The organism is Streptacidiphilus fuscans (genome assembly GCF_015690355.1).
GTDB classification, from domain to species: Bacteria; Actinomycetota; Actinomycetes; order Streptomycetales; family Streptomycetaceae; genus Streptacidiphilus; species Streptacidiphilus fuscans.
On the sequence record NZ_JADPRT010000014.1, the window covers coordinates 114,123 to 229,465 of the forward strand.

96 protein-coding genes, 1 tRNA gene and 1 pseudogene (2 of these 98 cut by a window edge) are annotated in these 115,343 nt (G+C 71.4%); 47 read left to right on the forward strand and 51 right to left on the reverse strand.

Going from position 1 to position 115,343, the window contains the following annotated elements; genetic code table 11:
- Positions 1-740, forward strand: partial view of a SigB/SigF/SigG family RNA polymerase sigma factor gene (locus I2501_RS28720; RefSeq protein WP_196197185.1) — the 3' portion only. 187 nt of this gene lie to the left of the window's left edge; the window shows 740 of its 927 coding nt (coding positions 188-927); the start codon falls outside the window, past its left edge; its stop codon occupies positions 738-740.
- A 26-nt stretch (positions 741-766) separates the two neighbouring features.
- Here the strand turns inward: I2501_RS28720 and I2501_RS28725 are convergent, their stop codons facing one another.
- Entirely contained in the window at positions 767-1,198 is a 432-nt protein-coding gene (locus I2501_RS28725) for an ATP-binding protein (protein ID WP_328806701.1), read from the reverse strand.
- Positions 1,199-1,324: 126 nt separating this feature from the next.
- Positions 1,325-1,708: an STAS domain-containing protein gene (locus I2501_RS28730; RefSeq protein WP_196197186.1), complete on the reverse strand. Its 384-nt coding sequence runs from the start codon at positions 1,706-1,708 to the stop codon at positions 1,325-1,327.
- Between the two features lie 440 nt (positions 1,709-2,148).
- Between I2501_RS28730 and I2501_RS28735 the strand changes: the two genes are divergently transcribed.
- Positions 2,149-5,628, forward strand: coding sequence for a HAMP domain-containing protein (locus I2501_RS28735; RefSeq protein WP_196197187.1), 3,480 nt, complete (start codon positions 2,149-2,151; stop codon positions 5,626-5,628).
- A gap of 23 nt (positions 5,629-5,651) precedes the next feature.
- Here the strand turns inward: I2501_RS28735 and I2501_RS28740 are convergent, their stop codons facing one another.
- The 4 genes from I2501_RS28740 to I2501_RS28755 form a co-directional block, all read right to left on the reverse strand.
- Entirely contained in the window at positions 5,652-7,925 is a 2,274-nt protein-coding gene (locus tag I2501_RS28740; protein WP_196197188.1) for a SpoIIE family protein phosphatase, read from the reverse strand.
- A gap of 291 nt (positions 7,926-8,216) precedes the next feature.
- On the reverse strand, positions 8,217-9,038 hold the full coding sequence (locus I2501_RS28745; protein WP_196197189.1) for an alpha/beta fold hydrolase: 822 nt from the start codon (positions 9,036-9,038) through the stop codon (positions 8,217-8,219).
- A gap of 36 nt (positions 9,039-9,074) precedes the next feature.
- Positions 9,075-9,740, reverse strand: coding sequence for a LuxR C-terminal-related transcriptional regulator (locus tag I2501_RS28750; RefSeq protein ID WP_196197283.1), 666 nt, complete (start codon positions 9,738-9,740; stop codon positions 9,075-9,077).
- Positions 9,741-9,820: 80 nt separating this feature from the next.
- The gene (locus I2501_RS28755; RefSeq protein WP_236047406.1) at positions 9,821-11,473 is read right to left on the reverse strand and encodes a sensor histidine kinase; all 1,653 of its coding nucleotides are present in this window, start codon (positions 11,471-11,473) and stop codon (positions 9,821-9,823) included.
- 211 nt (positions 11,474-11,684) lie between these two features.
- Between I2501_RS28755 and I2501_RS28760 the strand changes: the two genes are divergently transcribed.
- From I2501_RS28760 to I2501_RS28770, 3 genes are all read left to right on the forward strand, one after another.
- Positions 11,685-12,074, forward strand: coding sequence for a DUF488 domain-containing protein (locus I2501_RS28760; RefSeq protein WP_196197190.1), 390 nt, complete (start codon positions 11,685-11,687; stop codon positions 12,072-12,074).
- A 9-nt stretch (positions 12,075-12,083) separates the two neighbouring features.
- Positions 12,084-12,902 carry a helical backbone metal receptor gene (locus I2501_RS28765; RefSeq protein ID WP_196197191.1) on the forward strand — a complete coding sequence of 273 codons (819 nt, stop codon included), beginning with the start codon at positions 12,084-12,086 and terminating at the stop codon, positions 12,900-12,902.
- Positions 12,903-12,973: 71 nt separating this feature from the next.
- Positions 12,974-13,047: transfer RNA gene (locus I2501_RS28770), tRNA-Met, on the forward strand.
- A 48-nt stretch (positions 13,048-13,095) separates the two neighbouring features.
- Here I2501_RS28770 and I2501_RS28775 read toward each other — a convergent pair.
- Positions 13,096-14,316 (reverse strand): MGDG synthase family glycosyltransferase, encoded by a 1,221-nt coding sequence (locus I2501_RS28775; RefSeq protein ID WP_196197192.1) that lies wholly within the window; start codon positions 14,314-14,316, stop codon positions 13,096-13,098.
- A 292-nt stretch (positions 14,317-14,608) separates the two neighbouring features.
- Between I2501_RS28775 and I2501_RS28780 the strand changes: the two genes are divergently transcribed.
- Positions 14,609-15,073 (forward strand): GreA/GreB family elongation factor, encoded by a 465-nt coding sequence (locus I2501_RS28780; RefSeq protein WP_196197193.1) that lies wholly within the window; start codon positions 14,609-14,611, stop codon positions 15,071-15,073.
- 61 nt (positions 15,074-15,134) lie between these two features.
- On the opposite strand, the gene I2501_RS28785 is transcribed toward I2501_RS28780, so the two are convergent.
- A complete protein-coding gene (locus tag I2501_RS28785; protein WP_196197194.1) occupies positions 15,135-16,058 on the reverse strand; it encodes a YihY/virulence factor BrkB family protein in 924 nt (307 codons plus the stop codon).
- A gap of 739 nt (positions 16,059-16,797) precedes the next feature.
- Between I2501_RS28785 and I2501_RS28790 the strand changes: the two genes are divergently transcribed.
- From I2501_RS28790 to I2501_RS28800, 3 genes are all read left to right on the forward strand, one after another.
- On the forward strand, positions 16,798-18,357 hold the full coding sequence (locus I2501_RS28790; protein WP_196197195.1) for a Re/Si-specific NAD(P)(+) transhydrogenase subunit alpha: 1,560 nt from the start codon (positions 16,798-16,800) through the stop codon (positions 18,355-18,357).
- A gap of 6 nt (positions 18,358-18,363) precedes the next feature.
- Entirely contained in the window at positions 18,364-19,830 is a 1,467-nt protein-coding gene (gene pntB / locus I2501_RS28795; protein WP_196197196.1) for a Re/Si-specific NAD(P)(+) transhydrogenase subunit beta, read from the forward strand.
- 172 nt (positions 19,831-20,002) lie between these two features.
- The gene (locus I2501_RS28800; RefSeq protein ID WP_196197197.1) at positions 20,003-21,856 is read left to right on the forward strand and encodes an ABC transporter ATP-binding protein; all 1,854 of its coding nucleotides are present in this window, start codon (positions 20,003-20,005) and stop codon (positions 21,854-21,856) included.
- 55 nt (positions 21,857-21,911) lie between these two features.
- Here the strand turns inward: I2501_RS28800 and I2501_RS28805 are convergent, their stop codons facing one another.
- Complete coding sequence (locus tag I2501_RS28805) at positions 21,912-24,437, reverse strand: S53 family peptidase (RefSeq protein ID WP_196197198.1); 2,526 nt, start codon at positions 24,435-24,437, stop codon at positions 21,912-21,914.
- Positions 24,438-24,702: 265 nt separating this feature from the next.
- Here I2501_RS28805 and I2501_RS28810 point away from each other — a divergent pair, with 265 nt between their 5' ends.
- Positions 24,703-25,953 (forward strand): MFS transporter, encoded by a 1,251-nt coding sequence (locus tag I2501_RS28810; RefSeq protein WP_196197199.1) that lies wholly within the window; start codon positions 24,703-24,705, stop codon positions 25,951-25,953.
- A 60-nt stretch (positions 25,954-26,013) separates the two neighbouring features.
- Here the strand turns inward: I2501_RS28810 and aspS are convergent, their stop codons facing one another.
- The gene (gene aspS, locus I2501_RS28815; protein ID WP_196197200.1) at positions 26,014-27,369 is read right to left on the reverse strand and encodes an aspartate--tRNA(Asn) ligase; all 1,356 of its coding nucleotides are present in this window, start codon (positions 27,367-27,369) and stop codon (positions 26,014-26,016) included.
- Between the two features lie 433 nt (positions 27,370-27,802).
- On the opposite strand from aspS, the gene I2501_RS28820 reads away from it, so the two are divergent.
- Positions 27,803-29,248 (forward strand): glyceraldehyde-3-phosphate dehydrogenase, encoded by a 1,446-nt coding sequence (locus I2501_RS28820; RefSeq protein ID WP_196197201.1) that lies wholly within the window; start codon positions 27,803-27,805, stop codon positions 29,246-29,248.
- 83 nt (positions 29,249-29,331) lie between these two features.
- Here I2501_RS28820 and I2501_RS28825 read toward each other — a convergent pair whose 3' ends face one another.
- From I2501_RS28825 to I2501_RS28860, 8 genes and pseudogenes are all read right to left on the reverse strand, one after another.
- Positions 29,332-30,096, reverse strand: a complete 765-nt coding sequence (locus I2501_RS28825; RefSeq protein WP_196197202.1) for a helix-turn-helix transcriptional regulator — start codon at positions 30,094-30,096, stop codon at positions 29,332-29,334.
- A gap of 75 nt (positions 30,097-30,171) precedes the next feature.
- A complete protein-coding gene (locus I2501_RS28830) occupies positions 30,172-31,284 on the reverse strand; it encodes a class I SAM-dependent methyltransferase (RefSeq protein WP_196197203.1) in 1,113 nt (370 codons plus the stop codon).
- 134 nt (positions 31,285-31,418) lie between these two features.
- On the reverse strand, positions 31,419-32,390 hold the full coding sequence (locus I2501_RS28835) for a glycine betaine ABC transporter substrate-binding protein (RefSeq protein WP_196197204.1): 972 nt from the start codon (positions 32,388-32,390) through the stop codon (positions 31,419-31,421).
- A 59-nt stretch (positions 32,391-32,449) separates the two neighbouring features.
- Positions 32,450-33,268 carry an ABC transporter permease gene (locus tag I2501_RS28840; protein WP_328806703.1) on the reverse strand — a complete coding sequence of 273 codons (819 nt, stop codon included), beginning with the start codon at positions 33,266-33,268 and terminating at the stop codon, positions 32,450-32,452.
- A gap of 40 nt (positions 33,269-33,308) precedes the next feature.
- Positions 33,309-34,325: pseudogene (locus tag I2501_RS28845) on the reverse strand (ABC transporter ATP-binding protein); the annotation flags it as partial.
- A complete protein-coding gene (locus I2501_RS28850) occupies positions 34,318-34,965 on the reverse strand; it encodes an ABC transporter permease (protein ID WP_196197205.1) in 648 nt (215 codons plus the stop codon). The gene I2501_RS28850 and the pseudogene I2501_RS28845, both read right to left, overlap by 8 nt.
- A gap of 64 nt (positions 34,966-35,029) precedes the next feature.
- Positions 35,030-36,514 carry an NAD-dependent succinate-semialdehyde dehydrogenase gene (locus I2501_RS28855; protein ID WP_196197206.1) on the reverse strand — a complete coding sequence of 495 codons (1,485 nt, stop codon included), beginning with the start codon at positions 36,512-36,514 and terminating at the stop codon, positions 35,030-35,032.
- Between the two features lie 221 nt (positions 36,515-36,735).
- Positions 36,736-37,596, reverse strand: a complete 861-nt coding sequence (locus I2501_RS28860; protein ID WP_215910089.1) for an IclR family transcriptional regulator — start codon at positions 37,594-37,596, stop codon at positions 36,736-36,738.
- Positions 37,597-37,830: 234 nt separating this feature from the next.
- Between I2501_RS28860 and fae the strand changes: the two genes are divergently transcribed.
- From fae to I2501_RS28890, 6 genes are all read left to right on the forward strand, one after another.
- Positions 37,831-38,433, forward strand: coding sequence for a formaldehyde-activating enzyme (gene fae / locus I2501_RS28865; RefSeq protein WP_196197207.1), 603 nt, complete (start codon positions 37,831-37,833; stop codon positions 38,431-38,433).
- A complete protein-coding gene (locus I2501_RS28870; RefSeq protein WP_196197208.1) occupies positions 38,430-39,542 on the forward strand; it encodes a mandelate racemase/muconate lactonizing enzyme family protein in 1,113 nt (370 codons plus the stop codon). The genes fae and I2501_RS28870 overlap by 4 nt, the downstream gene beginning before the upstream one ends.
- The gene (locus I2501_RS28875; RefSeq protein ID WP_196197209.1) at positions 39,539-41,089 is read left to right on the forward strand and encodes an aldehyde dehydrogenase; all 1,551 of its coding nucleotides are present in this window, start codon (positions 39,539-39,541) and stop codon (positions 41,087-41,089) included. The genes I2501_RS28870 and I2501_RS28875 overlap by 4 nt, the downstream gene beginning before the upstream one ends.
- Positions 41,090-41,165: 76 nt before the next feature.
- Positions 41,166-42,125: an NAD(P)-dependent oxidoreductase gene (locus I2501_RS28880; RefSeq protein ID WP_196197210.1), complete on the forward strand. Its 960-nt coding sequence runs from the start codon at positions 41,166-41,168 to the stop codon at positions 42,123-42,125.
- A 46-nt stretch (positions 42,126-42,171) separates the two neighbouring features.
- Complete coding sequence (locus I2501_RS28885; protein WP_196197211.1) at positions 42,172-43,368, forward strand: iron-containing alcohol dehydrogenase family protein; 1,197 nt, start codon at positions 42,172-42,174, stop codon at positions 43,366-43,368.
- A gap of 180 nt (positions 43,369-43,548) precedes the next feature.
- Positions 43,549-44,106: a YceI family protein gene (locus I2501_RS28890; protein ID WP_196197212.1), complete on the forward strand. Its 558-nt coding sequence runs from the start codon at positions 43,549-43,551 to the stop codon at positions 44,104-44,106.
- 94 nt (positions 44,107-44,200) lie between these two features.
- Here I2501_RS28890 and I2501_RS28895 read toward each other — a convergent pair whose 3' ends face one another.
- Complete coding sequence (locus I2501_RS28895; protein ID WP_196197213.1) at positions 44,201-45,166, reverse strand: GlxA family transcriptional regulator; 966 nt, start codon at positions 45,164-45,166, stop codon at positions 44,201-44,203.
- A 110-nt stretch (positions 45,167-45,276) separates the two neighbouring features.
- Here I2501_RS28895 and I2501_RS28900 point away from each other — a divergent pair, with 110 nt between their 5' ends.
- The 7 genes from I2501_RS28900 (at position 45,277) to I2501_RS28930 (ending at position 48,326) form a co-directional block, all read left to right on the forward strand.
- The gene (locus I2501_RS28900; protein ID WP_196197214.1) at positions 45,277-45,573 is read left to right on the forward strand and encodes a putative quinol monooxygenase; all 297 of its coding nucleotides are present in this window, start codon (positions 45,277-45,279) and stop codon (positions 45,571-45,573) included.
- A 146-nt stretch (positions 45,574-45,719) separates the two neighbouring features.
- Positions 45,720-46,469, forward strand: a complete 750-nt coding sequence (locus tag I2501_RS28905) for a hypothetical protein (RefSeq protein WP_196197215.1) — start codon at positions 45,720-45,722, stop codon at positions 46,467-46,469.
- Positions 46,466-46,816: a winged helix-turn-helix domain-containing protein gene (locus tag I2501_RS28910; RefSeq protein WP_196197216.1), complete on the forward strand. Its 351-nt coding sequence runs from the start codon at positions 46,466-46,468 to the stop codon at positions 46,814-46,816. The genes I2501_RS28905 and I2501_RS28910 overlap by 4 nt, the downstream gene beginning before the upstream one ends.
- A gap of 44 nt (positions 46,817-46,860) precedes the next feature.
- Positions 46,861-47,526: a class I SAM-dependent methyltransferase gene (locus I2501_RS28915; protein WP_196197217.1), complete on the forward strand. Its 666-nt coding sequence runs from the start codon at positions 46,861-46,863 to the stop codon at positions 47,524-47,526.
- 79 nt (positions 47,527-47,605) lie between these two features.
- Positions 47,606-47,860 carry a sigma factor gene (locus I2501_RS40770; protein ID WP_196197218.1) on the forward strand — a complete coding sequence of 85 codons (255 nt, stop codon included), beginning with the start codon at positions 47,606-47,608 and terminating at the stop codon, positions 47,858-47,860.
- A gap of 80 nt (positions 47,861-47,940) precedes the next feature.
- On the forward strand, positions 47,941-48,117 hold the full coding sequence (locus I2501_RS28925) for an eL43 family ribosomal protein (RefSeq protein WP_196197219.1): 177 nt from the start codon (positions 47,941-47,943) through the stop codon (positions 48,115-48,117).
- 11 nt (positions 48,118-48,128) lie between these two features.
- Positions 48,129-48,326 (forward strand): hypothetical protein, encoded by a 198-nt coding sequence (locus I2501_RS28930; protein ID WP_196197220.1) that lies wholly within the window; start codon positions 48,129-48,131, stop codon positions 48,324-48,326.
- A 75-nt stretch (positions 48,327-48,401) separates the two neighbouring features.
- On the opposite strand, the gene I2501_RS28935 is transcribed toward I2501_RS28930, so the two are convergent.
- The 9 genes from I2501_RS28935 to I2501_RS28975 all read right to left on the reverse strand — a co-directional run bounded on the left by I2501_RS28935 (position 48,402) and on the right by I2501_RS28975 (position 57,042).
- Positions 48,402-49,094, reverse strand: a complete 693-nt coding sequence (locus tag I2501_RS28935) for a vitamin K epoxide reductase family protein (RefSeq protein ID WP_196197221.1) — start codon at positions 49,092-49,094, stop codon at positions 48,402-48,404.
- 19 nt (positions 49,095-49,113) lie between these two features.
- Positions 49,114-49,947, reverse strand: a complete 834-nt coding sequence (locus I2501_RS28940) for a thioredoxin domain-containing protein (protein WP_196197222.1) — start codon at positions 49,945-49,947, stop codon at positions 49,114-49,116.
- Positions 49,948-50,070: 123 nt separating this feature from the next.
- On the reverse strand, positions 50,071-50,748 hold the full coding sequence (locus I2501_RS28945; protein WP_196197223.1) for a hypothetical protein: 678 nt from the start codon (positions 50,746-50,748) through the stop codon (positions 50,071-50,073).
- Positions 50,749-50,837: 89 nt separating this feature from the next.
- On the reverse strand, positions 50,838-51,158 hold the full coding sequence (locus tag I2501_RS28950; protein ID WP_196197224.1) for a hypothetical protein: 321 nt from the start codon (positions 51,156-51,158) through the stop codon (positions 50,838-50,840).
- A 157-nt stretch (positions 51,159-51,315) separates the two neighbouring features.
- Positions 51,316-52,506, reverse strand: a complete 1,191-nt coding sequence (locus I2501_RS28955; RefSeq protein ID WP_196197225.1) for a Gfo/Idh/MocA family protein — start codon at positions 52,504-52,506, stop codon at positions 51,316-51,318.
- A 37-nt stretch (positions 52,507-52,543) separates the two neighbouring features.
- Positions 52,544-53,371: a carbohydrate ABC transporter permease gene (locus I2501_RS28960; RefSeq protein WP_328806706.1), complete on the reverse strand. Its 828-nt coding sequence runs from the start codon at positions 53,369-53,371 to the stop codon at positions 52,544-52,546.
- A 22-nt stretch (positions 53,372-53,393) separates the two neighbouring features.
- Positions 53,394-54,392, reverse strand: coding sequence for a carbohydrate ABC transporter permease (locus I2501_RS28965; protein WP_215910090.1), 999 nt, complete (start codon positions 54,390-54,392; stop codon positions 53,394-53,396).
- A gap of 2 nt (positions 54,393-54,394) precedes the next feature.
- Positions 54,395-55,663, reverse strand: a complete 1,269-nt coding sequence (locus I2501_RS28970) for an ABC transporter substrate-binding protein (protein WP_196197227.1) — start codon at positions 55,661-55,663, stop codon at positions 54,395-54,397.
- 230 nt (positions 55,664-55,893) lie between these two features.
- Positions 55,894-57,042: an ROK family protein gene (locus tag I2501_RS28975; RefSeq protein WP_196197228.1), complete on the reverse strand. Its 1,149-nt coding sequence runs from the start codon at positions 57,040-57,042 to the stop codon at positions 55,894-55,896.
- 113 nt (positions 57,043-57,155) lie between these two features.
- Here I2501_RS28975 and I2501_RS28980 point away from each other — a divergent pair, with 113 nt between their 5' ends.
- Both I2501_RS28980 and I2501_RS28985 read left to right on the forward strand, forming a co-directional pair.
- Positions 57,156-58,103, forward strand: a complete 948-nt coding sequence (locus tag I2501_RS28980; protein ID WP_328806708.1) for an ROK family protein — start codon at positions 57,156-57,158, stop codon at positions 58,101-58,103.
- A gap of 123 nt (positions 58,104-58,226) precedes the next feature.
- Positions 58,227-60,461 carry an NEW3 domain-containing protein gene (locus I2501_RS28985; protein ID WP_196197229.1) on the forward strand — a complete coding sequence of 745 codons (2,235 nt, stop codon included), beginning with the start codon at positions 58,227-58,229 and terminating at the stop codon, positions 60,459-60,461.
- A 57-nt stretch (positions 60,462-60,518) separates the two neighbouring features.
- On the opposite strand, the gene I2501_RS28990 is transcribed toward I2501_RS28985, so the two are convergent.
- Both I2501_RS28990 and I2501_RS28995 read right to left on the reverse strand, forming a co-directional pair.
- Positions 60,519-62,165: an amidohydrolase gene (locus I2501_RS28990; protein WP_196197230.1), complete on the reverse strand. Its 1,647-nt coding sequence runs from the start codon at positions 62,163-62,165 to the stop codon at positions 60,519-60,521.
- A gap of 51 nt (positions 62,166-62,216) precedes the next feature.
- Positions 62,217-62,870: a TetR family transcriptional regulator C-terminal domain-containing protein gene (locus tag I2501_RS28995; RefSeq protein WP_196197231.1), complete on the reverse strand. Its 654-nt coding sequence runs from the start codon at positions 62,868-62,870 to the stop codon at positions 62,217-62,219.
- Between the two features lie 70 nt (positions 62,871-62,940).
- Between I2501_RS28995 and I2501_RS29000 the strand changes: the two genes are divergently transcribed.
- From I2501_RS29000 to I2501_RS29010, 3 genes are all read left to right on the forward strand, one after another.
- Positions 62,941-64,494, forward strand: coding sequence for a purine-cytosine permease family protein (locus tag I2501_RS29000; RefSeq protein ID WP_196197232.1), 1,554 nt, complete (start codon positions 62,941-62,943; stop codon positions 64,492-64,494).
- A gap of 131 nt (positions 64,495-64,625) precedes the next feature.
- Positions 64,626-65,660 (forward strand): SPFH domain-containing protein, encoded by a 1,035-nt coding sequence (locus I2501_RS29005; RefSeq protein ID WP_196197233.1) that lies wholly within the window; start codon positions 64,626-64,628, stop codon positions 65,658-65,660.
- Between the two features lie 5 nt (positions 65,661-65,665).
- A complete protein-coding gene (locus I2501_RS29010; protein WP_196197234.1) occupies positions 65,666-66,577 on the forward strand; it encodes an NAD(+)/NADH kinase in 912 nt (303 codons plus the stop codon).
- Between the two features lie 14 nt (positions 66,578-66,591).
- Here I2501_RS29010 and I2501_RS29015 read toward each other — a convergent pair whose 3' ends face one another.
- The 3 genes from I2501_RS29015 to I2501_RS29025 form a co-directional block, all read right to left on the reverse strand.
- The gene (locus I2501_RS29015) at positions 66,592-67,626 is read right to left on the reverse strand and encodes an MASE1 domain-containing protein (RefSeq protein WP_196197235.1); all 1,035 of its coding nucleotides are present in this window, start codon (positions 67,624-67,626) and stop codon (positions 66,592-66,594) included.
- A 59-nt stretch (positions 67,627-67,685) separates the two neighbouring features.
- On the reverse strand, positions 67,686-68,498 hold the full coding sequence (locus I2501_RS29020) for a PP2C family protein-serine/threonine phosphatase (RefSeq protein WP_196197236.1): 813 nt from the start codon (positions 68,496-68,498) through the stop codon (positions 67,686-67,688).
- Positions 68,499-68,613: 115 nt separating this feature from the next.
- Positions 68,614-70,719 carry an ATP-binding SpoIIE family protein phosphatase gene (locus I2501_RS29025; RefSeq protein ID WP_196197237.1) on the reverse strand — a complete coding sequence of 702 codons (2,106 nt, stop codon included), beginning with the start codon at positions 70,717-70,719 and terminating at the stop codon, positions 68,614-68,616.
- Between the two features lie 276 nt (positions 70,720-70,995).
- Here I2501_RS29025 and tdh point away from each other — a divergent pair, with 276 nt between their 5' ends.
- From tdh to I2501_RS29050, 5 genes are all read left to right on the forward strand, one after another.
- Positions 70,996-72,024: an L-threonine 3-dehydrogenase gene (gene tdh, locus I2501_RS29030; RefSeq protein WP_196197238.1), complete on the forward strand. Its 1,029-nt coding sequence runs from the start codon at positions 70,996-70,998 to the stop codon at positions 72,022-72,024.
- A gap of 105 nt (positions 72,025-72,129) precedes the next feature.
- Positions 72,130-73,332: a glycine C-acetyltransferase gene (locus I2501_RS29035; RefSeq protein ID WP_196197239.1), complete on the forward strand. Its 1,203-nt coding sequence runs from the start codon at positions 72,130-72,132 to the stop codon at positions 73,330-73,332.
- Positions 73,333-73,336: 4 nt separating this feature from the next.
- Positions 73,337-74,269: a LysR family transcriptional regulator gene (locus I2501_RS29040; RefSeq protein WP_196197240.1), complete on the forward strand. Its 933-nt coding sequence runs from the start codon at positions 73,337-73,339 to the stop codon at positions 74,267-74,269.
- Between the two features lie 126 nt (positions 74,270-74,395).
- Complete coding sequence (locus tag I2501_RS29045; RefSeq protein ID WP_196197241.1) at positions 74,396-74,887, forward strand: peptidylprolyl isomerase; 492 nt, start codon at positions 74,396-74,398, stop codon at positions 74,885-74,887.
- Between the two features lie 225 nt (positions 74,888-75,112).
- Entirely contained in the window at positions 75,113-76,336 is a 1,224-nt protein-coding gene (locus tag I2501_RS29050) for an LLM class flavin-dependent oxidoreductase (protein WP_196197242.1), read from the forward strand.
- Positions 76,337-76,354: 18 nt separating this feature from the next.
- Here the strand turns inward: I2501_RS29050 and I2501_RS29055 are convergent, their stop codons facing one another.
- The 5 genes from I2501_RS29055 to I2501_RS29075 all read right to left on the reverse strand — a co-directional run bounded on the left by I2501_RS29055 (position 76,355) and on the right by I2501_RS29075 (position 82,105).
- On the reverse strand, positions 76,355-77,842 hold the full coding sequence (locus I2501_RS29055) for an acyl-CoA synthetase (RefSeq protein WP_196197243.1): 1,488 nt from the start codon (positions 77,840-77,842) through the stop codon (positions 76,355-76,357).
- A gap of 53 nt (positions 77,843-77,895) precedes the next feature.
- Positions 77,896-78,603 (reverse strand): FadR/GntR family transcriptional regulator, encoded by a 708-nt coding sequence (locus tag I2501_RS29060; RefSeq protein ID WP_328806709.1) that lies wholly within the window; start codon positions 78,601-78,603, stop codon positions 77,896-77,898.
- An 88-nt stretch (positions 78,604-78,691) separates the two neighbouring features.
- Positions 78,692-80,161, reverse strand: coding sequence for an APC family permease (locus I2501_RS29065; protein ID WP_408022796.1), 1,470 nt, complete (start codon positions 80,159-80,161; stop codon positions 78,692-78,694).
- Positions 80,162-80,294: 133 nt separating this feature from the next.
- Positions 80,295-81,782, reverse strand: a complete 1,488-nt coding sequence (locus I2501_RS29070; RefSeq protein ID WP_328806710.1) for a phytoene desaturase family protein — start codon at positions 81,780-81,782, stop codon at positions 80,295-80,297.
- A gap of 41 nt (positions 81,783-81,823) precedes the next feature.
- On the reverse strand, positions 81,824-82,105 hold the full coding sequence (locus I2501_RS29075; RefSeq protein WP_236047412.1) for a LapA family protein: 282 nt from the start codon (positions 82,103-82,105) through the stop codon (positions 81,824-81,826).
- 92 nt (positions 82,106-82,197) lie between these two features.
- Here I2501_RS29075 and I2501_RS29080 point away from each other — a divergent pair, with 92 nt between their 5' ends.
- From I2501_RS29080 to I2501_RS29090, 3 genes are all read left to right on the forward strand, one after another.
- Positions 82,198-82,482, forward strand: coding sequence for a dsRBD fold-containing protein (locus I2501_RS29080; RefSeq protein ID WP_196197245.1), 285 nt, complete (start codon positions 82,198-82,200; stop codon positions 82,480-82,482).
- A gap of 176 nt (positions 82,483-82,658) precedes the next feature.
- Positions 82,659-83,231: an SsgA family sporulation/cell division regulator gene (locus I2501_RS29085; protein WP_196197246.1), complete on the forward strand. Its 573-nt coding sequence runs from the start codon at positions 82,659-82,661 to the stop codon at positions 83,229-83,231.
- A 150-nt stretch (positions 83,232-83,381) separates the two neighbouring features.
- Positions 83,382-85,100, forward strand: coding sequence for a sigma-70 family RNA polymerase sigma factor (locus tag I2501_RS29090; RefSeq protein ID WP_236047414.1), 1,719 nt, complete (start codon positions 83,382-83,384; stop codon positions 85,098-85,100).
- A 40-nt stretch (positions 85,101-85,140) separates the two neighbouring features.
- On the opposite strand, the gene I2501_RS29095 is transcribed toward I2501_RS29090, so the two are convergent.
- From I2501_RS29095 to I2501_RS29110, 4 genes are all read right to left on the reverse strand, one after another.
- Positions 85,141-85,482, reverse strand: coding sequence for a hypothetical protein (locus tag I2501_RS29095; RefSeq protein WP_196197247.1), 342 nt, complete (start codon positions 85,480-85,482; stop codon positions 85,141-85,143).
- Positions 85,483-85,649: 167 nt separating this feature from the next.
- Positions 85,650-87,458, reverse strand: a complete 1,809-nt coding sequence (locus tag I2501_RS29100) for an alkaline phosphatase family protein (protein ID WP_196197248.1) — start codon at positions 87,456-87,458, stop codon at positions 85,650-85,652.
- 223 nt (positions 87,459-87,681) lie between these two features.
- Positions 87,682-88,044 (reverse strand): ArsR/SmtB family transcription factor, encoded by a 363-nt coding sequence (locus tag I2501_RS29105; protein WP_328806711.1) that lies wholly within the window; start codon positions 88,042-88,044, stop codon positions 87,682-87,684.
- Positions 88,045-88,072: 28 nt separating this feature from the next.
- Positions 88,073-89,098, reverse strand: coding sequence for a LysR substrate-binding domain-containing protein (locus tag I2501_RS29110; RefSeq protein ID WP_328806712.1), 1,026 nt, complete (start codon positions 89,096-89,098; stop codon positions 88,073-88,075).
- 122 nt (positions 89,099-89,220) lie between these two features.
- Between I2501_RS29110 and I2501_RS29115 the strand changes: the two genes are divergently transcribed.
- Both I2501_RS29115 and I2501_RS29120 read left to right on the forward strand, forming a co-directional pair.
- Entirely contained in the window at positions 89,221-90,339 is a 1,119-nt protein-coding gene (locus tag I2501_RS29115) for a YeiH family protein (protein WP_328806713.1), read from the forward strand.
- A 93-nt stretch (positions 90,340-90,432) separates the two neighbouring features.
- The gene (locus I2501_RS29120; RefSeq protein ID WP_196197251.1) at positions 90,433-91,209 is read left to right on the forward strand and encodes an HAD-IA family hydrolase; all 777 of its coding nucleotides are present in this window, start codon (positions 90,433-90,435) and stop codon (positions 91,207-91,209) included.
- A 16-nt stretch (positions 91,210-91,225) separates the two neighbouring features.
- Here I2501_RS29120 and I2501_RS29125 read toward each other — a convergent pair whose 3' ends face one another.
- From I2501_RS29125 to I2501_RS29155, 7 genes are all read right to left on the reverse strand, one after another.
- Positions 91,226-92,029, reverse strand: coding sequence for a class I SAM-dependent methyltransferase (locus tag I2501_RS29125; protein ID WP_196197252.1), 804 nt, complete (start codon positions 92,027-92,029; stop codon positions 91,226-91,228).
- 79 nt (positions 92,030-92,108) lie between these two features.
- The gene (gene kdpC, locus I2501_RS29130) at positions 92,109-92,738 is read right to left on the reverse strand and encodes a potassium-transporting ATPase subunit KdpC (protein ID WP_196197253.1); all 630 of its coding nucleotides are present in this window, start codon (positions 92,736-92,738) and stop codon (positions 92,109-92,111) included.
- 22 nt (positions 92,739-92,760) lie between these two features.
- Entirely contained in the window at positions 92,761-94,854 is a 2,094-nt protein-coding gene (gene kdpB / locus I2501_RS29135; protein ID WP_196197254.1) for a potassium-transporting ATPase subunit KdpB, read from the reverse strand.
- Positions 94,851-96,515, reverse strand: coding sequence for a potassium-transporting ATPase subunit KdpA (gene kdpA, locus I2501_RS29140; protein WP_196197255.1), 1,665 nt, complete (start codon positions 96,513-96,515; stop codon positions 94,851-94,853). The genes kdpB and kdpA overlap by 4 nt, the downstream gene beginning before the upstream one ends.
- Positions 96,515-96,604 (reverse strand): K(+)-transporting ATPase subunit F, encoded by a 90-nt coding sequence (kdpF, locus tag I2501_RS39780; RefSeq protein ID WP_196197256.1) that lies wholly within the window; start codon positions 96,602-96,604, stop codon positions 96,515-96,517. The genes kdpA and kdpF overlap by 1 nt, the downstream gene beginning before the upstream one ends.
- 241 nt (positions 96,605-96,845) lie before the next feature.
- Positions 96,846-98,744, reverse strand: coding sequence for a glycoside hydrolase family 55 protein (locus tag I2501_RS29150; protein WP_215910092.1), 1,899 nt, complete (start codon positions 98,742-98,744; stop codon positions 96,846-96,848).
- Positions 98,741-100,108 (reverse strand): ROK family transcriptional regulator, encoded by a 1,368-nt coding sequence (locus tag I2501_RS29155; RefSeq protein WP_196197257.1) that lies wholly within the window; start codon positions 100,106-100,108, stop codon positions 98,741-98,743. Before I2501_RS29155 ends, I2501_RS29150 begins: the two co-directional genes overlap by 4 nt.
- Positions 100,109-100,265: 157 nt before the next feature.
- Between I2501_RS29155 and I2501_RS29160 the strand changes: the two genes are divergently transcribed.
- From I2501_RS29160 to I2501_RS29180, 5 genes are all read left to right on the forward strand, one after another.
- The gene (locus I2501_RS29160; RefSeq protein WP_196197258.1) at positions 100,266-101,594 is read left to right on the forward strand and encodes an ABC transporter substrate-binding protein; all 1,329 of its coding nucleotides are present in this window, start codon (positions 100,266-100,268) and stop codon (positions 101,592-101,594) included.
- Between the two features lie 250 nt (positions 101,595-101,844).
- Complete coding sequence (locus tag I2501_RS29165; RefSeq protein ID WP_408022797.1) at positions 101,845-102,738, forward strand: carbohydrate ABC transporter permease; 894 nt, start codon at positions 101,845-101,847, stop codon at positions 102,736-102,738.
- Positions 102,731-103,654, forward strand: coding sequence for a carbohydrate ABC transporter permease (locus I2501_RS29170; protein WP_196197260.1), 924 nt, complete (start codon positions 102,731-102,733; stop codon positions 103,652-103,654). Before I2501_RS29165 ends, I2501_RS29170 begins: the two co-directional genes overlap by 8 nt.
- Positions 103,655-103,766: 112 nt before the next feature.
- Positions 103,767-105,143, forward strand: a complete 1,377-nt coding sequence (locus I2501_RS29175; protein WP_196197261.1) for a GH1 family beta-glucosidase — start codon at positions 103,767-103,769, stop codon at positions 105,141-105,143.
- Positions 105,144-105,183: 40 nt separating this feature from the next.
- Positions 105,184-105,672, forward strand: a complete 489-nt coding sequence (locus I2501_RS29180; RefSeq protein ID WP_196197262.1) for a GNAT family N-acetyltransferase — start codon at positions 105,184-105,186, stop codon at positions 105,670-105,672.
- A gap of 72 nt (positions 105,673-105,744) precedes the next feature.
- Here I2501_RS29180 and I2501_RS29185 read toward each other — a convergent pair whose 3' ends face one another.
- On the reverse strand, positions 105,745-106,998 hold the full coding sequence (locus I2501_RS29185; protein ID WP_196197263.1) for an HNH endonuclease signature motif containing protein: 1,254 nt from the start codon (positions 106,996-106,998) through the stop codon (positions 105,745-105,747).
- Between the two features lie 493 nt (positions 106,999-107,491).
- On the opposite strand from I2501_RS29185, the gene I2501_RS39785 reads away from it, so the two are divergent.
- The 3 genes from I2501_RS39785 (at position 107,492) to I2501_RS29200 (ending at position 114,490) form a co-directional block, all read left to right on the forward strand.
- A complete protein-coding gene (locus tag I2501_RS39785; protein WP_236047417.1) occupies positions 107,492-109,747 on the forward strand; it encodes an ArnT family glycosyltransferase in 2,256 nt (751 codons plus the stop codon).
- Between the two features lie 139 nt (positions 109,748-109,886).
- Positions 109,887-112,049 (forward strand): DUF2264 domain-containing protein, encoded by a 2,163-nt coding sequence (locus I2501_RS29195; protein WP_196197264.1) that lies wholly within the window; start codon positions 109,887-109,889, stop codon positions 112,047-112,049.
- Between the two features lie 221 nt (positions 112,050-112,270).
- On the forward strand, positions 112,271-114,490 hold the full coding sequence (locus I2501_RS29200; RefSeq protein WP_196197265.1) for an NADP-dependent isocitrate dehydrogenase: 2,220 nt from the start codon (positions 112,271-112,273) through the stop codon (positions 114,488-114,490).
- 36 nt (positions 114,491-114,526) lie between these two features.
- On the opposite strand, the gene I2501_RS29205 is transcribed toward I2501_RS29200, so the two are convergent.
- A protein-coding gene (locus I2501_RS29205; RefSeq protein ID WP_196197296.1) for an NAD(P)-dependent oxidoreductase crosses the window boundary here: on the reverse strand, positions 114,527-115,343 show its 3' portion. The gene runs 131 nt beyond the window's last position; 817 of the gene's 948 nt are visible here — the last part of the coding sequence; the start codon falls outside the window, past its right edge — the gene reads right to left on this strand; its stop codon occupies positions 114,527-114,529.

Below are 115,343 nucleotides of genomic sequence, written 5' to 3' on the forward strand. Positions count from 1 at the left end.
TCTCCCGTGAGCTCTTCCGACGTCTCGGCCAACTCGACGAGGGCACAGCGGACTACTCGTACGTGCGGAACACCCTGGTCGAGCTGAACCTGGCGCTGGTCCGCTACGCGGTCGCGCAGTTCCGCCACCGCAACGAACCCACCGAGGACCTGCTCCAGGTCGGCATCGTGGGACTGATCAAGGCCATCAACCGCTTCGATCCCACCCGCCACGTCGAGTTCTCCACGTTCGCGCTGCCGACCATCAGCGGCGAGCTCAAACGGTTCTTCCGGGACACCACCTGGTCGGTACGGGTGCCACGCCGCTTGCAGGAGCTGCGGCTGAGCCTGGCCAGGGCCCGCGACGAGCTCTCCCAGCAGCTCGAACGCCAGCCCACCGACGCGGAGTTGGGCGAGTACCTGCACATCAGCGCGGCGGAGGTCGCCGAGGGCGTGGTGGTGAGCAACGCCTACATCGCGGGCAGCCTCGAAGCCCCCGACCGGGAGGAGTTCGAAGGCCTCCAGAGCCGCCGGACCAGCTATCTGGACCAGGGGCTGGAGGGCGTCGAGAACCTGGAGAGCCTCAAGCCCCTGATCGCCGCCCTTCCGGAGCGGGAGCGCACGGTGCTGGCGCTGCGCTTCACCGCGGAGCTGTCGCAGGCGGAGATCGGCGAGCGGCTCGGCATCTCGCAGATGCACGTGTCCCGGATCCTGTCGCGCACCCTCAAGGACCTGCGCAAGGCGCTGCTCGCCGACGAGTGAACACCCCGCCTCGCCCACCGGCCGGCTCAGGCGCGGTCGATCTCGAACCAGACGGCCTTGCCCTCCGACCGGGTCTCGCTGCCCCAGTTCCGCGCGAGCCGCTCCACGACCCGCAGGCCGTGACCGCCCGGGCGGGCCGGAACGGCGAGTGGCCGCAGCGTCGGCGGCTCGGGGCTGGGGTCGAGGACCTCGATCCGCAGCCCGCCGTGTCCGCTGCCGGACACCGCCAGCTCACTCGGGCCCCCGGCGTGCAGACAGGCGTTGGTCACCAGCTCGGAGGTCATCAGCAGCACGTCCTCGACGACCGCGAGCTGCTCCTCGCCGGGATCGTCGAGCCATCCGCGCGCGGCCAGGCTCGCCTGGACAAAGTCGCGACACCGGCCGACCACGCCCGTGGCGTCGATCAGCACCAGCCGGTCCACCGGCAACTCGTCGGTGGCACCGCGCGTCTGCTCCACCGCGCTCCTCCCTTCGTGCCTCGCGTCGTGCCTCGTGCCTGCATCCTGACGTAACCTGCCCCGTGCTGTCCCGGAACCGCGCGGTCCAGGAACCCCTGCCGTCCGCCGCTCAGTCCGCCGCCGCGCTCAGTCCGCCGCCGCCGTGCGGGCCTCGGCGAGCGAGGCGTAGCGCGGGAAGAGCGTCGCGGCTCCGGTGATCTCGAAGACCCGCGCCACCCGCGGGGTCATCCCGACCAGGGCGACGATCCCGCCGCGCGCCTGAGCGCGGGTCCGGGCGTCGAGCAGCAGGTTGATCCCGGTCGAGTCGCAGAAGTCCAGGCCCGAGCAGTCCACCAGGACCCGGGTCGCCCCCGCGTCGTCCCAGCGCGCGAACGCGGTCCGCAACGTGGGAGCCGAGTCGTGGTCGAGCTCGCCGGTCAGCCGGAGCACGCTCTCCCCCTGCTCCCCCGGGCTTCCGTTCTCGGTCACCGTGAACCGCCCGACGGCGGCGCCACCAGACTCCAAGGTCATCCTCTCCCGATCTCCCCGTCCCGACCGTGCCGTCGGTGCCATGTCGGCAGGTGAAGGTGGTGCTGCGGCCTCATGGTGCGCAGCGCCCGTTCGAGTCTCTCGTCGTCGCGCAGCTCCTGCTCGATGTCGGTGAGTGCCCGTCGCTCACGCCACGAGAGTGCCGGTCCGTGCTGTGCCTCCACGACGTGCCTCCTCACTCCGCTGGTCTGTTGGTCCGCTGGTCCGTTGGTCCGCTGTCTGTCCGTCGTGCCGCTGTCGGCGGTCGCCACTGTGTCCGCGTCTGCCCATCCTGCGCCCCGCTATGCATCGCGTAGGGCCCGCATATGGTCCGGGTACGGTCCGCGTCGTCCGGTTCGTGTCGCCCGGTCCGGACGGCTGCGTCCGGAGAGCGGTCGTGGAACGATGAGGGAAGCCACACTCGCTCTGCGGAGAGGCCGGACATGGACACTCCCCCGCCGCCCGCTCCCGACGTGCCGAACCCCTCCGACACGCCCGACGAGCGGAGCCAGGAGGGACTGCGGCAACTGCTGGCGGGCCTGACCGCGGTGCGCGACGGCGACTTCTCGGCCCGGCTGTCCCCCGGCGGGGACGGGCTGCTGGCCGAGATCGCCTTGGTCTTCAACGGGATGCTGGACCAACTGACCCTGGTCACCTACGAGGTGACCCGCGTCGCACAGGAGGTCGGCGGCCAGGGCAGGCTCGGCGGGCAGGCCCAGGTGCCGGGCCTGCGCGGCGTCTGGCGGGAGCTCACCGACTCCGTCAACGGGATGGCCCGTAACCTCACCGACCAGGTGCGCAACATCGCCCAGGTGACCACCGCCGTGGCCAAGGGCGACCTGACGCAGAAGATCGAGGTCGACGCGCTCGGTGAGATCCTCGCGCTGAAGAACACCGTCAACACCATGGTCGACCAGCTCTCCGCCTTCGCCGACGAGGTCACCCGCGTCGCCCGCGAGGTCGGCACCGAGGGACGGCTCGGCGGGCAGGCGCGCGTCCCTGGCGTGGCGGGGACCTGGAAGGACCTGACCGACAACGTCAACGTGATGGCGGGCAACCTGACCAGCCAGGTGCGGGCCATCGCCCAGGTCGCGGGCGCGGTCGCGGGCGGCGACCTGAGCCAGAAGATCTCGGTGGACGCGCGCGGCGAGATCCTGGAGCTCAAGACCACCATCAACACCATGGTCGACCAGCTCTCCGCCTTCGCCGACGAGGTCACCCGCGTCGCCCGCGAGGTCGGCACCGAGGGCAAGCTGGGCGGCCAGGCCACCGTCCGCGGCGTGGCCGGGACCTGGAAGGACCTGACCGACAACGTCAACGTGATGGCGTCCAACCTGACCCATCAGATGCGGTCGATCGCCCAGGTCGCGCAGGCGGTGGAACGCGGCGACCTGTCCCGGAAGATCTCCGTCGAGGCGAGCGGCGAGGTCGCCGGGCTTGCCGAGGCGATCAACACCATGGTGGACATGCTCTCGGCCTTCGCCGACGAGGTGACCCGCGTGGCGGGCGAGGTGGGCACCGAGGGCCAGCTCGGCGGCCAGGCGCGCGTCCCGAACGTCGCGGGGACCTGGAAGGACCTGACCGACAACGTCAACTCCATGGCCACCAACCTGACCAACCAGGTCCGCAACATCGCCCAGGTGACCACGGCGGTCGCCAAGGGCGACCTGACCCGCAAGATCGACGTCGACGCGCGCGGCGAGATCCTGGAGCTCAAGACCACCATCAACACCATGGTCGACCAGCTCTCCGCCTTCGCCGACGAGGTCACCCGCGTCGCCCGAGAAGTCGGCACCGAGGGACGCCTGGGCGGCCAGGCCAAGGTGGAGGGCGTCTCCGGCACCTGGAAGCGGCTGACCGAGAACGTCAACGAGCTGGCCGGGAACCTGACCCGGCAGGTCCGGGCGATCGCCGAGGTCACCAGCGCCGTCGCGGAGGGCGACCTGACCCGCTCGATCACGGTGGAGGCGCCGGGTGAGGTCGGCGACCTGAAGGACAACATCAACGCGATGGTCGAGTCGCTGCGCGAGACCACCCGTACCAACCAGGAGCAGGACTGGCTCAAGACCAACCTGGCCCGGATCTCCGGTCTGATCCAGGGTCCGCGCAGCCTGACCGCCGTGGCCGAGCTGGTGCTGGACGAGTTGACGCCCCTGGTCGGCGCGCAGTTCGGGGCCTTCTACCTGGCCCAGGAGGGACCGGACGGGCCGCTGCTGATCCGGGTCGGCTCCTACGGCGCGCCGAGCGGACAGTCCGTCAGTTTCCGGCTGGGCGAGTCGCTGGTCGGCCAGTGCGCCCGCAGACGCCGCACGTTGCTGATCGAGGACCTGCCGACCGACTACCTCTCCATCTCCTCCGGCGCGGGCAGCGCCGCGCCCGCCTCGCTGATCCTGCTGCCGATCGTGATGGAGGACCAGCTGCTCGGCGTCGTCGAACTTGCCTCGCTACGGCCGTTCTCGCAGGTCCACCGGGACTTCCTGACCATGGTGACCGAGGCGCTCGGCGTCAACGTCAGCTCGCTGGTGGCCAACACCCGCACCGACGAGCTGCTCACCGAGTCCCGCCGGCTCACCGCCGAACTGACCGAGCGGCAGCAGGAGTTGCAACGCTCCAACGCGGAGTTGCAGGAGAAGGCGGCGCTGCTGGCCGACCGCAACTCCGACATCGAGACCAAGAACCTGGAGATCGAGCAGGCCCGGCAGGAGCTGGAGGAGCGGGCGCACCAGCTGTCGATGGCGTCGATGTACAAGTCCGAGTTCCTGGCCAACATGAGCCACGAGCTGCGCACCCCGCTCAACAGCCTGCTGGTGCTCGCCCAGTTGCTGGCCCAGAACCCGGGGAGCAATCTGACGGACAAGCAGGTCGGCTACGCCACCGTCATCCACTCGGCGGGCTCGGACCTGCTGGAGCTGATCAACGACATCCTCGACCTGTCCAAGGTCGAGGCGGGCAAGCTCGACGTGAACCCCGAACCGTTCGCGCTGCGCCCGCTGCTGGACTCGCTGGAGACCATCTTCCGTCCGCTCACCGCCGAGAAGGCACTGGAGTTCCGCGTCAGCACCGGCCCCGACCTGCCGGAGCAACTGGTCACCGACGAGCAGCGACTGCGGCAGATTCTGCGCAACCTGCTCTCCAACGGGGTCAAGTTCACCGAGACCGGCAGCGTCGAACTGCGCGTCGAGATGGCCGCGCCGGACGCGCTGCCGGACGAACTGCGCGGCGGGCAGCGGGTGGTGGGGCAACGGGTGGTGGCCTTCCGGGTGGAGGACACCGGGATCGGGATCGCCGAGGAGCACCTCGACAGCATCTTCGGCGCCTTCCAGCAGGCCGACGGCACCACCAGCCGCCGCTACGGCGGCACCGGCCTCGGTCTGTCGATCAGCCGTCAGATCGCCCGCCTGCTGGGCGGGATGATCCACGCCGAGAGCACGCCGGGCCAGGGCAGCAGCTTCACGCTGCTGCTGCCGGTCCGCGCGCCGAAGACGGCACTTCCGCCGCAGCCGGTTCCGGTGACCGCGACGACGACGCGTGGGCCACGGCTCGGGGACGAGCTGGAGGGGCGGGTGGCGCTGGTGGTGGACGACGACGAGCGCAACGTCTTCGCCCTGTCCGGCCTGCTGGAGCTGCACGGCGCAAACGTCGTCCACGCCCGCGACGGACAGGAGGGCTTCGACGTGCTCCAGGCCCGCACCGACGTCGACGTGGTGCTGATGGACCTGATGATGCCGGGCCTGGACGGCTACGCGGCCACCGAGTTGATCCGGTCGGTGCCCCGGTTCGCGGACCTGCCCATCATCGCCGTCACCGCCAAGGCCCTCCCGGGCGACCGCGACGACATCCTCGGCGCGGGAGCGACCGACTACGTGGTCAAGCCCGTCGACGCGAACGACCTCCTGGACCGGGTCCGCCGCCATCTGCGCTGACGGCCACCCTCACTGACGCATCGTCAATTCAACCGGACCAGCACCAGGCTCGCGTCGTCGTCGGTGTCGCCGACCGCCGCGGCAAGCAGCGCGTCCGCCTGCGCGTCGAGGTCGGCGTCCGGTGCGAGCTGCTCGACCACGCGGCAGAGCAGCGCGAGCGCGTCGTCCAGGGAGGAGTGCCGCCGCTCGATCAGCCCGTCGGTGAAGAGCAGCAGCAGGTCGCCCCGCCGCAGCTCGATCTGCGCCTCGCCGTAGTGGACGTCCGCCACCGCGCCGAGCAGCAGGTGGGGCGCCGCCTCCAGCAGCCGCGCCCGGCCCTCGCGCAGCAGCAGCGCGGGCAGATGGCCGGCGCTGGTCCAGTGCAGCAGCCGGTCCTCCGGGTCGAAGTGGCCACAGACGGCCGTGGCCGTCGGATGCCCGGAGCTGCGCAGCGTCACCTCGTTGAGCCAGTGCATCAACTCCCCCGGCTCACCGCCCGAGACCGCAAGTCCGCGCAGCGCGTTGCGCAGCGCCACCATGCCGGTCGCGGCCTCGATGCCGTGACCCGCGACGTCACCGACCGCGATCATCACCCGGCCGTCGGGCAGGCCCAGCATGTCGTACCAGTCGCCGCCGACCCGGTACTCCTCGGCCGCGGGCCGGTAACGGGCCACGACCTCAAGGCCCGGGAAGCCGCGGAGGTCCGGCTGCTCGGGCACGATCGCCTGCTGCAGTTGCAGCGCGAGCCGGTGCCGCAGCGCCGCCTGGGCCTGCGCCGAGCCGAGCGCGTCGAAGGTCGCGGCGAGCGCCTCCTCCGTCTGGTACTGCAGCGACACGTCCTGGAAGAAGCCGGTCAGACCGGTCAACGTGCCGTGGGTGACCAGGGGTTCGGCGATCAGCCGGACGTGCCGGACGCCGCCGTCGGGACGCGGGATCCGCAGCACGCCGCTGACGCCGTCCAGCCGGGCGGTCAACGTCTCCAGCATTCGGGCGAGTTCGGGCCGGTCGTCGGCCACCAGCAGGTTGGCCAGCTGCTCCAGCGGGAAGGGCTCGGCCTCGGCGGGCAGTCCGAGGCACGGGGCGACCAGCTCGCTCCACTGGGTCACCCCGCGCGCCGTGTCGTCCTCGAACGCCGCCAGCGAGCCGAGCCGCCCGGCCCGCTTCAGCACCGTGAAGCTGTGGTCGCGGTTCTCGGTGTGCCAGAAGACCAGGCAGCGCTGGGCGGAGAGGGCCAGCACGCGGACGTTGAGCATCGGCGCGCTGTTCGGCCGCCGGACGTGCGGCAACCGGTCCACGCGCTGGACCGCGCCGTTCCGGTGGGCGTCGGCGACCATCGCCGCGAGCTCCTCGGCGGTGGTCGGCAGCACGTGGCTGAGCGGCCTGCCCACCGGCCTCGGCACGCCGCTGCTCAGCCGGTAGGCGGCGGCGTTGAGGTACTCGACGAACAGCCCCGGCCTCCGGCCGCGCCGCAGCGTCATCGCCGGTTCCGCCAGCAGGTCCAGCGCCGAGGCCAGCACCGGGAGCGAGCCGCCCGGATCGGTGGTCTGGTCCCCGCGCGCGAGCACCCGGGCCAGCACCTCCACCAGGCCGAGGACCCGGCGGCGCAGGTCCGCGTCCAGCTCCCGGGGGCCCTGCCAGGCGACGAGGACGACGCCCACCGAGCGGCCCTCGTGACGCAACGGCAGCAGGGCGCGCGCGGACGCCCGGTCGGGGCCCGGGAGTTCGTGCGGGTCGAGGACGCCGACCGGCAGCCAGAGCGGGGTGTCGTCGTCGAGCGCCTGCTGCGGCTTGGCCCGCCACTGCGGCGGAATCTGCCCCCACTGCGCCCGCACCAGCGGCGGGAACCCGGCGGAGCCCGCCAGCCGCAGGCAGTCACCGGCGGCCCGACGCCACAGCAGCAGCCCGCGCACGCCCAGCGGATGCAGCTCGCCGAGCACGGTCGCCGCCAGCTCGTCCAGGTCGGCGTCCGCCTCGGCCGCGCTGGCGACCCGTCGGCGGGCCCGGGGCTCCGGCAGCAGATGGGCGTGGCTCCCCGGTTCCCCCGGCTTGACGACGTCCTCGCCGCAGGCCGCGTTGACGATGTCGGCGGCCAGGTCCGCGAGCGGGAGTCCGGCCCCGACCGCGAGCCGCCGCAGCGCCTCCCCGGCGACCGCGGGTTCCACGCCCTGCTGCGCCACCAGGACCCCGGTCGCGAGGTCCAGCAGCCGCCGCCCCTCCGTCCGCGCGAGCTCTGCCGCCAGGTCCAGGTAGGCCGACGCCGTGCCGGGACCTTCGCCGACGTCGCCGTCACCGTCGCGCAGCCGACCGTCCCGTGCCATCACGCCTCCTCCGCGCCGCGTACGGGTCCGCCCTACCAGTCTGCGCGTCCGCCCGGCGGGTGCCGCGCGCACGGTCGGTGGGAAAGTCTCGCCGAAAGCAAAAGATCCCTGTCCGACCTGTGAAGGTGCAGGGAAGTTGCGCGCGAGGCGTTTCCCGCGCCGAAATGCGGACAGACGCGGATGGGCGCTCCAGACCGGCGGTCTGCCCGCGCGCGGCCCGATGTCCGCGAGCGCCCACCAAAGCACTTCCGGCCGGGCCGGAGGCGCCGGGCTGGAAGCACCGAGCCGGCTTCACTCGCTCAGGAACTCCACGAAGGCGTCGGTGAGTTCGGGCGCGACCGCCGCGCTCCCGTGGTCCCCCGGAACCTCGACCAGACGGGATCCCGGCAGCACCGCGACCAGCTCCCGCGCCGAGACGACCCGCTCGTCCTCGGACCCGACCACCACGAGTGCCGGGACGCGGATCGCCGCGACCTGCTCCTCGGTCGAGGTCGCGATCGAGTCGAGCACGTGCAGCGTCGCGACCGGGTCCACGCCGCGCTCCCGCATGGCCGCCACGGCCTGCGCCTCCTTGGAGCCGGGCTCCCACGTCCCGGCCGCGGCCCCGGCGAAGAGGCGCTTCAGCCAGGCCCCGGCGCCGCCGCCGGTCCCGTTGACCTCGCGCATCCCCTGCCCGCCGATCACCACCCGCCCCGGCGTCGCCCCGCGCACCAGCATCCGCACCGCGATCCGCGCGCCGAGCGAGTAACCGCCGAGGTCGTAGCCACCCGCGCCGCCGTCCGCACCGTCGGCGTCGTTCGCGTCCAGCTTCAGGTGCTCGACCAGCGCGAGCGCGTCGCTGGTCAGCACGTCCGACGGGTAGCCCGCTGCGTCCTGCGGCTTGGCGCTGTCGCCGTGGCCGCGGAAGTCCGGCATGATCACCCGGCGCCCGCGCTCGACGAGCGCCCCGACGATCCCGGTCCGCGACCACATCCCCGCGTCCGCCGACATCCCGTGCAGCAGCACCACCGGGCGTCCCGCACCGACCTCCCGGTAGGCGAGCCGCTGTCCGTCGGGCGCGGTGAAGAAGGACGTGGAGGAGGACGTCAGGAAGGAGGGGTCGGGGGTCGTCATGCCAGGCACGCTACACGTGCCTCGGCCTTCACGCCGTCAGCCTTTCGGCTGCGCCATCAGGTAGGCGAGAACGGCCAGGACCCGGCGGTTGTCGTCCTCCGACGGGGGCAGGTCCAGCTTGGTGAAGATGCTGGTGCTGTGCTTGGACACGGCCTTCTCGCTGACGAAGAGTCGGCCCGCGATCGCGCTGTTGGAGCGGCCCTCGGCCATCAGCTCCAGCACCTGACGCTCGCGCTCGGTGAGCCGGGCGAGCGTCCCGCCGTCGCCGCCCCGGCTGCGGCGGCCGAGGAGGCGGGTGACCACGGCGGGGTCCATCACCGTGCCGCCCGCCGCCACCGTCCGGATCGCGTCGACGAACTGGTCATCGCTGAAGACCCGGTCCTTGAGCAGGTAGCCCACCCCGCCCGCCCGGTCGGCCAGGAGTTCCTCGGCGTAGATCTGCTCGACGTACTGCGACAGCAGCAGGATCGGCAGCCCGGGGATCCGCTCTCTGGCCGTCAACGCGGCGCGCAGGCCGTCGTCGGTGTGGGTGGGCGGGAGGCGGATGTCCACGACGGCGAGGTCCGGCCGGTGCTCCAGCAGCGCGTCGAGCAGTCCCGGCGCGCTGTCGGTGGCCGCCACGATCGCGAACCCACGCGCCGAGAGCAGCCGGACCAGTCCCTCGCGGAGCAGGAAGAGATCCTCCGCGACGACGACACGCACAGGGCGCACGGCTGCGGGATCGGGACCGCGATCGGGACCCGGACCGGGATCGGGATCGGAATCGGGACCGGGCACGGCGGCTACCTGCACGGCACCTCCATCGCCACGATCGTCGGCCCGCCGGGCGGGCTGCTGACGGCAAGGATGCCATCGAAGGACGCCAACCGCCGCTCCACACCGGCCAGTCCGCTGCCCCGGGCCGGGTCCGCGCCGCCGACGCCGTCGTCGGTGACCTCGATCCGCAGCAGCCCGTCCGTTCGGGCGACGCGGATCCGCACGCTGTGCGCGTCGGCGTGCCGGACCGCGTTGGTTACCACCTCGGCGACGGCGAAGTAGCAGGCCGACTCCACCGGGGCGTCGAGCCGTTCGGGCAGGTCGATCTCGGCCGTGCAGGGCAGCGGCAGGTCGAGCGCCAGCGCACGGATCGCCTCGCCGAGGCCCCGGTCGGCCAGGACCGGCGGGTAGATGCCCCGCACCAGGCAGCGCAGTTCGTCGAGCGCTGCCGCCGACGCCTCCCGTGCCTCCACGACGAGCGCGGCGGCCTCCTCCGGGCGGTCGGCGATCAACTCCTCCGCCACGCGCAGGTTCATGCCGATGGCGACCAGCCGTCCCTGCGCGCCGTCGTGCAAGTCGCGTTCGATGCGCCGCAGTTCGGCCGCCGCCGAACTCACCACCTCCGCGCGGGTGTCGGCCAGCTCGCGGACCCGCGCGGTCAGCGCCGGGTCCGGCTGCTGCCCCAACAGCCGCCGGGCGTCCGGCAGTACGGTGCGCGGCAGCAGCCACACCCCGAGGGCCAGCAGCACCGCGCCCTGGATCGCGCCGACCACCGAGATGTTGTGGCCGATCCCCAACTGGGCCGTCGGCCCCGGCCCGACCGGGTTGCCGACCCGTTGCAGCACCACCGCCGACCGGTTGAGCGCCCCCTCCACGACGGCGTACCCGCCGCTCGCCACCAGTCCCAGCGCCACCAGGTCGGCGGCCGCCCTCGGCCACCGCACCGGTGCGACGGCGGCGACGACCAGCACCCCCAGCCCCGCCACCCAACCGAGCACGGCGGGAACGGCGGAGACACCCGGCGACGGTGCACTCCACAGGTCCAGGCCCAGCAGTCCGCCGACCACGACCACCAACGCGGGCAGCAGCAGCGCCCAGCGCTCGGACCGCACCGCCTCGTCGCCGCGCGTCGGCACCCGTCCCCCGCACACCAGCCGCGTCAGGCCGAGCCCGGCGACAGCGCCGAGCACGAGCACGACCGCCGCGCCGAGCAGCCCGTACTGCGTGCCTTCGACGTGGGTGGCCCAGTACGCGGCGTTCATCGCCTCACCGGCGACCACCGCCGTCACCGGCAGTACCCACCGCCTCGGCGCCGTTCGCTCCGGTGCCGGTCGCTCCAGTGCCGGTCCCTGCCCGGCGGACGGCAGCAGTGCGGCGGCCGGTAGGCCCGCCAGCAGAAGGCCGAAGGCCAGCGGCCCGGCCGGGTTCAGGTCCGGCACGGTCGCCCAGTAGCCGTTCGAGGCCCCGACGGCCCGTACGTCGACGATCAGCGCCGACGCCTCGCCGTACACGCCCACGCCCAGCAGCGCCGCGACCAGCGGCCACCCCACCGGCCCGGCCCAGGGCGAACCGAGCGGCACCCGCTCGCGGCGGACCGCCAGCATCGCGCAGAGCGCCGTCAACGCCACCAGCACGCCCAGCATCCACGGCAGTTCGGTCACCACCGGAAACGGCCACATAGGGATCCCCTCGCTCCATCGTCACGCAGGCCACGGATCGCGGCCTCGGGATCATGCTGCTGCGCGGGACGCGCTCGTCGCCATGGACCCGAACCTACTTCTGAGGTGGGGAAATGCCTACCTCGATACACTGAGCGGGTCGGACACCGCCCTCCGTAAGCAGCCCTCCGTAAGCAGCCCTCCGTAAGCAGCCCCTCCGGAAGGTGCCGCCATGGCCGCACACCCGACGACCGGGCAGTTCAGCTGTCGCCGGATCTACCAGGACCCCACGCCGCAGGACGGCAAGCGGGTGCTGGTCGACCGCCTCTGGCCGCGCGGGGTCAGCAAGGAGGCGGCACACCTGGACGCGTGGCTGCGCGACGTGGCCCCGTCCACCGACCTGCGCACCTGGTACGGCCATGTGCCCGAGCGCTTCCCCGAGTTCCGCCGCCGCTACCTCGCCGAGCTGGGCGATCCGGACCACGCACAGGCCGTCACCGAGCTGCGCGGCCTGGGTGCGCACGACCACGTCACGCTCCTGACCGCCACCAAGGACGCGGACCACAGCGAGGCGGCCGTGCTGGCCCAGTGGCTGAACCAGCACCCGGGAGCGCGCGGGTAGGGTCGGCCCATGGCAACCGAAGGACCCGCACCGCGCACGGCCGTCGACGACCAGGGGACGCCGCTCGTCCTCCCCCGGGGGCCGATCCGCCGGGTCGTGTCGCTGGTGCCGTCGCTCACCGAGGCGATCGCAGTCAGCGCCCCCGGCGTGCTGGTCGGCGCGACCGACTGGTGCAGCCACCCGGCCGGACTGGACGTGGACCGGATCGGCGGTACCAAGAACCCCGACACCACGCGGATCGCCGCGCTCCGCCCCGACCTGGTGGTCGCCAACGAGGAGGAGAACCGCGCCCCCGACCTGGAGGCGCTGCGCGCCGCCGGGATCCCCGTCTGGGTCACCGAGGTGCGCACCCTCGACCAGGCCTTCCGCTCGCTCGACCGCCTGCTGACCCTGCTGACGAAGGACTCCGGCCTGCCGCGCCCGCAGTGGCTCGACGACGCCCGCGACGCCTGGGCGGACGTTCCCCCGCCGCCCGATCGGCCGCACCGTGCGGTGGTGCCGATCTGGCGTCGGCCCTGGATGGTGGTCGGCCGCGACACCTTCGCCGGGGACCTGCTGCGCCGCCTGGGCTTCCATCAGCTCTACGCGGACCACGACGAGCGCTATCCGGCGATCCCTATCGACCGGCTGCGCGCGTCCGGCGCGGACCTGGTGGTGCTGCCGGACGAGCCCTACCGGTTCACTGCGACCGACGGCCCGGAAGCCTTCCCCGGCCTGCCCGCTGCCCTGGTGAGTGGCCGCCATCTCACCTGGTACGGGCCGTCGTTGGCCGAAGCCGCGACGCTGCTGACGCAGCAGTTGCAGGCGACGCTGCCGCCGCCGGACTGAGCGGCATCCGCCACCGGCCGGAAACCGGTTCGTCGATTCGGCCTGGTGTCTGTTAGCGTTGGGTTCACCGACGCGGGGTGGAGCAGCTCGGTAGCTCGCTGGGCTCATAACCCAGAGGTCGTAGGTTCAAATCCTGCCCCCGCTACTCCGTACGGAGGGCCCGGCCGATTCATCGGCCGGGCCCTCCGTCGTTCTACGCCACTCCCGCTTCCTCCGCCCGGCGCGGACGCCGCAGCCGGAGGCGGTCGAGGACCGCGCCGAACGGGCGGCCGAAGGCCGGGTCGCAGAGGGCGCCCGCGCCGTGCCGGAGCTCCCGACCCTGACGTGCGAAGGCCGCCACCACGCGGGCCGCCTCGTATCCCGCCGGGAGCGCGGGCAGGCGCACCCGACCCCGGTCGGCCTGCGCGGCGAGCGCCTCCGCCAACTCCTCGGGCGTACGCGGCCAGGGCGCGATCCCGGCGGCCGCCAGCGTGGCGGCGTTGGCCTGCCCGTGGCCCGGGATGACCTCGTAACTCACCGCAGGCAGGCCCGCGACCAGCGCCTCCGTCAGCGACAGCCCGCCCGCGTTGTGGACCAGCACGTCCGCCGCGCCCATCAACGTCGGCACGTCGTCCCGCCATCCGAGCGCGACCGTCCCCGGCTCGGCCGAAACCTGCCGCAGCAACCGCCGGTTGCGCCCGCAGAGCACCACCGGGACCGTCTTCTCGGCCGCGCGCACCGCGCGGACGCCGGCCACCACGTCGCCCAGGCCGAGCGACCCGGTGACCACCAGCGCCATCCTGTGGTCCTCCGGCACGCCCAACTCGGCCCGCAGGGCCCGGCATTCCGCCGGGTCGGGGGTCCGCGCGAAGGCCTGGGGGGCGAGCGGACCGGCCGCCGCCATCGCGACGCCGTAGCGGGCGGTGCCCTCGGCGGCCGTCGCCTCGGTGACTGTCAGGTGCGCGTCGAGCGCGGGATGCACCCAGAGCCGGTGCGGCGCGGGGTCGGTGAGGTAGCAGACCGTCGGCGCGGTCAGCGTGCCGTCCTCCTTCAGCGCGCCCAACGTCTGTGCCGCGAACGGGAACGTGGTGACCACGACGTCGTACCCGTCGCCGATCCACCCCGCCACGCCGGAGCGCGCCGCCGTGCAGACCCGCAGCGTGAGCCGCCGCGCGAGCGAGTCGCGCTCGCCGCACCGGAAGAACCAGTCGAAGACCGCCGGAAGATGACTGGCCGTCAGGGCGTAGCCACGGCGCAGCACCAGACGCTGGTGCCGGGGCAGCGCGTCCAGGAAGTCCCGGTAGTCGGCTTCCAGGCCCATCGCCTCCAGCCGCCGGATCAGCTCGGCCGCGGCCCCGTTGTGGCCCGCGCCGACGCTGCCGGTGATCACCAGCGCCCGCAGCGCCCCCGCCGTCCGCCCGCCCTGCCGAGCCACCTGCCGAGGGACCCCGCGAGGCACCCTGCGAGGCGTCCGCCTCACCGACCCGAACGCGACCATGGAAACGGAACCTCCTGCGCAGCTTCGCCGACGTCGGGCACGACGATGACGGGTTTGCGGCGGTTTTGGGGTGTCCTGCGGCCGACCAGTCGCGCAACATTCGACGAAGCGCGGGCATCATCGGCGCGCACCGGAGTCGCGGTCCACCGGGTGACCCGCGAAAATAGGGTCTTGTCGGGTTTCCCCCCGATTTTTCTTCTCTCTGTTCCGCCACCCCTCAGGAGCAGGAATGAGCACCGAACCGGAGCCGATCAGCCCCGAGGCCCGTCGCGCGCTGGAGCAGGACCTCGCGGAGCTGCGCGCCGAGCGGGCCAAGGTCGCGGCTACCCTGCGCGACGTCGACTCGGCAGGCGACCGCGCCGACCAGGCCGACGAGCTGCAGCGGGCCACCGACGTCGCTCGGCTGGACGACCGGATCAAGGCGCTCGACCTGCGCCTCCGGCAGGCCGCCGTCGCCGGTCCGCCGCCGACGGACGTGGTCGGGGTGGGCAGCACGGTCACCGTGCGGTTCGACGACGAGAGCACCGAGACCGTCCAGATCGGCGAGGTCGCCGAGGAGCTCGACCGGACGCTGGTCACCGCCGACAGCCCGCTGGGCCACGCCCTGCTCGGCCACCACCCGGGCGACACCGTCGGCTACGAGACGCCCGAGGGCCACGCGACCGCGACCGTCGTCGCCATCGCGGCGGGCTGAACGGGCACTCAACAGGCACTGAGCGGGCACTGCATCGGCAAACCCCGCCGGGACGGACCGGTCAGAGCCGGTCGCTGTGCAGCCGCTCCGTGCTGCGCAGCTCCATGTACGGCTCCTGCCCGGCCGGGTGGCCCCGGTCCAGGGCGCGCTGGCGCTCGATCTCGGCGTTGACCTCCCCGCCCAGGAGCAGGGCCAGGTTGGAGAGCCAGAGCCAGATCAGGAAGGTGATCACCGCCGCCAGGCTCCCGTAGGCGCGGGTGAAGGACGCGAAGTGCGCTGCGTAGAGCGCGAATCCGACCGAGGCAGCCGCCCAGAGCACCACCGCGACCAGCCCGCCCGCCGTGCCCCAGCGGAACCGCTGCCGGGCGTTGGGCGCGGCCCAGTACATCACCGCGAGCAGCAGGCCGAGCAGGATCACCAGCAGCGGCCATTTCGCCCACTGCCACACCGTCACCGCCGTGTGCCCGACGCCGAGCGCGGTGCCGACCCCGTCCGCCACCCGGCCGCTGACGGCGACGACCAGGGTGACCACCGTCAGCAGCACCAGCGTCAGCGCGGTCAGCCCGACGCGCAACGGCAGCAGCACCTTGAACGTGCGGCCCTCGGGCACGTCGTAGACGGCGTTCATGGCCCGGATGAACGCCGCGGTGTACCGGGACGCGGACCAGACGACGAGCAGCACGCCGAGGACGCCCGCCGTGACGTGCTGCCGCTGCAGGTCGGTCAGCATCTGCGTGACCAGGTCCCGCGCCGGGCCGGGGGCGAGCGTGCGGATGTTGCGGATCAGCACGTCGGTGGCCGAGGGGCCGATCGTGCCGAGGACGGACATGACGACCACCAGCGCGGGGACCACCGACAGGACCGCGTAGTACGTCAGCGCCGCGGCGTGGTCGCCGAGGTTGTCCTGCCGCAGCTCACCGGGCACCCGGCGCAGCGCCTGCCGCCAACCGGGCTCGCGGGGCCGCTCCGTCCCTGCTGTGCTCATCGCCGGTCGCTCTTTCGCCCGAGGGAGGCCGTGATCGAGGAAGGCCGTGATCGTCCGCGCCACTGTAGCCCCGGTCCTCGCCGGGACCGGGGCTGTTCGCAGAGGGTGCTGGGGAGCTCGGGTGCCTCAGGTGCCTCAGGTGCCTCAGGTGCCTCAGGTGCAGGGACGGCGGCCGTGGTTGGCCCCGTGCTTGGCGCGCTGCTTCTTCTTCCGGCGGCGTTTCGACGACATGGCCACTCCTCTCGCGGACCTCGTCTCGCGGAACCTTGTCTCGCGGACTGCAACCCCGGGCCGCGTCCCACCGGCCTCGCGCAACGCTTGCGCAACGCTCGGACAGCACTCGCACAACGCTTGCGCAACGCTCGGGCGGCGGACGACCGGCCCTTCGCTCCACCGTGCCACAGCGCCGGGCGCCCGGCACGTCCGCGCGGGGGTGTACGCACCACGGCCCAGGTGGGCGGCCGGGGACCGCTCCCCACCTCGCATCGGCCCCGGCAGGCCGTGAGACCGGACGTCCGCCATCCGGTCCGTGAGTGAAACAAGTCACTGCTTCGACCGACCCGCTGGTCGGTATGAAAAGGGTAGGTTCCTGCGACCAAGGGGAAGGACCTCCATCCCCGGCTCCAGCCGCTCCGCCCTGCTCGTGCTCGTGATCGTGCTTCTGAGTTGCCTCCGTTTCGCGGTTCTGTTCCTTCGCGGTTCCGCGATCCCCCCGTTCCCCTGACGAGAGACACACGACATGTCTGCGCAAGACTCCACCCACCACCCGCCCCAGCGCATCGGCGTGGTCGCCGAGTCGACCACCGGGGAGACCCGTGTCGCGGCGACGCCCGCGACGGTCAAGCAGTTGCTCGGGATCGGCTACGAGGTCGTCGTCGAGTCCGGGGCCGGTACGGCCTCCGGCTTCACCGACGAGGTCTACGTCGAGGCGGGTGCGGAGATCGGCGACGCCTGGGCGCAGGACATCGTGCTCAAGGTCAACGCCCCGTCCGGCAGCGAGATCGCGCGCCTGCGTGAGGGGGCGACGCTGGCCGGCCTGATCGCCCCGGCGCAGCACCCGGAGCTGCTGGAGGAGCTGTCCGCACGCGGCGTCACCGCGCTGGCGCTCGACGCGGTACCGCGGATCTCGCGTGCCCAGTCGATGGACGTGCTCAGCTCGATGGCGAACATCGCCGGGTACCGGGCCGTGATCGAGGCGGCCCACGTCTTCGGACGCTTCTTCACCGGCCAGGTGACCGCGGCGGGCAAGGTGCCCCCGGCGAAGGTCCTGGTGGCCGGCGCGGGTGTGGCCGGGCTCGCGGCGATCGGCGCCGCGTCCAGCCTGGGCGCGATCGTGCGCGCGACCGACCCGCGTCCCGAAGTCGCGGACCAGGTCAAGTCGTTGGGTGGCGAGTACCTGCCGGTCAACGTGGTGCAGGAGCAGTCCACCGACGGCTACGCCAAGGCGACCTCGGCCGACTACGACCGCGCCGCCGCCGCGCTGTACCACCAGCAGGCGCAGGACGTCGACATCGTGGTCACCACCGCGCTGATCCCCGGCCGTCCCGCGCCCCGGCTGCTGACCGCCGAGGACGTGGCGGCGATGAAGCCGGGCAGCGTGATCGTCGACATGGCCGCCGCCATGGGCGGCAACGTCGAGGGGACGGTGGCGGGCCGCGCCGTCGTCACCGACAACGGCGTGACCATCATCGGCTACACCGATCTGGCCTCCCGGCTGCCCGCCCAGGCCTCGCAGCTGTTCGGCACCAACCTGGTCAACCTGGTCAAGCTGGTGACGCCCGGCAAGGACGGGCAGCTGACGCTGGACTTCGAGGACGTGGTGCAGCGGGCGGTGACCGTCGTCCGCGACGGCGAGATCACCTGGCCGCCGCCGAAGGTCTCGGTCTCCGCGGCCCCGGCCGCGCAGGCCGCCCAGCAGTCCGCCAAGCCGGAGCCCAAGGAGGCGAAGAAGCTCAGCCCTGCGGCCCGCTTCTCGCTGATCGGCGTCGGCCTGCTCGCGCTGTTCGGCGTGGTCGGCTTCGCCCCGGCCCAACTCGCCGAGAACTTCACGGTGTTCATGCTGGCGGTGGTGATCGGCTACTACGTGATCGGCAAGGTGCACCACGCGCTGCACACCCCGCTGATGTCGGTCACCAACGCCATCTCCGGGATCGTGGTGACCGGCGCGCTGCTGCAGATCGGGCACGAGAGCTGGGTGGTCACCGCGCTGTCCTTCGTCGCGATCCTGCTGACGAGCGTGAACATCTTCGGAGGTTTCGCCGTCACCCGCCGCATGCTGTCCATGTTCTCGAAAGGCTGAGCCACGATGACCTCCACGACGGCCGCACACGCCGCGGACCTCGTAGCCGCCCTGCTGTTCATCCTGTCCCTGGCCGGGCTCTCCCAGCACCGCACCTCGCGCGCCGGCGTGGTCTACGGCATCGCGGGCATGGGGCTCGCGCTGGTCGCCACGATCGTGGTGGCGGCGCAGAGCATCGCTGCCGGGGCGATCGCGCTGATCCTGCTCGCCATGGCGATCGGCGCCGTGATCGGGATCTGGCGGGCGCGCAGCGTCGAGATGACGCAGATGCCCGAACTGATCGCCGTGCTGCACAGCTTCGTCGGCCTGGCCGCGGTGCTGGTGGGCTGGAACAGCTACCTCGAGGTCGAGTCGCACGGCTCCCGGCAGACCGAGATCGCCGCGGACCTGCTGACCATCCACCATGCCGAGGTCTTCATCGGCATCTTCATCGGCGCGGTCACCTTCACCGGCTCGATCGTCGCCTTCCTCAAGCTGTCGGCGCGGATCAACTCCCGGCCGCTGATGCTGCCGGGCAAGAACGCGCTCAACCTCGGCGCGCTCGGCGCGTTCGTGGTGCTGACCGGCTTCTTCTGCGCGAGCCCGAACCTGCCGCTGATGATCGCGGTCACCGCGCTGGCGCTGCTGCTCGGCTGGCACCTGGTCGCCTCGATCGGCGGCGGCGACATGCCCGTCGTCGTCTCGATGCTGAACAGCTACTCCGGCTGGGCGGCGGCCGCGGCGGGCTTCCTGCTCGACAACGACCTGCTGATCGTCACCGGCGCGCTGGTCGGCTCCTCCGGCGCCTACCTCTCGTACATCATGTGCAAGGCGATGAACCGCTCCTTCATCTCCGTGATCGCGGGCGGCTTCGGCATCGAGGCGCCGTCCAGCAGCAGCGAGGAGCAGGGCGAGCACCGCGAGATCCGCGCGGCGGAGGCGGCCGAGCTGCTGACCCAGGCCCGCTCGGTGGTGATCACCCCCGGCTACGGCATGGCCGTGGCCCAGGCCCAGCACCCGGTGGCGGAGCTGACCCGCCGTCTGCGCGAGCGCGGCGTCGAGGTCCGCTTCGGCGTCCACCCGGTCGCCGGACGCCTGCCCGGCCACATGAACGTGCTGCTGGCCGAGGCCAAGGTCCCGTACGACATCGTCCTGGAGATGGACGAGATCAACGACGACTTCGCGGACACCTCCGTCGTCCTGGTCATCGGCGCCAACGACACCGTCAACCCGGCCGCCGCCGAGGACCCGGGCAGCCCGATCGCCGGCATGCCGGTGCTGCGGGTCTGGGAGGCCGAGAACGTCGTCGTCTTCAAGCGCTCCATGGCCTCCGGCTACGCGGGCGTGCAGAACCCGCTGTTCTTCCGTGAGAACAGCAGCATGCTCTTCGGCGACGCCAAGGCGAGCGTGGACGCGATCCTCGCCGCGCTCGGCACGGACGGCCCGTCCTCCGAGCCGCGTTCCGCCGCCCGCCCGGCGACGGTCGGCGGCTGACCCCGGCGGCTCGCCGCCGCGCAATCCGACGTGTGCTCCTGGCTCCCCGACGGGCCGGGAGCACACGTGTGTTCGGGTACGAAAAACCCTTGGACGAGGCCGTTCACGGCGCGGGAGACTCGGACTTTCCAGCCGCAACACCCTCAGACGCTGTCGGGAAACCCGGGTTGGTATGGAAACGCCACAAACCCCCGAGAGCGCGCCGCGCCGAGGCGCCGTGCTGCTCGCCCTTCGCTACTACGGACGGGAGTTGGCCCGACTCAAACGGGTGACGCTCCCCGGGATGCTGATGCCCGCGCTGGGCAACATCGGCATCAACTACATCGCGCCGCTGATCGTCGCCCGTCTGGTCGGCCGGATCGCCTCCGACGCCCGGATGACCACCGGCGACGCGCTGCCCTACGTCCTGGCCTTCGCCGGAGTGCTGCTGCTCGGCGAGGCGCTGTGGCGGGTGGGCATGCACTGCCTCAACCGGGTGGACGCCCACGGCATCGAGCACCTCTACGTCATCGGCATGGACGAGCTCTTCGCCAAGGACGCGGCCTTCTTCCACGACAACTTCGCCGGTTCGCTCACCAAGCGGGTGCTCAGCTTCGCGTCCCGCTTCGAGGAGTTCGTCGACACGCTCACCTTCTCCGTGGTGGGCAGCCTGGTGCCGCTGGTCTTCGGCGCGGTGGTGCTCTGGCAGTTCCAACCCCTGCTGGTGGTCGCGCTGCTGGCGCTGATCCTGGTCACCGGCGTCATCACCGCGCCGCTGATCCGCCGCCGTCAGGCGCTGGTGGACCGGCGCGAGGCGGCCATCACCCGGGTCTCCGGGCATGTCGCGGACAGCCTGACGAACATGGACACCGTCCGCGCCTTCGCCGCCGAACGGCGCGAGGCGGCCGAACACCGCTCCCGGGTCGCCGAGTCGCGGCGGCTCTCGCTGCGCTCGTGGGACTACGGCAACCTGCACATCGACACCCTGGTCGCGCCGATGTCCGTGCTGACCAACGGCCTCGGCCTGCTGCTCGCGATCGCGGTCGGCGGCGGCGCGCACAACGTCGAGGCGGTCGTCGTCGCCTTCTCCTACTACTCGACGGCGACGCGGATCATGTTCGAGTTCAACCAGATCTACCGCCGCCTGGAGAGCTCGATGACGGAGGCCGCGCAGTTCACCGAGCTGCTGCTGTCCCCGCCGACGGTGCTCGACCCCGCGTCGCCGGAGCCGCTGCGACCCCGCTCGGACCGTCGGGCGGAGGTCCACTTCGACCAGGTCACCTTCTCCCACGGGGGCGGCAAGCCGCTCTTCGCGGGGCTGGACCTGGCCGTGCCCAGCGGCGCACGGATCGGCCTGGTCGGCCGGTCCGGGGGCGGCAAGACGACGCTGACCCGGCTGCTGCTGCGGATGTCCGACATCGACGACGGCCGGATCCTGATCGGCGGCCAGGACATCAGCCGGATCCGCCAGTCCGACCTGCGCAGCCTGATCGCCTACGTCCCGCAGGACCCGGCGATGTTCCACCGCACCCTGCGCGACAACATCGCCTTCGCGAGGCCGGACGCCACGGACGCGGAGATCCGCCGCGCCGCCGAGGCAGCCCACGTCACCGAGTTCGCCGACACGCTCCCCGAGGGGTTCGCCACCATGGTCGGCGAACGCGGCGTCAAACTCTCCGGCGGGCAGCGCCAGCGGGTCGCCCTGGCCCGCGCGATCCTGCGCGACGCACCGGTCCTACTGCTGGACGAGGCCACCAGCGCGCTGGACTCGGAGAGCGAGCTGCTGGTGCAGCAGGCGCTGTGGCGGCTGATGGAGGGCCGCACGGCCCTGGTCGTCGCCCACCGGCTGAGCACGGTGGCGACCATGGACCGCCTGGTCGTGCTGGACCGCGGCCGGATCGTCGAGCAGGGCAGCCACCAGGAACTGCTCGCCGCCGAGGGCGCCTACGCCAGGCTCTGGCAGCACCAGTCGGGCGGCTTCCTCGACGACGAGGCCGACGAGGCTGACGGGGCCGACGCGGCAAGCACCGCCACCGCCCTGACGTGAACGACGGAGGCGCCTGGGACCACTACCCCGGCGCCTCCGCCTTTGCCACTGGCCGCTACTGACCGTTCGGATGATCCCTGAACCAGGTCAGGAAGGCGCCCGTGATGGACCCGACGCCGGTCACGTCGTCATAGCCCGGCCCCGTCTTCAGCGACGTGTCGTAGTCCATGCCGACCATCACCCCGTTGTGGCTCTGGTTCCAGGTCTCCATCGCGGGCTCGTGCCCGAGCGCGGACGGGGCTCCTGACACGTCGTGCAGCGCCGAGGTCCCGACCAGCTTGTAGAGGATGGGGTTGACGAAGCCCACCGGCACTCCGCCTGCCGCCTGTTGCGCCAGCGCCTCGACACCGGAGAACAGCGGTGCGGCCAGGCTGGTGCCGCCGTACTCCTCGTTGCCGTAGGAGCCGCCGCTCTCACTGAACGTGGCACCGCCGTTCGAGCCGGGGTTGACGTTGATGGTGCCGTTCTCGGTGATGCCGATCAGCAGACCGGTCCACCAGTCCGCGACCATGCTGACGTCGGGCACCTCGCGGTCCGCCGAACCGGTGGCCGTGGCCGCCAACGAGTCCGGGACCACGCCCTTCTGGTACGAAGGCTGGGGGAACACCGAGCTGTTGCCACCGCCGGCGCCACCGTCGAACACGTTGCCCGCGGCCCAGCCGTTGCCGCTCTGCTGCTGCATCCAGTTGCCCCAGCCGCTCTCCCACGAGTAGTTGCCGTTGGCGTCGATGCCGAGGCTGGTCCCGCCCACGCCCGTCGCGAACGGGTCGGAGGCCGGGAACGCGACCCCCGGGCGCGACAGGATGTTGTTCGGGTCCGAGGCGTTGGTAGCCGCGACGGTGTAGTCGCCGTTGTCGGCGCTGGAGAAGTTGAAGCCGATGCCCTCGACCGCGCCCTGCTCGAAGATCTGCGTCTTCGCCTGGAACTCCTCCTGCGCGTTCTCGCTCTCGGGACCGCCCCACGAGCAACTCACGATGTTCGCGGTGTGGTTGGCGACGATCGTCTCCAGCGCCGTGTCGAAGCCCTGGTCACTGCCGTCCGTCCCGTAGAAGACGATCTTCGCGTCCGGGGCCATCAGGTGCACGGACTCGATGTCCATGGTCTCCTCGCCCTGCCAACCCGCCACGTCCTTGGGGTCGGTGCCCGAGGGGAAACCGCCCTGCGGCATCACCTGGGTGAACTGGCCCGGGGCGAACTGGGGCAGGCCCATCTGCTGGTTCCAGTTGGCCACGTCCTGCACGATCGTGGGCGACGCGTAGGCGTCGACGATCGCGACGGTGACCCCCTTGCCGGTCAGTCCGCTCTGGGCCACCCCGTAGGCGTGCCGGATCTGACCGGCCGTGTATCCGCACAGCCGCATCGGCAGCGACTCGCCGCCCGGCCCGTTCGGGGCGTCGTTGGCGTGCTTCTGGCCCCAGTAGGTGCTGCACCACGAGGTGTCGATCCCGCCGCCGGCAGGCGCGTACTTCCCGGCGCCGGCGGAGACGGGCTTCCCCTTCTTCGGGGCGTTCTTCGGACTGGGCACCGGCGCCTCGACGGCGTCGCTGTAGACCGGCGAGCTGGTGGTCAGACCGGTGACGCTGGAGACGTAGTTGCCCACGTCGGAGGGGAACTGGGGCTGACCGGTCGGCGCGATGTCCACCCGGCCGTCGTGCTTGTACTTGTCGATCTGCACCTTCAGCACCGACTCGACCTTGGCCAGTGTCGTCGAGACGACGACGCTGTCGGCGCCCTGGGAGACGATCGTCATCCCGTCCTGCTGCAGCCACTGGGTGACCGCCGACGCGGCGTCGGGCACGTTGACGAACGTCGAGTTGAACTGAGCGGGCGTCAGGTACTTGTGGTAGTCCGGGGTTCCGGGCATGCCGACCTCGGCCGCATAGGTGGCCAGATCCTGCGGGTGCTGCTTGGCGATCCAGACGGTGCCCTGCACCACGGTGTTGGGGTCGGCCGCGCCGATGTCGTTCGCCTTGGTCGCCCAACTCGGCGGGCTCCAACTGGTGCCGCCGTTGGACGTCGTGGTGATCGGCCCACCGGACGAGGACGCACCGGCGACGGGCGTCCCGCCGCCACCACCGCCACCACCGTGGCCGCTGGCGGCGACCGCGACCGTGCCCACGATCACCAGCGCGAGCGCCACGCCGATGCCGATCAGCACGCCCTTCTTGGAACCGCGTGACCCGCCACCGGAGTTGCCGGGACCGCCGGGCCCGCCACCGAAGGGCGGCTGACCACCAGGACCGCCCGGCCCGCCCCCGAAGGGCGGCTGGCCGCCGGGACCGCCCGGCCCGCCACCGTACGGGGGCTGGCCGCCGTACGGCGGGGGCGGAGGCGGAGGCGAGGCCGGGCCCTGGTTGTACGGGTTCGGCGGCTGCTGCGGGGGCCGACCACCACCGCCGTAAGGATTGCCCCCGTACGGGCCGGGGCCGGGACCAGGCGCCGGGCCGGGACCACCCGGTCGGGGCTGCTGCGGCGGCTGTGGCCGCTGAGGCTGCTGCGGCGGGAACGGGCCGTTCTGGTACGGATTGTTCGGCCGAGGCGGATTGCCTTGTGGCCCGCTGCCGTAGGGCGGGTAACTCACGGTGTGACCGTCTCCTCGCGACTCGTCCGGGAGCCATGACGGACCGCCAGGCGTGCGCTATCCCCCGGTAGCGAACGCACATTCTTCGCACGCCCGTGCGGCATCGTAGCGACATTCCCCGCGCGCCCGACACGAGCTTCACGCCATGCTCACCTGCGCATTTAGTTGCACCATGCATTGATATAGGTGTATGATGCACGTATCGAAGGAGGCCACGCCACACCCGACATCTTCCGCACCATCCCCACGGATCCGGAGCACTCCGATGAACGGTCATTCGTCCGACGGCGCCGCCGTCAGTCCCTTCAAGCAGCCGAGGGCGGTCTTCGCGGTCGCCTTCGCCTGCGTGGTGTCCTTCATGGGCATCGGCCTCGTCGACCCGATCCTCCCGGCGATCTCCTCGCAGCTGAACGCCACGCCCAGCCAGGTGACCATGCTGTTCACCAGCTACCTGGTGGTCACCGCGGTCGCCATGCTGATCACCGGCTGGGTGTCGAGCCGGATCGGCGCCAAGCGGACGTTGATCGTCGGCCTGGTCATCATCGTGATCTTCGCGGCGCTGGCCGGGTCGTCCCACTCGATCAGCCAGATCGTCGACTTCCGGGCCGGGTGGGGCGTCGGCAACGCGCTCTTCATCGCCACCTCACTGGCCGTCATCATCGCTTCGGCGACCGGCGGTTTCGTCGGCGCGATCATCCTCTACGAGACCGCGCTCGGCCTCGGCATCGCCGTCGGCCCGCTGCTGGGCGGCCTGTTGGGCAACGTCAGCTGGCGCGGCCCCTTCTACGGCGTCTCCGCGCTGATGGCCGTCGCCCTGCTGGCGACCGTCTTCCTGGTCAAGCCGCTGCCCCTGCCTACGAGGAAGACGGGCCTGCTGGAGCCGATCAAGGCGCTGCGTCACCGCGGCCTGCTGACCATGTCCCTGGCCGCGCTCTGCTACAACTGGGCCTTCTTCACCATGCTCGGCTACGCGCCGTTCCCGATGAAGCTCGGCGCGATCCAGCTCGGCTTCGTCTTCACCGGCTGGGGCCTGCTGGTCGCCGCCTTCGCGGTCTTCGGCGCGCCGAAGGTCCAAGCCAGGCTCGGCATCGCCCGGACGCTCTACCTGAACCTCTTCCTCTTCGCGCTGATCATGGCGGGCATCGCGGCCTGGGTGGACCACCGCACCGCACTGATCGTCCTGGTGATCCTGGCGGGCATCCCGATCGGCATCAACAACACGGTCACCACCTCCGCCGTGATGTCGGTCTCACCTGTGGAGCGCCCGGTCGCGTCCGCCGCCTACGGCTTCGTCCGCTTCATCGGCGGCGGCCTGGCCCCCTTCGCGGCGGGCAAGCTGGTCGAGCACTACAACATCCACGTCCCCTTCTACGTCGCCTCGCTGGCCCTGCTGCTCGGCATCGCCATCCTGGCCACCGGCCACAACCTCCTGTCCGCCGCCGAACGCAGCCAGGCCGCCCCCACGGCCGTCTCCGAACTGGAGGCCGAGGAGTTGGAGGTCGGCGCCGCCAGCTGACCAACTGCCCGATCACCGAACGGTGGCCCGCCGGAACACTCCGGCGGGCCACGCTTCAGTTCACGGCGTCAGGCGGTGCAGGTCGCGCGGGAAGAGGGTGGCGAGCCGGACGTTGTCCGCACCGGTGAGCCGGGCGGTCCAGCGCTCCAGCCCGAGCGCGAAACCGCCGTGCGGCGGCATGCCGTGCCGGAACGCGTCGAGGTAACCCGCGTACGGCTCCGGCGACTCGCCCCTGGCCGCCAGCGCGGCGAGGTAGTCCTCGTACCGGTGCAGCCGCTGACCGCCCGTCACCAGCTCCAGCCCGCGGAAGAGCAGGTCGAAGCTGTTGGCGAACTGCGGTCGCCCCGGCTCCGGGTGGGTGTAGAAGGGGCGCTTCGCCGTCGGGTAGCCGGTGACGAAGAGGAACTCGCTGCCGTACTCGCGCAGCGCCCAGGCCGAGAGCCAGCGCTCGTGGGCGGGCGCGAGATCCGGTTCACCACGCGGGTCCTCGTCCGTGTGCGCGGCCAGCAGCTCCTGCGCCGCCTCGAAGTGGATCTCCGGGATCTCCTCGGGGACGCTGGGCAGTTCGAGCTCCAGCAGCGCGCAGGCCTCCCCCGCGCGCTCGCGGACGGCGGCGACCATCCCGGCCAGAACCTGCCCCAGCACCGCCATCACCTCGCGGTGGTCGGTGATGAATCCCAACTCCGCGTCCAGCGAGGTGTACTGGGCCAGGTGGCGCGCGGTGTCGTGCGGCTCGGCCCGGAAGACCGGACCGGTCTCGTAGACCCGCTCGAAGACGCCGACCATGGTCTGCTTGAAGAACTGCGGAGACTGCGCCAGGTAGGCGGGCCTGCCGAACCAGTCGAGCGTGAAGACGTTCGCCCCGGACTCGGTGGCCGAGGCCACCACCTTGGGCGTGTGGATCTCGGTGAAGCCGAGCCCGTCCAGCGCCGCGCGGAACCCGGCGACCGACGCCGCGCTGATGGCGTGCGGCGCACGCAGGCGCGGATGCCGCAGCGTGACGGCGGCATGGTCGAGGACCGTCGGCAGGCTCGCCGGGACGGTGGGACGGAAGAGGTCGAACAGCGGGGCCGCGGTCGGCGCGGAGACCACGGTCACCTGCGGCGAGGTCACCTCGACGCCGCCCGGCGCCTTGGGGTTGGCGGTCACGGTGCCGCTGACCTCGATCACGCTCTCCTCGGCGAGCCCTTCGAGCTCCGGGACGCATGCGTCGTGGACCACGACCTGGGCCAGTCCGCTGCGGTCCCGAAGAACCAGGAAGGTGACCGCTTTCAGGACCCGGCTGCGGTGCAGCCAGCCCCGCAGGACGACGGTCCGGCCGACGTGCTCCGGCAGCTCGGAAGCGAGCGTGCGTGCCTCGGCGGTGGTGCCGGCTTCGGTGGTGGGGCCGGCTTCGGTGGTGGGGCGGGAGATCATCACATACCTCTGCGGTGTGCGTGGTGATCCCTTGGGAGTGCGGGCGAGAAGGGGACTCGCGGTGCCACCGCACTTTCGCCGCCGCCGTGCGACGGCGGCCTCGAACGGCCCGGTCACGGGGGCCAAGCGAACGCTCGGGAGTGTCTTCGCCGCCGGGAACGGGTCCGCCTTCGCAGCTGGTGGCGGCTCTCTCCTACCCGTCCGGTCCGGTGACTACTTGTCTCCGTCGACGCGTTGCCGGAACGCTACGGACCCTCGCTCGGCACCCGCAAGCGATTAATCCTGAGCCGTTCCTGTCACGCTGCCGCAGGGCCCCACCCGCCCCACGCACGGGACCTTCGTGTACAGGTGCGTCACTCTTTGGAGCCGATTACATGATCAAAATTCTGCCCGGTTACCATAGGGGTCGCTGCCTAGCTGGAAAGATAAGCCTGTGACTGTCAATGACGACTCGTTCACCGACTGGAAGATCCGCGAGGAGATCGCGGAGGCGATGATCCCGATCATCGGGAAGCTGCACCGTGAGCGGGACGTGACCGTCCTGCTGCACAGCCGCTCCCTGGTGAACAAGTCGGTGGTCAGCATCCTGAAGACCCACCGCTTCGCCCGCCAGATCGACGGCGAGGAGCTCTCGGTCACCGAGACCATGCCGTTCCTGCAGGCGCTCACCACCCTCGACCTGGGCCCGTCCCAGATCGACCTGGGCCTGCTGGCTACCTCCTACAAGGCCGACGACCGCGGCCTGACCGTCGAGGCCTTCACGGCCGAGGCCGTCGCCGGCGCCACGGGCGAGAACAAGATCGAGCGCGCCCAGTCGCGCGACGTCGTGCTCTACGGCTTCGGCCGCATCGGCCGCCTGGTCGCCCGGCTGCTGATCGAGAAGTCCGGCTCCGGCAACGGCCTGCGGCTGCGTGCCATCGTGGTCCGTCGCAGCGGCGACATGGACATCGTGAAGCGCGCCTCGCTGCTGCGCCGCGACTCGATCCACGGCCAGTTCCAGGGCACGATCACGGTCGACGAGGCCAACAGCAAGATCGTCGCCAACGGCAACGAGATCCAGGTCATCTACTCCGACGACCCGACGACCGTGGACTACACGGCCTACGGGATCAAGGACGCGGTGCTGATCGACAACACCGGCCGCTGGCGCGACCGCGAGGGCCTGTCGAAGCACCTCCAGCCCGGCATCGCCAAGGTCGTGCTGACTGCGCCCGGCAAGGGTGACGTGCCGAACATCGTGCATGGGGTCAACCACGACACGATCAAGCCCGACGAGCAGATCCTCTCCTGCGCGTCCTGCACCACCAACGCGATCGTCCCGCCGCTCAAGGCGATGGCGGACGAGTACGGCGTGCTCCGCGGCCACGTGGAGACGGTCCACTCGTTCACCAACGACCAGAACCTGCTGGACAACTTCCACAAGGCCGACCGTCGTGGCCGTTCGGCCCCGCTGAACATGGTGATCACCGAGACCGGTGCCGCCTCGGCCGTGGCCAAGGCGCTCCCGGACCTCAAGGCGAAGATCACCGGCAGCTCGATCCGCGTGCCGGTGCCGGATGTCTCGATCGCCATCCTCAACCTTCAGCTGTCGCGCGAGACCACCCGCGAGGAGGTCCTGGAGCACCTGCGTGAGGTGTCGCTGACCTCGCCGATGCGTCGTCAGATCGACTTCACCACGGCGCCGGACGCGGTCTCCAACGACTTCATCGGCTCGCGCCACGCGTCCATCGTCGACGCCGGCGCGACCAAGGTCGAGGGCGACAACGCGATCCTCTACCTGTGGTACGACAACGAGTTCGGCTACTCGTGCCAGGTCGTCCGGGTCGTCCAGTACGTCTCCGGCGTGGAGTACCCGACCTTCCCGGCACCGCGCGCCTGATCGCGGAGCACGGAGCAGGGACTACGGACCGAGGTCCACGCCCGAGGGGCCGACGCGCAGCTGCGCGTCGGCCCCTCGGGCGTTCACCGGTGCTGGCCGCGCCAGGCGTTGGCGGCCTCCACCCGCCCGTGGACGGCGAACTTGGCGTAGACGTGCTCCAGATGCTTGTCGACCGTGCGCGGGCTGATGCCGAGGCGACGGCTGATCTGCTGGTCCGTCAGTCCCAGGGCCAGCAGGTCGAGCACCGCCGCCTCGCGCGGGGTCGGCGCCGTGCCCGCGCCGCCGCACGGGCTCCACTCGTCGATCCGGCCGGTCCGCTCCAGCCGGACCAGCGCGGCCCTGATCCGGCCGCGCAGCAGGGCCGCGGCGGCCACGTCGTCGTCGGAGAAGTCCAGGCCGGTCCGGTTGAGCGCGACACAGACGCTGCGCGCGTTCCCGGAAGAGGCCGGGGCCCCGCCGACGGGCAGCTCCATCGCCAGCTGGTACTCGCCGCCGATCCGGCGCGCCACGTCGGTGTAGATCGGCTGCGCGTGCCACTCCGCCCACGACTGCAGGTCGGACCGGCGCAGCGGGACGCCGGGGCCGCCGGTGGTCATGCGGATCAGCGGGTCGGTGGTCCGGTAGCGGCCGATCACGGCGTGGTCGTCCGGGGTCAGCAGCCCGGCCGGATACGTCACCGAGCGGAACGGAGCCGGGCGGGTGGTCCAGATGACGTTCTCCGCCGGGATCGCGACCAACAGCCCCGGGAGCAGCGCCGGGAGCAGCGCGTCCTCGTCGACGGCCTGGATCAGCAGGTCGACGACCGCGAGGATGCGTCGCAGCCCGACCTCCCCGGCCGACGCGGTCACGACTCCAGGCTGCGCCGGGCACCGCGACGGGTCAACCGGGGAATGCGTCGGCCGACCGGCTGGACGGTCCGCCCCTCACCGGCTGGCGGCGTAGACCCGGTTCACCGGCGTCTCGGCGGCGAGCCGCCAGTGGTGCAGGCCGGCGTCGTCGGCGATCGACCGCATCGTCTGCTCTCCGGCGTGGTTGCCGAGCGCCTTCGGTCCGTGCTGGGCCAGGGCCGACGGCAGGCAGATGGCGACCGACGCCGCGGTGATCGCCCGGCCCACCGGGTTGGCGTTCGCGCGGACGTCCTCGGACGCGTTCGGCTCGACGATCATGCAGGCGCCGCCGTCGGCCAGGCTGTCGGCCGCGTGGTGCAGGGCCGCGCCGGGGTCGCCCATGTCGTGCAGGCAGTCGAAGAAGGTCACCAGGTCGTAGCCGTCACCGGGGAAGTCCTGGGCGGAGGCCACGTCGAAGCTGACCCGGTCGCCGAGACCCTGCTCCGTCGCGATCCGGCGTGCCGCGTCGATCGACGGCGCGTGGAAGTCGAAGCCGTGGAAGTGGGAGTTGGGGTAGGCCTGCGCCATCAGCATGGTCGAGTAGCCGTAGCCGCAGCCCACGTCGGCGACCTCCGCGCCGCTGCGCAGCTTCTGCTCCGTGCCGTTCATCGCCGGGAGCCACTCACCCACCAGCGAGGCCGTGTAGCCGGGCCGGAAGAACTTGGCCGCGCCGGAGAACAGGGCGGGGCTGTGCTGCTCCCACCCCACGCCCTCACCGGTGCGGAACGCCTCCATCAGCATCTCCTCGGACCCGAACATGGCCTGGAGCATGGTGAAGAACCCCGCCGCATAGGTCGGCGCGGTCGGGTCGGCCAGCACGGCGGCGTGTTCGGGCGGCAGGGTGTAGCGGCCGGACTCGGGGTCGTAGGTCACGTACTCCCCGGCGACCTGGACGGCCAGCCACTCGGCCACGTAGCGCTCGATCATCCCCGTTCGTTCGGCGAGTTCGGCGGCGCTGACCGTGCCTCCGGCCTCGGCCATGGCCGTGTAGAGCCCGAGTCGGTCCCCCAGCGACGTGCACAGTCCCGACGCGGCCGCGCCCGCGTCGGTGATCACGCGCATCAGGAACTCCATCATCCGGTCCTCGTCGACCGCGCCCATGGCTCCGGGCATCGCGCCGGGCATCGAATCGGGCATCGATTCGGGCATGGCAGTCCACCTCCTCGGCTCCGCCGCTGCTGACGGTTCCACCCGACCAGTCGGGCGGGGCCGACGCCATACGGGGTTTCCCGTACCCGACGGCGTCGGCCGCGAGCTCGGCTCCGGACGCGGCAGGCGGCCCGCTACGAGATGAAGCCGTTCTGCTGGAGCCAGTCGTGGGCGACCTGCTGCGGCTGCTCGCCCTGGACGTCGACCTCGGAGTTGAGCGTCTGCATCGTCTCCGTGGTCAGCTTCGCCGCGACCGGTGCGAAGAAGCCCTGGAGCTGCGGGTACTTCTTGGCCGTCGCCTCCCGCATCGTCAACGCGGCGTTGTAGACCGGGAAGAAGCCCTTGTCGTCGGTCATCACCTGGAGGTGCTCGGCGGCGATCCGGCCGTCGGTGGCGAAGACCTCACCGAAGTTGCACGTGGTGCCCTTGGCGGTCTCGGTGTAGATGACACCGGTGTCGAGCAGCTTCACGTTGGACTGCGGCACGGTCATGCCGTACGCCTTGGTCACACCCGGGAAGCCGTCGTCGCGGGTGGAGAACTCCGACTCGATGCAGAAGGTGGCCTGGCTCGGGTCGGTCTTCAGCAGGTTGGCCACGTCGGAGAGCGTGCTGACGTGGAGCTGCTGCGCCTTGGTCTTGAGGATCGCGAAGGCGTAGGTGTTGTTGAGCGGCGCCCGGTCCATCCAGGCGATCTGGTTCTTGGCCAGGTCCTCCGCCTGGACGTCGTTGTACTGCGTCGTCGGGTCGGTCACCGGCTTGGTGTGCTTGAGGTAGGTGATCCAGCCGGTGCCCGTGTACTCCCAGTACATGTCGATGTTGCCGGAGGTCAGCGCCGAGCGGGTGTTGGTCGAGCCGTGGATGTTGGTCTTGTCGACCACCTTGGCGCCGTGCGCCTGGAGCAGGTCCATGGTGATGTAGCCGAGGATGATCGACTCGGAGAAATCCTTCGACCCGACGGTGAAGGTGGCGCCGTCCAGCTCGTGGCCCAGGCTGCCGGTCTTCGGCGCGTCGGTGCTGGAGGACGAGGCACAACCGGACAGCACGAGGGAGGCGGCGACCGCTGGGATCGCCCACCGGAGAAGAGCCAGGGAAGCGTTCGAGGGCATGGCGAGGGAACCTCTCTCAAGGGTGGGGGTTGCAGAGAAGAAGGAGGGAGCGGAAGCGGTCAGATGCCGCGTGGCCGCAGCACGAGTTCGGCGACCCCGCCGAGCCAGTCCATGGCGAAGGCGATGCAGCAGGTCAGCACCGAGCCCGTGATCAGCACCGGCTCGCGGTCCAGCTTGATGCCGTTGACGATGATGTCGCCGAGCCCGCCCGCGGCGACGAAGGTGGCCAGCGTGGCCACGCCGACCGACAGCACCAGCGCCGTGCGCAGTCCGGCCAGGATCACCGGCACCGCCAGCTTGAGCTCGACGCCGCGCAGCACCTGCAACGGGCGCATGCCCATGCCGCGTGCGGCCTCGACCAGCGCCGGGTCGACCTGCTCGATCCCGATCATGGTGTTGCGCAGCACCGGCAGCACCGCATAGGCGACCAGGCCGATCATCGCGACGTGGAAGCCGACCCCGAACTTGATGGTCAGCAGCACCAGCAGACCGATGGCCGGGGTGGCCTGGCCCAGGTTGGCCAGGCCGATGACCAGCGGACGCAGCGGCTTGGTCGCCTTACGGGTCATCAGGATCCCGAGCGGGATGGCGATCACCACGACCAGCAGCGTGGCCAGCCCGGTCAGCTCCAGGTGTTGCACCACGGCGGTGCTCAAGTACGAGTAGTTCAAGGTCCGTTGCTCGATGCTGTCGAGCTGCTGACCGTGCGCCCACAGGTAGAGCGCCAGCAGCACCAGCGCGAGCGCCACCGGCGTGCCGATCAACCGGAGCAGCAGGCGACGCGAGCCACCTCCGGCAGGAGCCGCGCCGGTGGTGGCGGCGGAGACGGACGACGTCAGCGCGGCGGAGGCGGAACTGGAGGCAGTGCTAGACGCCACGGGACGCCACCACCTTGTCGGAAGTTGACGCAGCGTCAAGTGCCCGGCAGATCTCGGCGAAGCCGATGCGCCCGACCGGCCGTCCGCTCTCGTCGGTCACCAGCAACGAACCCTCGCCGCCACCGGCGACCAGCCGGTCAAGCGCCTCGCGCAGCGACGCCCCCACGGTCACGGACCCACCGTCGCCACCGCCTCCCTTGCCGAGCGCGTCCCCGCCGCCCAGCGGCAGCAACTCGGCTGCGGCGACGGTGTCCAGGGCGAGTCGCTTGAGCGTCGCGCCGGAGCCGATGAACCCGGCCACGTAGTCGTTCGCGGGCGCCGCGAGGATGGCGGACGGGGTGTCGAACTGGGCGATGTGGGAGCGCTCGGCCAGGACCGCGATCCGGTCGCCGAGCCGCAGCGCCTCCTCGAAGTCGTGGGTGACGAAGATGATGGTCTTGCGGATGTCCTGCTGGAGCCGGAGGAACTCGTCCTGAAGCCGCTCCCTGGTGATCGGGTCGGTGGCGCCGAACGGCTCGTCCATCAGCATCACCGGCGGATCTGCGGCCAACGCCCGTGCCACGCCGATGCGTTGCTGCTGACCGCCGGAGAGCTGACGGGGGTACCGGCCGCGGAAGGTGGCGGGGTCCAGGCCGACCAGGTGCAGCAGTTCGTCGACCCGCTCCTGGATCCGGGGCTTCTTCCAGCCGAGCAGCTTGGGCACCATGGCGATGTTCTCGGCGATGGTCAGATGCGGCATCAGGCCGATCTGCTGGATCACGTAGCCGATCCGCCGCCGCAGTTCGTCGGCGGGCAGGGCCAGCGCGTCCTCCCCGCCGATGGTGATCGAGCCGCTGGTGGGCTCGATCAGCCGGTTGATCATCTTCATGGTGGTGGTCTTGCCGCACCCCGACGGGCCGACGAAGACCACGAGTTCGCCCGCGCGGATGTCCATGGTGACCGCGTCCACGGCCGGTTCGGACTGGCCGTGGTAGCGCTTGGTCAGCTCGCGCAGCTCGATGGCGACACCGCCGCCGGTGCCGGCGAGGATGCTGGTGCTGGTGGTGGTCTCAGGCACGGATCCCCCTGGACGTGGTCAGCCGTCGGACGATGACGTAGAAGAGGTCGAAGAGCAGCGCGAGGACGATCACGCCGACGGTGCCCGCGATGGTCTCGTTGAGTGAGTTGACGGAGCCGAGGGTGGCCAGCCCGTCGAAGATCTGGTTGCCGAGGCCGGGCCCGGCGACGAAGGCGGCGATGGCCGCGATGCCGATGATCATCTGGGTGGAGACCCGGATGCCGGTCAGGATCACCGGCCAGGCCAGCGGCAGCCGCACCCGCAGCATCACCCGGGCCGAGGAGAGCCCGAGCCCCCGGGCCGCCTCGGTCAGCGCCGGGTCCACGGCCTGCAGTCCGACCACGGTGTTGCGGACGATCGGCAGCAGCGAGTAGAGCGTCAGCGCGGTCAGCGTCGGCGTCCAGCCGAGGCCGAGCAGCGGGATCAGCAGACCGAGCAGCGCGAAGGACGGGATCGTCAGGAACCCGCCGGTCACCGCGATCGCCGCGGCGGCGATCCGCGGGCGCTGCCAGGTGGCGACGCCGATCGCGATGCCGATCACCGCGCCCAGCGCCACCGCGATCGCCACGATCAGCGCGTGCTGCCCGGCCGCGTTCACCAGGTCGTTCCATCGGGTGTTGACGTACTCCGAGAGCGACATCGGCGCTACCTCCCTCTCCGCTCCACGATCACGTTCACGTTCACGGTCGCGTCGGGCATCGCGTTCACGGCCAGTCCACGGCCATGTAGGTGGTCTCCAGGAACGCGCCGATGCCCTCGCGCCCGCCCTCTCGGCCCAGGCCCGACTGCTTGACGCCGCCGAAGGGCGCGGCCGGGTCCGAGAGCAGGCCGCGGTTGACGCCGACCATGCCGACCTCCAACCGCTCGGCCAGCCGCACCGCGTGGGCCAGGTCGCGGGAGAAGACGTAGGCGGCCAGACCGTACGGGGTGGCGTTGGCGCGGGCGACCAGCTCGTCCTCGTCGGTGAAGACGCTGACCGGCGCGACCGGCCCGAAGACCTCCTCGTGCAGCATGCGCGCGTCGTCCGGCACGTCCACCAGGACCGTGGCGGGGTGGAAGCACCCCTGCTCACCCGGCTCACCCTGCCCGCCCTCGGGAACGGCGCCCTGGGCGGCGATCCGTGCGCCGCGCGTGAGCGCGTCGTCGACCAGCTCGCGCACCTTGGCCACCGCAGCCGGGTTGACCAGCGGGCCGAGCGTCACGCCCTCCGCCAGGCCGGGCCCGGCGACGACCTCCGCCATCGCGGCGCCGAACCGCGCGGTGAACTCCTCGGCGACGGAGGCGTGCACGTAGAAGCGGTTGGCCGCGATGCAGACCTGGCCGCCGCCGCGCATCTTGGCGTCCATCGCGCCGCGCACGGCGGCGTCCAGGTCGGCGTCGGCGCAGACCACGAACGGCGCGTTGCCGCCGAGCTCCATGGTGACGTTGACGACCCGCTCGGCCGCCTGCCGCAGCAGCAGCCTGCCGGTCGCCGTGGAGCCGGTGAAGGAGAACTTGCGCATCCGCTCGTCCTCGAACCACGCGCCGACGACCTCGGCGGCGCGGTCGGTGGGCAGCACCTGGAGCACGCCGTCCGGCAGCCCGGCCTCTGCCAGCAGTTCGGCCACGGCCAGTGCGGTCAGCGGGGTGTCGGGAGCGGGCTTGAGCAGCGCGGGACAGCCGGCCGCGAGCGCCGGGGCGATCTTGCGGGTGGCCATCGCGGCCGGGAAGTTCCACGGCGTCACATGCGCGGTGATCCCGACCGGCCGGTGTTGCACGAGGTGGCGGAAGCCGCCGTTCGGTGCCTCGCCGAAGCCGGCGTCGATCCGCACCGCCTCCTCCGCGAACCAGCGGAAGAACTCGGCGGCGTAGCTCACCTCTGCGCGTGCGTCGCGCAGCGCTTTGCCGTTCTCCAGGGTGATCAGCCGGGCCAGGGGCTCCAGGTGAGCCGTCATCAGCTCGTAGGTGCGGTGCAGGATCTCCGATCGACGCCGGGCCGGTGTCGCCGCCCAGCCGGGCGCCGCCTCGGCGGCCGCGTCCATGGCGGCCCGCGCGTCGGCGGCTCCGGCGGCGGAGACCTCGCGTACGGTGCGTCCGGTGGCGGGGTCGAGCACCGCGAAACGACGGCCGTCCGCCGCCGCGCGCCACCGACCGCCCAGCCACAGATCGCCCTCGCCGAGCGGTCCCGCTGCGATCTTCTCCGGGTCCATCACGCCGTCCTGATTCGTCGGTTCCGCGGCCGACGCCCTCGTCCGACCTGCGGTGTGTCCCGGAATGTACGGAGGCCCCGCAGCGGGGAACAAGGCTCCCGGCGAATTCGCAATGCGAGTTGTGCTGAGCACAACTGCCCACGTGCGGGCCGCCCGACGGCCCTCCGACGGCCGTCCGGTGGCCGTCCGACGCCCGTCCGACGGCTGCACCCGACAGCGGCTCAGGTGAAGCGCGGCGGCACGCTCGCCGACGGGCGCGGCTCCCAACCCAGCTCCAGCGAGACCCGGTTGGCGGCGGCCAGGGTGCGGCGTCCGGCGCGGTCCAGCGCCTGGCCCAACCGCTCCGCGCGCGCCGACACGTTGATGGCCGCGACCACCCGTCCCCGGAAGTCGCGTATCGGCGCGGAGACGCCCACCAGCCCCGGCTCGAACTCCTCGCTGACCTCGGCCCAGCCGCGCTCCCTGCCCTCCTGCACCCGGGCCCAGAACTCGTGCACCGAGTGCACCCGCGACTGCTCGTAACCGCTGGTCAGATCGGAGCCGGCGAGCCGGACGTAGAGCTCGTCCGGACTGGCGTCCATCAGCAGAACCCGGCCCGCCGAGGTGTGCGCGGCGGGAACGCCGCGGCCCTCCCAGCCGTGCGCGCGGTAGTCGTGCCCGGAGACCGAGAGCAGCGTCAGCACCTCGTCGTCGCGCAGCACGCACAGGTGGCAGGTCTCCTCCAACTGCGCGGACAGCACGTGCAGCACCGGTTCGGCGGTCCGCACCAGCCGGTTCTCCGAGGTCCTGGCGACCAGCGAGAAGAGCCGCCAGCCCAGGCGGTACTCCAGCGTGTCCGGGTCCCGCTCGACCACGCCCTGCTCGGCCAACGCCTTGAGCGCGCGCGAGACCTGGCTCTTCTCCCGGCCCACCAGCTGCGCCAGCCGCACCACGCCGAGGCCGCCGCCCTGCTGCGCCTCGGCACCGGCCAGCGCCTCCAACAGGTCGATGTCGCGCCGCAGTCCGTGCCCCTGACTGCGCGCGGCGGCACCGCCCCGGCCCTCATCGGGAACGGTCATCGTGGAGTCGTCGCTTCCGTTCATCCGCGCAGCTTAGGACAGCACCTCACCGCAGGTCAGTAGGGCTGTTGGTGAGAGGGCAACGGACATTGCGATTGCCGGGCGGTCCTTGCCGGGCCTCTGGGCGGGACCTACATTCGGTGCCGCGGGCCGCTGCCGCGAACCGCCGAGAGCTGCCGGGAGTCGTACGGCACCGTCGGCAGCCGCAGGCCCACCGGCCCGCCCCTCCGGCCACAACCACCAACCGGGAGCTGTCGCATGCCTTTTGCGTCCCTCGCGCTGATCGGCGAGTCCTTCGTCGGGGCGGGACCCAACGCCGCGCACACCAACGTCGTCCTCGGACGCAAGGGCGGCCCGGTGGAGACCGCGTGGGCGACCGCACTGGCCTCCCCCAGCGCCGGGTACGCGCCCTTCGTCGCGGTGCTGCGGCCCAACGTGCCCGTCAAGCCGCTCACCCTCTTCGTCAACAAGGCCGCCGCAACGAGCGAGCTGCACCAGCGGGCGACCTGGGGCGCGGCGCAGGCCGGGCTGGTCGCCGGTATCGCCGACGCCGTGGCCGACGGCGCGATCCCGGCGGCGGACGCCGACGCGCTGCTGCTGATCGCGGCGGTCTGGGTCGACCCGGCCGTGGACGACCTGGACGCCTGCTTCCGCAACCAGCGGGTCGCCGCCCGTCAGGCGCTGGCCGCCGCCGTCGCCGGGACGCCGACCCTCGCGGAGGTACTGGCGGCGGCCGAGCAGGGGCCGGTCAACGCCTTCTACACCCCCGACGCGGCACAGCTGGCCGCCTCGGCGCCTGCCTCGTTCGCCTCGGACGCCTCCGACGCCTCCGCCGAGGCCACTGCGGGGGCGCGCATATGAAGATCACCGACATCACCCTCGACCGGCTCCGGCTGGAGCTTTCCCCGCCCTTCCACGCCGCCTGGGACCCGGTCCCGCGTCGCCACTTCGACGCGACCATCGTCCGCGTCCACACCGACGAGGGCGTGACCGGCATCGGCTCCGGCGACTCGATGGACGGCTTCGACGCCTTCCGCCACCTCTTCGTCGGCGAGGACCCGCTCGACATCACCCGGCACGTGCGGGCCATCGAGACCGCCAACTTCCACGGCGGCTACTACTGGCCGCTGGAGGTGGCGCTCTGGGACATCATCGGCAAGGTCGCCGGACTGCCGGTCTCTGCGCTCTTCGGCAACGTCGCCCGCAAGGTCCCCGCCTACGCGTCCTCGGGCGAGCTCAAGTCGCCCCAGGAGCGCGTGGCCACCGCACTCCGGGTGCGCGAGGCCGGATTCCGCGCGATGAAGATCCGCATCGACCGCGACCGCGCCGACGAGGGCATCGCCGCCGTCCGGGCGGTCCGCGCCGAGCTCGGCCCGGAGTTCAAGATCATGGTCGACCTCAACCAGTCCTGGCGGATGGCCGGCGACACCGCTCCCTCCGCCGACCTGGCCACGACCCGGCGCACCGTGGCGCGCCTGGCCGAGCTGGACGTCTTCTGGGTGGAGGAGCCGCTCCCCTACGCGGACGTCGACGGCTTCAAGCAACTGCGCGCGGAGAACCCCGGGTTGCGCATCGCCGCAGGCGAGATGCACCACTCCGCCACCGAGTTGCTGCGCTATCTGGAGCAGGACGCCCTGGACGTCTACCAGATGGACGTGGTGCTGGCCGTCGGCATGCACCGGGCCCGCACCATCGCCGAGGTCGCCCACCTGAAGCACCGTCAGTTCACGCCGCACAGCTGGACCAACGGCATCGGCGTGCTGGCCAACCTGCACGTGGCGGCCGGTGTCGGCGGCGGCCCGTACTTCGAGTTCCCGTACGACCCGCCGGGCTGGACGCCGGAGCGGCGCGACTTCATGCTCGCCGAGCCGGTCGCCGTGGACGCCAACGGCGATCTGGAAGTGCCGTGGAAGCCGGGGCTCGGTATCGAGCTCGACGAGGAAGCGATCGCCCGCTGGAGGATCGGATGAGCACCCCCACGCAGCCGGTAGAGACCCCGCGCCCCACCGTCCCCGAACTGCTGGCCCGTTCGCACGGCCAGTGGCTGGAGGCCGCCTCCCGCCTGGAGTTCGAGACCCGCCCCTACATCGACGGCGGCTATCGCGACGCCCGCTCCGGCGCGACCTTCGCCACCGTCTCGCCGCGCGACGGCTCGGTGCTGGCCCAGGTCCACGCCGGGAACGCCGACGACGTCGACGACGCGGTCCGCGCCGCCCGGACGGCCTTCGAGGACGGCCGCTGGCGCCTGCTGGATCCCAAGCAGCGCAAGGCGGTTCTGCTGCGCTGGGCCGAACTCGTCCTCGCCGACGCCGAGACGCTGGCGCTGCTGGACACCCTGGAGATGGGCAAGCCGATCACCGAGTCGGTCCGCATCGACGTGGTCAAGACCGCCGAGACCATCGCCTGGTACGCGGAGGCGCTGGACAAGACCTACGACGAGGTCGCCCCCGCCCCGCACGGCGCGCTGGCGCTGATCACCCGCGAGCCGCTCGGCGTCGTCGGCGCGGTGGTGCCGTGGAACTACGCGCTGCTGATCACCTCCTGGAAGCTGGCCCCGGCGCTGGCCACCGGCAACTCGGTGGTGCTCAAGCCCGCCGAACAGACCTCGCTCGCCGCACTGCGCCTGGCCGAACTCGCCACCGAGGCAGGGCTTCCTGACGGCGTGCTCAACGTCGTCCCCGGCCTCGGCGAGACCGCGGGTCAGGCGCTCGGTCGCCACCGTGACGTCGACAAGATCGCCTTCACCGGCTCACCCGAGGTCGGCCGCCTCTTCCAGGTCTACGCGGGCGAGTCCAACGGCAAGCAGGTGGCTCTGGAGGCGGGCGGCAAGTCGGCCCAACTCGTGCTGCCGGACGCCGACCTGACCGCCGCCGCGTCCGCGATCTCCTGGGGGATCTTCTACAACGCCGGGCAGACCTGCAACGCGGGATCCCGCGTGGTGGTCCACGAGTCGGTCAGGGAAAGGCTGTTGGCCGAGATCGCCAAGGTGACCGAGGAGACCTTCAGCCTCGGCGACCCGCTGGACCCGGCCACGGTCATGGGCCCGCTCGTCGACGAGGGCCAGCTGGAGACGGTCCTCGGCCACATCGCCCGAGGTCAGCGCGACGGCGCCCGCCTCGTCCGCGGCGGCGCCCGGGTCCTCGCCGAGACTGGCGGCTACCACGTCGAACCGACGGTGCTGGCCGACGTCGACAACGGTTCGCCCCTGGGCCAGGAGGAGATCTTCGGGCCGGTACTGGCGGTCGTCGCCTACGACGGCGACGTCGACGAGGGCGTCCGGATCGCCAACGACTCCGCCTACGGCCTGGCCGCCTCCGTCTGGACCCGCGACATCGGCACCGCCCACCGCGCCGCCCGCGCCCTGCGCGCCGGAACGGTCTGGGTCAACACCTTCGACGCCAGCGACGTGATCACGCCCTTCGGCGGCATCAAGGCCAGCGGCGCGGGCCGGGACAAGTCCCTGCACGCGCTGGACGGCTACACCTGGCTCAAGACCACCTGGATCGACCTCACCTGAGCCTGCCGCTCCCCCGTTACGACTCCGTTCCCACCACTTTCTGACGTATCATCATGCCTTCCTCTGGAGACCGCACATGACGATCGGCTTCATCGGCCTGGGCAACATGGGCCGCCACATGGCCCGCAACCTGCTCGACGCGGGCTTCTCCCTCACCGTGCACGACGTGCGCGAGGAGGCCGCCGAGGAACACCTGCTGCGCGGCGCAGCCTGGGCGTCCACCCCCGCCGCCTGCGCGGCCGAGGTGGACGTGCTGATCACCATGCTGCCGACGCCGCGCATCGTCGAGCAGGTGCTGCTGGAGGGCGGCGCGGCGGACGCGCTGCGCGAGGGCGCGCTCTGGATCGACATGTCCACCTCGACGCCCGAGGTCGCCCGCCGGATCGACGCGGACCGGCTCGCGCCGCGTGGCGTCCGCGCGATGGACGCGCCGGTCAGCGGCATGGCCAAGGGCGCCGAGGCCGGGACGCTGCAGATCTTCGCGGGCGGCGACCCCGCCGACTTCGCCCGCGCGCTGCCGGTCCTGCGCGCCATGGGAGCGCCGGAGCGAATCCTGCATGTCGGCCCCAACGGGGCCGGCTACACGGTCAAGCTGATGATCAACCTGCTCTGGTTCAGCCATCTGGTCGCCGCCTCCGAGGTGCTGGCCATGGGCGTCAAGGCGGGCGTCTCGCTGGACGTGCTGCGCACGTCCCTGCTGGCCAGCCCGGCCGCGTCCCACTTCCTCGACAGCGACATGCTGTCGGTGTTGGAACGCGGCGACTACGACGACTCCTTCGCCATGGTGCTGGCCTGCAAGGACCTGGGCCTGGCCGTCGACCTGGGCCGGGACGTGGGCGTCTCCACCGAGCTGTCCGCGCTGGTCGAGCAGATCTACCGCCGGGCCAAGTCCCGGTACGGCGAGCTGGCCGGGGAGATGAGCCCGGTGCGGCTCTACGAGGAGCTCGCCGGACAGGAGTTCCGGCTGGCCACCCTCACCGTCCCGGTCGCCACCGTCGACTCGGGCGCCCCCGTCGACCCGGCCCCGGCCGCCTGACCCTGCCTGACTGACGATCCGTCAACCCATCGCCCGGAGCCCACCCATGACCGACTCCCCCACGACCGACTTCCCCACAGGCTGGCCCGCCACCGCGACGCTCGCACCCAGCCCGCTCGCACCGCTCTCCCCCTTCGACGCCGAGCCCACCGGCCGGACCGTGTTCGGGCCCGGCAGCATCGCCCGGCTGCCCGAGCTGATCGACGGCCTGGGCCAGCGGCGCGCCTTCGTCGTCACCGACCCCGGGATCAAGGCCGTCGGCATCCTCGACCGGGTGCTGTCCGTCCTCGCCGACGCCGGACTCGAGACCGGCGTCTACGCCGAGGTCGGCCCCAACCCGTCCACCGCCAACGTCGACGCGGGCGCGGAGGCGGCGCGCGCCTTCGGTCCGGCCGTGGTCGTCGCCCTGGGCGGCGGCTCCAGCCTGGACGCCGCCAAGGGCATCGCCCTGCTGGTCGGCAACGCCGGCGCGCGGGCCGCCGACGCCGACGAGCTGTGGGAGGCCTTCGACGGCCTGCCACTGATCGCCGTGCCGACCACGTCCGGCACCGGCGCGGAGACCAACGGCTTCGGCGTCATCGAGGACACCGCGGCCTGCCGCAAGCTGTACATCGGCCACGCCTCGGTCAAGCCGCTGGTCGCCCTGCTCGACCCGGAGCTGACGCTGGGCATCCCCGCCCACATCACCGCCGCCACGGGCATCGACGCCCTGGTCCACGGCGTCGAGTCGCTCGCCTCGCGCGGCGCCAACGCCCTGTCGGTGGCCTACGCCACCCAGGCCGTCACCCTGGTCGGCCACTGGCTGCCCGCCGCCTACCGCGACGGCGCGGACCTTACAGCCCGCAGCCAACTGATGCTCGGCGCCCATCTGGCCGGACAGGCGCTGACCCGGTCCGGCCTGGGCCTGGTCCACGGCCTCGGCCACGCCATCACCGCCCATACCGGCACCCCGCACGGCGTGGCGCTGGCGGCGGTCTTCGAGGAGGTCATGGCCTACAACCTGGACTCCGCCCCGGCCGCCTACGCCCAGGCCGCCCACGCGCTCCAGGCGACGTCGGCGATCGACGCCGTCCACGAGATCGCCGGCGCCGTCGACGTCAAGCGCCCGCTGCGGGACCTGGGCGTGACGGCGGACCTGCTCCACCCGATCGCCACCGCCGCCCTCGCGGACGCGGTCACCAAGAACAACCCGCGCACCCCCACGGAGGCCGAGATCCTGGAGCTGCTCCGCCCCCTGCTCTGAGGGACCCATGCAAGCGCCGGGGCCGGGCTCACCCGTCCGGCCCCGGCCCGGGAGGCGGGCCACCACGTGCCCGCCTAGGGTGACGGCTGAGGCGACTCGGCCTCGCCCCGCCCCGCCCCGCGCGGGCCAACGGTTCGCCCGCCGCGCTCGGCGCGGCCCCGATGTCCGTGGAGCAGATTCATGACTTCCGTCACCCGCAGTGAACTCACCGGCGACTACGTCCTCGACCCCGCGCACACCCAGATCGGCTTCGTGGCGCGCCACGCCATGGTGACCAAGGTGCGCGGCGCGTTCAACAAGTTCGAGGGCACCGCCCACCTCGACGGCGAGAACCCGGCCAACTCGACGGTGCGGGTGAGCATCCAGGCCGACAGCATCGACACCCGCAACGAGCAGCGCGACGGCCACCTGCGCACCAACGACTTCCTCGACGCGCCCAACCACCCGCAGATCACCTTCGTCTCGACCAGCGTCCGCCAGGTCGAGAACGACCGCTACGAGGTGACCGGCGATCTCACCATCAAGGGCGTGTCCAAGTCGCTGACCATCCCGTTCGAGTTCCAGGGCGCCGTCATGGACCCGATGAACAACTTCCGTGTGGGCCTTGAGGGTTCGGTGACCATCAACCGCAAGGAGTTCGGCCTGACCTGGAACGCGGCCCTGGAGGGCGGCGGCGTCCTGGTCGGCGAGAAGGTGGTCCTGGAGTTCGAGATCTCCGCCGTCCGCCAGTCGTCCTGACCGGCCGCCCGCCGCCCACCCTCCCGCCGGAATCCACCGGAATCAGCCGGAGATGTCCCCACGTCCGCCCTGCGCAGCGTCGGATGCCACGACGTCACACACCGCGCAGGGCGGACGTCGTCCTGCCCGTGCGCTCACGCAGCAGCACCCGCAGCGTGTTGGCGTTCTCGTAGCCGACCCGGCGGGCGATCACCTCCAGCGACAGGTCCGTGGTCCGCAGCAGGTGGGAGGCCTGCTCGACGCGCAGGTCCTGGACGAAGCGGATCGGCGAGGTGCCGAGCACCCGCTGCACCGAACGCTGCAGGGTCCGGTTGCTCACTCCCAACGCCTGCGCGGCCTCCGGGATCGAGACCGGCTGCGCCAGCCGTTCCCGCACCCAGCGCTCGAACGCGGCGACCGTGGGGTCGTTCTGCGCGAGCGCGCTCGGGATCGTGTAGGCGGACTGCGAGGGCCGCTCGTCGATCACCAGGTACCGGGCGACCAGATCGGCCAGCGCCGGACTCCCGGCCCGCACCACCGAGAGTGCCAGGTCGACATGCCCGAACGCCGCGCCCGCGGTGGTCACCCCACCGCAGCTGACCAGCATCCGGCTCTGGTCCAGCTCGACCTCCGGGTACCGGTCGCGGAACACCGGAGCCAGCCACCAACTCGTCGTCGCCCGCAGCCCGCCGAGGACACCCGCCTCTGCCAGCAGGAAGGTGCCGGTGCACGCCGACGCGATCGGCAGCCCGCGGCCGGCCGCGTCCGCCACCAACTCCCGTACCGGGGCGAGGGCTTCGGAGCCGACGGCGGCGAGCAACGCGTCCGGGCGGCGTTCGCCGAGCGCCGGGACGACCAGCAGGTCGGCCTCGTCGACGTGGTCGATCGGAGCGGTCTCGACCAGATGCCCGGCGCCCGTTCGGATCTGCGGCGCGAAGCCGACGGTCGTCACCGTCCACTGCGGCCCGGCGCTGCGCGCCTCGTCCGCCTCGGCCATGGCATTGGCGCCGTCGAGCACGTCGAGGACCGCCGCGAGCCCGGAGTCGAACACTCCGTCGTAGACAAGAACCGCCACCTTCATGGCGGAAACCCTATCAATGATGTCGTTTCTGCCACTGATCATGCTCCCGGCCCCGGCCATAGGTTCATGACCGCACCCCGCACCACAGCACACACAAGGAGTGAATCCGAATGACGATCGGTCTGCTAGCACGCATCGAGGCCAAGCCCGAGTTCGCCGACCAGGTCGCGGCACTGCTGACCAACGCAGCCGCGCTCGCCGAGCAGGAGCCCCACACCCTCACCTGGTACGCCTTCCGCGAGGGCCCGACCACCTTCGGCATCTTCGACACCTTCGCGGACGAGGAGGGCCGCCAGGCCCACCTCCAGGGCAGGATCGCGGCAGCACTGATGGACTCGGCGCCGACCATGCTGGCCGGCACTCCGGTCATCACGCCGGTCGACGTCCTCGCCACCAAGGGCCGCTGAGCCGCTGACGTGCGGTCCGGGATCCGCCCCACCCCCGAGAGGGCGGATCCCGGACCTTCCCCCAACTCCCCCTTGATGGAGGAGTCTTGCGCAAAACGGTTTGCGATGCAAACCTGATGGCACAACAAATTGGGGGAGTTACAACCATGGTGAACGATCCACACCACGATTCGCCCGCAGAACTCCTGGCCGCCGCGACGTCCGCGAGCAGGCTGACCCGGGCCGCCCGGCACGGGTTCTGGTTCCCGCTGGTCGTCTTCGGCCTGCTCGTGATCTGCGCCGCGCCGCTGTACCTGTTCAACGTGCCCGTCTGCCTGCACGGGGGCGCCGTCTGCCTCGTCGTCATCCACGGCGACGCCGTGCCCGCCGGCTCGCTCGGCATCTCGCTCTACTGGGCGATCGCCGCCAGCCTCGGCTACGCCGTGACGTTGGGCTTCTACCTGCTCCGCGCCCGACGCGTCGGCGTCGCCGGTCGGATCTGGCCCTATCTGGTGGTGGGGCTCGTCCTGCTCGCCGTCACCGTCCTCGCCACGCCCGAGGTGAGCCGCCACATCATGCACGGAAGCCTGCTGAACATGCCCGGCGACGTGGGGATCCGCGGCATGACACCGCTGTTGGCCCTGGCGCTCGGCCTGTTCGTCCTGGCCCGGCTCGAACGCAGCGTTCCGCTGGCGGGATTCGCCGTACTCTTCCTCGTCGTGGCCCTGATCTCCAACCTCTACGACGTCGAGAACCAGACCCCACTGATCGGCTGGACGCCGTCCGCGGCTTGGATGTGGGTCCCGAACCTCTGGCTCGCCGGATTCACGTTGCTGCTCGGCGGTCTGGGCTTCGGCCTGACGTCGGTCCGGCGCAACCGTGCCCGCATCCTGTCGGCCCAGGGGCAGCCGACGTGACCGACGACGACCGGAGCGGCGAGGACCCGTACAGCCACCCCACCCAGAGCCTGGACGACACCGTCCACCAGCGCGCCCGCCTCGGCATCCTCGCGGTGCTGCACGAGTCGGCCAGGGTCGAGTTCACCTTCCTCCGCGAGGCGCTCGACCTCACCGCGGGCAACCTCTCCCGCCATCTCCAGGTGCTGGAGGAGGCCGGACTGATCGAGGTCGACAAGGGCTACGAGGGTCGCCGCGCCCGCACCTGGGTCCGGATCACCAAGAAGGGGCGCGCCGCGTTCCTCGCGGAGATCTCGCACCTCAAGGAGCTCATCCGGCGCGTCGACGACGCGGCCGAACTATCGTGAGGGGCGCAGCACACACCGTCAGCCCGTGAAAGTGGTGACCGCGCATGCCCGTCGCCGCAAGCGCCTCCTCCGGCAGCGTCCGCCGTCCGCTCTTCGCTCGGCTCTGGTCCCGCGTCGCCGGTCCGGCGCTGGACCGGGCCGGGATCGGCGACCACCGCGCACGCCTGCTCGCCGGACTGTCGGGGACGGTGGTGGAGATCGGCGCCGGGAACGGGCTGAACTTCCCGTACTACCCGCCCACCGTCACCCGCGTCCTCGCCGTCGAGCCGGAGGAACAACTGCGCGCGCTGGCCACCGAGTCCGCGCGCACCGCACCGGTCCCGGTCGAGGTGGTGGCGGGCAGTGCGGAGGCGCTCCCTGCGGACGACGCGTCCGTCGACGCGGTCGTGGTCTGTCTGGTGCTCTGCTCGGTCCCCGACCAGGCGGCGGCGCTGGCCGAGGCCCGCCGGGTGCTCAAGCCCGGCGGGCAGCTGCGCTTCTTCGAGCACGTGCGAGCCGAGTCCCCGGCGATGCGCCGGGTCCAGCGGGCCGTGGACGCGACCTTCTGGCCGCTGCTCTGCGGCGGCTGCCACACCGGCCGCGACACCCGCTCCGCGATCGACGCGGCGGGCTTCGCCCTCACCGACGTCCGCACCTTCACCTTCCCCGACACCCGGCTCCCCTCCCCCGCCGGTCGGCACATCCTGGGCGCCGCGCAGCGCACGGACTGAATCTTCTGATCGTCCGGACATCCGCATGCAACCCTTCTGCCTGCCGTCGCATTAGACAGGTGAGAAGGGAGGTGATCCGGTGACGGAACACCAACGGGACGCCGAGTTCTGCGAGTTCGCAAGCACGCGCGTGCCCTGGCTGCGGCGCGTGGCCTATCTGCTCTGCGGCGACTGGCACCAGGCGGACGACCTGACGCAGACCGCGCTCACCAGGCTCTACCGGCACTGGCATCGCATCCACCGCCTGGACAACCTCGACGGCTACGCCCGCACCACGCTCGTCAACGCCTTCCTCTCCGTCATGAGCCCGGACACGATGGGCTACGACGTCTAGCCCACACCGAAACGGCTCCGTCCTCTCCCGTCGGGGGGCGGGAGAGGACGGAGCCACCACTCGCATCAACCGTCACTCCATTGGCTGCCATCCTGCTCGAACCGCCGACCGTCCGCCACGCCCCGACTACGATGCCCGACAAGGACGACCACGAGGCTCGCGACATGTCGTGCCCGGCCTGCGGCAGCTCGGCCACCTACCAGGTGATGAGCGGCCGTTGGGGCTGCACCAACTGCGGAGCCACCTGGAGCGGATGACGGAGGGCGCGATGCAGCACGCGTGCGGAACCTGCGGTCAACCCGCGGTCATCATCGACCGCGACACCCGGAGCCCCTGGTGCCTGCCGTGCGCCACCGACCTGTTCCGGACCGGCGACCCGGTCACCGACTACCTGCCCCTCGACGGGGCCGAGGCCTACGCCGATCTCCTCGCCAGAGGGACGAGCAGCACGCTGCGTTTCCGGTGAGCGGTGAGTATTGAGCGGTGACGTGAGGCCCCGACCTGCCGGAGCAGAGCGGGACCTCACGACGTCCGTCGCGTCCTACATGTGCGTCGACCAGTACCACCAGAACCGGTTCAGCACCAGCAGCACGATCACCGCGTACCCCGCGACCGGGACCACCCACGCCCAACGCACGCCCGTGCGCTGGACCCACGCCCGCGCGCCGCTCGGAAGCGGGAGGGTTCCCGTGCGGAGGTTGTGGACGGTGGTGAACCAGAACAGCGGGATCGTGGCCGTCCAGACGACGATGCAGTACGGGCAGACCGCGCCGATCGAGTAGAGCGTCTGGTCGATCAGCCAGCAGACGAAGCCAATCCCGAACAGCGTCCCGGCCTGGAGGCCGAGCCAGAACCAGCGGGGCAGGCGGACGCCGGTCAGAGCGACGACGCCGATGGTGACGACCACCGCGAAGGCCCCCACGCCGATCAGCGAGTTGGGGAAGCCGAAGGCGGACGCCTGCGCGGTGCGCATCACCGAGCCGCAGCTGATGATTGGGTTGATGTTGCAGCTCGGGGTGTAGTGCGGGTTCTCCAGCAGCCGGATCTTCTCCAGCGTCAGCGTGATCGCGGCGGCCAGGCCCAGCGCGCCGGCGACGAGCAGCAGCCAGGCGTAGCCGCGCGTCGCGCCCACCCGGTGGGTGATCCAGCTGCCGTCGCCGGCCCCGACACCAGACCCGCCGCTGGGCCCGACACCAGCCCCGGCCGCAGGCGCGGCCGTGAGTTCGGGGTTCATCCTCGTCTGCTCCCGCCCACTACTTGTTCGCGCCGACGGCTTGCTGGACCAGGCTCGTGTACTGCGCCGGGGTCACCGCGTTGCCGCTGCTGTCGAAGACGTTGAGCACCTGCCCGTCGAGCTTGAGCGTGGGCGTGCCCTGGATGCCGCTGCTGTTGAAGGCGTCGGAGACCTTCTGCGCCCACGGCGCGTAGACGCGGTTCTCGACGTCCTTGGTGAACTGGGGGGTCACCAGGCCGGGCACCTTCTTGGCCAGGTCGAGCAGGGTGTTGAGGTTGCCGAAACCGTCCGTCTCCTCGGAGGGCTGGTTGGCGTAGAGGACGTCGTGGAACGCCTTGAACGCCGTCGGGCCGCCGTCGTTGAGCGCGGCGCCCGCGACCTCCAGGGCGTCCATCGAGCCGGTGCCACCCAGGTTGTTGTCCAGGAACGTGGCCAGGTGGTACTGGATCTTGTACGTGCCGTTGTCGGCGAGCTGCTTGATGGTCGGGCCGTCGGCCTTCTCCAGCTTGTCGCAGACCGGGCAGCGGAAGTCCTCCCACACGTCCAGCGTGTGCTTGGCGTTCGGGTTGCCGTAGACGATCACGGTCCCGTTCGGGCCGGACGCGTGTGCCGGGGTCACCAGCGGCTGGTTCGCCCCGGCGCTGCCGCTCCCGCCACTACCGCCGCTGTTGCCGGCCACGGTGACGGCCACCACCGCGCCGATGGCGACGACCGCGACGACGGCCGAGCCGATGCCGATCCGGCGGTTCCGGACCTGCTTGCGGGCCTGCGCCTCGCGCTCGTACTGCAGTCGCTCACGCGCGGAAGCGGGCTTGTTGGCATGGGGGTTGTTGCGGTTCACGGTGTTGCTCATGGCTGTCCTCACGGGAAAAGAAAAAGTGCGGGAAAAGGTGAGAGACAGGCCTGTTGCTGCGGCAATGCCGCGCGAAGAAACGCGCGGACGGAAAGCAAAGAAAAGCGGGTGACGCGACGCCGCTCAGCAGGCCTGAGCGAGCATCGGCGGGCCGCGACGCGGCGCGGTGCGCGGCAGCACGTCCTGCGGACCGCGTGCCTTGGAGCGGGGTGCGGGCAGCGGCGGTCGGGGGCCGCTCGGCTCAGGCAGCGCGACGGGGGCGGCCAGCCAGGCGAGCAGGGCGCGGACGCCGTGCCACCCGGTCAGCACCGTCACCCGGACCAGCGCGAAGAGGGCCGCCTCACCGCGGCGCAGCCACCACGCGGCGGCCAGCGCCAGCACCAGGTGGACCACGAGCAGCAGCATCGCCTGACCGCCGGTCAGGGCGACCAGCGCTGCGTGCGTCTGCTCGGTCAGCCCCAGCAGGCCGGGACGGATGGTCCCGCCGCCGCACGCCAGCACGCCCCAACCCGGCAGGCCCCCGTGCGCGGCGGCCGGGCCGGGCGGACAGCTCTGCTGGCCGGTGTTGAACAGGACGTTCATCCCGACCTGGAGCGGGACCAGAACAGCGACGATGCTCCGGTAGCCGCGCTCACCCGCGAAGAGCAGCAGGGCGACGACCAGGCTGCCGCCGAGGGCGAGGAGCGCGACGTCGACGGGGACCGGCTGCCCGGTCACCACCAGGCGCGCCCCGATCGGAAGCATGACGGAGAGCGCGGCGAACACCACCGCGCGCAGGAGCCTCAGTCCCCATCCGTCCATCGTTCGGAGTATCGCAAAAGCGCGTGTGAAGGCGCTGTAAGGTCCCGCCGCAGGCCACCAAAGCCGCCGCAAGCCCGCCACGGCCCAGGTCAGCGGGCGGAGGCGTCGGTCCCCGGGATCCGGGCCAGGCTGGACGCCAGGGCCGCTCGCTGCTCGTGGTCGAGGGCGCCCAAGGGCGTGGTCTCGGTCGCACCGGCGCGCATGAGGATGTCGTGCGCTGTGACCGGGCTCACCCCGGGCAGCGCCCGGAGCAGGGACGCGAGGGTCATCCCGGCGGCCACGACGTCACCGCCGTACCAGGCGTCGAGGCAGATGTGGGCGAGCCGGGTCGGGCCCTCCTCGGCCGTGGCGGCGAGCCGCAGCTCGCGGGCCCGATGGAGCTCGGCACTCGGCGCGGACGACGGATGCATATCCACTCCTTTCGACGCCCCCAGCTGTCTCGTGCTGTCACGACCGCCCCCGCTCCGAGAAAGCCTATGTCCGCACACTTATTCGTGCACGCAACATCACACCCCCGCACCCAGCCGCCGCAACCCGCCCGCGCACCTCACCCCCGCACCCTGCCCGTCAGCCGAACGTGCGCTCCTGGGCATTGTCGAAGTAGGCAAGCAGCTCCGGATCCAGCGGCGGGATGTCGTAGGGACGCCCGCCGTCACGCAGCGACATCGTCGCCATGTATCCGGCCGCCACGCTCATCCGCGCCGCCAGTGGGGAGGTGTCCGTGGGGCCGCCGTCACGGACGAAGCGTGCGAACTCCTGCATGATGGCGACGTCGCTGCCGCCGTGCGTGCCGGACGCGTCGGGGACGCGGTAGGAGATGTCGCAGTCCGCGCGGTAGCGGGAGGGCCCGGTGTTCCACACCCGGACCTCCGCGCCCGCCTCGTCGCCGAAGTTCTCCAGCCGTCCCTCGGTCCCGATCACCGTGTAGTTGCGGAAGTAGTCGGGGCTGAAGTGGCACTGCTGGTACGCGGCGATGACGCCGTTGTCCAGCTGCATGTTCATCACCGAGACGTCCTCGACGTCGATGTGGTGGTGCAGGTTCGCACGTGTGGTCGGCGGCCACTCGTACTCCTTGAGCCAGTTCTCCGGACGCGGCGTGCCCGGCGCCCGGCGCGGCAGGTCGCCGTGGAGCATCAACGAGCCGAACGCGTTGACGCGCTGGGTGTAGCCGCCCGCCAGCCAGTGCACCACGTCGATGTCGTGGGCGGCCTTCTGCAGCAGCAGGCCGGTGGTGCGGCGGCGGTCAGCGTGCCAGTCCTTGAAATAGAAGTCGCCGCCGTAGGAGACGAAGTGGCGCACCCAGACGGTCTTCGGCTCGCCGATGTCGCCGCGCGCGATCACCTCCCGCATCTGCCGGACCACGCCCATGTGCCGCATGTTGTGCCCGATGTAGAGGCGGGTGCCGGTCTCGTACGCGGCGCGCAGGATCGCGTCGCAGCCCTCGACGGTGATGGCCATCGGCTTTTCGAGGTAGACCGGCTTGCCCGCGCGCAAGCAGTCGACGGCGATCTGCTCGTGGGTGTCGTCCGGGGTGACCACCAGCACCGCGTCGAGGTCGTCGCGGGCCAGCAGCTCCCGGTGGTCGGTCACCGCGTCCTCGGGCTTCAGCCCGTCGATCCGCTCCAGGCCGCGCCGGAGTGCGGCGGGGTCGTTGTCGCAGACGGCGGCGACGACGGTGCCGCGACCGGGCCGGTGGGCGGCGACGGCCAGCGAGATGCGCAGGCCCAGACCGATGACGCCGAGGCGCACGTCTTCCACGGTCACAGAGTTCCTTTCGACAGGGACTTGAAGGGTGTCACTTGGAGCCGGTGAAGGCGATGCCCTCGGTGATCCGGCGCTGCGCCACGACGAACATGACGATCATCGGCAGGCTGGCCAGCAGCGAACCGGCCATCAGCACCGGGTAGTCGGTGCTGTGCTCGCCCTGGAGCGTGGCCAGCCCGACCGAGAGCGGCATCCGGCTCGCGTCGTTGGCGACCACCAGCGGCCACAGCAGGTCGTTCCAGGACCAGAGCACGGTCAGCACGCCGAGCGAGATCAGACCGGGCTTGGCCAGCGGCAGCATCACCGACCAGAAGATCCGCACCGGCCCCGCGCCGTCGAGCCGGGCGGCCTCCTCGACGTCCAGCGGCAACGAGAGGAAGAACTGCCGCAGCATGAAGGTGCCGAAGGCGCTGAACAGGCCCGGCAGCACGATGCCGGTCAGGGTGTTGAGCAGGCCAAGGTGCATCAGGATCTGGTACTGCGGCAGCAGGTAGACCTGGCTCGGCACCATCAGCACCGCGAGCAGCAGCAGGAACAGCGCGTTGCGCCCCGGAAACCGCAACCGCGCGAAGGCGTAGGCGGCCATCGAGCAGAACAGCAGCTGCGCCGCGACCCGGACCACGGTGATCAGTACGGTGTTCAGGAACTGCCGCAGGAACGGCATGCTGCTGAACACCTCGGAGTAGTTGGACCAGCGCCAGCCGGGCACGAAGTCCGGTGGCACGCTGGTCGCCTGACCCAGCGTCTGCAACGAGGTCAGCAACTGCCAGAAGAACGGGGCGACCATCGCCGCCGCGCCGATCGCCAGCACGACATGGACGGGCCAGAGCCGCTGCCCACCCACCTGCGGCCTGCTCACACGCAGCCGACTCACATCCGGCCTACTCATAGTGCACCCACTTCTTCTGCAGCCGGAACTGGACGGCGGTGAGCACCAGCAGCACCGCCATCAGCACGACCGCGATCGCGCAGCCCATCCCCTGCTGGTTGTCGAGGAAGACGTCCTCGTAGAAGAGGTAGGCGATGGTCTTGCTGTCGGCGAGAGCCGGGTTGGACCGGCCCAGCATCATCAGCACGGTGTCGAACATCTGCAGGCCGCCGATGACCGTCAGCACCGAGACGAAGAAGATGCTCGGGCTGAGCAGCGGCAGCGTGATCGAGAAGAACTGCCGGATCCGGCCCGCGCCGTCGAGCTCCGCCGCCTCGTAGTAGTGGCGCGGAATGCCCTTGAGCCCGGCCGCGAAAATGATCATGTTGTAGCCGAGGCTGGCCCAGATCCCGACCACGGCCATCGCGTAGACGGTGAACCTGGGGTCGGAGACCCAGTGCGGGCCGTGGATGCCGACCAGCGACAGCAGGTAGTTGATCAGGCCGTAGTCGCCGTTGTAGAGCCAGCGCCACACCATCGCCACGGCGGCCGGCATGCTGACCACCGGCAGGAAGTAGAGCGTGCGGTAGAGCCCGACGCTGCGCCCGCGCACCTGGTTGAGCAGCGCGGCGCAGACGATGGAGAACGGGATCGACAGCAGCATCAGCAGCGAGTACAGCACCGTGTTCCAGGCCGCCTTGGGCAGCTGCGGATCACTCAGGAACGCACGGTAGTTGGCGAACCCGACCCACTGCTGACCGCCGAAGACGCCCCAGCTGGTGAAGCTGTAGTAGCAGGACTGGACGATCGGCCACACGTAGAACACGGCGAGCCCGGCGACCAGCGGCAGGATCATCAGGTAGCCCCAGATCCACTCCCGCGGATGCCCGTGCTGCTCGCCGATCCGGAGGCCGAACCGACGGCCCGAGCGGCGACCCGAGCGACCCGTGCCGGGCTGGCGGCCCGCTCCTGACCGGCGACGCGTGCCGGGACGACTCTGCACGAGGGCCACGGTCACCCCTTCGCCAGGTGGGCGTTCATGGAGGACGTCAGCTGCTGGGCGCCGGCGGTAAGGCTCAGCTTGCCGGCCCAGATCTGGTCCAGGATGTTCTGGTTGTCGTTGATCCACGGCATGCTGTCGCTGGAGACCGGGTACGGCACGGCGTACTTCAGCTCGTCGACGAAGGTCTGCAGGTGGTACTGCGGCGTCGACTTGACCCAGTCCCCGGCGAGGCCCTGGTACGCGGGGATGACCGCGCCGCTGGCCGCCTGGATCTGGTTGGCCTGCTCGCCGCCGAGGAACTTGACGAACTGCCAGGCAGCGGCGGCGTGCTGGGTCTTGGCGTAGATGACGTTGGCCAGACCGTTGATGACGGTCGCGTTGCCGTTCGGTCCGGCGGGCAGCGGCGCGACGTCGGCGTCCAGGCCGGGGGCGTTCTTGTAGGTCGGCATGTCCCAGTCGCCGTCCGTGAACATCGCCACCTTGCCGGAGGCGAACAGCTGGGACGGGTCGGTGTCCGTCATCTGCTGGGCGGTGGGCGAGGTGTGGTACTTGGTGATGAAGTCCAGCGCGTACTGGAGTCCGGCGAGGGTCTTGGCGCCGTCGAGCTCGGAGGACTTCTTGTCGGCGGAGATGACGCCGCCACCGGCCTGGTAGATGTCGTTGTAGAGGTTCTCCTGCGTCCAGTCCGGCGAGGCGATGCCCCAGACACCCTTGCCGGGGTTGGTCAGCTTCTTGGACGCGTCGATGACGTCCTGCCAGGTCCAGCCCGCGGTCGGGTACTTCACTCCGGCGGCGTCGAAGAGCTTCTTGTTGTACCAGAGCCCGATGGTGTCGAAGTCCTTCGGCATGCCGTACTGCTTGCCGTCGATGGTGTAGATCGAGTTCAGCGAGGCCGGGAACGGCTTGTTGTCGAAGCCCGACTGGTCCGAGAGCGGCAGCAGTTGGCCCTGCCCGCCGTAGAGGCCGATCTGGGTGGTGCTCATCCAGAAGACGTCCGGGGCGGTGCCGGAGGCGGCCTCGGTCTGCAGCTTGGTCCAGTAGTCCGCGACAGGCGTCAGCTCGATGTCGACGGTGATGTTGGGGTGGAGCTTCTCGAAAGCGGTGGCGATCTGCTGCATCGCGGGCTTCTGGTTGGCGTCCCAGATGCCGTAGGTGAGGGTGACCGGGCCGGAGCTGTTGCCGCCGGAACCCGAGGCTGAGGACGAGCAGGCGGAGACGCAGGCCACGAGCGCCGCGGCGCAGACCAGCGCCGAGGCCTTTCCGGCGATCTTCGATCCCATGGTTCGGTCCCATCGGTCGGTGCGGGGAGGTGGGGTGGTGACGGGACAGTAGCCGAGCATTTATGCGAAGAACTAGCGTTAATTGAGCAGGACTGCGCAGCCGAGACCGGAACGTGACATTCCCGTGACCCTACTCGGGGGTCATTACGCAAGTTGTTGACGTAAAACTCGGCGCAGAGCTCAACACAGTGCCTGTCGGAACGCCCGCCAGAACGCCTGCCGGAGCCGCGTCAGGACGCGAAGAGCCGCCGCTCGGCCTCGTTCAGCCCGTACCGGACCGCGCCCAGGCAGACCGCGTCCGCGCCCAGCTCCGAGACCGCGACGTCCGGCGGGTAGAGGCAGACCGCACCCAGGTAGTCCCGGATCGGCGCGGTGATCCACTCCCCCGCCTGGGCCAGGGATCCGCCGATCACCACCAGCTCGGGGTCGAGCGGCGTCACCAGGGTCACCAGCGCCTCGGCCAGGCCGGTGGCGAAGGACTCGACGGCCGTGGCCGCCTCCGCGTCGCCCTCCTGGGCCCGCGCCAAGGCGAAGAGGGCCGCCTGGGAGGGCGCGCGCAGCTCACCGGGGTCCACGGCCATGGCGTAGTCCATGACGTGCTGGAACGCGCGCCACCTGCTGTTGGGGTGGCCGCCCAGCTCCCCGGCCGCCGCGTGCGAGCCCCGGTACGGGACGCCGCCGAGCAGCATCCCCAGGCCGATCCGGCTGCCGCTGTGCAGGTAGAGCACGTCCGCGCGGCCGCGTGCGGCGCCGAGCCAGTGCTCGGCCAGCACCGCCAGCCGCATGTCGTTCTCGACCAGCACCGGCACCGCCAACCGCCGGGCCAGCTCCGCCTGGAGCGCCACGCCCGTCCAGTCGGCGAGCACCACGCTCTTGACCACGCGGCCGTCGCCGTCGATCACGCCGGTGGTGCCGACGCCCACGGCGGTGAGGTCGCCGACGGTCAGTTCCGTCTCCAGCTCCGCCCGTGCGCACACGTCGGCCACCAGGGCCGCGACCGCGTCCAGCCGGTCCGCCGCCGGCAGGTCACGCGGCACGCCGACCGCACCGCGGCCGACGATCCGGCCGCGCAGGTCCGCGACCATCACGGTGAGGTGCGCGGCGCCGATCCCGACGCCCGCGACATGGCCCACGGCCGCCCGGAAGGCGAACCGCCGGGCCGGTCGGCCGCGTAGCCCCTCGGCCGCGCCCGCCGCGTACTCCTCGGCCTGGCCCTCCCGGAGCAACGTCTCCATGATCGCCTCGGCGGTGGCCCGGGACACCCGCGCGGAGCGGGCCAGCTCGGCCAGCGTGGCGCTCTCGGTCCCGTGCAGGCCGCGCAGGATGGCGACCTGGTTCAACCGGCGCAGGAAACTCGCGTCACCGCTCTCCCGTGGCACGGATCCTCCTGCTGTGTCGGCGGCCGATGTTGATCCTAAACGGTGCCTGACCATGCTCGACGGGTCCTGGCGGGCCTTGACGCTGCCGACGCCCGCTGATTACGTTCCGCCGGGTGACCCGACCAACAGGAGACGTGCTGGCCCTGGAGATCGCCGGGGACCGGATCGAGGCAGGCGTGCTCGGCGAGGACGGATCCTGGCGGCACCGGGAGAGCCGTCCCAGCGACAGCGCGCTCGGCTCGGACGCCGTCATCGACGCGCTGGTCGACTGCGCGACCGAGCTGACGCGGCGCTACGCCCCGGTCGCGGCGGGCGTCGCGGTGCCGGGGATCGTCGACGAGCGCACCGGCCTCGCCGTCTTCTCCGCCCACCTGCACTGGCGCAACCTGCCGCTGCCGAGCTGGCTGGCCGACGAGCTGGGCATCCCGGTCGCCTTCGGGCACGACGTGCGCGCGGCCGCGCTGGCGGAGGCGCAGTTCGGCGCGGGGCAGGGCTCGCGCTCACTGCTGCTGCTCTCCCTCGGCGCGGGCGTCGCCTCGGCGGCGGTGCTGGACGGACGCGTCCTCATCGGCGGGCAGGGACGGGCAGGTGAACTCGGCCATCTTGTCGTGCGTCCTGACGGACCGTCATGTCCTTGCGGCGGACGGGGCTGCGTGGAGGCACTGGCCTCGACGACCGCGCTTTTCGGCCGCTACCGCGCAACCTCCGGCACGACGGCCGAGGCAGCAGCCGACGCGGCCGGCGTCGTCGACGCGGCGGAGGTGGTCCGCCGGGCGCACGACGGCGACCCGGTCGCCGCCGCCGTCTGGCGGGAGGCCGTCGAGGCGCTGGCCGAGGCGCTGCGCGCGGCCGTGGTGGTGCTCGACCCCAAACGCGTCGTGCTGGGCGGCCACTTCGCCGAGGCGCTCCGGCGCGCGCAGGTGCTGCCGCAGGTCTGCGCGGACCTGTCCGCCGCCCTCGCCGAGCGGCTCACCGTCCAGACCCCGCCCGCCCTCGTGCCCACCACGCTGCACGGCCAGGCGGGTTGCCTCGGCGCGGCGCTGCTCGCCCGGCGTGGGTGAGCGCGCTGAGCATATGCACTGATGGCCGATCAGTGATGCTTGTTTCTACGGGGTTCTTGTCAAATCTGCTCAGTTTCCCCTACAACGGAGTGCCCGTACCCGAGATCCCGTGAGGTCGCTCCCGTGCCAGCTCGTGTACCAACTCCCCTGCCCGCTCCCCTCTCCACTCCCCTGTCGCGACGTCTCCGTACAGCTCTCGCCTGCGCCTCGGCGCTGGCCACGGCTTCGTCCGGACTGCTGCTCGCGACCCCCGCCGTCGCCGCGGCTGCGCCCGCTCCCGCCACAACTGCCGCCACAACTGCCGCTGTAGGAACGGCTACTGCCACCACGCAGTACCCCGACTACGCGCCGACCCCGCCCATGGGCTGGAACGACTGGTCGTACTACCAGTGCGGCATCAACGAGCAGACCATCCTCGGCAACGCCCGCGCCCTGGTCAGCACCGGTCTGGCCAAGAAGGGCTTCGACACCGTCACCATCGACGACTGCTGGATGGCCCAGAACCGGGACGCCAAGGGAAACCTGGTCGCCAACCCCACCGAGTTCCCGCACGGCATGGCCTACATCGGTCAGCAACTCCACAAGCTGGGCCTGAAGTTCGGCATCTACGAAGACGCCGGTACGCAGACCTGCGGCGGCTTCCCCGGCTCGATGGGCCACTGGCAGCAGGACGCGAACCTCTTCGCCTCCTGGGGTGTCGACTACGTCAAGCTCGACGGCTGCAACGTGCCGACGCCGTCCGGCGAGACCGACGAGCAGGCGTACCACGCCACCTACGCGGCGATGAGCCAGGCGCTGCTCGACACGCACCGGCGGATCGTCTTCTCCATCTCCGCGCCCGCCTACTTCCAGGGCGAGTCGAACTGGAACCAGGTCATCGGCTGGTCCGCCCAGTTGGGCAACCTGTGGCGTGAGGGCGCGGACATCGCGCTCGGCCAGGACACCGGCCCGGACAAGTGGGCCTCGATCGACTACAACTACAGCTACAACGTGGGCCTGGCCGGTCTCCAGCGGCCCGGCCGGTGGAACGACCCGGACTTCCTGCTCGCGGGCGACTCGGGGCTGACGCAGGACGAGATCCAGAGCCAGGTCTCGCTCTGGTCGATGATGGCCGCCCCGCTGATCTCCAGCACCGACCTGACCCACCTTTCGCCCACCGCGCTCGACGTGCTGGGCAACAAGGACGTCATCGCGGTCGACCAGGACCGCCTCGGCGTCCAGGGCCGGATCGTCGCCCACGGCACCGGCTACGACGTGCTGGCCAAGCCGCTGGCCAACGGCGACCGCGCCGTCGCGCTGTTCAACTCCTCCGACGCGGCGCAGACGATCTCGGTCGCCGCGAAGACGGCAGGTCTTCCCAGCGCCAAGGCCTACCGCCTTACGGACCTGGTCACCAAGAAGGTCACCGAGACCACCGGCGCCATCTCCGCCGACGTGCCGCCGCACGCCACCGTCCTCTACCGCGTCGCCGCCGGAGCCGGGGCCGGTCTCGCGCCCGCAACGGCGATCACCTGGCATGACGTCAGCACTGCTGCCAAGCCGGGCACTTACCGGATCACGCTGGCCGACCACGGCTCGACGGCGCTGACCGGGGTCCGGTTGACGGTCGCCGCGCCCAAGGGCTGGACGGTCAGCCCGAGCGCGGCCTCCCTGCCGCGCGTCCCGGCGGGCGGCAGCGCCTCGGCCACGGTTCACCTCAGCGGGCCGACCCCCGCACCGGGCACGACGGTCACGCCGGTCACCGCGACCGCGACCTACCGCGGCGGCGGTGTGGCGGGCCAGCAGACCGTGGTCCAGGTGGTCCCCTACCCGACCCTCGCCGCCGCCTTCGACAACGTCGGGGCCACCTCGGAGAGCGCCACCACGCCGGGCAACTTCGACGGCAGCGGCGACAGTTACTCCTCCGAGGCGCTGACCAAGGCCGGTGCCGCGCCCGGCGCGACGGTCAACGCCAACGGCCTCAGCTTCGTCTGGCCGACCGCCGCTCCCGGCACGCCGGACAACGTCTCGGCCGACGGCCAGGAGATCACGTTGACCGGACAGGGCTCCGCGCTCGGTTTCCTGGGCGCCGAGGCCGGGTTCGTCTCCGGCCCGGTCACCGTCACCTACACCGACGGGACCACCAGCACCGGCCAGTTGGGCTTCCCCAACTGGTGCTGCGCGCCGACCAACGCGTACGGGGCGCAGACCGCGTTCACTATGGACCACCGCAACACCCCGACCGGACCGGCCAACTACGGCATCAGCTACGGCGTCTTCACCAACACCGTGCCGCTTCTGCCAGGGAAGACCGTCCGCTCGGTGACGCTGCCCGAGGAGCCCGCGATCCACATCTTCGGGATCACCGTCAAGTCCTGATCAAGTCCTGATCAGGTCCTGACCTGACGTACCGTCAGCGTGCCGGAGTTCTGCCCGTCAGAGCTCCGGCGCGCGGTGCGTCGGGCGTCCGGCGACGACCGTCAGCAGCACCGGCAGTGCGGCCAGGTCGGTGTCATGGACGGTGAGCGGGTTGTCGGCGAGGACCGTGAGGTCGGCCCGGTACCCGACGGCCAGCCGACCGCCCACGTGCTCCTCGCCCGCGACCCAGACGGGGTTGACCGTGATGCCCTGGAGCGCCTGGAGCGGGGCGAGCACCTGCTCCGGGCCGTGCGGCGGCAGCGAGAGGTCGGCGGGACGACGGTGCCGGGCCCCGGCCATCACCGCCAGCGGCGGGTACGGCGCGATCGGCCAGTCCGAGCCGAGGACCACCCGCACCCCCGCGTCCCACAGGTCACGGCAGCGGAAGGCCCGCCCCGCGCGCTCGTCGCCGAGACGGCGGGACCAGTTGTCGGTGTGGTCGGCACGGGTGTACTCGCAGCAGTGGGTGGGCTGCATCGACGCGGTCACACCGAGCCGGGCGAACCGGGCCACGGTGTCGTCGGGAACGGTCTCGATGTGCTCGATCCGGTGCCGGACCGGGCTCGGCGACCCCACGGAGCCGGGGGCCAGGGCCGACTCCGTCTGCGCCTTCTCGATCGAGTCGAGGGCGTGGCGGACGGCCGCGTCACCGATGGCGTGCGTCGCGGTCGGCACCCCGGCCCGGTGCAGCTCGCGGACCACCCAGCTGTACTGCTCCGGGTCGGGCCAGAACGCGTGGGTGGACTCGCCGTGGCAGTCCGGCCGTTCCAGCCAGGCGGTGCCGTTGTCGACGGTCCCGTCCATGAACATCTTCACGCCGGCGACCTGCCACAGCCGCCCGCTCCGACCCTGGAGCCGGACCAGCTCGGCGACCGCCGCCTCGTCCGCGCCCGGCTGACACCACGGAGCGACCCGCAGCCGCAGCGACAGGGCGTCCTGCGCGTCCAACTCCGCGAGGATCGCCAGCGAATCGCCGTTGGCGTCCATCGCATGACCGCCGGTCAGGCCGGTCGAGGCCATCGCGCGCAGCACCTCGGCGGTGCGGGCGCGGACCTGGGCTTCGGTGGGCTTGGGCGCGAGGTCCTCGACCACGGCGCAGGCGGCGTCCTCCAGCAGCAGTCCGGTCGGCCGACCCTCGGCGTCACAGACGATCTCGGAGGCCTGCTCGAACTGGCGCGGCCCGTCGACGCCCGCCAGTTCCAGCGCCCGGAAGCTGGCCAGCAGCGAGTGGCCGTCGAAGAGGTCGAGCAGTGCGGGTATGCCGTCCAGCACCGGGGCCAGCGCGGCGGCGCCGACCGGCCGGTCGCCGAAGGTGTTCGGGTCCAGGCCCCAACCGCGCAGCCAGGCGCCCGGCTTGAGGTCGCGCGCGGCCCCGGCCAGCGCCGCGCGGACGTCGTCAAGGTCACGGCAGCCCGACAGGTCGACGCCCATGGTCCGCTCGGCCCCGGACACCGGGTGCAGGTGGCCGTCGGTGAAGCCGACGGTGACCACCGCGCCCTTGAGGTCGATCACCGTGGTGGCGGGACCGGCCAGCGCGCGGACGTCACGGTCGTCGCCGAGCGCGGTGATCAGTCCGGCCCCGGCGGCGAGGGCGGTGTGCGGCAGGAGCGTGCCCGTGCCCGGGTCCAGCAGCCGGGCGTTGAAGAGGACGAGATCGGTGGACACGGGCGGCTCCTTCGGTACTGCGGCACTTCCGCGGTGCGCGGTGGGGGTTGTTCAGCCGGTCGTCCCGTCGTCGGGTCGCCCGGCGGCGAGAGTCCCGGCCGGCAGCTCCAGCGCCCGCTCCGCGGTCAGCGCAGGCATCGCGCTGATCTCGGGCGGGAGCGTGCTGCGGTCGGTGTTGACGTCGACGCCCAGGCCGTCCATGACGACCAGGATCTGCATCGCGGCGATGTCGGGGCTTCCGGTCCGGAACGTCCCGGCGGCCACCCCGGCCTCGACCAGCCCGGTGAGCCGGTCCCGCCACTGCGCTTCCTGGTGCACCACCCGGTCCCGCAGGGTCGGGCGGTACCGGCTCAGGTGCCGGGCGTTGATCCAGAGGCGGCTCATTCCGTCGTACCGGTCCCCCGAGATGAGCGAGAGGAACCGGTCCAGCAGCGCCAACGCCTGGTCTCCGGCCGGGTCGGCCGGGATCAGGTCGTCGAGCTCGGCACTCGCCGCGACCCCGAACGCCTCCGCGACCAGATCCTCCGCCACCGGGAAGTAGTGGCTGATCAGGCCGGGTCGGACGCCGAGTTCGTCGGCGATACGACGGACCGTGATGCATTCCAGCCCCTCACCGAGGGCGACCGCGGCTGCGGCCGCCACGATCTCGGCGCGACGGGCCTCAGGGGTTTTCCTGGTCCGTTTCGGCTGGGTGCTTGACGACACGACCTGCACGCTATTGGATGTGCGACCAATAGACAAGCTGCCCCCAGGGCTTGTTGGTTCGGAGGACTCCATGGCATCTACGATTCCAGACCCCGAGACGGCTCCCCCGTCGGACCCGGTCGCGGCGCACACTGCCGACATGCTTCGCACGGCCGACCAGCCCGACGCGGCTGCTGACCAGGTCAGCGGCGGCGAGGCGCGTCGCGCCCAGAGCCCCGCCGATAACCGCGCCGAGAGCCCTGCCCAGAGCCACGGCGGCGTCGAGGCGCACGGCATCGACGTGATCCCCGACGCCGAGCGGCACGGCCGTGCCCGCGAGCTGCTCGGCGTCTGGGCCGCGCCGAACGTCAGCTACCTGAGCCTGGTCGTCGGCGGCGCGCTGATGCTGATGGGCCTGAGCCTGTGGCAGGCCATGGCCGTGATCGTGGTCGGCAACCTCTTCTGGGCGCTGGTCGGGCTGGTCGCGGTCAGCGGTCCGGCCTCGGGCACGCCCAGCGAGGTGATCATGCGGGCGATGTTCGGCGTCCGCGGCAACCGCGGCAACATCGCGATCACCGGCTGGTTCGCCTCGGTCTGCTACCTCGCACTCAACTGGGCCGCCGCCTCACTGGCCGCCTTCTCGATCCTGGGCGAGGTCGGACTCCACCCGGACACCGTCGTCAAGATCGTGGTCATCGTCGTCATCGCCGCGGCCACCCTGGCCATCAGCGTCTACGGCCACGCCACCATCATCCGGCTCTACCTGCCCTTCACCATCGCGCTGACCGCGGTCTTCGCGGTGCTGTCCGGCTACGTCTTCGGGCACGCCGACTGGCACTACCACCCGCAGCAGCCGCTGCACGGCACCGCGCTGATCGCGGCCCTGGCCGGCGGGCTCGCCCTGGTCGCGTCCGCGCCGCTGTCGTACAGCAACAGCGCCGACTTCGCCCGCTACCTGCCGCGCACCACCAGCCCGGCCTCGGTGGCCGGCTGGACCGCGCTGGGCTCGTACGTCCCCAGCGTCCTGTTCACCGGGCTGGGCGCGGTGGCCGGGACCGCGCTGGACATGACCAACCCGCAGACCGCGCTGGAGCAGATCATCCCGGGCTGGTTCCGCCCCGTCTTCCTGCTGGCGATCATCCTCTCCGCCATCGCCAACAACGCGATGACCGCCTACAGCTCCGGCCTCTCACTCCAGGCCATCGGCGTGAAGATCCGCCGCTCCCGCAGCGTCGCGCTGGACGGCACCCTCGGCGTCGCACTGACCCTCTACGCGCTGCTGGTGTCGAACTTCCTCGACACGGTCAACAACGTGCTGCAGCTGATGGTCGCCCTGATGGGCCCGACCATCGCGATCTACGCGGCCGACGTCCTCTGGCGGCGCAACCGCTACGACGGCCACGAGCTGAGCGACGAGAGCAAGGGCTCGCCGTTCTGGTACCGGGGCGGGGTCAACTGGGCGGGGGCAACCGCGCTGGTCGTCGCCGCCGTCACGTCCGGGCTCTGCGTCGACGCGCCGCCGCTGTGGACCGGCCCGCTCGCGAACGCGCTGGGCGGCACCGACCTCTCCCTGCCGGTCGGCATCGTCCTCGGCGCCGGGATCTACCTGCTGCTGATGCGCGGCAAGCGGCCCGCGCAGCGCTGACGCCGCGTCAACCCGTGGCGTCCTCGTGGACCATCGGTGTCACCAGAACCCATCTCGTCATATTGACGATATCCCTGCGCCGGGCCTACGGTTCCCCGTGAGAACAGCCACTCACCCAGGGGGACACCGCCATGGCCGACATCACCAGACGACCGCTCTTCAGTCACTTCCGCGGCAGCCCGACCGACCACGTCGTGCACCTGCGACGCGGTCAGGTCGTGCACCAGGGCACCGGCCAGGCGTTCTGGTTCCGGCCGATCAGCGCCGTACTGGCCGAGGTCCCGGTCGACGACCGGGAGTTGCCGCTGCTCTTCCACGCCCGGACCGCCGACTTCCAGGACGTCACCGTCCAGGCCAGCGTGACGTACCGCTTCACCGATCCCGAACTCGCCACCCGCAGGCTGGACTTCGCCATCGACCCGGTCACCGGCCGGTGGCGCTCCGCGCCGCTGGAGCAGGTGGCGACGCTGCTGACCGAACTGGCGCAGCAGCAAGCGATCGGTCTGGTCGCCACGCTCGACCTCACCACCGCGCTCGCCACCGGAACCGCGGCCGTCCAGGCGCGGATCAACGAGGGCCTGACCGCCGACGCCCGGCTCACCGACACCGGCGTCGGCGTGGTCGGCGTCCGCGTCGTCGCCGTCAAGCCCGAGGCCGAGGTGGAGCGGGCGCTGCGCACCCCCGCCCGGGAGCAGATCGCCCAGGAGGCGGACCGGGCCGGTTTCGAGCGCCGCGCCCTCGCCGTCGAGCGGGAGCGGGCGATCAGCGAGAACGAGCTCCAGAGCCGGATCGAACTGGCCCGCCGCGAGGAGCAGTTGGTCGGCCAGCAGGGCGCCAACGAGCGTCGCCGCGCCGAGCAGAAGGCGGAAGCCGCCCGGATCACCACCGACGCCGAGGCCGCCCGCACCCGCACCCTCGCCGCCGCCCAGGCGGAGCAGATCGGCCTGGTCGGCGCGGCGGAGGCGCAGGCCGAGGCGGCCAAGCTGGCCAACTACGCCGACCTCGACCCGCGCCTGCTCCTCGCCCTCGCGGTACGGGAGTTGGCGGGCGGACTGCCGGAGATCGGCACGCTCAACCTCACCCCGGACGTCCTCACCGGCGCGCTGGCACGCCTCGCCGCCGGACCGACCGCGCCGACCGCGCCCGCCGCCTCGAACGGGGGCTGACGGCCATGGCTCCCTCACCCCGCACGACCCTCGCACCGCGCGTCGTGCTGGTCCACCGCCGCACCGAGCGCGAGGAGATCGTCGCCGAGCAGGGCACCTGGGGCCAGGCCGAGTTCGTACAACGGATGCGCGGCGTCTCGCTGGACGCGGTGCAACAACGCCACGAACGCCTCGGCGAGGCGCTGCGCACCGCGTCCGCCGCCATCCCCAAGCAGTGGCGACGCGGCGCCGTGCTCCGCGACGATTTGGACCGGTTCCTGTTCGAACCGGAGGACGTGGTCGTGGTGGTCGGCCCGGACGGGCTGGTGGCCAACACCGCCAAGTACCTGACCGGCCAGCCGGTGATCGGCGTCAACCCCGATCCGGCCAGCGGCTGGGGCGTCCTGGTCCGGCACGCCCCGCAGGACCTGGCCGGGCTGCTGGACGCGGTCGCGAACGGCTCGGCCCGCGCCGAGCAGCGGACCATGGTCCGCGCGGCGACCGCCGAGGGCGACAGCATCACCGCGCTCAACGAGGTCTACCTCGGCCACCGCGGCCACCAGTCCGCCCGCTACCGACTCTCGCTGCCGGACGGCAGCCAGGAACACCAGTCGTCCTCCGGCCTGCTGATCGGCACCGGGACCGGCGCGACGGGCTGGTGCCTCTCCGCCTCCCGCCAGCGCGGCGGCGGCTTCGAGCTGCCGCAGCCGACGGACTCCGCGCTGAGCTGGTTCGTCCGCGAGGCCTGGCCCTCGCCCACGACGGGCGCGGATCTGACGGCGGGTCTGCTGAGCGGCGGTCAGGAGCTCACGATCCTGGTCGAGAGCGAGGAGCTGGTCGTCTTCGGCGACGGCATCGAGGCGGACCGCCTCTCCGTCGGCTGGGGCCAGTCCGTGACGGTCCGGACCTCGGACCGCCGCCTGAGGCTTGTGCTCTAGTGCTCCTCACCCCTCTAGTACCCCTCACCCCGCTCGTACTCCTCGCCCTCGTCCTCGTCCCGCGCGCCCGGCCAGCGGTCGGCGACCTCGTCCGGGGCGAGGCGGGCGACGACCTCGGCCAGGCCGATGCAGGCCTCCTCGATCATCCGGTGGGTGACATTGCGCTCCGTGATCACCGCGGAGAGCAGCAGCGCGGTCAACGCCGCCGAGCCGTTGAGCAACTGCAGGATGAGCATGGTGGACGCGATCGTGTGCGCGTGGAACGGTCCCGTGTGCGCGACGGCCGCCGGGACCGCGAGCACCGAGATCAGCAGCACGCACGGTGCCGCGCCCGGCAGTTGGAAGCGGATCGCCGCCCAGATCACCAGTGGGAAGACCAGGAAGAGCAGCGACAGCCGACTGGAGGTCACCGCCAGGGTCACCACGGCCGTGCCACCCAGCAGCAGCACCATCTCCGTCCACCGCCACACCGACGTCTCCCCCGGCAGCTCCGGCGAGCGGATCGCCAGCAGCAGCGGGGCGACCACCAGCACGCCCATCGCGTCGCCAGTCCACCAGGCCGACCACGCCTGCACGTAGTCGGGCCAGGGCAGCGCGCCCTCGCCGTAGAGGACCAGGGTCGCCGTCGTGGCGCTGATCAGCATCGACGCTCCGCCGACGAAGACCAGCAGCACCCCGTCCCGCAGCCGGTCCAGCTGCGGCCGGAAGCCGAACCGGCGCAGCAGCAGGTAGGCGACGACGGGCGCGACGGTGTTGCCGGTGACGATGCCCAGCGTCCCCCAGGAGACGCCGCCGATCGAGGCCACCACGAAGAACTCGCCGAGCGCGATGGCCGGCCAGATCCGCAGCCCGAGGAGCAGCAGGCTGGCCAGCGCGACGCCGGTCGGCGGCCACAGCGGGGTGACCCGGACGCCGCCGACCACCACCTGGGCCAGCAGACCGAGCCGGCCGCTCGCGTAGTAGACGCCGGACAGGGCGAGGATCCACAGCACCGTCGTGGCGACGGTTCGGGGTTCCCGGATCTCCCGGACGCGCTCCAGAGCAGGCATGGGACAACTTTCCTGGTGCCTTCGCGCCTGCGCGGGTCTGACACGCCCGCCAGGGCGGATCACCCGTACCGCAGCACCAGCACCGCCGCGTCGTCGGCGTGCCCGGTCAGCTCGGCAACCTTGATCACCTGGGCGGCCAGCTCCCCCGGTTCGCCGCCCGCGCCGCGCCGGACCAGCGAGGTGATCTGGTCCAGCCCCTCCTCGATCGAGAACGACGGCCCCTCCACCACGCCGTCGGTGACCATGACGAACGCCCCGGTCCCGTCGAGCCCGTGCCGGGTGACGGGGTAGTCCTCCCCGGACTGGACGCCCAGCGGCAGCCCCACGCCCTCCTCGGCGATCCCGCTGCGCCCGTCCAGCGTCGCCCAGACGGCGGGGACGTGGCCCGCGCGGGCCACCGCCAGGCTGCAGGTGGCGGGGTCGTAGCGCAGGAAGCAGCAGGTGGCGAGGAGTTCGACGCCCATCGCCAGCAGCAGGTCGTTGGTCCGGCTCAGCACCTCGCCCGGGTCCGGCGAGACGGTGGCCATGGCCCGCAGCGCGATCCGGACCTGGCCCATGAAGGCCGCCGCCTCCACGTCGTGGCCCTGGACGTCGCCGATCGAGAAGCCCAGCACCCCGTCCGGGAGCAGGAACCCGTCGTACCAGTCACCGCCGATGTCCAGCCCGTGGCGGGCGGGCGCGTAGCGCGCGGCGGCCCGCAGCCCCGGGCTGGTCGGCAGCACGGCGGGCAGCAGGTCCCGCTGCAGGGCCATGGCCAGTTCGACCCGGGCCTTCTGCGACTCCGCCCGTTCCAGGGCTTCTGCGGTGAGCCGCCCGAGGGTGCTCAGCAACTCACCGGAGCTCACGGGCGGAGTGGGACGGCGTCGGGCCATGAACCGCTCCGGGGTACGTCTGGGCAGGAGAACGTCGATCCCATTGTCCTCTGATCCGCCCGGAAAGGCTGGTCCGACCGGCTGACCCACCGCGCTGCGTCTCTGCGCCGAGTCGCTACTGCACCGCGTCGGGCGAGCCGGTGTCCTGCTCGGTCCAGATGGTCTTGCCGGACTGCCCGTAGCGGCTGCCCCAGCGCGAGGTCAGCTGCGCCACCAGGAACAGCCCGCGTCCGCCCTCGTCCGTGTCCCGGGCGCGCCGCAGTCGGGGCTGGGTGTTGGACGGGTCCGAGACCTCGCAGACCAGCACACCGTCGCCGTGGACGAGCCGCAGCCCGATCGGACCACCCGCGTAGCGCAGCGCGTTGGTGACCAGCTCGCTGACCACCAGTTCGGTGGAGAAGGCCAGGTCGGACAGGCCCCAGCGGTCCAGCTGCCCGACGGCGGCCCGCCGGGCCAGGGCCACCGACTCGGCGTCGGTGGGGAACTCCCAGTGCGCCGTCGCGCCGGGTGCCACCCGCCGGGTGCGGGCCAGCAGCAGGGCGACGTCGTCGGAGGGCTGGTCGGTGGTGACGGCGGAGAGCAGCCCGCGCGCCGCCTCCGCGAGCGGGCGTTCGGCCAGGCAGAGCAGACCGGCCTGCCGCAGCAGCCGGGCCATGCCCGCGTCGAGGTCGTGGTCCGCGCCCTGGACCAGGCCGTCGGTGTAGAGGGCCAGCGTGCTGCCGGGTTCCAGTTGCACCTCCGCCACCTCGAACGGGAAGGCCCCGACGCCCAGCGGCGGCCCAGGATCCAGCTCGGCGAAGGCGGTACCGCCGTCCGGCGCGACCAGCAGCGGCGGCGGGTGCCCGGCGCTGGCCATCGTGCACAGGCCGGAGACCGGGTCGTAGATCGCGTAGAGGCAGGTCGCCCCGGACAGGTCCTGGTACTCGCCGCCCGACTCCACGGCCAGCCGCTGCACCAGGTCGTCCAGATGGACCAGCAGCTCGCCCGGGTCGAGGTCGAGGTCGGCCAGCGTCTGCACCGCCGTGCGCAGCCGTCCCATCGCCACCGACGCGCCGAGCCCGTGGCCGACCACGTCCCCCACGATCAGCGCGACCCGCAGCGAGGAGAGCGGGATGACGTCGAACCAGTCCCCACCCACGCCGGGCCGGGCCGCCGAGGGGACGTAGGACGCGGCGGTCTCCACGCCGATGGCCGCGACGGCGGCCGTCGGCAGCAGCCCGCGCTGGAGGGTGACGGCGGTGCTGTGCTCGCGGGTGTAGCGGCGGGCGTTGTCCACGCCGAGGGCGGCGCGGGAGACGATCTGGGCCAGCAGCGCGGCGTCCTGGTCGTCGTACGGGACGGTGTCCTCGGTGCGCCAGACCTGGACGGTGCCCAGGACCAGCCCGCGGGCGTAGAGCGAGGCGACCATCACCGACCGCGCGCCCTCCGGCACGATCCGCCGCAGCAGCGCGGTGTCGCCGAAGATCCCCGCCAGCTCCGCCTCGTCGACCTGGTAGACCAGCACGTCCCCCTGCCGGATCCGCTCCAGCTCGGGCGCGGTCGGCACCGGCGGCAGCGGCTCGCCGGGTCGGACCAGCGCCGCCGGGAAGGGCCCGGTCCGGCAGAGTCCGGCGGCCCGGCGGACGTGCCACTCGTTCGACATCTCGGGCCGGGTCACCCCGAACTGCGGCGGATCGGCGCCGGTGAAGACGGCGTCGGCCAGGTCGACCATCACCACGTCCGCGAACCCGCCCAGCACCTCGGCGAGGTCCTGCGCGGTACGGCCGACGTCGAGCGAGGCGCCGATCCGGGTCGACGCCTCGTCCAGCAGGTCGAGCCGCCTCCGGGCCTGACGCTCGGCGGTGATGTCGGTGAAGGCGACCGCGACGCCGGTGATCCGCCCGCCCTCGTCGGTCAGCGGGAACGCGGAGAGCGACAGCCACAGCGGCTGCGACGAGCGCAGCGGCCGGACCCGGTACTCGGCGCGGTGCACCGGGACGCCGTCGGTGACCACCGTGCGCAGCCTGCTCTCGATCTCCTCGGCCTCCTCGGGCCCGAGGACGTCGGCCAGCCGCTCCGGCAGCGCGCCGTCGGGGCCGGCCAGACAGCGGACGGCGTTGGTGCGCAGCAGGCGCAGCTCGCGATCGTGGACGGCGATCCCGATACTGCCCTGCTCGAACATCGCCCGGATGAACGCGGCGTCGAGCGCCACGTCGAGCGCTGCCTCGCCGTCGGTTGTCACCCGACCATTGTCGCGCGACCGGGCCGGAACGCAGCACCCCCGTGCGCGGGCCACGCCGACGGTTGCCGAATACCCTCCCGGGTACCTGACGGAGCTCGGCGCCCTCCGCCTGAAGATTTCCTGGTCACCCGCTTAAGCAAGTCTCGATGGACCCGGTCCGCCCCGGACCGCCACGCTGGGGCCCGGGGTGCGGAACATTCCCGCATCCCTTTCTGTGGTTCATGTGATCTGTGGTTTGTGCGACCTGCAAGGGCGCGACGTCCGGGAGGCACCGCTGTGAAGGCACTCGTGAAGGCCAAGGGAGAGCCCGGCCTGTGGCTGATGGATGTGCCCGAGCCCGAGATCGGCCCCGGTGAGGTGCTGATCAAGGTGCTGCGCACCGGCATCTGCGGCACCGACCTGCACATCCGCAAGTACGACACCTGGGCGCAGCAGGCCGTCAGCCTGCCGCGGGTGATCGGCCACGAGTTCGTCGGCGAGGTCGTCGAGGTCGCGCCGGGCGTGACCGACGTCGCCGTGGGCGACCTGGTCAGCGGCGAGGGCCACCTGGTCTGCGGCAAGTGCCGCAACTGCCTGGCCGGCCGCCGCCACCTCTGCCGCAGCACCGTCGGCCTCGGCATCGGCCGCGACGGCGCGTTCGCCGAGTACGTCACGCTGCCCGCCAGCAACGTCTGGGTGCACCGGGTCCCGGTCGACCTCGACGTGGCCGCGATCTTCGACCCGTTCGGCAACGCGGTCCACACCGCGCTGTCGTTCCCGCTGGTCAACGAGGACGTGCTGATCACCGGCGCGGGCCCGATCGGCATCATGGCCGCCGCCGTCGCCAAGCACGCCGGCGCGCGCAACGTCGTCATCACCGACGTCAGCCCCTACCGCCTGCAGCTCGCCGAGAAGGTCGGCGTCACGCTGGCGCTGAACGTGGCCGACCACACCATCGAGGAAGGCCAGCGCAAGCTCGGCATGCGCGAGGGCTTCGACATCGGCATGGAGATGTCCGGCCGCCCCGAGGCGCTGCGCGAGATGATCTCCAACATGACCAACGGCGGCCGGATCGCCATGCTCGGCCTGCCGTCCGACGAGTTCCCGGTCGACTTCGCCAAGATCGTCACCTCGATGATCACCCTCAAGGGCATCTACGGCCGTGAGATGTTCGAGACCTGGTACGCGATGTCGGTGCTGCTGGAGGGCGGCCTGGACCTGTCCCCGGTGATCACCGGCCGTTACCCGTACCAGGAGTTCGACGCCGCGTTCGACGAGGCGGCCGGCGGCCGCTGCGGCAAGGTCATCCTCGACTGGACCGTCTGAGCACCCGCACCGCCTTCCCGACCTTCGGACCGCCTTCCCGACCTTCGGACCTTTTCCTCCCGAACTTCGGATCCCTCCGGACCCTTTCGAACCAGGAGCCACTCGATGCTCGACTCCGTCCGCGACGACCTCCGGGCCACCCTCGACGAGATCCGCGACGCCGGCCTGCACAAGCCGGAGCGGGTGATCGGCACCCCGCAGAGCGCCACCGTCGACGTCACCGCCGGCGGCCAGCCGGGCGAGGTGCTGAACTTCTGCGCCAACAACTACCTCGGCCTGGCCGACAACCCCGAGGTCATCAGCGCCGCCAAGGACGCGCTCGACCGCTGGGGCTACGGCATGGCCTCGGTCCGCTTCATCTGCGGCACCCAGGAGGTGCACAAGGAGCTGGAGGCGCGGCTCTCCCGCTTCCTCGGCCAGGAGGACACGGTCCTCTACAGCTCCTGCTTCGACGCCAACGGCGGCGTCTTCGAGACGCTGCTGGACGACCGCGACGCGGTCATCTCCGACGCGCTCAACCACGCGAGCATCATCGACGGCATCCGCCTGTGCAAGGCGCGCCGCTTCCGCTACGCCAACCGCGACATGGCCGACCTGGAGCAGCAGCTCAAGGAGGCCTCGGACGCCCGCCGCAAGCTGATCGTCACCGACGGCGTCTTCTCCATGGACGGCTACATCGCGCCGCTCAAGGACATCTGCGACCTGGCCGAGCGCTACGGCGCGATGGTCATGGTCGACGACTCGCACGCGGTCGGCTTCGTCGGCGCCGGCGGCCGTGGCACGCCGGAGCTGCACGACGTGATGGACCGCGTCGACATCATCACCGGCACCCTCGGCAAGGCGCTCGGCGGCGCGACCGGCGGCTACGTCGCCGCCCGCGCCGAGATCGCGGCGCTGCTGCGCCAGCGCTCGCGTCCGTACCTGTTCTCCAACTCGCTGGCCCCGACCATCGCCGCCGCCTCGATCCAGGTCCTGGACCTGCTGGAGAACGGCGAGCTCGGCGCGGAGCTGCGCGCGCAGCTGGCCGCCAACACCGCGCTGTTCCGGGCGCGGATGACCGAGGAGGGCTTCGAGATCCTGCCGGGCGAGCACCCCATCGCCCCGGTCATGATCGGCGACGCGGCCAAGGCCGCGAAGATGGCCGAGTTCCTGCTGGAGCACGGCGTCTACGTCATCGGCTTCTCCTACCCGGTGGTCCCGCACGGCCAGGCCCGGATCCGGGTCCAGCTCTCGGCCGGCCACTCCACCGAGGACGTGGAGCGCGCTGTCAAGGCATTCGTCGCCGCGAGGTCCGCCCTGGCAGAATGAGTCGGTGATCGACTCGCGCCGGCTGCGCACGCTGCGCGCCGTGGCGGACCACGGAACCGTGACCGCCGCGGCATCCGCGCTGTACCTGACCCCCTCCGCCGTCTCCCAGCAACTGGCCGCCCTGGAACACGAGGTCGGCCACCAGCTGCTGCTCCGTGACGGCCGGGGGGTCCGGCTCACCGCCGCCGGCGAGATCCTGCTGCGCCACAGCAACGCGGTGCTGGCGCAGCTGGAGAACGCCGAGGCGGAGCTGGCCGCCTTCGCTCAGGGGCACGCGGGCGAGGTGACGCTGGTCTCGTTCGCGACCGGCATCGCCGCCGTGGTCGCCCCCGCCATGACCCGCCTGGCGCACGCCGCGCCCGGCATCCGCCTCAAGGTCCGCGACGCCGAGGGCGACGCCAGCCTGCTGATGGTCCTCGACGGCCGCGCCGACATCGCCGTGGCCGTCGAGTACCGCGGCGCGCCCGCCGAGGACGACGCCCGCCTCTCCCGCGTCCCGCTCTACGCCGAGCCCTTCGACGCGGTGCTGCCGCGCGGCCACCACCTGGCCGCCGCCCCGGCCGTGGCCGTCGCCGAGCTCGCCGACGAGCCGTGGATCGGCCCCTACCCGGGCAACCCCTGCCTGGACGCGGTGATGCTGGCCTGCGAGTCCTCCGGCTTCCAGCCGCGCCTGGCGCACTCCTCGGACGACTTCCGCGCGGTCGCGGCCCTCGCGGGTGCGGGCGCGGGCGTGGCCCTGGTTCCCCGCTCCGCGCTGCGCGGCGTCGACCTCCCGGACGTCGTCGTCCTCCCCGTTCTCGGCGCCCCGGCCACCCGCCGCGTCTTCGCCGCCGTCCGCCGCGGCTCGGCCGACCACCCGCTGTTCCGCCCGGTCCTGGACGCCCTGACCGCGGCAACGGCGCAGGCGGACCTGATCCAGCACACGCTAACCGTCTAAATGAGGTGACTGTGCAGAGCCGTCCGGGAGCACGCGGCTACGGACTGTGAGGATCACGTGGAGTGATGTCGGGGCCGGTGCGGGTCGATTTGCGTAGCCGGGGCGGGGTACTGCCAGGATGGCAGTATGAATCCCAAGGTTTACTTCGACGTTTCCGCAGACGGCGAAAAGCTCGGCCGCATCGTGTTCGAGCTCAACGCCGACATCGCCCCCAAGACGGCCGAGAACTTCCGCGCGCTCTGCACCGGCGAGAAGGGCTTCGGCTACGCGGGCTCCACCTTCCACCGGGTCATCCCCGAGTTCATGCTGCAGGGCGGCGACTTCACCGCCGGCAACGGCACCGGTGGCAAGAGCATCTACGGCGAGAAGTTCGCCGACGAGAACTTCACCCTCAAGCACACGGTTCCGGGCCTGCTCTCCATGGCCAACGCGGGCCCGAACAGCAACGGCTCGCAGTTCTTCATCACCACGGTCACCACCCCGTGGCTCGACGGCAAGCACGTGGTCTTCGGCAAGGTCACCGAGGGCATGGACGTCGTCAAGACCATCGAGGCGCTCGGCTCGGGCAGCGGCCGCACCTCCAAGAAGATCGTCATCGACGAGTCCGGCCAGCTCTGACGCTGCGCCGCCCCGCAGCGCCCGACGCTGCACCCGACACCCGCTGCCGCCGTTCACCCGAACGGCGGCAGCGGTCTTTCTGACGGATCCTTTCTGACGGACTGTCACATTCGACCTCCGCCCTCCCTGGACAGATCACCGGCCCACAGGCATGATGCAGTTTCTGACGGTGCATCAGATGTGGGCGGTCAGATACAGGCAGGACCCAGGGTCAGGAGGACCTCCGTGGAGTTCGGCATCTTCATGAACGGATTCATCCCCGGCCCGGCGGCACACGACCGGCCCTCCGAACACCTGGCGCTCAAGCGCGAGATGGAGCTGGCCATCAAGGCCGACAAGCACAACTGGAAGTACGTCTGGTTCGGCGAGCACCACTCGCTCACCGAGTACAGCCACATGTCGGCCCCCGAGGTGGTGATGGGCTACGTCGCCGCCCGCACCGAGCGGATCCACCTCGGCACCGGCATCAACTCGCTCTCCCCGCGCAAGGAGCACCCGGTCCGCTTCGCCGAGCGCGCCGCCATGCTGGACCACATCACCGAGGGCCGCTTCGAGTGGGGCACGGGTCGCGGGGCTGGCTCGCACGAGCTGAAGTCGTTCAACATCATGGACACCGACTCGACCAAGCCGGAGTGGGACGAGGTCTCCCGCGAGGTCGTCCGGATGTGGGAGCAGTACGACTACTCCTTCCACGGCGACCACTTCACCGTGCCGACCCCGCACAACATCCTGCCCAAGCCGTACGGGCACGCGCACCCGCCGATCTGGATGGCCTGCGGCAACCCGCCGTCCTTCGCCAAGGCCGGGTCGCTCGGGATAGGCGCGATCGCCTTCAACTTCGAGCCGATCTACAACCTCAAGGGCCGGATCGAGGCCTACAAGGAGGCCGCCGAGAACCCGGTCGAGATCCTCGGCGACTACCAGAACAACAACGTGATGATGACCAACGCGGTGGTCTGCCTCAACGACCGCAGGCGGGCCCGCGAGATCGCCCTGTCCGCGGGCAACGCGTACCTGGTGACCCTGGTCAACCTCTACCACGACACCATGCCGAAGTCGGCCGACGGCATCACCTGGCCGGAGCCGCCGATCAACCTCGGCGCGTGGGGCGGCGAGGAGCTGCTGGACGAGCTGATCGCCGGCGGCTACCTGCTCTGCGGCACCCCGGACGAGGTGTGCGAGCAGGTCGCCGCCTACCAGCAGGTCGGCTGCGACCAGTTGGTCTTCGGGCTGACCGGCGGCATGACCTTCGAGGAGCACCAGGAGATGCTGGAGCTCTTCGGCGAGCGGGTGATCCCGGAGTTCGACCACAACCCCGAGCACTCGACGGCAATCTACCGCCGCAACGCGGGTGGCCCGAAGTACCCGCCGCTGAACCAGCCGGTCGACCCCGACCTCAAGCACACCGTGCTGCCGCTCAGCGCGATCCTGCCCGTGCCGGAGGACTGATAAAGGACTGACGGACCGTCACTTCTCCGGCACCAGCGCACGCTTTATGATCTTGCCCATGTCGTTGCGCGGCAGCGCCGCCACGAAGCGGACCTCACGGGGACGCTTGTGCGGGGCCAGATGGCCCGCGACATGGGCGGTCAGCACGTCCGCGGTCGGCGGCGCGGCCGGGTCGACGGGGACGATCCAGGCGATGATCCGCTCGCCCAGGTCCTCGTCCGGCTCCCCGGTCACCGCCGCGTCGGCGACGCCGGGATGGTCCAGCAGGACGGTCTCGATCTCGCCCGCGCCGATCTTGTAACCGCCGCTCTTGATCAGGTCGGTGGAGCGCCGGCCGACGATCCGCACCGAGCCGTCCGGCTCCAGCACCGCCATGTCGCCGGTGCGGAACCAGCCGTCCTCGGCGAACGCGGCGGCGGTCGCCTCCGGACGGTTGAGGTAGCCGGAGAACAGGTTCGCGCCCCGGACCTGGATCTCGCCCACCACGTCGCTCCCGGCCGGGAGCGGCGTGCCGTCGTCCTCGACCAGCCGCAGCTCGACGCCCGGCAGCGGCACCCCGACCGTGCCCGGCGTGCAGGCTCCTCCGGGCACCATGCTGGTGTTCATCAGCGTCTCGGTCATGCCGTAGCGCTCGATGACCTGACGGCCCGTCGCGGCGAGCAGCGCCTCGTGGTCCCGGCGCGACAACGCGGCCGAACCGCTGACCAGCAGCCGCGCCTTGCCCAGTGACGCCGCCAGCGCAGCCGCCGACTCCCCGTCCCCGTCTCCGGCCTGGGTGCCTCCGACCGCCTCGGCGAGCCGGTGGTACATGGTCGGCACGCCGAAGAGCATGGTGCCCTCGCCCGCCAGCTCGGCCGCGACCGTCTCCGCCTCGAACCGGCCCAGATGGTGCACCGACCCGCCGCGCCGCAGCGGGCCGAGGATGCCGAGCACCAGCCCGTGCACGTGGAACAGCGGCAGCGCGTGGACCAGGACGTCGTCCCCGGTCCAGGCCCAGGCCTCGGCCAGCGCGTCCAGCGTGGTGCGGATCGCGCGGCGCGAGATCAGCGCGCCCTTGGGCGGGCCTGTGGTGCCGGAGGTGTAGATGACCAGCGCGGTCGCCTCGTCGTCCGGCTCCTCGGGCAGCGGTGCGGCCGGGCCGGTCGCGCCCGTCGGGTGGTCCGGCACGTCCACGCGCGGCAGCCCGGCCAGCGGGCCCGGCAGCTCCGCGCCCGGCGCGGCCAGCACCAGCTCCGGCGTGCTGTCGCCGAGGACGTGGGTCAGCTCCTTCTCCCCGATCCGCGGGTTGACCGGCACCACCGGCACCCCGGCAAGCAGCCCGGCGACCACGCCCACGGCGGTCTCCAGGCTGGGCGTGGCCCAGAGCGCCACCCGGCCCACGCCCGCCAGCCGCGGAGCCAGCGCACCTGCCGTCGCCGCCAGTTCGGCATAGCTGAGGGACCGTTCGCCGAACCGCAGCGCTCGGCGCGATCCGCCGGTCGCCAGTGCGGGCACGAGTGAGGACACCGTCCGTACTCCTTCGTCCGTTTCGTCCGTCGAACTGTGTGCCGTCAAGTCTGTCACCTGTGGATCGCGTGGTCCTTGACCGCCCGGACGGCGCGGTCGGTGCGGCCCTCGACCAGGTGGTCGAGCAACTCGGCGTGACAGCGGCTCCGCCGGCGGATCGCCTCGGGTCCGGGCGGCGGGGCGAGCAGCGCGAGCCGCCCGAGCAGGTCGGCGGTCACGGCACGGAGCCCGGGACCACCGAGCGTCTCCGCCAGTTCGAGATGGAACCGCGTCTCGCGCTCACGTTCCCCCTCCTGGCCGGCCTGCTCCTCCTGGCCGGCCTCCTCCGCCTCCGCGACGAGCTTGCGCAGGCTGCCCAGGTCCGCCTCCCCCACCTCGCCGGAGGCGTGGGCGACCAGGCCGCACTCCAGCAGGAGCAGGAAGGCCTCGGCCGAGGCCGCCGCGGCCGGATCGTGATGCGCGGGGACCACGGCATCGAAGGCGGCCGAGACGAAGGTGCCGCCGGTGCGCCCGCGCCGCCGGTCCAGCAGGCCGTCCTGGCACATCCCCTCCAGGGCACGACGCACCGTCATCTCGCCGATGCCCAACTGCTCCGCGAGCGCGCCGGTGTCCGGCAGCCGGTCACCGGGGCGGAGCAGCGCCAGCCGGACCTGCAGCGCGATCCGGGACCGGACCAGGTCCGCCCCGCTCTGGCTGTACGGTCCGGTCTGGCTGTACGGGCCCGCCAGGCTGTAAGGGCCGAACTTGCCCGCTGTGCTCACCACCGCGCCACCCCAGCCACTTCAGCAGCCCCGGCTGCCCCAGCTGCCCCAGCTGCCCCGGCCGCCATCACCCGGGCCGTCCCGGCCGTCACCCGGACGTGTGGCTGTCCGCGACGATCGAGCCCACCCGCTCGCCCAGTGACGGGTCGCGCCGGACCAGGACGGCCGCGTAGCCGAGCGCCACGACCAGGATGCCGAGCGCCAGATAGGGGAACCAGTTGTAGGGCTCGGGCTGTCCGGGCTTGACCAGGTAGTACAGCGGCACCAGGATCGCCGCCGCGCCCAGTGTGGGCAGCAGCACGTGCCGGGCCCAGTGGAACTCGCTGCGCCGGTAACGGTGGTAGTAGAACGGCAGCGCCACGTTCGAGGCCAGGTAGACCAGCAGCACCAGGATGGTGCCCATGGTCGAGGCCTCGGCGAAGAAGACCATCGGGTCCATCGAGCCCGACTCGGCGTGTCCGCCGAGCAGGTGCAGCAGGCCCCAACCACCGATGATCAGCAGCGAGATGGAGACGAAGACGATGATCGCCCGGGTCGGCGTCCGGCGCGTCGGGTGGACCGCGCCGATCGCGGAGGGCAGCAGGCCCTCGCGTCCGGCGTTGAAGACCAGGCGCGCCTGCGAGTTGGTCCCGGCGATCAGCGCGCCGAGCGTGGAGGTGAGCCCGGCCAGGTAAGCGAAGAACGCCAGCGCCCCCAACGTGCCCTGCGCGACGTCGATGAAGGGGACGGCGGACGCGCCGACCTTGGCCACGTCGTAGTCGAAGCCGGTCAGCGTGGCGTACGAGAAGAGCAGGTAGCTCACGGACATGATGCCGACCGAGAGGAAGACCGCGCGCCCGACGTTGCGCCTCGGGTCCTGCGTCTCCTCGGCGAGCGCGGCCGAGTTCTCCCAGCCGATGAAGAGGTAGACGGCCAGCGGGAAGCCCTCGGCCAGCCCCTGGAAGCCGCCGGTGATCAGGCTCGGCCGGAACGGGTCCAGCGAGAGGTGTCCGGAGTGGTTGACGATCGCCGCGACCGAGACGACGACCAGCACCAGCATCTCGACGCCGAAGAAGAGCCCGGCCAACTTGGTGGAGACGGCGATGCCACGGACCATCAGCACCACCGCGATCGCGGTCAGCAGCAGCGTCCAGATGATCCAGGGGACGTTCCACTTGAGGTAGTGGTTGAGCGTCGTCTCCAGGAAGCCGCCGGAGACGGCGATCACCGAGGCCATCGCGATGATGTAGCCGAGACCCGCCAGCAGCGCCGTGGTGACGGCACTGGTCGGGCCGAAGGTCTTGCCGACGAAGGTGATGAAACTGCCCGCGGACGGGTGCGCCTTGGAGAACTGGGCGAGCGTATTGCCCAGCAGCGCCACCGCGATACCGGCCGCGACGATGGTGAGCGGCGAGGCCACGCCCGACGTGGTGGCGAGGAAGCCGAAGCCGAAGAAGAAGCTCATCGCGGGCCCGATGTTGGCCATGGTGGCGGCTGCGATGTCGACCATACCCAGTGTTCCGCCGCGTAGGCGCTGGGATCTGACGGTGGTGCTGGTGTCGGCGAGCTGATCGGACACGGCGTGCTCCTTCGCGTGCGGCGCAGGAAGGCGGGGTGCGGTGCCGAGAAAATAGTTCAGGACGATCAGTTATACAAGAGTGCGCGCAGCAACCCGCCGCTGCGCAGGCCGAGTCAGCGTTACTGCAACCACTTCACTGCCGTCGCAGCCAACTCAGCGCCGACTCCGCCGCGTTGGCCCCGCACATGCCGTGGACCCCGCCTCCCGGCGGTGTGGCCGACGAGCAGAGGTAGACGCCCGGCACGCCCAACGCGTACGGGTCGAGCGCGGGTCGCGGCCGGAAGACCAGCTGCCGCCCCGAGTTGGCACCCGCGCTGATGTCGCCGCCCACGTAGTTGGCGTTGTACAGCGACATCTGACGGGCCGTCCGCACGTGCGTCGCGACGATCCGCTCGCGGAAGCCGGGCGCGAAGCGCTCGATCTGCGCCACCACCGCCTCGGTCGCGTCGCCCTGGAAACCGGCCGGGACGTGGGCGTACGCCCAGAGCGGGTTGATCCTGCCCGCTGAACCGCCGCCCGCCGAACCGGCTCCGCCCGCCGAACGTGACGGGTCCGCGAGGTACTGCTGCCCGACCAGCACGAACGGCCGGTCCGCCAACCGTCCGGCGACGGTGGCGGCCTCGGCCGCGGCGATCTCCTCCGCCGTGCCGCCCAGATGCAGCGCGCCCGCGCGACGGCAGTCCTCGTTGGTCCACGGGACGTCACCCCGGATCGCGAAGTCCACCTTGTGCGCCGCCGGTCCGTAGCGGTAGCGGGCCAGCGCCCGGCGCACCCGCGGCGGCATCCGCGCTCCCTCTCTCCCCCCGTCCACGATCCGCACGGCCGCGTCCGGCGCGGTGTCCAGCAGCACCAGGTCGGGTCGTTCGCCGAGCAGCGCGGGAAGTTGGCCGAGCCCGGTGACGGTCACTCCCGTCCGCACCGTGCCGCCGAGGCTGTCCAGCACGCGCAGCAGCGCGTCGGTGATCGCCTGCGTGCCGCCCTCGGCCACCGGCCAGCCGACCGCGTGGCCCGTCGCCGCCAGCATCAGGCCGATCGAGGCGCTGAGCGGGGTGTCCAGCCGCCCGAACGCGTGCGCGGCCACACCCATGAAGAGGGCCCGCGCGGGCGCGTCCTGCCAACGGCGGATCGTCCAGGTGGCGGGCTGCAGCGCGTCCACGCCGAATCTGGCCAGCACGAACGGATGCCGGGGCAGGTGCAGCAGCGGACGCAGCACCTCGGCGTTGAGGGCCTCCGCGTCGGCGACCACGGGCGCGAAGAGGCGACGCCACGCGCGGGCGTCGACCGCGCCGAGGGAGGCGGCCGTCCGGGCCGGGTCCCGGCTGAGCACCCCGGCCCGGCCGTCGTCCAGCGGGTGCGCCAGGTCGAGCTCCGCCCACCGCCAGCGCAGCCCGAACCGCTCCAGTCCGAGCGAGGCGAGGAATGGCGAGACCAGCGCGGTGGGATGGAAGGCGGCGCAGTCGTCGTGAAGGACGCCGGGCAGCGTCAGCTGCGAGGTCCTGGCCCCACCCCCGGGCCGTTCGGCCGCCTCCAGCACGGTCACCCGCAGCCCGGCCTGGGCCAGCCGCACGGCAGCGGCCAGGCCGTTCGGCCCGCTGCCCACGACGGCTGCTGCGACGGTCACCGGGCCAGCGTATTACCCGCTCTGTCCTGCCGACCCTCCGGCTACTGGCGCTTCTTCGAGGCACGCCGCTTCGAGACGAGCTTGCCGAGCACCGCGCCGACCAGCAGCGTGACCACCAGGATCAGCCAGAGCGGCGCGCTGACGTTGACGACCCAGAGTGTGATCTTGACCGTCTCGGTGTTCACCGCGATGAACCATACGGCCGCCACCGCGAGCAGCCCCGCGGCCACGGGCTTGGCCCGCACCGGCATGCCCTTCACCTTGAGCAGGGGCGACGAGGAGTCGGGAGGCCTGCCGTTCGTGCTCCTGCCATTCGTGCTCATACCTCCATCGTGCGTGCTTCCCGAGCAGCAGGCACGCCGACGGCATAGCGTGGAGGTGTCCGTGGCACGCGAGCACGAGACGAGGCGCGACGATGAGCACACAGACCCCGATGCCGTCCCCGATGCGGACCAAGCACTGGTCCCTGGACGTCGACCTCTACGAGGAGGGCGACGTTACCAAGTCCCGGGTGATCCTCTCCGCCGGTGACCGCACCCTGGAGGGCCGCGGCGCCTCCCGCCGCAACCCGCACGACGAGTCGGTCGCGGAGATCGGCGACGAGTACGCGGCAGGCCGCGCCCTGATCGAGCTGGGCGAACAACTGCTGCGCGCCGGTTCGGTCGACGCCGCCGCCCACAGCGACGGCCGCTTCGGCTGAGCGAGCCGGCCGGGACGGACGCACCCGACACGGAACCGATTCACCCCGCACAGAGCCGACGCGACCCGCGTACGTCGCGCGTCCAGTCGGTGTCACCCCGACGGCGCATGATTTTCGACCGCGACACGCCGGGGCCAGGAGGGTTGCCTAGCTCGCGCTGAATCGTTGGTCCGGACATGAGTACCGATCCGTTGTTGCCTATCGAGGCGGCATCTGCCGAAACGTTTCTCCCTCGCGATGGCGGGCGCTCCGGGGCGCGCGGCCGCACGTCCCGTACCTCCAGGACGCCCAGGACGTCCCGCCCGTCCCGTGCCGACAGGGGCGCGGCCTCCGCCCCGGCCGTCGCCTGCGGGACGTCCCTCGACCTCCACGTCGTCACCGAGCACTTCGGTGAGCTGCCCGTGGCCGCCCACCTCAGCTACCTCCGCGCCGACCCGTACGCGGTCAGACTGCACTGCTACGTCGACACGCCCTTCACGGTGACCTGGCTCTTCGCCCGCCATCTGCTCTGGCTCGGCCTCAACCGGCCCACCGGCATGGGCGACGTCCGGGTCCGTCCGGGCCACGGCCGGGACCGCGGCTGGATCTTCCTCTGCCTCGACGGCGCCGACGGCCGCGCCGTCCTGCGCGCCCGCGCCCGCAAGGTGCGCCGGTTCCTGGAGCAGTCCACCCGGATCGTCCCGCTCGGCACGGAACACCAGCATCTCGATCTCGACGCGGTGATCGAACGAATGCTCTCGATCAACTGAAAGCGAGTCGAACATTTCCCACCGAAGCGAACATTTCACTGAGGCGGAACCGTCATCCAAAATTCTGTGACCGGATTTCTGTGACCGCGCTGTCCTCCGTAGGGTCTCCTTTCACGTACGCACATCCACGGGTGACCGAAGGAGCACAGGATGACGCGCACGGCGATGGACGCCGAGCTGGTGGCCGCCGCCCGCAGCGGTTCGGCCGAGGCGATGGACGAACTGGTCGGGTGCTGCCTCCCGCTGGTCTACAACATCGTCGGCCGCGCCCTGTCCGGGCGCGCGGACGTGGACGACGTCGTGCAGGAGACGATGCTGCGCGTCGTACGCGGCCTGCCCGGGCTCCGTGACGACGAGGCGTTCCGGTCCTGGCTGGTGGCGGTGACGATGAACCAGATCCGGCGGCACCACGCCGCAGGGCCCGCCGCACCACGGGCGCTGGACGAGCTCGACGAGCTGTCGGCGGTCGCCGACCCGGGCGCGGACTTCACCGACCTGACCCTGACCGAGCTCGGCCTCTCCGGGCAGCGCCGGGAGACCGTCGAGGCCACCCTCTGGCTGGACCCCGACGACCGGGAGCTGCTCTCGCTGTGGTGGCTGGTCACCGCCGGGCACCTCGCCCGCACCGATCTGGTCGCGGCGCTGGGCCTCGACTCGCACCACGTCACGGTCCGTGTCAGCCGGATGAAGGCCCAGCTGGACGCCGCCCGGCTGATCGTCAGAGCGCTGGCGTCCCGCCCGCGCTGCGCGGAGCTGGAGGCGGCGCTGACCGTCTGGGACGGCCGACCGAGCGCCCTGTGGCGCAAGCGGCTGGCCCGGCACGTGCGCGCCTGCGCCGACTGCGGCGCCCTCGGCACGGACCTCGTCCCGGCCGAGCGACTGCTGGTCAACTTCGCACTGCTCCCGCTGCCGCTGGGTTACGCGGCCTACATGCTCACCCGCCTGGGGCTGCCGCACATATCCGGCAGCGCGCTCGTCAACACTGCACAGATGACTCCCGCGCAGGCATCCGCCACCGCCTCAGGTTCAGGACCGGCCTCAGGTTCAGGTCGGGCGGCAGGTTCCAGCCGCACACCCTCCGGCCCGGTCTCGCACCGGCGGGGTCGGTCCGTCGGGACCTTCGGCGGGAAGCCACTGCTCGTCGCCGCCGGAGTGACCGCGGGCGTCGTGGCGGCCGTGGGCGCGGGCGTGCTGGCCCTCTCCTCCGGCAACGGGCACGCGGCCGACGCCACCGGACAACCGGCCGCCGCGATCTCGGGCGTGCTGCCCAGCGCGTCGACCGCCCTCCCCTCGCCCACCATCGCGCCGACCCGCAAGCCGGTCGCCTCCGCCAGCCCGACCGGTGCCCGGCCGTCCCCGACCCACAGCAGCGCGACGCCGCGCTCCGCGTCCGCCTCGGCCGCCGCGCCCTCGGCTGCCGCGCCCCCGCCGACACTCTCCCCGGATCAGGCGGCCGTCCAGCAGGTGCTCGCGGTCATCAACCAGGCGCGCGCAGGCCAGGGCCTGGCACCACTGCAGCTCAGCTCCGGCCTGGAGAGCAGCTCCGGCGCGCACAACCAGACGATGGCCGCCGGCTGCGGCCTGCAGCACCAGTGCCCCGGTGAGGCGTCCCTCGGCGCCCGCGAGACCGCGGCCGGGGTCCAGTGGTCGGCCGCGGGCGAGAACATCGGCACGGGCGGCCCGGTCTCCGACACCACCTCCGGCGTCGCCGGGATGGCCGTCGGCCTGACCCGCTCGATGCTGGCGGAGCAGCCACCGAACGACGGCCACCGCAAGAACATCCTGAGCACGGCGTTCCACCACATCGGCATCGCCGTGATGCGCGACTCCAACGGCAACGTCTGGCTGACCCAGGACTTCTCGGACTGAACAGCGCTGCTCACTGACCAGCGCTCACTGGCCGACCAGCTCACTGCCCCACGAAGCTGAAGCTCCTGTAGATCCTCGGCCCCGGGCCGGTACTGGTGTCCGTCGACAGGTAGAACGGCCCGCGGGACACGAAGTTGGTGCAGTTGCGGCCGGTGTACAGGTGCATGTCGGCCAGCGTCTGGTCGGTGACCGTGGTGACGTCCGGGATGGAGAAGTTGTGGCAGGCCGACGTCGCGGGCAGGTTGGTGAAGGTCTGCACGGCGCGGCCGTCGGTCGCGAACACCTGGCCCTGCGGGAGGTCGGAGCAGCCCGCCAGGACCGACGCCAGGGCGGCGACGCCGAGCAGCACGGCTGTGGGACGGGACATCAGAGCGCGGGACATCACGCCTCCTCGGAGCTGGGCGCAGGGCCGGACACGGTCGCCACGCCTCCGAGGCTATGCAGACAGACCGGGGCCCGCTCCCCCGCCGCGACCGGACGGGTGAGCGGGCCCCGAGGCTCACTACTGCAGACGAGCGCTCAGATCACCAGCGCTCAGATCGCCAGGGCTCAGTTCACCGTGAGGCGGACCGGTCCAGCCAGCGCCGTGTACCCGTCGTTGGCCAGGTAGTAGACGTCGTACGAGCCGGCGCCGGAGAGGCTGCTGGTGGAGAAGGTCAGGCTGCCGCTCGCGTTGGGCGCGTACTGCCAGGTCAGCGAGGACTGCGAGCCCGGAGTGACGCCCGCCGGGTAGATGCCGATCCAGTTGGTCGAGCTGACCGAGCTCGACGGCGTCGAGTACTGGAAGGTGACGGACGATCCGTTGCTCACGGTCGGCGTGCTGGTGGTCAGCGTGCTGGTCGCGGGCGGCGGCGGGGTCGTCCCGCCGGAGCTCGGCACGAACGCGTCGTTGAGCGGCGTCGCGTAGGTGTCGTTGGCGGTCAGGCCCGGCAGGCCGAGGGCGGACTCGATGGTGCGGGCCGTGCTGTAGTGGTCGTAGCGGGAGGAGCTGGTGGTGCCCGCCGGGACCGTGCCCTGGGAGCCGTCGACCACGGCGAGGACGTGGTTGTCCGGGTTGCTGGTGTCCTCGTCCCAGGTCAGGATCAGCAGCGACTTCTGCGTGGTCCAGGCTGGGGAGTCGAGCACCGGCGTCAGGTTCTGCTTGAGCCAGGTGTCCTGGGTCTGCAGGCTGGTGGTGTTGCCGTTGCCCGAGGCCTCGCCGTCGTAGTAGTCGTCGGCGGCGATCCAGGAGAAGTTCGGCGTGGTGGACGCCGACTTGAGGTCGGTGGTCAGCTGCGTCGTGTCGAACAGGTGCGCCGCGCAGCGGGACGCGTTGCCGCTGACGTCCGTGTAGTTGATGAACGGCGCGTCGTCCGGCTCGTACTTGGCGTCGTACTGGGTGGTGGTGTTGCAGGGCGTGCCCATCCCCTGCTCGTAGGCCTTCCAGGACTTGCCTGCGGCCTCGAGGGTGTCGCCGAGGTTCTTCTCCGGCGAGTTGATGTTGGGCCAGTAGGTGGCGCCGTTGGTGTAGGTGTCGCCGCCCGCGATGGCGAGGTAGTTCTCGTCGCTCGGGTGGTAGACGCCGTGGTAGTTGTTCAGCGTCGCGCCCTGGGACATCAGGCTGTGGATGAACGGCGTGTCCGTCGGGTCGTTCATGACGGCCGAGTAGTCGGTGTTCTCCATCATGACCATGAACACGTGGTCGTAGCCCGGCACCTGGGAGACCGGCTGGGCCAACGTGGCCGCGGTCACCGGGGTGTTGAGCGTCAGCGACAGGTTGTCCAGGTAGCCGGACTCGCCGGAGCTGTCGAGGAACTGGACCTCGACGGCGATCGATCGGGTCCCGGACGGGATCGCACCGGTCGTGCTGCGGGCCAGGAATGACGTGGCGTCACCACGGTTGGCGGCGCTGACGGTCGGCAGCTCGGCGGTCGAGCCGAGCTGGTTGCCCGAGGCGTCCTGGAAGGCCAGCGAGACCTGGACGTACCCGGCGTAGGTCGTCCAACCCCCGAGCCAGCCGGACAGGTTGTAGCTGACGCCGCCCGCGTCGATCGCCGACGCCGCCGAGGAGACGTCGACGGTCTGCTCCATCGCGCCGTCACCCTGGTTGCCCGGGGCGAAGAAGGCGTTGCCGGGCGCGGGCGTCGACGGGTGGCTGAAGCTGCCCGCCGAGTAGCAGACCACGTCCGGGCTGCCGGAGAGCACGGTCCACCCGGGCATGGTGGTGGCCGCGGTCCAGTCCTTGGTGCAGTAGCCCGCTTCCGCGTCACCGTTCACTATCAAGTTGCCGCTGGTGGTGGCCGCATGAGCGGGCGTCACCACCAACAGTGCGCCGAGAAGCGCGACCACGGCGCTCAGCGCCCGCCAGATCCGACTCATTCTCCGCTGACCCTTCCGTCGGTCCTCCGTGCCGCGGATCGAGCTCCGCCAGGAGGACTGCGTGTCCATGCAGAGCATGGTTAACGTCCAGGGCTGTCCGCTGGAAGAACGGTCGGACAACGCTCAGAGACTAAAGCGGGCCAACTTGTCCGGACAAGTGTTCTGTCCTTGTTTGGACAAGTAGTCGACAGGTAGTCACTCCCCATCGGGACAGGCGGACGGCTCAGGAGTGCGGGGGGATGCCCTGCAGGGCGTGGTCCGCGTGGGCGGCGACCTCGTCCAGCAGACGGTGCAGGTGCGCGCCGCGCAGCCGGTAGAGCCGGGCCCGCCCGTCCGCACGCTGGTCGACCAGACCGCTGATCCGCAGCTTGGAGAGATGCTGACTCGCGGCCGTCGGCGAGCAACCCGCCGCCTCGGCCAGCGCCGTCACCCCCAACTCGCGCTCCCGCAAGGCCCACAGCAGCCGCAGCCGGGTCGGCTCGGCAAGCATCGCCAGCACTCCGACGGCCGTCCCGACCTGCGCGTCGCTCAGCGGCCTACCCGGGACGCTGTGACGGTACGCGGGCTGCTCGGAAGATGTACTCACCTGCGCCATCCTTCCAGTTCCGCCGCACTCAACGCGCGCCACTCCCCTGCTCACCGGTCTGCTCACCGGCCTGTTGACCGGCCTGCTGTCCACCCTGCCGCCCGCGTCGGATCAGGTCGAGCAGCAGACGGGCCGGGGCGGGCAGTTCACCGCCGGAGGGCCAGACGGCGCGCAGCACGCGGCTCAGCACCACGTCCGGGGCGACCGGGATCTCCACCAGCCGCCCGGCCGCCAGGTCGTCGGCCACGGCGAGCAGCGACAGCACTGCCGGGGCCGCGCCCTGGGCGGCGGCGCTGCGCAGCGGCGCGGTGGCCCCCAGCTCCAACGCGGGCACCGACGGCCCGACCCACGGCCGGAGCGCCCGCTCCAACGTCTCCCGCGTGCCCGATCCCGGTTCGCGCAGCAGCAACGGCGTCTCGGCGAGCTCGGCACCTGTCACGGGGACGGGCTCAGCTATGGGGGTGGCACCGGGTGCGGTCCGGCGCGCCCAGGGGTGCTCGGGCGAGGTGACGACGGCCAGCCGGTCCCGGCCGACCGGCACCGAGCGGAAGTCCCGGGGCACGAACGGGCCCTCGATGAACCCGAGGTCCGCCTCGCCGTGCCGGAGCGCCTCGATCACCTGGTGGCTGTTGGTCACCCGCAGCCCGACATGCGTCCCCGGGCTGACCTGGCGCAGGCTGATCAGCCAGCCCGGCAGCAGCTGCTCGGCCAGGGTCAGGCTGGCCACCAGGCGCAGTTCGCCACGCTGCTGCGCCTGGAGCGCGGCCAACGACTCGGCCAGCACGTGCGCCTGTTCCAGCACGCCGCGCGCCCAGTCGGTGACCACCAGCCCGGCAGGCGTCAGCTGCGAGCCGCGCCGGGACCGGTCGAGCAACAGCAGGTCCAGCTTCCGCTCCAGGGTCCGCAGCCGGGCGCTGGCCGCAGGCTGCGTGATCCGCTGCTGCGCGGCGGCCCGCCCGATGCTGCCGGTGTCGGCCACCGCGACCAACAGCTCCAGCGTCTGCAGGTCGGGCAACCGCCGCGAGGTCGGCAGATCAGCCCCGTTCTCGGTCACCGGGCTTCCTCCGTCACAGAACTTCCTCGGTCACAGGCGCTCCTTGGTCATAGGGGAACCCTATGACGTCCTCCCGGATTTCCGTCTACCGGCTCCCTGGGCGGAGATCAAGAGTGGTCACCGTGACCGTCACGCCCGTACGACCTCGCCGCTCCGCGACCTCCGGCCCCTCCGCCTCCTCCGTCCCCTGCGCCTCCTCCGACGCCTCGGCCCCCTCCCCCTCGCGGCGTCTGCCCGCCGCGCTGCCTGGACTGGCCGTCTCGGCGGTCGCGGTCGGGATCGCCTGGGGCGCGCACGAGCTGGTGCCGTCGCTCTCCCCGCTGACGGCCGCCGTCGCGCTCGGGGTCCTCGCGGGCAACCTGCGGCTGCTGCCCGCCGCGACGCGTCCCGGTCTCGGCGTCGCCGCCAAGCGCGTGATGCGGATCGGGATCGTGCTGCTGGGCCTCAAGCTGGCGCTGGGCGACGTGCTCGGCCTCGGCTGGCAGACGCTGCTCGTCGTCGCCGTGACGCTGTTCGCGACCTTCTTCGGCACCCAGTGGCTCGGCCGCAAGGCCGGACTCCCCGGGGACCAGCCGCTGCTCATCGCCACCGGGTTCTCCATCTGCGGCGCGTCCGCCGTTGCTGCCATGAACGGCGTCACCGAGAGCGAGGAGCGGGACACCGTCACCGCCGTGGCACTGGTCACCCTCTGCGGCAGCCTGGCCATCGCCGTACTGCCGCTGCTGCGTCACCCGCTCGGTCTGGACCCGATGCAGTTCGGCCGCTGGGCCGGGGCCAGCGTCCACGACGTCGGCCAGGTCGTCGCCGTCGGCCAGACCGCCGGCCCGGCCGCGCTGGCCGAGGCGGTCGTGGTCAAGCTGATGCGGGTGGCCCTGCTCGCCCCGATCGTCACCGGCGTCGCACTGGTCCGCAGCCGCCGCCGTGCCGCACAGCAGAACACCACCCAGGACGCCACGCAGGACACCGGGCAGGCGACGAAGCGACCGGCGCCTGTGCCGCTCTTCCTGGTCGGCTTCCTCGCCTGCGTCGCGATCCGCAGCACCGGCCTGCTCTCCGCCGGGACCGTCAACATCGCGGGAACCGTCGACGACCTGCTGATGGCTGCCGCGCTGTTCGCCCTCGGCGCTGCCGTCGACATCCGCACCCTGGTCCGCACCGGCCGCCGGGCCCTGCTGGTCGGGCTGGCCTCCTGGGTGATGATCGCCGGCGTCGCCTACGCGGGTGTACTGGCGACCACGTGATCACTGTGGCGACCGTTTGATCATGCTGGTGACCGGCCGATCACACAGTGCTGTGCACAGGGCGCCGATGGACATGATCAAATATGGCGGGTGATGAGCAGAACCAAGAGCCATGCCGTGATGTTCGACTTCTCCGGGACGCTGTTCCGGATCACCTCGACGGCCGAGTGGCTGGCCGGGGCACTGGAGGCGACGGGCATCGAGCTCCCGGCCGCCGCGCGGGACGACCTGGCCGCCCGACTGGAGCGCGCCGGAGCGCTGCCCGGCGGAGCGGTCCCCGAGGCGGTCCCGGACGACCTGGTCCCCCTTTGGAACGAGCGCGACCTCGACGCCCGGCGCCACCACGACGCCTTCACCGCCATGTCCCGCCTGGCGCTGGCCGACGCGTCCCTGACCGACCCGTCCCTGGCCGACCCGTCCCTGACCGGGCTGGACGTCCTCACCGCCCACCCCGACCGGGTCGACGAACTGGTCGAGGTCCTCTACCAGCGCCACATGAGCCCGGCCGCCTGGCGGCCCTACCCCGACGCCGAGGCGACCCTGAAGGAGCTGCGCCGCCGCGAGATCCCGGTCGCCGTGGTCAGCAACATCGGCTGGGACCTGCGGCCGGTCTTCCGCGAGCACGGGTTCGACGAACTGGTCGACGCCTACGTGCTCTCCTACGAGGTCGGGGCGGCAAAGCCCGACCCGGCGATCTTCCAGGCCGCCTTCACCGCACTCGGCAAGGTCCCCACCGAGACGCTGATGGTCGGCGACGACGCCGGTGCCGACGGCGGCGCGACGGCCCTCGGCTGCGCCTTCCTTGAGGTCGCGCCGCTGCCGGTGGACCAGCGGCCGAACGGTCTCACGGTCGTGCTCGACGAGGTCTGATCGCTCACACGAGCGATCACTTGCGCGCGATGATCAGATGCCGCGTGGAGTGCGCCACGAACGGGCCCTCCGCGCGGATCTGGGCGTCCAGCTCGCGCAGCCGGTCGCGGTAGGCCTCGACGGTGAAACGGGGGACGATCCACACGACCTTGCGCAGGAAGTGGACCACCGCGCCGACGTCGAAGAACTCCATCCGCAGCCGCTCGGCCCGCAGGTCGACCAGCTCCAGACCCGCCTCGCGCAGCTCCGCGACCTCCTGGTCGGGGTGGCGTGAGCTGCGGACGTCCCGGGGCTGCGGGCCGAGGAAGAACTCGGTCACCTCGAAGACGCTGGACGGCCCGACGTGCTGCGCCACGTAGTGCCCGCCGGGCACCAGCACTCGGGCGATCTCGTCCCACCACGGCCGGACCGGGTGACGCGACGTCACCAGGTCGAACGCGCCGTCCGCGAACGGCAGCGGCGGCTCGTCCGGCGTGGCGACGACCGCGACGCCGAGCGGGTGGAGCAGCCGGGTCGCCTTGGCGGCGTTGGGCGCCCACGACTCGGTCGCGACCATGGTGCGCGGACGCCGCTCGCCGCTCGCCCCGGCGGGCCCGCCTGTCAACGCCCCCGCCAGCGCGCCCGCCAGCACCTCCCCGCCGCCGGTCTGCAGGTCCAGCGAGGCACCGCCCGCCGTTCGGGCCAGCCACTCGCCGAGCACCCGCTGGTAGCCCCAGGAGGGCCGCGCCTCGGTGGCCCGTCCCTCGAACCAGGAGAAGTCCCAGCCCTCGGTCGGCGCGTTCTCCGCCTCGGTGATCAGTTCTTCGAACGAGCGCATCATGATCGATATTCTCGAATACGATCACCGATCAGTGCTCGTATTTACGGCTGTGCTTTCTGCTTCAGCTGTGCTTTCGGCTTTACGGCTGCAAGCGCGCCAGCGCCAGGTTGAGCGTCACCACGTTCACCCGCTGCTGGCCCAGGAAGCCGAGCACCCGCCCCTGGACGTGGTCGCTCACCAGCGCGCGCACCACCGAGGGCGCCAGCCCGCGGCGGCGGGCGACCCGGTTGACCTGCTCGTAGGCGTACGCGGGTGAGATGTCCGGGTCCAGGCCCGACCCGCTGGAGGTGAGTGCGTCCGGCGGCACGGAGGCCGGTGACACACCGTCGAAGAGCGCGATGGCCAGCCGTCGGGCCTTGACCGTCCGGGTCAGTCCGAGGTCGTCGGGGCCCAGGTTGGATCCGCCCGAGGCGGTGGTGTCATAGCCAGTGCCCGCGGCCGAGGGACGCGGCTGGAACCAGCGCGCATCGGGCACCGAGGGGGCCTTCGGGTCGATCGGGCGCAGCGAGAAGGTCTGCCCGATCAGGCTGGAGCCGACGGTCCGTCCGTTCAGCGTCACCTGGGAGCCGTTGGCCTGACCGGGCAGGAGCAACTCGCCGATCCCGGTGATGACGAGCGGGTAGACGATGCCGCAGACCACCGTGAAGACCAGCAGCAGCCGTAGCCCGGTCAGATGCAGCCGGACCATCGCCGGCAGGGGCTTGGCCATCACCGCTCCTTTCCCGACACCATCAGTGCAGCCCGGGGATGAACTGGACGATCAGGTCGATCACCTTGATCCCGATGAACGGCAGGATCAGCCCGCCCACGCCGTAGACACCGAGGTTCCGGCGCAGCAGGGAGGAGGCGGACGACGGCTTGTAGCGGACGCCGCGCAGCGCCAGCGGGATCAGCCCGATGATGATGAGCGCGTTGAAGATGATCGCCGAGGTGATCGCCGACTTCGGGCTGTGCAGGTGCATGATGTTCAGATGCCCGAGCCCCGGGTACACGCTGGCGAACATGGCCGGAATGATCGCGAAGTACTTCGCCACGTCGTTGGCGATCGAGAAGGTCGTCAGCGCACCGCGCGTGATCAGGAGTTGTTTGCCGATCTCGACGATCTCGATCAGCTTGGTCGGGTTGGAGTCGAGATCGACCATGTTCCCGGCCTCCTTGGCGGCCGAGGTCCCCGTGTTCATCGCCACGCCGACATCCGCCTGGGCCAGCGCCGGGGCGTCGTTGGTGCCGTCGCCGGTCATCGCCACCAGCTTGCCGCCCGACTGCTCCTGACGGATCAGCGCCATCTTGTCCTCGGGCGTCGCCTCGGCGAGGAAGTCGTCCACGCCCGCCTCCTCGGCGATCGCGGCGGCCGTCAGCGGGTTGTCGCCCGTGATCATCACGGTCCTGATCCCCATCGCCCGCAGGTCCTCGAAGCGCTCCCGGATGCCGTGCTTGACCACGTCCTTGAGGTAGATCACGCCGAGCACCTGCGCCGGGCGCGCGGACACCCGCTCCGCCACGACCAGCGGCGTGCCGCCCAGGTTGGAGATCCGGTCCACGACGGCGTCCAGGGCCGGGTCCGGCTCGCCGCCGTTGTCCCGGACCCAGGTGGCCACGGCCGCCGCCGCGCCCTTGCGGGTGGCGTGGACCCCGTCGGGCTCGTCCAGGTCCACGCCGGACATCCGGGTCTGCGCGGTGAACTCGATCCAGGTCGCATGCTCGAGCTCACCCTGGTGCCGGGCACGCAGACCGTACTTCTCCTTGGCCAGCACCACGATGGACCGGCCCTCGGGCGTCTCGTCCGCCAGCGACGACAACTGCGCGGCGTCGGCCAGCTTGCCCACCTCCACCGCGCCGACCGGGAGGAACTCGGCGGCCTGGCGATTGCCGAAGGTGATCGTCCCGGTCTTGTCCAGCAGCAGCGTGGAGACGTCACCCGCCGCCTCGACCGCCCTACCCGACATGGCCAGCACGTTGCGCTGCACGAGACGGTCCATACCGGCGATGCCGATCGCGGACAGCAGCGCGCCGATCGTCGTCGGGATCAGCGCGACCAGCAGCGCCACCAGCACCACGATGGTCTGCTCCGCGCCCGCGTAGGTCGCCATCGGCTGCAGCGTCACCACCGCGAGCAGAAAGACGATAGTGAGCGACGCAAGCAGGATGTTGAGCGCGATCTCGTTCGGCGTCTTCTGCCGGGCCGCGCCCTCGACCAGGGCGATCATCCGGTCGATGAAGGTCTTGCCCGGCTCCGAGGTGATCTTCACGACGATCCGGTCGGACAGCACCTTCGTCCCGCCGGTCACGGCCGAGCGGTCACCGCCGGACTCGCGGATCACGGGCGCGGACTCACCCGTGATCGCCGACTCGTCCACCGACGCCACACCCTCGACCACGTCACCATCGCCAGGGATGACCTGACCGGCCTCGACCACCACGTGGTCCCCGAGCCGGAGTTCGGTCGCCGCGACGGTCTCCTCCGGCACGCCCGTCGTGCCCGGCGTCCACGCGCCGACGACGCGGCGCGCCACGGTGTCGGTGCGGGTCCGGCGGAGCGTCTCCGCCTGGGCCTTGCCCCGGCCCTCCGCCACCGCCTCGGCCAGGTTGGCGAAGACGACGGTCAGCCACAGCCACGCCGTGATCACCCACGCGAAGACGCTGGGGTGCCGGATCGCCGCGTACGTGGTGAGCAGCGAGCCGATCTCCACCACGAACATGACCGGGTTGCGGACCATCACCCGCGGGTCGACCTTGCGGACCGCGTCGGGCAGCGACTCCAGCAACTGCTTCGGGTCGAGCAGGCCCCCGGAGACCCGCTGTGTGTCGACGGTGTTCTCGCTCACTTGTGCAGGCCCTCCGCGAGCGGTCCCAGCGCCAGCGCCGGGAAGTAGGTGAGGCCGACCACGATCAGCACCACGCCGGTCAGCATCCCGACGAAGAGCGTGTTGTGCGTGGCGAGCGTCCCGGCCGTCCTCGGCACCGGCTTCTGCCGGGCCAGCGCGCCGGCCAGCGCCAGGACGAACACCATCGGCAGGAACCGGCCGAAGAGCATGGTCAGACCGAGCGCCGTGTTCCACCAGGTGCTGGTGACGGTCAGTCCGGCGAAGGCCGAGCCGTTGTTGTTGGCGCACGAGGTGAACGCGTAGAGCACCTCGGTGAAGCCGTGCGCGCCGTTGTTGAGCATGGCCGCCCGCTCGGCCGGGAACGTCATCGCCACGCCCGTGCCGACCAGCACGATCGCCGGGGTGGTGAGGATGTAGAGCGAGGCGAATTTCATCTCCTGCCCGCCCAGCTTCTTGCCCAGGTACTCCGGCGTGCGGCCGACCATCAGACCCGCGACGAAGACGGTCACGATCGCCAGGATCAGCATCCCGTAGAGGCCCGACCCGGTGCCGCCGGGCGCGACCTCGCCGAGCATCATGTCGAAGAGCGCCACCCCGCCGCCGAGCGGGCTGAGCGAGTCGTGCGCGGCGTTGACCGCACCGGTCGAGGTCAGCGTCGTGGAACTGACGAAGAGTGCGGAGCCGGCGATGCCGAACCGCACCTCCTTGCCCTCCATCGCCGCCCCCGCCGCCTGCAGCGCGGTGCCGTGGTGCTGCCACTCGAAGAACGACACCAGGGCGGTCGACGCCACCCAGAACACCGACATCACGGCCAGGATCGCGTAGCCCTGCCGTCGGTCGCCGATCATCGTGCCGAAGGTGCGCGGCAGCGCGAACGCGATGACCAGGAGCAGGTAGATCTCCAGCCAGTTGGTCCACGGGTTGGGGTTCTCGAACGGATGCGCGGAGTTGGCGTTGTAGAAGCCGCCGCCGTTGGTGCCCAGCTCCTTGATCGCCTCCTGCGAGGCGACCGGACCGCCTGGCAACGACTGCGTCGCGCCGCTGATGGTGTGGATCGTCTGCGCGGCGTGCAGGTTCTCCACCACGCCGCTCGCGACCAGCACGATCGCGAAGACCACCGCGATCGGCAGCAGGACCCGGACGATGATCCGGGTCAGATCGGCCCAGAAGTTGCCCACCCGGTCCGTCGTCGTCCGGGTGAAGCCGCGGATCAGCGCCGCGACGACGGCGATGCCCACCGCCGCGGAGAGGAAGTTCTGCACCGCGAGCCCGGCCATCTGGACCAGATGGCCCAGCGTCGCCTCGCCGGAGTACGACTGCCAGTTGGTGTTGGTGACGAACGACGCGGCGGTGTTCCACGCCGTCGGGGGCGGCACGGCCGGAAAGCCGAGCGAGAGCCACAGGTCGTTCTGCAGCCGCTGGAAGGCGTAGAGGAACAGCACCGAGACGGCCGAGAAGGCCAGCACGCTGCGCAGGTACACGTACCAGGTCTGGTCCCCGTCCGGGTTGACGCCGACGGCGCGGTAGATCCACCCCTCGACCCGCAGATGCCGACCGCCCGTCAGCACCCCGGCCATGTAGTCGCCCAGTGGCCGGTACGACAGGGCCAGCGCCGCGACCAGTGCGATCGCCTGAAGGAACCCGGCAAGGGTCGGGTCCACTAGAACTTCTCCGGCAGCAGCAGCGCCGCGACCAGGTACCCGACCAGGGCCACGGCCACCACCAGGCCCACGATGTTGTCAGCCGTCACAGCCGTTCGACCCCCCTCACAGCTTCTCCACGCCCTTGGCGATCAGGGCGAGCAAACCGAAGACGGCAACGGTCACGGCGATGAAGGCCACATCGGACATACGCCGAACGGTCACCCCGCCGCCGCCCGGGCAAACCGTCCCGGCGTCGGGGTCCTCCGAAAGGGCGTCAGGTCAGCGACAGCGTCAGGGCGGGGCGGGGCGGGCGGGGTCGCGAGGTCAGTCGCGAGCTCAGTCGCGAGGTCAGGGGTAGGACACGACGTCCTTGGGCCCGGCCGAGCCCTGGCCGACGGCCCCGCCCGTGCCGTTGATCACGGAGTCGATGCCGCCGGTGCCGTTGAGGAAGACCGTGAGCAGGTCGTGGAACTGCACGCCCGGGGTGTGCGGGGCCTGGAAGGCCATGGCGTTGTGGACCGCGCTGCCCTGATTCCCGGCGGCCTGGTCGAAGTTCGAGTAGCTGCCCATCCCGTACCCCTGGAACGAGGTGACGTTGTCGGCGACGGAGAACGCGGGGTAGCCGTTCTGCGTCGGGCTCGCCCGCCAGGCGGACTGGTTGGGGACGTCGTAGGGGTTCTCGTTCTGGTAGAAGACCACCTCGCCGTGCTGGCCGTTCCAGACGGTCTCGCTCTTCTGGAAGTGCTCCACGGCCAGTCCGGTCGCGGTGACGCGGTCGCCGTTGACGACGAGCCCGGTGTCGCTCCGGTCCCCGGCCCAGCTGCCGGCACCGGTGCCGTGATCTGCGCGCCAGATCCAGGCGTCGTCGATCAGGGAGTCGTTGCTGTCGTCGATCAACGCCGTCGTCGCCGTCCCCGCCGTCGCCCCGCCGATCCGGAAGAAGATGTCGTCGAGGCTGACCGGGTCCTCCGCATGACCGACCGTCGAACCCGGGGTGCCGACCTGGAGCAGCGCGGGCGAGGCGGTCGTCCCCGCGTCGAAGATCAGCCCGGTGACGTTGACGCCGCTGACGTCGGCGATGGTCATGGTGACGTTCCCGCTGGTCGGGACCAGCGTCGCGAAGCCCAGGCCGACGATCTTCGTGTCCGCGCGGGTCACCCGGATGCTGCTCGGCAGGTCGTAGACGCCCGGTGTGACCAGCAGGTTCTCGCCGTTCGCCAGCGCGGCGTCGATCTGGCCGACGGTCGCGCCCGGACGGACGACGAAGAAGCTGCTGAGCGGGAGCGAGGTCCCCGACGTGTCGCCGTGGGCCCAGGTCGGGCCGGTCGAGTCGGTCTGCTGGGCTGGGACGAAGACGCGGTAGTGCCCGCTCGCGTCCAGGTAGAGGTAGGGCGCCTCGCGGGTGACCGGGCAGGTGGCCAGCGTGGTGTAGGAGCTCGGCCCGCCGTTGTCACCGGAGTTGCTCGCGAAGCTCTGCGTGGGCGCGCCGGTGTCGCCGCAGAAGACCTGGTTCCACACGGCGTTGCTCCACCCGTCCAGACTGCTGTCGCGGGTGAAGAACTGCTGCTGGGAGCCGTTGGTGACCGCCCCTCCGGTGAACTCGGAATCGGCGATGAAGCCGCCGCTGGCCCAGTCCGGCGAACCGGTGCAGTGGTCCATCAGGCTGAGGTTGCCGTTGATCCGCACCCGCCGGAGCGGCGCGGCCTGGGACACGGCCCAGACGTCCGTGTCCGCGTAACAACCCGTCATTCCCGCGACATTGACGGTCAGATTGCTCAGCGACCGCCAGAAGTTGGTGGTCGCGTAGCACTGGCTCTGGTTGCCGCCGACGCACTGGTTGTACACGTTGACGCTGCCGTTGACGACCACGTCCCCCGGGTTCTGCCCGAGACCGGCGACGCTCTCGTAGTACCCGACCGAGAAGACCAGCGGATCGGCGGCCGAGCCGTACGTGCCCGGCTTGAAGAGGATCGCGTAGCGGTCGGTCCCGAACTCGTTGCTCCCTTGGGAGTTGGCGATCAGGTTCAGCTGGCTCTGGATCGACGCCTGGGACATGGCCGGGTCGAAGACGACGACGTTCGGGCCGAGGCTTCCGCCGGTGGGCGGCGCCGTCGCACCGGCCCCGTCCGCCGACGGTGGTGGCGGCGCGGCGGACCCGGAGTCCAGCATGAGGGCGACGACGGTCGGAATGACCAACGCGAGGACGACGATGAGGGCGAAGAACAGTCGGCGCGGTGCGAAGGTCACTCCCGAACCCTCTCACGTGCCGCTATCGGGACGGCACTTGGGCGCGTCGCCGGCAGTCCGCCAGGGAGCCCGGCAGGCATTCCGGCCGGGAGTACGGCAGGCGGTCCGGCCGGGAGCACGCCGCCCGCCGCCAGGAACCGCGCGACCGGCAGCGTCGCCGCGCCGCGCGCGACCGCATCCGGACCGAGCGCGCCCAACTCCACTGAGGTCAGCGCGTACGGCAGCCGCAGCGCGTGCTCGCGGGCGACCTCGCGGATACGCGGCAGCAGGCGCGGCGCCATCGCCAGTCCGGCCCAGCCGCCGATGATGACCTGCTGCGGGTTGAGGAAGTTGACCACGTTGGCGATGCCCACCCCGATCCGCACCGCCGTCTCGTCCAGCACCTCGCGTGCCGCGTCGCCGAGCCCGGTGTCCTCGTCCGCCACCGTGAGGATGCGTCTCAGGCCGGACTCCTCGTCAGCGCCGAGATTCTGACTATCCATCAGATCATCGTCGCCCACCGCCTCCTGGAACCGCGCGATCACCGCCTCCGCACCGACGTAGGCCTCCAGGCAGCCCCGGGCGCCGCAGCGGCAACGGCGGCCTCCGTACTCGACGTTGAGGTGACCCCACTCGCCCGCGCTGGTCGTGGAGCCGCGCATCGGCGCTCCGTCCACGATCACCGCGCCGCCCGCGCCGGAGCCGAGCAGCAGGAACACCGCGCTGCCCGGCCGTGCGGTACCACCCGTGACGCTGCCCGCGCCGAACCACATCTCAGCCTGTGCCATGGTCGTGGCACCGTTGTCGATGTGCAGCGGCAGGTCGGTGTGCTCGCGCAGCAGCTGCTCCAGCGGGACGGCGTCCCACCCCACCGTCTGCCCGTGCACGACGGCCTCCGGCTGGTGCTGGACGATCCCCGGCACGCCGATCCCCACGCCGAGCAGCGGTTCGGCCACTCCCGCGGTCAACTCCCGCAGCCCGCCCGCGATCGCGGCCACCACCTGGTCCGGTTCGAGCGACCCCGCACCCGCCCCCGAACCCGTCATCGGCACGTCCACGGCGGCGAGTTCGTGCAGCCCGAGGTCGAAGCGCTCCATCCGGACCCGGGTCTCCCCCACGTCCACGCCGATGGCCTGGAACCGTGCGTGGTCCACCCGCAACAGGATCCGGGGCCGTCCGCCGTCCGACTCGACCGCGCCCGCCTCGACGACGACGCCGGCCTCCAGCAGGTCGGCGACGACGTTGCTCACCGACGCCGAGCTCAGGCCCGTCGCGTGCACCAACTCCTGGCGACTCAGCGGCCCGTGAAAGTAGAGCCGGCGCAGCAGCCTAGCTCGGTTGCCGCGCCGCAGGTCACGGACGTTGCGCCGACCCTCATCCGTCATGGGGCCATCCTCCCGGCCGATTTCGTGCCCTCGCAAGCTGTTGACGGTGCATTCTCCCACGAGTTAAATCACACCTCGAACTAAGCCATGAGCAAAGCCCTTTCCGTAGCCGCTGCACCTCCGCGAACAGCCGCCCACGCCGTCGAAAGGCCCACCCATGCGTAGATCCGCCTTGCTCGCCCTCGCCGTGTGCAGCACAGCCACCGCCCTGTTGGCCACAGGGTGCAGCAGTTCGGGGAGCACCACCGGTGGTGGCTCCGGCGGTTCGGGCCAGACGCTCACCTACTGGGCCAGTGACCAGGGCAGTTCGATCGCCGACGACGTCCAGGTGCTCACCCCGGAGCTCAACGCCTTCACCAAGCAGACCGGCATCAAGGTCCACCTGGAGGTCATCGGCTGGAACGACCTGCTCAACCGGATCATGGCGGCGGTGAGTTCGGGCCAGGGCCCCGACGTGCTCAACATCGGCAACACCTGGTCCGCCTCGCTCCAGGCGACGGGCGCCTTCCTGCCGTTCAGCAGCGACGTGATGCAGCAGATCGGCGGATCCAGCCGGTTCCTCCCCGGCGCCCTGGCCGCCACCGGCGCGCCCGGCAAGCCGCCGGTCGGCGTCCCCATCTACTCGATGGCCTACGCCCTCTACTACAACAAGGCGATGTTCAAGGCCGCCGGGATCGCCAACCCGCCGACCACCTGGAGCCAGTTCGTCGCCGACGGCACCAAGCTCACCAAGAGCGGCCAGTGGGGCGTCAGTGTCGAGGGCGCCCAGACCCCCGAGAACGCGCACCACGCGTTCACCTTCGCCGCGCAGCAGGGCGGCAGCTTCTTCGACAGCTCCGGCAAGCCGACCTTCGACACCCCGCAGAACATCGCCGGCATCAAGACGTACATCGACTTCATGGCCGCGGACAAGATCGCCAACCCGAGCGACGCCGAGTACTCCAACGGCACCGAGGCGGTCAAGGACTTCGCCACCGGCAAGGCCGCCATGATGCTCTGGCAGGACGCCGGGCAGGACCTCACCAACTACGGGATGTCGCCCAGCCAGTACGGTGTCGTCCCGGTCCCCTTCGCCGACACCTCCGCGCCGAGCGGGCCCACCCACGTCGACTCGATCGTCGCGGGCATCAACATGTCCGTCTTCGCCAACACGAAGAACAAGGACGCCGCGCTGAAGTTCGTGAAGTTCATGACCAGCCAGCCCACGCAGATCGCGCTGAACAAGTCCTACGGCTCGCTGCCCTCGGTCAGCGACGCGTACACCGACCCGGCGTTCCAGACCGCGACCGTCAAGGTCTTCCAGAACGTGCTCGCCTCGTCGGCCGCGCCGATGCCCGCGGTCGCGACGGAGAGCCAGTTCGAGACGGTGATCGGCGCGGCGCTGAAGAACCTCTTCGCCGACGCCGCCAGCGGCAAGCCGGTCACCGACCAGAGCATCGCCGCGCAACTCGACCAGGCCCAGCAGCAGTTGCAGGCCGGCGGCTGAGGCGGGCACAAGCATGTCACGCTCTTCCCCCGAGGCCGCCGACAGCGCTGAGGCCTCCGACAGCGCCGAGGCCTCCGACAGCCCTGATACTGCCGCGGTGCCCGGGGCGCGTGCCACGCGCCCCACAACGGCCGCGCGCCCGGCAACCGCACCCCGCCCGCCGACCGCACCGCGCCGGCCAAGCGCACCCCGCCGACCAAGCGCACCCCGCCCGTCCATCCCAGCGCGCGCCGCCCAGCGCGTCCGCCGGGTGGGGCTGCCCTACCTGCTCCTGCTGCCCGCCGTCCTCTTCGAGCTGCTGGTCCATGTGGTGCCGATGCTCGTCGGCATCTTCATGAGCTTCAAGCAGCTCACCGAGTTCTTCATCCGCAACTGGACCGCCGCGCCCTCCGCCGGGCTCGACAACTACCGCTTCGCGCTGAACTTCAACGGCGCGATCGGCAGCATGCTGCTCCACTCCTTCCTGGTCACCTGCGGGTTCACCGTGCTGACGGTCGGGATCTCGTGGCTGTTCGGCACGGGCGCCGCGCTGCTGATGCAGGACCCGTTCCGCGGCCGCGGCCTGCTCCGCACCTACTTCCTGGTCCCGTACGCGCTGCCCGCCTACACCGCCGCGATCACCTGGGAGTTCATGTTCCAGCGCGACACCGGTCTGGTGAACCGGCTGCTCGTCGACGACCTGCACCTGTTCCACACCGCGCCGTTCTGGCTCATCGGCGGCAACAGCTTCTGGGCCCTGGTCGTCACCGCGGTCTGGCGTACCTGGCCCTTCGCCTTCCTGGTGATCACCGCCGGGCTGCAGAACATCCCCGGCGACCTCTACGAGGCGGCGGCGATCGACGGCGCGGGCGTGTGGCGGCGGATCCGCTCGATCACGCTGCCGCAACTGCGCCCGGTCAACCAGGTGCTGGTGCTGGTGCTCTTCCTGTGGAACTTCAACGACTTCAACACCCCGTACGTCCTCTTCGGCAACGTCCCCCCGCCGCAGGCCAACCTGATCTCGCTGCAGATCTACGACACCTCCTTCCAGAACTGGAACTTCGGCTCCGGCTCGGCGATGTCGGTCCTGCTGCTCCTCTTCCTGCTCGTCGTCACGGCGGTCTACCTGCTCGTCACCAACCGGAGGAGGAAGGCCGATGCATGACATATCGTCAGGTACTGCTGCCGGGACACTGCGTCGGCCGGCGAGAAGTCGGCCAGCGAGACGTCGCCGCTCGCCGATGGCGCCGCCACCGGCGTTCCTGTGGACCCGGCGGATCGTGCTGACGCTGCTCGGCCTGTTCACCTTCGTGCCGCTGTACGTCATGGTGACCGGCTCGCTCAAGCCGCTGCAGGACGTCCAGTCGGCGTTCCAGTGGATCCCCGCGCACCTGACGCTGCGCCCCTACGTCGACATCTGGAGCACGGTCCCGCTGGGCCACTACTTCGTCAACAGCCTGATCGTCTCGTCCTGTTCGACCGTCGTGTCGGTGCTGATCGCGATCCTCGCCGCCTACGCGGTGAGCCGCTACCGGTTCCCCGGACGGCAGTTGTTCAGCGTGACGGTGCTGTCGACGCAGATGTTCCCCGGGATCCTGTTCCTGCTCCCGCTGTTCCTGATCTACGTCAACATCGGCGCAGCCACCGGCGTCCAGCTGTCCGACACCCTGCTCGGCCTGGTCATCACCTACCTGACCTTCACCCTTCCCTTCTCCATCTGGATGCTGGTCGGCTACTTCGACTCCATCCCGAGGGAGTTGGACGAGGCCGCCAAGGTCGACGGCAACGGCCCGATCGGCGCGCTGGTCCGGGTCATCGTGCCGGCCGCCATCCCCGGGATCGTGACCGTGGCGGTGTACTCCTTCATGACCGCCTGGGGCGAGGTGCTCTTCGCCTCGGTGATGACCGACGACTCGACGCGCACGCTGGCCGTCGGCCTGCGCAACTACGCGTCGCAGAACGACGTGTACTGGAACCAGATCATGGCGGCGTCGCTGGTGGTGAGCGTGCCCGTGGTGGTCGCGTTCCTGCTGCTCCAGCGGTACCTGGTGGCCGGGTTGACCGCAGGCTCCGTCAAGTAGCCGAGCCACGCCACCAGCGCTGTTCTTCTTCTTTTGCTCTTCTCTTTTGCTCTTCTCTTTTGCTCTTCTCTTTTGCTCTTCCCGTCCCCTGCACCGTGAGTTGAGGAGACCCATGTCTTCCCCCGACACCTCCGTGTTCGGCCCCGACTTCCTCTGGGGCGCGGCGACGTCCGCGTACCAGATCGAGGGGGCCGTCGCCGAGGACGGCCGGTCCGCGTCCATCTGGGACACCTTCTGCGCCGTCCCCGGCGCGATCGACAACGGCGACACAGGCGCGGAGGCGTGCGACAGCTACCACCGCTGGCCGGAGGACATCGCGCTGATGCGCACCCTCGGCCTCGACTCGTACCGCTTCTCCCTCGCCTGGCCCCGGATCTTCCCCGACGGCACCGGCGCGCTGAACCAGGCAGGCCTCGACCACTACGACCGCCTGGTCGACGCGCTGCTGGAGGCGGGCATCCGCCCGAACGCCACGCTCTACCACTGGGACCTCCCCCAGACCCTCCAGGACCGCGGCGGCTGGCCCATCCGCGCGACCGCCCACGCCTTCGCGGACTACGCCGGAGCCGTCGCCGCCCGCCTCGGCGACCGCGTCGAGCACTGGGCCACGCTCAACGAACCGCTGTGCAGCGCCTGGATCGGGCACCTGGAAGGCTCCATGGCCCCCGGCCTCAAGGACCTGACGGCGGCCGTCCGCGCCTCGTTCCACCTCCACCTCGGCCACGGCCTCGCCGCACAGGCGGTCCGCGCCGCGGCACCGGGCCCGGTCCGGATCGGCATCACCAACAACCTCAGCACCTGCGAGCCCGCTTCCGGCTCCGACGCGGACATCGCGGCAGCGCGCCGCGCCGACGGCCACATCAACCGCTGGTGGCTCGACCCGATCTTCGGCCGCGGCTACCCGCAGGACATGGTCGACGTCTACGGTGTGGACCTCCCCGTCCACCCCGGCGACCTGGACACCATCGCGCAGCCCCTGGACTGGCTGGGCGTCAACTACTACTTCCGCCAGATCATCGCCGACCGGCCGGACGGTCCCGTCCCGCACTTCACCCAACTCCGCGGCCCCGGCCCGAAGACGGCGATGGGCTGGGAGGTTCACGCCGCCGGACTGGAGCAGCTGCTCCTGCGCGTCACCCACGACTACGGCGCGCAGCACCTCTTCGTCACGGAGAACGGCGCGGCCTACGAGGACGTGGTCAAGGCATCCGGAGAGGCGGGCGGCCTGGAGGTCGTCGACCCGGAGCGCACCGCGTACCTGGAGCAGCACCTGGCCGCCTGCGCCCGCGCCGTCGCGGCCGGGGCACCGTTGCGGGGTTACTACTGCTGGTCCCTGCTGGACAACTTCGAGTGGGCCTACGGCTACGACAAGCGCTTCGGCCTGGTCCACGTCGACTACCCGACCCAACGCCGCACCATCAAGTCCAGCGGCCACCGCTACGCCGCGCTCATCCGCGCCCACCGCGCCCAGTTCCCGGGGAGGGCGTGACCATTTATCAACCCGGGGCCAGCGTGGCAGGCTGCGTTCCATGGCAGTCGACCGAAACGGTGAGCAACGGGACGGCAGGGGCCTCGCGGTCCGCGCTGCTCGCCCCGACGACAGCGAAGGCGTCCTCGCGCTGGCCCCGCGCCTGCTCGAAGGCGTCGCTCCCTGGCGGGATCCGGCCGGGGCGCTACGCGCCGCGCAGGGCTGGCTGACGGGGTCGTTGGACGCTGGGGCACTGCTGGTCGCCGAGGCGGACGGCAGGCTGCTCGGCGTGATCTCCGTGACCGAGCAGGGGCACTGGACGGGAGCCCGGGACGCCTACATCGGCGAGCTTGCCGTGTCGCCCGAGGCCAGCCGCCGTGGCGCCGGCCGTGCCCTGGTCGCGGCGGTCACCGACTGGGCACGTCAGCGGGGGCTGGAGAGTGTCACCTTGCAGACGGGCGCTGCGAACGCCACCGCGCGTGCCTTCTACGCTGCCCTCGGCTTCGCCGAGGAGGAGGTGCGACTGACCTTGCCCCTCGACCCCGCGTGACTTCACGCGTGTGGGCATGCCGATGGGCCGCTTCCCGGGGTGGTTGGCGGCTGGTCGGCGGGGTTGGGGTTGTTAGTTGCGTTGGGGGTAGCGGGTGTTGGGTGGGGGTGGGGTGTCGGGTGGTGGGACGGCGTGGGGTCGGCCGTTCCGCATTTCCAGTTCCCAGCCGGTCTGGTGGAGATCGGCGTGGTGCTCGTTGCAGAGCAGGGCGAGATTGTCGAGACTGGTTTCGCCGCCGTCCGCCCAGTGGGTCACGTGGTGGGCTTCGCACCAGGTGGGTGGTCGGTCGCAGCCGGGCCACACGCAGTGCCGGTCGCGGGCGACGACCGCATCCCGCAGGTGGGCCGGGACGGTGCGGGTCGCCCGGCCGATGGAGACCGGCTTGTCCTGCCCACGCGTAAGGATCACGCGGACCTGGCAGTCACACGCCTCCTTCCGCGCCTGCCAGGCGGGGAGCTGGTAACCCCGGGTGGTCGTCGCCACAGCCTTCGGCCGCAGCAGCCCCGACAACTCATCCGTCCCGCCCTCCGTAAGGGCGGGGTGGGTGGGGCAGGCGCTTCGGAGGGCGTCGAGGTCGGCGATCAGGGTCAAGTGCGGACGCTGCCCACCCGTCGTGGGGAGCTTGTCCGAGCCCAGCGCGAGGTCGGTGACGGTTTCGAGGGCGTCGCCCATGCGCTCACTGTGGGTCCGGGTCTCGCCCTCGACCGGGGTGCCCATCGCCGCCTCCAGGGCGACCCGGAGCTTCTCCCCCGCCACCGGCGAGAGTTCACCGGACAGGACCCAGAACGGCCGGTCACTGGTCCCGGTCGCCGAGAGCTTGACCCAGGACTGGAACACCGCCGGAACCACCGTCGCGTCCGCGTCCCGCTCGGGGACCAGGTGGGCGTGGATCTGCTTCGCCGCCTGACGCACATGGGCAAGGTGGAGCTTCGGGGTCTGCTCGACCATCAACACCTCCGCCTGACGGCGCGCGGCGGTGTCCTCGATCGGGGCAAGCTCCTTCGCCAGGATCTCCACCTGATCCGTCGACAGAGCGCCCTCCGCCTGGGCCTGACGGATCGTCGGAAGCTTGTCCAGATCCCGCGCCAGGTTCACCAGGCGATTCGCGTGCCCCTGACCCATCTGCGCATGCGTCCGCAGGAACCCCTTCGTCGAGCGGCAGCGGACAGCGGTAGCAGCGCCCACGCGGTCGAACACCGCCAGACGACGCAACTTCTGCGCATCCAACATCTCCGACAACCGCTCAAGAGCCAGGAACTGCTCCGCGAGGAAATCCACACCCGCGTCCAACAACGCCTCATCGTCCTCGTCAGCGAGCGCCGTCAACAGGTCACGCGCGCACCCGGGAAGAGTTCGCAGCGGATCAGTGAACCGCGCCTGACGCGACGAGGAGGGCGTGCCCGCGACGAACCGGGAACCCGCCGCATCCTGCGGCAAACCCAGCCAGTCATCACCAGCAGGAGACGGAGAAGGAACAGAAGGGGGAATTGAAGGGAGCCGGGGATCCGAACCAGACGACGAACCCTGGGACTCCGGGGAACCACCCCACCCATGGACGCCATCACCGTCATCACACCCGCCCCCGAACATCGAGGCGTCCATAGAACAATTATGACACTCCTTTCAGCCCACGCCAAGCCCCAACCGTCACCCACAGGAGTGAAAACCCCCAGCTCAGAGCAGTTTCCCAATCAACTTCGCCGTCAAACTGAGTGATCATCCGACTGCCCGTCAAGAAATGGAAAAAATTACCTGGGAATCCGATGAGTTCGGCATGCCGTTGACGTAGATGTGCTGCTCCCTGACGCACATTCGCGCCATGGCCTTGTTCTCTCCCCCCGCCCCGCCGAGACAGAACGTCTTGCGCGGCCGGCTGATCCTGCTCGGGCTCTGCGCGCTGGCCGCGCTGCTCTTCGCCTGGGGAATCAGCCGGAGTCAGTACCACCCCTTCTACGCCGACGCCGTCCGCAGCATGACGCTCAGTTGGAAAGGATTTGTCTACGGGTCGTTCGATCCGGGGAACACCATCACCCTGGACAAGCTGCCGGGTTTCCTGTGGCCACAGGCCGTGTCGGCCCTGATCCTCGGATTCCACCCGTGGGCGCTGACCCTGCCCCAGGTGCTCGAAGGCGTGCTCAGCGTCGCCGTGCTGCATCTGATCGTCAAGCGGTGGGCGGGGCTCACGGCAGGGACGCTCGCGGCGCTGGCGTTCATGCTGACGCCGGTCGTCACCGGACTCTTCAGGACCTCCGTCGAGGACCCGGCGTTCACGCTGCTGCTGCTCCTCGCCGCCGAGGCGACCCAACGGGCGGCGCGCAGCGGGCGCACCAGGACGCTGCTGTTGGCCGGGGTCTGGGTCGGGCTGGCCTTCCAGGCGAAGATGTTGGAAGCGTTCGCCGTTCTGCCCGTGCTGGCGGGGGTGTACCTGCTGTCCGCGCCGGCGTCGCTGAAGCGGCGCAGTGCGCAGGTCGGGATCGCGGGGGCGGTGACGCTCGCCGTCTCGGCGTCGTGGATCGCGCTGGTCACGCTCACTCCGCAGGCCGACCGGCCGTATGTCGACGGCACCACCGACAACTCCCCCATCAGCATGGTCGTCGGGTACAACTTCCTGAACCGCTTCTCGGCCGTTGGACTCAACGCCGCCGACACGGGCAGCGTCTCGGCGGTACGGGGTGGTCCGCAGGGTGCGACGCGTCCCGGCGGTCATGCCGAACCCGGCGCGACGACCACCCAGCCACAACAGCACACCACCGCAACCGCCGCTGCTCACCGCGACCAGTCCGAGAACGGCTGGGGCAAGCTGCTGACCGGAGAGCTCGCGGGCGAGGTGGGCTGGCTGTATCCGACCGCGCTCGCCGGGTTCGCCGTCGGGGTGCTGACACGGCGTCGGCGGGCGAGGACCGATCCGGTGCGGGCGGGATACCTGCTCTGGGGGGCTTGGCTCGCGGTGTTCTTCGTGGTGCTCAGCGCGGGGAGCGTGGCCGGGCATGCGTACTACCTCGGCGTGATCGCCGCACCGGCCGCCGCGTTGACGGGAGCGGGGCTGCCGCTGCTCTGGCGCACCTGGCGGGCGGGCGGTGCGAGCGCGTTCGCGCTGCCGGTGACGGTGGCGGCCACGGCGAGCTGGGCGGCCCTGCTGTCGCGGCCGTACCCGACGTTCCGGCCGTGGGTGACGCCGGTGGCGCTGACGCTGGGCGCGGTGTCGACCGCACTGCTTCTGCTGCCGCTGGTCGTGCCGCTGTTCCGCCGGGAGGAGCCGGCCGACGGGGGCCCGGTCGCGACCGGACGGCTCGGCCGCGTGGGGACGGTCGGGCTTGCGTGCGGACTGGTGGCAGTGCTGCTCACGCCCGCCGTCTGGACGGCGAGCGTCTTCGACCCGGCGTACGGGAGGTCGATGATGGGCGCGATCGGTCCGGCAGCGCAGGTCGGTACGTTCGGGCAGTTCCAGCATGCTTTGGAGGAGAGCGCGACGGCCGGCCACGGGCAGCCCAGCACGCACGAGCAGTCGGGCCGGACCGATCGGCCGGGCGCAGGAGTGAGTGCCCAACTCGCCTCGGCCGCAGGCCATGCGGGCACACAGTCGGCGGCCACCGAGGAGGGTGCGGCGCTCGCCGCCGCGGCGTCGGTGTGGGGGCGGATGTTCGGGTTCGGCGGCGCGCCACGCCTGGATGCCGGGGAGCAGGCGGTGCTCGCGTACACCACGGCGCACCGGGGCGGGGCCCGCTACCTGTTCGCGACGACGAGTTGGGCGACGGCATCGCCGTACATCCTGACCACCGGCGCGCCGGTGCTGCCGGTCGGCGGGTTCACGGAGCAGGTCCCGTGGCCGACGGTCGACGGCATCCGGAACGATGTGACGACGGGTCAACTGCGGTACGTCCTCCTGGCCGACCACGCATCCTCGCCCTTCGGCGGCGGCGGACAGGAGTTCGGGAAGCCGACCACGGCGGCCAAGGTGGGGACCTGGGTGACGGCCAACTGCCACCCGGTCGCGCTGGCAGGCTTGCAGACGGACCGTCAGAATCCGCAGCGGCTCTACGACTGTGCAACGGAGGGCGGCGCGGCCCGTCACTGAGGTGCTTCACGTCCGCCCAGTGCGCCGTCGGACCAAGGGAGGTCTGGGCAGGCCGCCGCAACGTGGCTAGGATGCTGACGCTTTCGGAAAGCGCTTTCCGGCGCTTCCGGCGTCGCCATCCAACCCCGGGCAGGTCCCCATGCCGCACCGCACCCAGCACCGCGTCCAGCGCCCTCTGCCGCCGTCGCCGCTCGACCTCCCGGAGAACCGGTCCCGCTCGCCCTACACCGGCTGGGACCGGCGGCACTGGGAGGCGCAGGCGGACCGGCTGCTCGCTGCGGTCGTCCCGTACGCCACCCCGGGCCGTGCGGGGTACGCGCTGCCCGGACGGACGTCGTGGTCCGGGGAGGCGTCGGACGCGCTGGAGGGGTACGCGCGGACCTTCCTGCTCGCCGCCTTCCGGATCGCGGGCGCGGAAGGCAAGGGCGAGGCGGCGACGGAGCTGCTGGAGCGCTACGCCGCAGGCCTGAGCGCCGGGACGGACGCGCGGACAGAGGCGCGGACGGACGCACACCCCGCGCAGGAGGCCTGGCCGCGCATCGACCGCGACCGGGTGCAGCCCATGGTCGAGGCCGCGTCGATCGCGCTCGCGCTGCACGAGACCAGGTCCTGGCTGTGGGACGCGCTGCCCGCCGCGACGCAGGAGCGGACCGCGGAGTGGCTCGGCGGCTTTGTCGGACGGACGCCGGTCGGGAACAACTGGGTGCTGTTCCAGACCGTCGTCGAGGAGTTCCTCTGCTCTGTCGGGGCCGATCACGCCGACGCGGAGATCCGGCGCGGGCTGGACGCGCTGGACGGCTGGTATCTCGGAGACGGCTGGTACACGGACGGGCCGGGGCGGCGCATCGACCACTACAACGGCTGGGCGCTGCACCTGTATCCGCTGCTCTGGACCCGGATCGCGGCCGGCGGGCCCCGGGCCGAGCTCGCCGCCGAGTTGGGCGTCCGCTTCCGCGAGCGGTTGCGCCGCTTCCTCGACGACTACGTGCACCTGGTCGGCGGAGACGGCGCGCCGCTGCACCAGGGGCGTTCGCTGACCTACCGGTTCGCGGCGGCGGCGCCGCTGTGGATGGGCGAGCTGTTCGACTGCGCGCCGGGCCCGACGGGGACGGTACGCCGGGCGGCCTCCGGGATGCTGCGGCACTTCGCGGAGCACGGCGCGCCGGACCCCAGCGGCGTGCTGACGCTCGGCTGGCACGACGAGTTCCTCGGCCTCACGCAGCCGTATTCGGGTCCGGCATCGCCCTACTGGGCGGCCAAGGGGTTCCTCGGACTGCTGCTGCCCGCCGACCACCCGGCCTGGACGGCGACCGAACAGCCGCTGCCGGTCGACACGTCCGACGGGGTGCGGCTGCTCCGCGGACCCAACTGGCTGGTGCAGGCCACGCACGCGGACGGGGTCGTACGCGTCCACAACCACGGCAGCGACGGTCTCGACCCGGCGGCCGGCGAGCGGAGCGCGCCCAGCGAGCGCACGAGTGATCCGCACTACGCCAAGCTCGCGTACACCACGTGCACAGGACCGGTTCTCCCGGCCGCAGCCGACAACGAGCTCACCCTCTCCGCGCCGAACGGCGCCACACCGACCGACTCCTCCCCGACCGACTCCTCACCGACCGGTCCGACCGCCCTCCCCCGCGGCCCGGTCACCGCGCTGGACGCCCCCGACCTGCCCGGCCTGCCCGGCCTGCGACTGGCCGGGTCCGTCCACACCGTCGACCCGGCCGCCGGGACACGCGTCGAATCGTGGACGCTCGCCGACGGACGCTTCGAGCTACGGCTCCACGCCGTCGTGGCCCCGGCCGGCTGGCGGATATCGGCAGGCGGACACGCACTCGCGGCCAAGACGCCGCCGCTCGCCCGCCAGGGGCGGCACTGGACGGTCGTCGAGCAGCCGGAGACCGGCACCGCCCGGCGTCTTCGCAGCGCGCTGGCACCCCTCCACGGCTTCGACCCGAGTCCCGACAGCCCGGACAAGCCGGACCGCCCTGGCAGCCCTGGCAGCCGCTCCTGCACCACCGTCCGCGCGACGGAGGCCAACGCCTTCGGCCCGCACGCGGCCTTCCCGCTGGCCACAACGATCCAGCCGGACACCGGAGTTCACGTCCTCGCGACCTGCGTCGTACTGTCCGCCGAGCCGCTGGACGCCGACGCGCCCCCGCCGTTCACGATCAGCGGCACCCTCGCCGACGGCCTCCGGATCCGCACCCCCTCCGGGCACACCCTCCTCGCCGAAGCCACCGATAGGGCCGACGCCACCCCGGACAGCACCCTGATCCGCCTCCGCCCCGCCCAGGACTAGGCCCGCCCCACCCCGGGACGCGCGCGTCGAGCGGCTGTGCGACCGTGGGAGCGGCTCGACACCCCGCCGGGCGGGAGCCATCGCCGGGCGGGCCGCCGCCGGCCGCGTGCCAATCGGTGACGTGGGGCGGTACCGGGAAGTCGCCCGGACAAGATATCTTGATGTCGAGACGTTCTGAAACGTGATCGTGATCGTGAAGTAGACGCGAAGCGGGAGTACCGGTGACTGACTCGACCATCATCTATACGCACACCGACGAGGCCCCGGCGCTGGCCACGTATTCGCTCCTGCCGGTGATCCAGGCCTACGCCTCGACGGCGGGGGTCACGGTGGAGACCCGCGACATCTCGCTCGCCGGGCGCATCATCTCCGTCTTCCCGGAGCGTCTGACCGAGGACCAGCGGATCCCGGACGCGCTGCACGAGCTCGGTGAGCTGGCCAAGACCCCGGCCGCCAACATCATCAAGCTGCCGAACATCTCCGCCTCGGTCCCGCAGCTCAAGGCCGCCATCGCCGAGCTCCAGGCGCAGGGCTACGCGCTCCCGGACTACCCGGACGAGCCGAAGACCGACGAGGAGAAGGACGTCAAGGCCCGGTACGACAAGGTCAAGGGTTCCGCCGTGAACCCGGTCCTGCGTGAGGGCAACTCCGACCGCCGCGCGCCGCTGTCGGTCAAGAACTACGCCAAGACCCACCCGCACCGCATGGGCGCGTGGTCGGCCGATTCCAAGACCAACGTCGCCACCATGGGCGTGAACGACTTCCGCCACACCGAGAAGTCCGCCGTCGTCGCCGAGGACGGCGTCCTCCGCATCGAGCTGGTCGGCAACGACGGCACCACCACCGTGCTCCGCCCGGAGGTCAAGGTCCTGGCCGGCGAGGTCGTCGACGCCTCCGTGATGCGCGTCGGCGCGCTGCGCGAGTTCCTGGCCGCCGAGGTCGCCCGGGCCAAGGCCGAGGGCGTGCTGTTCTCGGTGCACCTGAAGGCCACCATGATGAAGGTCTCCGACCCGATCATCTTCGGCCACGTGGTCCGCGCCTTCTTCCCGAAGACCTTCGCCGCCCACGGCGCCACCCTGGCCGCGGCCGGGCTGAACCCGAACAACGGCCTGGGCTCGATCCTGGCCGGTCTGGACGCGCTGCCCGAGGGCGCCGCGATCAAGGCCTCCTTCGACGCCGAGCTGGCCGACGGCCCGGCGCTGGCCATGGTCGACTCCGACCGCGGCATCACCAACCTGCACGTGCCGTCCGACGTCATCGTCGACGCCTCGATGCCGGCCATGATCCGCACCTCCGGCCACATGTGGGGCCCGGACGGCAAGGAGGCCGACACCCTGGCCGTCCTGCCGGACAGCAGCTACGCGGGCGTCTACCAGGTCGTCCTCGACGACTGCCGCGCCCACGGCGCGTTCGACCCGGCCACCATGGGCTCGGTCCCGAACGTGGGTCTGATGGCGCAGGCCGCCGAGGAGTACGGCAGCCACGACAAGACCTTCGAGATCCCGGCCGACGGCACCGTCCGCCTGGTCGACGCCGCGGGCAACGCGGTGCTGGAGCAGCCGGTCCAGGCCGGTGACATCTTCCGCGCCTGCCAGACCAAGGACGTGCCGATCCGCGACTGGGTCAAGCTGGCCGTCTCCCGTGCCCGCGCCACCGGCTCCCCGGCCGTCTTCTGGCTGGACGAGACCCGCGCCCACGACGCCAACCTGATCGCCAAGGTCAAGCAGTACCTGCCGGAGCACGACACCCAGGGCCTGCAGATCGAGATCATGTCCCCGGTGGAGGCCACGGCCTTCTCGCTGGAGCGCATCCGCCGCGGCGAGGACACCATCTCGGTCACCGGCAACGTGCTGCGTGACTACCTGACCGACCTGTTCCCCATCCTGGAGCTGGGCACCAGCGCCAAGATGCTCTCGATCGTCCCGCTGATCAACGGCGGCGGCCTGTTCGAGACGGGCGCGGGCGGCTCCGCGCCGAAGCACGTGCAGCAGCTGCTCAAGGAGAACTACCTGCGCTGGGACAGCCTGGGCGAGTTCTTCGCGCTGGCCGCCAGCTTCGAGCACCTGGCGCAGTCCACCGACAACGCCCGCGCCCAGATCCTGGCCGACACGCTGGACCGGGCCACCGGCACCTTCCTCAACGAGGACAAGTCGCCGTCGCGTCGCCTGGGCGGCATCGACAACCGTGGCAGCCACTTCTACCTGGCCATGTACTGGGCCCAGGAGCTGGCCGCGCAGACCGAGGACGCGGCGCTGGCCGAGGCGTTCGCCGGTCTGGCCAAGACGCTGGCCGAGCAGGAGGAGGCCATCGTCAGCGAGCTGATCGCGGTCCAGGGCTCCCCGGTCGAGATCGGCGGCTACTACCAGCCGGACGCGGCCAAGGCCGCCGCCGTGATGCGCCCGTCGCGCACGCTCAACGAGGCGCTGGCCACGCTGGGCTGATCACAGCAGGGCCGATCACACCGGCCTGACCGACCATCAGCCAGCCTGGTGGTCCCGGGCTTCGACGGCGCGCAGGACAGCAACCATGTCCTGCGCGCCGTCGCCGTTCTCCGCCGCCAACGCGGCCGTCTCGGCGTAGAGGGCGTGGCAGACGTCCAGCAGCGGCGCGGCGACTCCCGCCCGTTCGGCTGCCTCGGCGATCAGGCGGTTGTTCTTCAGCACGTCCAGGATGCCCGCCTGGACCGAGAAGTCACGCTGCCTCAGCTTCGCCGCCTTGCCGCGTGAGACGGCGCTCGCCATCGGCCCGGTGTCGACGACGGAGCGGAAGACGTCGAGGTCCAGGCCGTGCCGCTCGGCGAAGTGGAAGGCCTCGGCCAGGCCGGTGACCGTGGTGATCAGGAAGATGTTGACCGCGAGCTTGGTGCGCAGCGCCTGCGGCACCGGGCCACAGACGAAGGCCTCCCGCCAGAGCGGTTCGAGCAGCGCCTGCACGGCCGCCACCGCGTCCGGCTCGCCCGCCAGCATCGCGACCAGCGTTCCCTCCTCGGCCGGGACGCGTGAACCGGAGACCGGGGCCTCGACGTAGCGCCCGCCCGCCGCGCGGATGTCACGCTCCAGGGCGGCGGAGAACTCGGGCGAGGTCGTGCCCATGTGGACGACGGTACGCGCGCGGACGCGGGTCGCGAAGTCCGGCGTGCCGCGACGCAGGACAGCGTCCACGGCGTCCTCGTCGGCGAGCATCAGCACCACCGTGGCGCAGCGCCGGAACACCTCGGTGGGATCCGCAGCGACCTCCACCGCGCCCTCCGCCGCGCCCTCCGCCCCAGCGGTGCGCAGCGGCTCGGCGCGGGCG

What these genes read in the sequence shown, in the direction of transcription:
- I2501_RS28730 (WP_196197186.1), bottom strand. Translation starts at nt 1,708, where the DNA reads ATGACCTTGGAGTCTGGTGGCGCCGCCGTCGGGCGGTTCACGGTGACC.
- I2501_RS28735 (WP_196197187.1), top strand. Translation starts at nt 2,149, where the DNA reads ATGGACACTCCCCCGCCGCCCGCTCCCGACGTGCCGAACCCCTCCGAC.
- I2501_RS28740 (WP_196197188.1), bottom strand. Translation starts at nt 7,925, where the DNA reads ATGGCACGGGACGGTCGGCTGCGCGACGGTGACGGCGACGTCGGCGAA.
- I2501_RS28745 (WP_196197189.1), bottom strand. Translation starts at nt 9,038, where the DNA reads ATGACGACCCCCGACCCCTCCTTCCTGACGTCCTCCTCCACGTCCTTC.
- I2501_RS28755 (WP_236047406.1), bottom strand. Translation starts at nt 11,473, where the DNA reads ATGTGGCCGTTTCCGGTGGTGACCGAACTGCCGTGGATGCTGGGCGTG.
- I2501_RS28760 (WP_196197190.1), top strand. Translation starts at nt 11,685, where the DNA reads ATGGCCGCACACCCGACGACCGGGCAGTTCAGCTGTCGCCGGATCTAC.
- I2501_RS28765 (WP_196197191.1), top strand. Translation starts at nt 12,084, where the DNA reads ATGGCAACCGAAGGACCCGCACCGCGCACGGCCGTCGACGACCAGGGG.
- I2501_RS28780 (WP_196197193.1), top strand. Translation starts at nt 14,609, where the DNA reads ATGAGCACCGAACCGGAGCCGATCAGCCCCGAGGCCCGTCGCGCGCTG.
- I2501_RS28785 (WP_196197194.1), bottom strand. Translation starts at nt 16,058, where the DNA reads ATGAGCACAGCAGGGACGGAGCGGCCCCGCGAGCCCGGTTGGCGGCAG.
- I2501_RS28790 (WP_196197195.1), top strand. Translation starts at nt 16,798, where the DNA reads ATGTCTGCGCAAGACTCCACCCACCACCCGCCCCAGCGCATCGGCGTG.
- pntB (WP_196197196.1), top strand. Translation starts at nt 18,364, where the DNA reads ATGACCTCCACGACGGCCGCACACGCCGCGGACCTCGTAGCCGCCCTG.
- I2501_RS28800 (WP_196197197.1), top strand. Translation starts at nt 20,003, where the DNA reads ATGGAAACGCCACAAACCCCCGAGAGCGCGCCGCGCCGAGGCGCCGTG.
- I2501_RS28810 (WP_196197199.1), top strand. Translation starts at nt 24,703, where the DNA reads ATGAACGGTCATTCGTCCGACGGCGCCGCCGTCAGTCCCTTCAAGCAG.
- aspS (WP_196197200.1), bottom strand. Translation starts at nt 27,369, where the DNA reads ATGATCTCCCGCCCCACCACCGAAGCCGGCCCCACCACCGAAGCCGGC.
- I2501_RS28830 (WP_196197203.1), bottom strand. Translation starts at nt 31,284, where the DNA reads ATGCCCGAATCGATGCCCGATTCGATGCCCGGCGCGATGCCCGGAGCC.
- I2501_RS28835 (WP_196197204.1), bottom strand. Translation starts at nt 32,390, where the DNA reads ATGCCCTCGAACGCTTCCCTGGCTCTTCTCCGGTGGGCGATCCCAGCG.
- I2501_RS28850 (WP_196197205.1), bottom strand. Translation starts at nt 34,965, where the DNA reads ATGTCGCTCTCGGAGTACGTCAACACCCGATGGAACGACCTGGTGAAC.
- I2501_RS28855 (WP_196197206.1), bottom strand. Translation starts at nt 36,514, where the DNA reads ATGGACCCGGAGAAGATCGCAGCGGGACCGCTCGGCGAGGGCGATCTG.
- I2501_RS28860 (WP_215910089.1), bottom strand. Translation starts at nt 37,596, where the DNA reads ATGAACGGAAGCGACGACTCCACGATGACCGTTCCCGATGAGGGCCGG.
- fae (WP_196197207.1), top strand. Translation starts at nt 37,831, where the DNA reads ATGCCTTTTGCGTCCCTCGCGCTGATCGGCGAGTCCTTCGTCGGGGCG.
- I2501_RS28870 (WP_196197208.1), top strand. Translation starts at nt 38,430, where the DNA reads ATGAAGATCACCGACATCACCCTCGACCGGCTCCGGCTGGAGCTTTCC.
- I2501_RS28875 (WP_196197209.1), top strand. Translation starts at nt 39,539, where the DNA reads ATGAGCACCCCCACGCAGCCGGTAGAGACCCCGCGCCCCACCGTCCCC.
- I2501_RS28880 (WP_196197210.1), top strand. Translation starts at nt 41,166, where the DNA reads ATGACGATCGGCTTCATCGGCCTGGGCAACATGGGCCGCCACATGGCC.
- I2501_RS28885 (WP_196197211.1), top strand. Translation starts at nt 42,172, where the DNA reads ATGACCGACTCCCCCACGACCGACTTCCCCACAGGCTGGCCCGCCACC.
- I2501_RS28890 (WP_196197212.1), top strand. Translation starts at nt 43,549, where the DNA reads ATGACTTCCGTCACCCGCAGTGAACTCACCGGCGACTACGTCCTCGAC.
- I2501_RS28895 (WP_196197213.1), bottom strand. Translation starts at nt 45,166, where the DNA reads ATGAAGGTGGCGGTTCTTGTCTACGACGGAGTGTTCGACTCCGGGCTC.
- I2501_RS28900 (WP_196197214.1), top strand. Translation starts at nt 45,277, where the DNA reads ATGACGATCGGTCTGCTAGCACGCATCGAGGCCAAGCCCGAGTTCGCC.
- I2501_RS28905 (WP_196197215.1), top strand. Translation starts at nt 45,720, where the DNA reads ATGGTGAACGATCCACACCACGATTCGCCCGCAGAACTCCTGGCCGCC.
- I2501_RS28915 (WP_196197217.1), top strand. Translation starts at nt 46,861, where the DNA reads ATGCCCGTCGCCGCAAGCGCCTCCTCCGGCAGCGTCCGCCGTCCGCTC.
- I2501_RS28930 (WP_196197220.1), top strand. Translation starts at nt 48,129, where the DNA reads ATGCAGCACGCGTGCGGAACCTGCGGTCAACCCGCGGTCATCATCGAC.
- I2501_RS28935 (WP_196197221.1), bottom strand. Translation starts at nt 49,094, where the DNA reads ATGAACCCCGAACTCACGGCCGCGCCTGCGGCCGGGGCTGGTGTCGGG.
- I2501_RS28940 (WP_196197222.1), bottom strand. Translation starts at nt 49,947, where the DNA reads ATGAGCAACACCGTGAACCGCAACAACCCCCATGCCAACAAGCCCGCT.
- I2501_RS28945 (WP_196197223.1), bottom strand. Translation starts at nt 50,748, where the DNA reads ATGGACGGATGGGGACTGAGGCTCCTGCGCGCGGTGGTGTTCGCCGCG.
- I2501_RS28950 (WP_196197224.1), bottom strand. Translation starts at nt 51,158, where the DNA reads ATGCATCCGTCGTCCGCGCCGAGTGCCGAGCTCCATCGGGCCCGCGAG.
- I2501_RS28970 (WP_196197227.1), bottom strand. Translation starts at nt 55,663, where the DNA reads ATGGGATCGAAGATCGCCGGAAAGGCCTCGGCGCTGGTCTGCGCCGCG.
- I2501_RS29000 (WP_196197232.1), top strand. Translation starts at nt 62,941, where the DNA reads ATGGCATCTACGATTCCAGACCCCGAGACGGCTCCCCCGTCGGACCCG.
- I2501_RS29005 (WP_196197233.1), top strand. Translation starts at nt 64,626, where the DNA reads ATGGCCGACATCACCAGACGACCGCTCTTCAGTCACTTCCGCGGCAGC.
- I2501_RS29010 (WP_196197234.1), top strand. Translation starts at nt 65,666, where the DNA reads ATGGCTCCCTCACCCCGCACGACCCTCGCACCGCGCGTCGTGCTGGTC.
- I2501_RS29015 (WP_196197235.1), bottom strand. Translation starts at nt 67,626, where the DNA reads ATGCCTGCTCTGGAGCGCGTCCGGGAGATCCGGGAACCCCGAACCGTC.
- I2501_RS29020 (WP_196197236.1), bottom strand. Translation starts at nt 68,498, where the DNA reads ATGGCCCGACGCCGTCCCACTCCGCCCGTGAGCTCCGGTGAGTTGCTG.
- I2501_RS29035 (WP_196197239.1), top strand. Translation starts at nt 72,130, where the DNA reads ATGCTCGACTCCGTCCGCGACGACCTCCGGGCCACCCTCGACGAGATC.
- I2501_RS29045 (WP_196197241.1), top strand. Translation starts at nt 74,396, where the DNA reads ATGAATCCCAAGGTTTACTTCGACGTTTCCGCAGACGGCGAAAAGCTC.
- I2501_RS29075 (WP_236047412.1), bottom strand. Translation starts at nt 82,105, where the DNA reads ATGAGCACGAATGGCAGGAGCACGAACGGCAGGCCTCCCGACTCCTCG.
- I2501_RS29080 (WP_196197245.1), top strand. Translation starts at nt 82,198, where the DNA reads ATGAGCACACAGACCCCGATGCCGTCCCCGATGCGGACCAAGCACTGG.
- I2501_RS29085 (WP_196197246.1), top strand. Translation starts at nt 82,659, where the DNA reads ATGAGTACCGATCCGTTGTTGCCTATCGAGGCGGCATCTGCCGAAACG.
- I2501_RS29090 (WP_236047414.1), top strand. Translation starts at nt 83,382, where the DNA reads ATGACGCGCACGGCGATGGACGCCGAGCTGGTGGCCGCCGCCCGCAGC.
- I2501_RS29095 (WP_196197247.1), bottom strand. Translation starts at nt 85,482, where the DNA reads ATGTCCCGCGCTCTGATGTCCCGTCCCACAGCCGTGCTGCTCGGCGTC.
- I2501_RS29100 (WP_196197248.1), bottom strand. Translation starts at nt 87,458, where the DNA reads ATGAGTCGGATCTGGCGGGCGCTGAGCGCCGTGGTCGCGCTTCTCGGC.
- I2501_RS29120 (WP_196197251.1), top strand. Translation starts at nt 90,433, where the DNA reads ATGAGCAGAACCAAGAGCCATGCCGTGATGTTCGACTTCTCCGGGACG.
- I2501_RS29125 (WP_196197252.1), bottom strand. Translation starts at nt 92,029, where the DNA reads ATGATGCGCTCGTTCGAAGAACTGATCACCGAGGCGGAGAACGCGCCG.
- kdpC (WP_196197253.1), bottom strand. Translation starts at nt 92,738, where the DNA reads ATGGCCAAGCCCCTGCCGGCGATGGTCCGGCTGCATCTGACCGGGCTA.
- I2501_RS29155 (WP_196197257.1), bottom strand. Translation starts at nt 100,108, where the DNA reads ATGACGGATGAGGGTCGGCGCAACGTCCGTGACCTGCGGCGCGGCAAC.
- I2501_RS29160 (WP_196197258.1), top strand. Translation starts at nt 100,266, where the DNA reads ATGCGTAGATCCGCCTTGCTCGCCCTCGCCGTGTGCAGCACAGCCACC.
- I2501_RS29170 (WP_196197260.1), top strand. Translation starts at nt 102,731, where the DNA reads ATGCATGACATATCGTCAGGTACTGCTGCCGGGACACTGCGTCGGCCG.
- I2501_RS29175 (WP_196197261.1), top strand. Translation starts at nt 103,767, where the DNA reads ATGTCTTCCCCCGACACCTCCGTGTTCGGCCCCGACTTCCTCTGGGGC.
- I2501_RS29180 (WP_196197262.1), top strand. Translation starts at nt 105,184, where the DNA reads ATGGCAGTCGACCGAAACGGTGAGCAACGGGACGGCAGGGGCCTCGCG.
- I2501_RS39785 (WP_236047417.1), top strand. Translation starts at nt 107,492, where the DNA reads ATGGCCTTGTTCTCTCCCCCCGCCCCGCCGAGACAGAACGTCTTGCGC.
- I2501_RS29195 (WP_196197264.1), top strand. Translation starts at nt 109,887, where the DNA reads ATGCCGCACCGCACCCAGCACCGCGTCCAGCGCCCTCTGCCGCCGTCG.